Raw genomic sequence first — 115343 nt, forward strand, 5'->3', positions numbered from 1 at the left:
AGGTCAAGATCCGCAGTACGGTGACGCTGAACGGCAACACCGACCCGCTGTGGGTGCTGGACGGCATGCCGCTCGAAGGCAACGACATCCCTTCGGACTGGTCGTCGAAGGACAATGTCGACAACCTCTACAACATGTCGATCGCGGGTCTCAACCCGGCCGACATCGAGGATATCACCGTGCTGAAGGATGCCGCGGCGACGGCCATCTACGGAGCCCGCGCAGCCAACGGCGTCATCATCATCACCACCAAGAAAGGCCGCCGCAACCAGGCCACGCGCGTCAACGTTTCGGCGTCGCTCTTCGTGACCGACCGTCCCAACCTCGACAAACTGAACCTGATGAACGCCTCGCAGAAGGTCGATCTCGAATTGGCATTGGCCGCCAACGGACGGCTCAACTACCTTTCGGGCATGGGCGGCGTAGCCCGTATTCTGGACCAGGCCGGAGAGCGCGCGGCGCTCGTCGGAGGCGGATTCTCGGCGCTCTCCCCCGAGACGCAGTCGGCGATCAATGCCCTGCGCAAAAACGGCACCGACTGGGGCAAGGAGATTTACCAGGTGGCGCTCAACCAGCAGTACAGCATCAGCATCTCGGGCGGCGGCAACAAGGCCAGCTACTATTTCTCGGGCGGCTACTACAATGAACAGGGAACGACCGTCGGCACGGGATTCGAACGTCTGAACCTCACGCTGAAAACCGACTACGACCTGCTGAAAAACCTGCGTTTCGGCGCCTCGGTGTTCGTGGGGCAGAATAAGAACGACTCCTATGTTTCGGATACGGACGTATTCACCAACCCCTCGCGCTACACCCGCACGGTGAACCCCTATCTGAACGCCTACAACCCTGACGGCAGCTATCTCTACGATCCCGACATGACAGCCCGGCAGCGGGACAGCGACGTTCTCGACTACAACTATTTCGAGGAGCGGAACAATACCGAATATACGCTCAAAACGCGCTCCATCAAGACGATCTTCGATCTCGACTACCAGCCGGTGAAAGGGCTGCGCCTCTACACTCAGTTCGGATTGCAGGTCGATAACTCGATGACCGAGAAGATGGCCCAGGAGAACTCTTATTTCACCCGTAAATACGCCCGCAACTCCGTTGTCGATGGCGTACGCTACATGCCCGAAGGCGGCGTGATCCAGAACTGGAACAGCGATATGTCGCAGTACAACTGGAAAGCGCAGATCGAGTATTCGGGAACTTTCGCCAAAAAACACGAACTGGACCTGATGGCCGGTATGGAGATGCGCGGAACGACCAACACCACCATCCACACCAAAGGCTTCGGCTACGACCACAAGACGATGGTCACCGAACCGATGCCCATTCCGTCGGGTGACGCCGGAGAGCGCCTCGCCAACAGCTCCTATTTCAAGCAATACCAGAAATCGTTCTACGAAAACCGCTATCTCTCGTACTTCTTCACCGGATCGTACACCTATGACAACCGCTACACAATCTTCGGCTCGATGCGTTACGACGGCACGAACCTCTTCGGCGTCGATCCCAAGTACAAGTTCAACCCCATGTGGTCGATCTCGGGTGCGTGGAGCGTCAACCGCGAAAAGTTCCTGCGCGATGCCAAATGGCTCGACAATCTGCGGCTGAGGGCTTCCTACGGAGCACAGGGCAACATCGACCGCTCGACATCGCCCTACATTCTCGGAACATGGACCACCCGGAACGTCGGAGGCAGCTTCGAAGATGCCATTTTCGTATCCTCGCCGCCCAACCAGAACCTGCGCTGGGAGACCACTTACACATGGAATGCAGCCCTCGATTTCGCGGCCCTCGAAAACCGCATCGGATTCACATTCGAAATCTACGGCCGCAACAGCAAGAACCTCATCACGACACGCACGATCCCGCAGGAGACGGGATTCACCTCGACATCGAGCAATTTCGGTGAAATGTCGAGCAAGGGTATCGAGTTCACGCTCAATACAGTAAACGTCCGCACGCGCGACTTCCGCTGGGAAACCTCGATCAACATCGCCCACAACACCGACCGGGTGGACAAGGTGCACATCGACGAAAACAGCTACACCCCTTCGAAGGAGGGATATTCGTCGAGCGCCGTATTCGCCTACAAAACCGCAGGGCTCGACGAGTACGGTATTCCCATGTTCTGGAAAGACGGACAGAAAGTGTCGCTTCGGGAGTTCACCGATTTCCGGCTCGACAAGACCGATTACGGATTCTTCGTCCTGTACGATCCCCAGGTTTCCACCTCTCAAAGCGCCATCCGCAACAATCTCTCCTACATCGGCTCACAAAACCCGAACATAACCGGAGGTTTCAACAACCGGTTCTACTACAAGAACTTCGACCTGTCCGTGTCGTGCAACTTCGTCTTCGGCCAGCTCGTGAAACGCACGCCGTTCTACAGCCCGACCCAAACCAGTCCCGGCGAGAACAACACGACCGAAATCGGACAGGTATGGTCTCCGGAGAACACGTCGGGCATCTATCCCGCCCTGACGGGCAACCTCAAACCGGACGGAACGACCTGGAGCGGATGGGACGAATGGGAAGCGAATCCCGATCCGTATTACCTCTACAACTGGATTCTGGAACAATACAATTCGATCAGCGGCGCCAGCCTGTTCGACAACTTCGACATCTGGTACAAGAAGATCAACTACTTCCGCGTGAACAGCATCCGCCTGGGATACGCCTTCCCGGAAAAGATCACCCGCAAACTCCACATGGCCGGTCTGCGCATCCACTTCGAAGCCCGCAATCCGTTCGTCATCGCCTCGAACTACGACGGATACTTCGATCCGGAGACCTACGGAAGCATCTATTCGCAACCGATGGCCCGCACCTACTCGGTCGGTCTCAATATCACATTCTAATACGTTCCGAACATGAAAAAAACAATATACATACTGCTCGCCGCAATGGGACTCGCCTCGTGCGACTATTTGGAGATCGAACCCGTCGGCCAGGTAATTCCGCACAAGGTATCGGAGTTCCGCGCCCTGCTCACGGACGGGTACTACAACTATGCACTGAACAACATCAGGCTCTATACGGGCCTGTTGTCCGACGAGGTCGGCAGGTTCGACACCAGCGAATTCTATGAAACCAGCTATGCCGTGGCACTCCCGTACAACTACACCTGGCAATACAACAGCCAGATGCAGGAACTCGCCTACCGGGAGTGTTACCGCAGTATCTTCTATGCCAACTCCGTAATAGACAGCGCAGCGGATGCCGACAACGACACCTCCGGCGAGTCCAAGGAACAGATCCTCGGCGAGGCTTATGCCATCCGCGCCTATATCCACTTCGAGTTGGTGAACATCTACGGCAAGCCCTACGATCCCGCCACGGCGGCGACGGACCGCGGCATCGTCCTCTCGACCTACACCGACATCGAACAGAAATACCGCCCGACGAACGTCGCGGCCGTCTACGAGCAGATTCTCGATGACATCGGGCAGGCCGAGAAGCTGATGACCGTGCAGAAACAGGAGGAAGCAGCCCTCAACTACCGGTTCTCGCTCGACGCAGTACAGGCCCTGAAAGCCCGCGTGTTGCTCTATATGCGCGACTGGCAGGGGGCTTACGACGCTGCGACCTCCCTGCTGCCGAAATACGCACTGCTCGATTTCAAGACGCTGAGCACCGATGCATCCGGGAAAGGCAACAGATACGAAGCCTCCCTGCCGTGGAAACAGGGCTCTCCGGAGGCCATTTTGGCCTGGGAACGTCCGTTCAGCGGCGGAGGCGGCGACTACATAAACGCCTGCCATCTCTCCGACGGAGTGCTCGGACTGTTCGACAGGAAAGAGCGGGAGGACGGGGCATCCGGAAATACAATCGTCTACTCCGAAGACCTCCGTTACAACTATATCACGACGCGAGGCTCCGATTACATCGCAGCCCGGGTATCGTCGGACCGGAGCTCGCTCCGCATCGCCGAAATGTACCTGATCGCAGCCGAAGCCGGATCGTACCTGACCGGAGAGCTGGACAATGCCAAGGGCTATCTGCTCGACCTGCAAAAAGCACGCTTCTCGGCCGACGGATATGAAGTCAAGGCGGCAGCCGTCCGGACCATGACCGCCGAACAGTTGCGCGCAGAGGTGGCCGATGACCGGGCCCGCGAATTCCCGATGGAAGGCCACCGCTGGCTCGACCTGCGCCGCACGACGCGCCCCGCCATTGCCAAGACCTACGACGGCGGTTCCTACACGCTCAGCGAAAACGATTCCCGTTACACGCTGCCGTTCCCGCAGTCGGCCGTCAACGACAATCCCGAACTGAACAACTAAACCGAGACCCCATATCGGGGTCCGCAGCAAAAAAACAGTCCGGTTTTTGCACCGGACTGTTTTTTTTGTAATTTTACACGTCATGAAAGCCATCATCATCGAAGACGAACCGTTGTCGGCTGCCGAACTGCGCACGTCGCTGGCCGAGGTGGCCCCGTACATCGAAGTCGTAGCCACGGCTTCGTCGGTCGCCGAAGCCGCCGAAACGGTGGGCCGTGTCGAACACGACCTGATCTTCATGGACATTCACCTCGAAGACGGCAGCGGATTCGACATCTTCGAACGTGCCGATATCACCGTGCCGGTCATCTTCATCACGGCGTACGATTCCTATGCGCTGAAAGCCTTCGAGAACAAGGGCATCGACTACCTGCTGAAACCCTTCGGTCTGGACGACCTCCGGCGGGCCATAGATAAGCTGGGACTTCTGTCGGGGGGGGGAATCGCGTCTGCGGAGCACGGCGCCCCGACGCAGACGCCTCCGGTATACCAGGAACGGTTCCTGGTGCACATGGGCGCCCGGATGCGATCCGTCACCACGGCGGAGATCGCCTATTTCATGGCTGACGGCAAGTATCTCCACCTGATGACGCACGACGGAAAAGACTACATCCTCGACCGTTCGCTGACCGACGTGGGCGAGAAACTGCCGCCGAACCTCTTTTTCCGCATCAACCGCCGTTTCATCGTCTCGTTCGACGCCATCCGGGAGATGATCCGTTATTCGGGAAGCCGCATCAAGGTCCTGCTCAACCCGCCCCTCGCCGAAGGCGAGGAGGCGTTCGTCAGCACCGACCGCGTGCCCGACTTCCGCGAGTGGCTGAACCGGTAACCAACCGTTTTTCGATTTCAAACGAACGAATTTCGCGCATCGTGAAAAACGGGGCGGATGGATCGTACTTCGGTACATTCCATTCGCCCCGTTCGGGGAACGTGCTGAAACAGCCGCTTACGAATCAGAACGGCAGGTCGTCCGGATCGTCCGCCGGAACAGAGGGAGACGAAGGTGCCGCAGCCTGAGGCTGAGGAGCCGCAGCAGGTTGCTGATAGCCCCCCTGCTGATAACCTCCGCTTTGCTGGTAACCGCTCTGCTGCGCACCGTAGGCCGGGGCCGGAGCGCCGTCCGAAGCAGGATTATCACTGCGACGGCCCAGCAAATTCATCGTATCGGCCAAAATCTCCGTCGTATAACGTTTGTTGTTGTCCTTGTCCATCCACTCGCGGGTGCGCAAGCGCCCCTCGATATAGATCTGCGAACCCTTGCGGACAAAGCGGTCCACAACGTCGGCCAGACCCCGCCACAGCGTGATCGTATGCCACTCGGTGTGTTCCTTCGTTTCGTTGGCCTGACGGTCGAACAGCCGTTCGGTCGTCGCCAGGCGGATGCGGGCGACCTTCGCGCCGCCTTCGAGCGTGCGCACTTCGGGGTCTATGCCCACATTGCCGATCAGTATGACTTTATTTACCATTTATTGAAGATTTTTAATCATTTTGCGGAAAAGAACCTCCATGCGCACCCCGGCCTTTTTGCCCTGACGCTGCACGTCCTCGTGGTCGCCCACTTCGTCCGAAAGGCCGCAGTTGGTGATGACCGAGACGCCGAAGACCGGGATCGACATGTGGCGCGCCACGATCACCTCGGGAACGGTTGACATGCCCGCGGCATCGCCGCCGATGGCCTTGAAATAGCGGTACTCGGCCTGCGTCTCGAACGTCGGGCCCGTGCCGCCGACATAGACGCCGTACTGGAGTTTGATATTCTCCTCCTCGGCGATCTTCGTGGCCGCGGCGATCAGCGACTTGTCGTAGCAGTTGTGCATGTCCGGAAAGCGGGGCCCCAGCTCGGCGATGTTGGGGCCGATCAGCGGATTGGGCATCAGGTTGATATGGTCGGTGATGACCATCAGGTCGCCCACGCGGAACGAGGTGTTGATGCCCCCCGAGGCGTTCGACACGAAGAGGTATCGGATGCCCAGCTGCTGCATCACGCGCACGGGGAAGGTCACCTGCTGCATCGTATAGCCCTCGTAGTAGTGGAAGCGGCCCTGCATGGCCACGACCCTGCGACCCTCGACCGTTCCGAAGATCATCCGGCCCTTGTGACCCTCGACCGTCGAGACGGGGAACCCGGGTATCTGCTTGTATTCGATGGCGAACTGCGTGTCGATCCGGTCGGCGAAATCGCCCAGCCCGGTGCCGAGCACGATGCCGACTTCGGGCGCGAAATTCCGGGTCTCGGCCTGAATGAAAGCGGCCGTCTTCTTAATTTCCTCTAACATCTTCTTCCAGTTTTTGCAGAAAATCCGTTGCCGAATCCTCTATGAATGAAATATTTATCGGTAGATAATACAGGTTGCGGCGGACCGCCTCGGGAATCTTCTTCCGGTTGGTCATCTTCACCGCATCTTTCTCCGTCGTTACAATCACCGCGCCGGGATGCTTCGCCAGCAGCGCTTTCAGGGCGTTCATGTCGCGGACCTTGTAGACGTGGTGGTCTTCGAGCGTCATCTCAGCCACGACGGCATAGCGTTCGCGGAGGGTTTGCAGGAAGGGTTTGGGGTTGCCGATGCCCGAAAGGGCGATCACCGGACGCCCCTGGGCCAGCGGTTCGTCCGGAGCCTCGCCCACGAAGAGCGGCTGGGGCATGAAACTCTCGAAACGGGTGAAATAGACCCGCTGGTAGGCCACCTGGATCAGCACCTTGCGCAGAATGCGCCGGTCGATGGGCGCCATCCGCTCGGGGCACTTCGTGACCACGAAATAATGGGCGCGGTGCAGCTCTTCGGGCAGGTCGCGCAGCGTGCCCAGCGGCAACATCCGGTCATGCTGGATGGGGCGCGTGGCGTCGATCATCACGACATTGATCTTCGGCTCCACGTAGCGGTGCTGGAAACCGTCGTCCATCACGATCAGATCGACTTCGGGGTGTTCGGCGCAGATGCGGCGGATGCCGTCGGAACGTTTCTCGCAGACGGCGACCACCGTGTCGGGGAATTTGAGCTTGATTTGCAGCGGTTCGTCGCCCACGTCGCGGTAGTGCGAATCGCAGCGCACCTCGCGGTAGCCCTTCGTACGCCGCCCGTAGCCGCGCGAGAGCAGCGCCACGTTGTGCATCTGCGACATGTAAGCGATCACCATTTCGGCCATCGGGGTCTTGCCCGTGCCGCCGACGGTGATGTTGCCGATGCAGATGATCGGGATGTCGAACTTCTCGCTTTTGAGGATGCCCCAGTCGAAGAGGCGGTGACGGAACGTCACCCCCGCTTTATAGAGGACAGCCGCAGGCGCGAGCAGAATTTTCAACATCTTTCCAACCGGTTTGTACAGATAACTTTCAAAGGTAACGATTTTTCCCGGGATTGCCAAACGCAAATCCGCAAATCTCGGCCGATCGCCGCAAATAGCATACTAAATGCAGCGGGCGACGCGTTTTTTTACTATCTTTACGGCATCTATGAAAAATTTCAGACTCACGATATGCGCCCTGCTGCTCATGACCGCAGGCGCCTGCAACCGGACGCAGGGTCCGGCGGCCGGAACGGAAGGGGCGGAGGAGCCCCGCAACCTGCTTTACGGCATCGACGCCGACAACTACCGCATCGAAACGGGCGAAGTGGGGTCCGGGGAGACGATGGGCAAAATACTCAACGGATTCGGCGTCTCGGCCTACACGGTCGACCGGCTGGACAAAGCTTCGAAGGAGATTTTCCCGCTGCGCAACATCCGCGCGGGACACAAGTACGCCGCCTTCATCCACGAGGACTCGCTCTACGCCCCCCACCTCGACTACCTGGCCTACGAACTTTCGGTGACGGATTACGTGGTCTTCGGATTCCACGACAACGACTCGGTGTCGGTGCGCCGCGACTGCAAGGACTACACGCTGCGCCGCACGAAGAAAAGCGCCGTCATCAACTCCTCGCTCTGGGGCGCCATCATGGAGCAGGACCTGCCCTATGCGCTGGCCGCCGAGCTGGAGGACATCTACCAGTGGACGGTCGATTTCTTCGGCATCCAGAAGGGCGACAGCTTCACGGTGATCTACGACGAACGATTCATCGACGACTCGGTGTCGGTGGGCATCGGACGCGTCTGGGGCGCGAAATTCGCCCAGGGCGGCAAGGAGTATTACGCCATTCCGTTCCGTCAGAACGGCAAGATCCAGTACTGGGAGGCGGACGGCGCGAGCCTCCGCAAGCAGATGCTCAAAGCCCCGCTGAAATACTCGCGCATCAGTTCGAAATTCACCTACGCGCGCAAGCACCCCATATATAAGGTTTACCGGCCGCACACGGGCGTCGACTACGCCGCGCCGAAAGGCACCCCCGTACACGCCGTGGCCGACGGCACGGTGATCTTCAAAGGCTGGGGCGGCGGTGGCGGCAACACGCTCAAGATCAAGCATGCGGGCGGCCTGCAGACGGGTTACCTTCACCTGAGCGGCTATGCCAAGGGCATCACGAAAGGGTCGCGCGTGGCGCAGGGTCAGCTGATCGGCTACGTCGGATCGACGGGCGCTTCGACGGGTCCCCACCTCGACTACCGCGTGTGGAAGAACGGCACGCCGATCGATCCGCTGAAAATCCCGCAGGAACCCGCGGAGCCGATCTCGAAGGAGAACCGCCCGCTGTTCGAATACGTCCGCGACCGCATCGCGGCCGAACTTTCCGGCGACGTGAAGCCCGAAGAGCGGATCACACAGCTGGATTCGCTCGTCCTGCCTGCGGCCGCCGCACAACCCCGACAGTAAGCCTATGGAAAGCACGGGAATCATTATCGTAGCCGGAGGCAGCGGGCGCCGCGCAGGAGGCGCCCGCCCCAAGCAGTTCGCGTTCCTCGCCGGAATGCCCGTACTGGCGCGCACGATCAACAACTTCGCCGCGGCGATGCCCGGGGCGGAGATCGTCGCCGTTCTGCCGGAGCAGCACATCGAATTCTGGAACAACCTCGCGGCCCGTTTCGACGTGGCGGCGCACACGGTCGCCGCAGGCGGCGCCGAGCGTTTCGACTCGGTCAGGAACGGGCTCGCGGCGCTGACGACCGATCCCGAACTGATCGCCGTGCAGGACGGCGTGCGTCCGCTGGGAACGGCCGAAATGATCCGCCGCGTGGCTGCCGCCGCGGCGCGCCACGGAGCCGCCGTCCCGGTCGTGGAGGCCGTGGATTCGTTCCGCGAAACGGAGGGGGAACCCGACGCGGAGGGCGTCGTACCCTCGCGGATCGTCGATCGGCGCCGGCTGCGCATCGTGCAGACCCCGCAGTTCTTCCGCGCCGAGGTGCTGCGCCGCGCCTACGAGACGGAGTACCGCGCGGAATTCACCGACGACGCCTCGGTGGTCGAAGCCGCCGGATACCGGGTGTGCCTGGCCGAGGGCGAGCGCGGAAACCTGAAACTCACCACCCCGGAGGATTTCACCGTCGCCGAGGCCCTGATCGCAGCCCGCGAGGAGGCCGGGGAAGAACGAGCAACGACCGATGCAGAGCATCTATAAATACCGTTTCGACCGTCGCACGATCTACTGGACGCTGGTCTACCTGGTGGTTTTCATCCTCCTGGGCGGACTGCTCTACCACCTGTACGAAGGGGGTTATCTCTCGGCGTGGTTCACGTCGTTCATCGTGGCGCTGATCGCCCTGATGTCGCTGTCGATCCCCCGCCGGATCGTCGTCTCGGACAAGACGGTCGAAATCCGCTGCCTGCTCGACATCACCGAGATCCGCCGCGACGAAATCGCCTCGGTGCGCCGCGTGGACGCCCGGCGGATGCAATGGTTCGTGCCGATCTTCGGCGGATGCGGATTCTTCGGCTACTACGGCCACTTCATCGACCTGCGCCGGTTCGACCGCGTGCGGCTCTACGCCTCGGAGTGGCGCAACTTCGTCGAGATAACGGACATCTACGAAGACCGGCTCTACGTCTCGTGCGCCGATGCCGACCGCCTCGTGGCCGAACTCACGCCGCCGGGCGGCAACCGTCCCGACGACGAAGAGGAGGAAGAAAGCGGCAGTTAATTTGCAGAAACATCATTCACCCTAATAAAACAAACAGCAAAAGATGAAAAAGTATCGTTGTGTAGTCTGCGAGTGGATCTACGATCCCGCAGTCGGCGATCCCGACGGAGGCATCGCCCCCGGAACGCCTTTCGAAGAGATTCCCGACGACTGGGTATGCCCCGTCTGCGGTGTGGACAAGAGCAATTTCGAAGAGGTCGCAGAGTAGACCGGAAAGCGAGGCGCATCCCCGAAAAGGTGCGCCTCGCGGCATTTCGGAGAGCCGTTTCAAAAAAATCGGGGGGGGGTATACAATCTCCGCCGATTTTTGTTATTTTTGTCCGTCGCGCACGGTGCGCGGCTAAAAATCAAATCAATACGATGATGAAAAAAATCCTATTCCTGATGGCCGCAGCGGCCGTGATGTGGGGAGGGGGTAATGCCGTAACGGCGCAGTCCCTCGAACCCGAATTCGAGGGTGAGGTCGTCGGCGTATTCCCCGACGGCACGTCCAAAAAGCTCGAAAAACACAACGTGCGGATGCGAACGGGCGCCGGCGTCTACATCGCCGGATTCGCAGCCAGCAAATCCAAAACGAAAGTACTCGTGGAAGGCGGTTCGGCCAGCGTGCGGTTCGACGCCTCGCAGCCGATCGCGCTCATCGTCCGCGCCAAGGACAACAAGGCCGATCCCATGTCCATCGTGCGCGTCTTCCGCATGAAGAGCAGCAAGAAGAACCGTTCAGCGGTGATCTCGGCCGTCGGGTCGTTCTCGGTGAGCTCCAACACCATGGACTACCTGCGGTTCACGGCCGAGAAATACGGCGAAAGCTCCTACCGCCTGACCTTCGACGAACGTCCCGCAGGCGAATACGGCGTCATCGTCTCGAACCCCAACAACGTGGACGAGAAGATGGTGATCGTCTCGGCGTTCGCCATCGACGGCGGAGCGAAAGAGTGATCCCGGAAACACGCCGTCGTTTCCGATCAGTGCGGTGCAGAGCTTCTCTGCACCGTTTTTGATTGTCGCGGAGCAAATGCCGTGCATCGTGAAGAATCCCCGGATGGGCAGTCCTCGGCGGACGTTCCATTCGGGGATTCGAGGGATGTGCGGCAGGTGCGCCGCAATCATCGGAAACTAATTGACGTTCGGCAGGAACGAATAGTTCTTCGAATAGCCGAGCATCTGCTCCACGTAATTCGCCGGGTAGGAGATCTTCACATCGACGACCTTGCCGTCCTTCTCCACCAGTTCGAATTCGGGGTTCACGAAACCGCCGTAAGGCTCGATGTTGAGCGCATAGTAGCGGTCGCGGACCTCCTTGTGCAGCTCGGGATCGACCACGACGGCATACCGCTCGACCAGCTCGCGCCCGGCCTCGTAATCACCCTCGGATTTGATGCGCTGCACCTCGCGGAGCATCTCGCCGAAGAGCCCGCGCAGCTTCTCGAAATCGTTGACCACCACGTAGGTCTTGCCGTTCTCCTTTACCATTTCGATCACGTTGTCGGCCTTGCCGCGCTCGTAGCACCATTCGGAGATCAGTTTGCGGTTGCGCATGTGCGACTCCTCGACGTTCTTGCCCAGCTCGACGCGCGCCAACTGGGTCATCATGCCGTTCAGAATGTATTTCGCATAGCCCGCCTTGGCCACGTCGAACGACGGAACCAGCCCCAGTTCGACCATCTTCGGGTCGCCCAGGTAGTAGAGGCCGAAGAGGTCGGCGCGGGTCTCTTCGAGCGTCGAACCGTAGCTTTTCAACTCGCCGCCCTTGACGCCCGGCGCCAGCTGGCCCGAACCGTGGCCCAGACACTCGTGAAGGTCGGTGTGGAGGTCGTCGGCCAGCTTGCCGTATTTGTCCATCCGCTCGCGGTCCTCGGCGCGGAGCACGAACTCCTCGTTGAAACCGTTGCCGTGGGCGGCCATATCATAGGCATAGGTGATGTTGTCGATGGTGACCGACTTCGAACCGTACTCCTTGCGAATCCAGTCGGCGTTGGGGAGGTTGATGCCGATGGGCGTCGAGGGATAGCAGTCGCCGCCCAGCATCGCCACGGTGATGACCTTGGCCGAAACGCCCTTCACGACCGGCTTGCGGTAAGCCTCGGCCACGGGCGAGTGGTCCTCGAACCACTGGGCGTTCTCGGAGATGACCTCCGTGCGGTGGCAAGCCTCCTTGTCCATGAAGTTGACGTTGCCTTCCCACGCCGCCTTGCGGCCCAGCGGATCGCCGTAGTCCTCGATAAAGCCGTTGATGAAATCGACGTTCGACACGGTGTCTTTCACCCAGCCGATGTTGTAACGGTCGAACTCTTTCAGATCGCCCGTCTTATAGTAGCTGACGAGCGCCGCAATGTTGCTCTTCTGCGGCTCTTTGGCCACGGCCTGCGCCTTTTCGAGCCAGTAGACGATCTTCTCGATGGCCGGCGAATACATGCCGCCCACCTTCCAGACCCGCTCGTAGATGCGGCCCGTCTTCTCCTCCTTCACCAGCTGCGAGTTCAGGCCGTAGGAGACCGGCTCGGGATTGCCCGCATCGGCGGCGGCCATGTCGGCGTAGAACTTCTCGGCCTCGGCCTGGCGCACGTTGCGGTAGTAGTTGCCCGACGAGGTCCACAGCAGATCGTCGCCGACCCGCTGGTTCAGCCGCGTCTTGTACATCTCGGGATTGAAGATCGCATTGCAGACCATGCCGATCATGCCGTTCAGCTCGCCGAAACGCTCCACGGGAATCGACTCGCAGACGCCGAGGAAATACGACTCGGTAAATTCGGGCACGAACTTGTCGTTCGAATAGTGGTGGTGGATGCCGTTGGCGAACCACACCTTTTTCAGATACTTCTCCAGCGCTTTCCATTCGGGCGTCGTGCGGTCTCCGGCGTAATTCTCATAGACCACCTCCAGCGTGCGGCGCACGGGGAGGTTGACGGCGCAGTTCTGGTCGAAGAAGATGTCGCGTCCGCACTTGGCGGCCTCGGCCAGATAATAGACGAGCTCCTTCTCTTCGAGGGGCAGTTCGTCGAAGCCGGGGACTTCGTAACGGATGACCTTGATGTCGTCGAAACGATCGACGATCCACGGCGCCTCGCCTTTGGGCGACTGGCTGCACGAGGTCTGTGCAAAAATAACAGATGTCATAGAAACAATGGTAAAAAGCCTTTTCATGTCTGTTCAGAGTTTATATTCTTACAAAAGTAATGCTTTTTCTTCGATTTTCCTTCGTTATGTCTGAGGGAATTTCTACCTTTGCCCCGCAACTCGTTTCAAAAAGAGATGAAAGTATTTACAAGCGTCAAGGAGCTTCGCGCCGAGTTGGACCGGACGGAGCAATCGGGCATCGGATTCGTTCCCACGATGGGCGCCCTGCATGCGGGGCACCGTTCGCTCGTCGAGCACGCGCGGAAGGAGAACGCCACAGTCGTCGTGAGCGTCTTCGTGAATCCCACGCAGTTCAACGACAAGAACGACCTCCGTCACTACCCCCGCACCCCGGAGGCGGACCGGAAACTCCTGGAGGAGGCCGGCGCGGACCTCGTGCTGATGCCCTCGGTCGAGGAGATCTACCCCGAGGAGGACACCCGGGTCTTCGACTTCGGGCAGATCGACAAGGTGATGGAGGGCGCGACGCGTCCCGGCCATTTCAACGGCGTGGCGCAGGTCGTCAGCCGCCTGTTCGACATCGTGCGTCCGGCGCGCGCCTATTTCGGGGAAAAGGATTTCCAGCAGATCGCCGTCATCAAGGCGATGGTGGCCCAGCTGCGGCTGCCGGTCGAGATCGTGGAGTGCCCGATCGTCCGCGGCGACGACGGGCTGGCGCTCTCCTCGCGCAATCAGCTGCTCGACGCCCCGCACCGCGCCGCCGCACCGCACATCTACGCCGTGCTGCGCCGTGCCGCGGAGAAATCGCACGAACTGACGCCCGCCGGACTGAAAGCGTGGGTGACGGCCGAGGTGGAGAGCGATCCGCGGCTCAAAGTGATCTACTACCAGTCGGTCGATGCGCTGACGATGCAGGAGGTGCCGGCATGGGACGCCTCGGAACGCATTCAGGGCTGCATCGCCGTACAGGCGGGAGACATCCGTTTAATCGACAATATCCGAATCCGATAATGAAATTCCAGATTGAAGTCATCAAATCGAAGATCCACCGCGTAACGGTCACACAGGCCGACCTGAACTACGTGGGGAGCATCACCATCGACGAGGCGCTCATGGAAGCCGCCAACATGATCGAAGGCGAGAAGGTCCAGATTATGGACATCAATAACGGAGAGCGTTTCGAGACCTACATCATCAAGGGCGAGCGCGGCAGCGGCTGCATCTGCCTGAACGGCGCCGCGGCGCGCAAGGTGCAGGTCGGCGATGTCATCATCATCGCCTCCTATGCGCTGATGGATTTCGAGGAGGCCAAGCAATTCCGGCCGTGGATCGTATTCCCCGACACGGCGACCAACCGGCTCGTCGAATAACGCCGCAGGCCGGCAGGCCCGGCCGCGGAAAAGCATAAAATCACCCGAAGCCTCTTCCGATGGACATCACGCTCTCCCTGCTCGCTTTCGCACTCTCGATACTGGGCATCATCGGTTGTATCGTGCCCGCCCTGCCGGGCGTGGTGCTGAGCTACGCGGGGCTTCTTTGCGCCTATTTCACCTCCTATTCCCAGATGGGCGCCTCGGCGCTGTGGCTGTGGCTCGGGGTGACCGTCGCCGTGAGCGTCGCGGACTATTTTCTCCCGGCATGGATGACGCGCCGCTTCGGCGGTTCGCGCGCGGGCGCCATCGGCGCCACGGTGGGCGTCTTCGCAGGGTTCTTCCTTTTCCCGCCCGTGGGCATCTTTCTCGGTCCCTTTCTGGGCGCCGTGCTGGGCGAACTGCTCAACGACCGCAGCGACGTGCCGAAAGCCTTTCTGATAGGGTTCGGTTCGTTCCTCTCGTTCATCGTCGGCACGGGGATCAAGATCGCCGCCTCGGCGGGCATGCTGATCCACGTCGCAGCCGACACATGGCCCGCGCTGAGAGGCTGGTTCGCAGTGACTTTCTGAAAAAAATATCGCAAATTTCGGATAATAAACAGATTCTCTCCATGGAAAAACTGCTGTTCGACAATACCCTGTACAATTATTACGAATATCCGTCCGAAAAAGAATTCGAGAAGGTAATCATCTCCCAATCCGCCAACATTTTCGGCAGCGACAGCCTCTATGTGGATATCAAAAAGCGTATCGGGGACAGTATCGTAACGATACCGGACGGCTACCTGATCGACTTTTCATTCCAGGCCGATCCCCGGCTCTATATTATCGAAAACGAACTGGCAAAACACGATCCTTACAAGCACATCGGCTCCCAAATACTGAAATTTGCCATTTCGTACAAGGCCAGCGGCCGACATATCAAAAGGTTTCTATTGGATTATATCATCCAAAACGGATTCCAGCAACAGATCGAAAACAAACTTGTCCATACCAAATATCGCAATATCGACGATTTTATGGAAAGTCTCATTTTCGAGAAGCCCATCGCCGCTATCGTCATCATCGACCGCATTACGGAAGAACTGGACAATGTATTGAGCCAGCTGACGATCGACACCGATATCATCGAATTCCAGACATTTGCCAACAACGACAATACGATTCATAAATTCACGCCTTTCAATGCAGAGATACGCGAGTTGAGCAATGCAAAATCGACGTTGACCCCCGATGAATTGAATACGATCGTAGTTCCGGCACGGGAACAGGGTTTCGAAGAATTTATCGAAAACAATCGCTGGTTTGCAATACGGATTCATGCCTCGATGATCGACAAACTGAAATACATAGCGGCATACCAGATTGCTCCGATTTCCGCAATAACCCACTATGCCGAGATAGCTTCCATTGAAAAATGGCAGGATACGAACAAATATATCGTGTATTTCAAGCAGGCGCCAACTGCCATAAATCCGATTCCTCTGGACAAAGACAAAAAGGGACTGGCCCCACAGGCACCCCGATATACATCGTTCGAAAAATTACTCAAAGCCAAAAAGTTATCCCAGGTTTTTTAACGTCATAGGCCGGATTCCACGATCGACTGTACAAAAATCCCCGTATGAATCTTAATCATACGGGGATTTAATGAAATACAGAATCGCCTATTCTAATAGCGGTAGTGCTCGGCCTTGTAGGGTCCCTCCTCGGGAACGCCGATGTAGGCAGCCTGCTTGGGAGTCAGGTGTGTCAGTTCGACGCCCAGATTGTCCAGATGCAGGCGTGCGACCTCCTCGTCGAGGTGCTTCGGCAGGCGGTAGACCCCCACTTCGAGACGCTTCTCCCACAACTCCATCTGCGCGAGGCACTGGTTGGTGAAGGAGTTCGACATCACGAACGAAGGGTGTCCCGTGGCGCATCCGAGGTTCACCAGACGCCCTTCCGCCAGAATGAAGATCGAATGTCCGTCGGGGAAGGTGAACTTATCGACCTGCGGCTTGATGTTCAGTTTCACGGCAGCCGATTTTTCGAGGCGTGCCATCTGAATCTCGTTGTCGAAATGGCCGATGTTGCAGACGATGGCCTGATCGCGCATCTTCTCCATGTGTTCCAGCGTGATGATGTCGCAGTTGCCGGTGCAGGTGACGTAGATGTTGCCCTCGGCGAGCGCGCTCTCCACGGTCTTCACCTCGAAGCCCTCCATCGCAGCCTGCAAGGCGCAGATGGGGTCGATCTCCGTGACGATCACCCGGGCACCGTAGGAACGCATCGAGCGGGCGCACCCCTTGCCCACGTCGCCGTAACCGCACACGACGACCACCTTGCCGGCGATCATCACGTCCGTAGCGCGCTTGATGCCGTCGGCCAGCGACTCGCGGCAGCCATAGAGGTTGTCGAACTTCGACTTGGTGCACGAATCGTTGACGTTGATGGCCGGAACGAGCAGTTCGCCGGCCTCCTGCATCTGGTAGAGGCGGTGTACGCCCGTGGTGGTTTCCTCGCTCACACCCTTCCACTCGGCGACCGTACGGTGCCATCTTTCGGGCTCCTCGGCCAGAATCCGCTTCAGCGTGTCGAGAATCACCTCCTCCTCGTAGGACGAGGGCTCGTAGTCGAGCGTCGAGGCGTCGTTTTCGGCCTTATAGCCCTTGTGAATCAACAGCGTGGCGTCGCCGCCGTCGTCCACGATCAGCTGCGGCCCCTTGCCGCCGGGGAACGAGAGCGCCATGGCGGTGCACCACCAGTACTCGGGCAGCGTCTCGCCCTTCCACGCGAAGACCGGAACGCCCGCGGCGGCGATGGCCGCGGCGGCATGGTCCTGCGTCGAGAAGATGTTGCACGAGCACCAGCGCACGTCGGCGCCCAGCTCCACGAGGGTTTCGATCAGCACGGCGGTCTGGATGGTCATGTGCAGCGATCCCATCACGCGCACGCCCTTCAGCGGCTTCCGGGGCCCGTATTTGCGGCGCACGGCCATCAGTCCCGGCATTTCGTGCTCGGAGATCTCGATCTCCTTGCGGCCCCACTCGGCCAGCGACATGTCGGCGACCTTGTAGGGAAGTGTCAAATCCAAATACATATTCCTATCTGTTTCTTAAAATATATTCCTTGTCCCGGGCGATCTGCTCCCGAAGCTCCTCCACCGTGGCGAACCTGCGTTCGTCGCGGATTTTTTCGAGCAGCTCGACGCGCAGCGGACGGCCGTACAGCTCGCCCCCGAAATCGAAAATATGGGTCTCCAGACGCCGTTCGACGCCTCCGACCGAGGGGTTGCGCCCCAGGTTCGACATCGCGTCGTAGATCCGTCCCCCGACCTCGGCCCGCGAACGGTAAACCCCGTCGTCGGCCGCGACCGTCTCCGGAACGGCCAGATTGGCCGTCGGAAAACCCAACTCACGCCCCAACCGGCGTCCGTGCTCCACAACGCCCTCGATCAGAATCCGTTCCATCAGATTTTTTCAGTCAGTTTGCGCACCAGCCGGAACTGCGAGAAGAACTCCTTGGCAAAGACGCGGATCACCGTGTAGGACGGGATGGCCAGCAGCATGCCCAGAATCCCCGCCAGCGACCCGGCGATGAGGATCACAAGGAAAATCTCCAGCGGATGAGCCTTCACCCGCGCCGAATAAAGCGCCGGCTGGAGGATGAAATCGTCCATCCCCTTAATAATCAGCAGTGACCCGACAATGATGAAGACCGTATGTCCCACGCCCATCCCCTCGATCGGCGAAACGATGCCCACGAAGACCGAGACGATGCCGCCGATCAACGGCCCGGCATAGGGAACGACGTTCATCACCCCCATGATGAGGCCGATGAACGCAGCGTCGGCGGCCTTCATCCCGAAAGCCATCATCACCAGCGACACGGCGACCGTCAGCAACAGGCTCTCCGAAAGGATGCCCGTGAAATAACGCGCCAACAGCACCGTCACCGAATCCAGCGCCCGGGTGATGTTGTCGTGGTAGTGTTCCGGGAAGACCGCCGTGACCATCGCATAGAAGAGCCCCTCCTCCTTGAGGAAGAAGAAGGTGATGAACGAAATGGAGAAGACGGCGATCACCGACGACAGGACCACGTTGATGATCGACGAGAAGATCGTATTGAGCGAATTGATGTCGATGACCTGTTTGAGGGCCGAGGTCAGTTCGTCCGAGAGCGAGAAGGTGCTTTCGGGCAGCGAAAAGAGCACCTGCAAATCGTGCTGCATCCGGGCGATGGGTTCGCCGATCCTCCCCACGACCGCGGCGAAATCGACATGGGCGAACTGGTTGATCTTGTTGAAGACCAGCGGCACGAACAGCGAGCACAACGTGGCCACCACCACCCAGATCACCGCGAGGGTCGCCAGCGCAGCCAGCCAGCGCGGCACCTGCCACCCTCTGAAATGCACGCCCGCAAGGCGTTTGACCAACGGACGCCCCATGACGGCCAGCACGGCCGAAACGAGGATGTAGACGACGATCGACGAGAAATACCAGACCAGAAAGAGCACGACCGCGGCGATTGCCGCGCCCGCGATGAACCGCAGGAAGGTCTGGGGCGTCGCCTTCATCGTCCTATGCGTTTTCTATGTTCTTGCGCAGCCGGGCGATCGGGGTCTGCGACCCCACGGTGGGATCGCCGATCTCCACCAGCAGTTCGCTGTCCTTCGGCACGAGCACATCGACGCGCGACCCGAATTTGATGAATCCGCAGACGCTGTTTTGCTCGACCTGATGGCCGACGGTCATGTACGAGATGATGCGCCGGGCGATCAGCCCCGCGATCTGGCGGAAGAGCACCTTTTGGCCCGAGGGCATCCGCACCACGGTGGTCGTGCGTTCGTTCTCGGTCGAGGACTTGGGGTGCCACGCCACCAGGAAACGCCCCGGATGGTATTTGAAATACTCCACCTCGCCGCCCACGGGAACCCAGTTCATGTGGACGTTGGTGATGGACATGAAGATCGAGATCTGCAACATCTCCTCTTTGAGGTATTCGTTCTCCGACACGACCTCCGTCACGACCACGCGGCCGTCGCAGGGGGCGAAGACCAGGTCGGCATCGTGGATGCGCACCCGGCGGGGCTCGCGGAAGAACGCCACGATGAAGAACCAGAACAGCAACAGCACGACGGCGCTGAACCACAGCAGCGAGATGTTCGCGTCGTGGACCAGCAGATGATAGAACAGCCACCACAGGAGCAGGCAGATAACTCCCGAAACGCCGATGATCTTATATCCTTCCTTATTGATTCTCATAAACGTTAAGGTTTGCAGTTACATCACAAAAAGCATATAGACGAAGACGAACGGCGCCGACAGCAGCATGGCGTCGAAACGGTCCAGCACTCCGCCGTGGCCGGGGATCAGCGCCCCGGAATCCTTCACGTCCGCGGCGCGCTTGAACATCGACTCCACCAGGTCGCCCAGCACGCCCGAAACTGCCGCGACCAGCGCCAGCCCGGCCCACGCCACGTAGCCGCCGTCCAGCACCCGGGCTGCGACCAGTCCCATGACGACGGCCCCGGCGACGCCGCCGAAGAATCCCTCCCACGACTTTTTGGGCGAGAGGCGTTCGAACAACCGGTGACGGCCGACCGACATGCCCACCAGATAGGCGAAAACGTCGTTGCACCAGATGATGAAGATGTAGAAAAGCATCACCCAAGGGTTCCAGACATCGCTGCCGATCATCGGGATATAGCACATCACCGAAAACGGCAGGGCCACGTAGACCACGCCCATCAGGGTCGTGCCGATATCGGCGGCGGGATTCCCCTGCCGGCGGTAGAGTTCGCAGATGAACATGGCGGGCAGCGACAGCAGCAGGAAAGCCAGTCCGCAGGCAAAAGCCTGCCGGGCGCTTCCGAGTATCTCGATGTCGTCCGAGACAAAGGCGAAATTGAGGGCGAACAACACCGCCCCGGCCACCAGTCCCACGATCCGCTGGGGATGGCTGCCCTGCTTCTCGGCCAGCGTGTAGAACTCCGACATGCCGACCACGAGCAACGCCATCAGCAGCAGGCCGAAGCTCCACTGCGACCAGATTACGGCCCCGAGCACCACCGCCGCGAGGACTGCCCCGCTCAGCGTGCGCACCCGGAGGTTCTTCATTTTTTCACTCATCTGTTTTCAAGGGTTGTAGAGGGTTCGACGGGGTTATTCGGCTTCGGGTGCGGCGACGGACGGGGCTGCGGGAGCCGCTTCGGGTTTGTCGGGCCCAGCCTCAGGGCCGGCGACCGCGGCAGCCTGCGTCCCGGCCCCGGGTTCCTCCCCGGCGGGAGTGCCGCCCCCGGCCTTGGCTTTCGCCTCGGCCTCCTTGCGCTCGCGCTCGATGTCCTTCTTGCGCTTGCCGAAGATGCGCTCGACATCCTCGGTGAAGACCACCTCGCGGGAGAGCAGCAGCTCGGCCAGCTCTTTCAGGCCGTCGGCGTGCTCGCGCAACACCTGCTCGGCCATCTTATAGGCTTGCTCGATCACCCGTTTGGCCTCGGTGTCGATCTGCTGGGCCGTCTGCTCCGAATAAGGCTTGGTGAAAGCCATGTCGCTCTGGCCCGTGGAATCGTAATAGGAGAGCGTGCCGACGTTCTCGCTCATGCCGTAATAGGCCACCATAGCGTAAGCCTGCTTGGTGACGCGCTCCAGATCGTTCAGGGCGCCCGTCGAAACCTGCCCGAAGGTCAGCTGCTCCGACACGCGGCCGCCAAGCGTGGCGGCCAGTTCGTCCATCATCTGCTCGCGCGTGGTGATCTGGCGCTCCTCGGGCAGATACCAGGCGGCGCCCAGCGCCTTGCCGCGCGGGATGATCGTCACCTTGATCAGCGGGCTGGCGTTTTCGAGAATCCAGCTCACCGTGGCGTGTCCGGCCTCGTGGAAGGCGATCACGCGCTTCTCCTCGTCGGTGATGATCTTGTTCTTGCGCTCCAGACCGCCCACGATCCGGTCGATGGCGGCGAGGAAATCCTCTTTCGAGATGAATTTCTTGTTGTGGCGGGCGGCGATCAGCGCAGCCTCGTTGCAGACGTTGGCGATGTCGGCGCCCGAGAAACCCGGCGTCTGACGCGCCAGGAACGAACGGTCGAGCTGCGGATCGAGCTTCAGCGGACGCAGGTGAACGTTGAAAATCTCCTCGCGCTCCTTCACGTCGGGCAGCCCCACTTCGATCTGACGGTCGAAACGCCCGGCGCGCATCAGCGCCTTGTCGAGGATGTCGGCGCGGTTCGTGGCCGCGAGGACGATCACCCCCGTATTGGTCTGGAAACCGTCCATCTCCGTCAGCAGCTGGTTCAGCGTATTTTCACGCTCGTCGTTGCCCGAGAATCCGGCGTTCTTGCCGCGGGCCCGGCCGATGGCGTCGATCTCGTCGATGAAGACGATGCACGGGGCCTTCTGCTTGGCCTGCTCGAAGAGGTCGCGGACACGCGAGGCGCCCACGCCGACGAACATCTCCACGAAATCCGAACCCGAAATCGAGAGGAACGGCACGTTGGCCTCGCCCGCGACGGCCTTGGCCAGCAGGGTCTTGCCGGTTCCCGGAGGGCCTACCAGCAGCGCGCCCTTCGGAATCTTGGCGCCCAGCTCCTTGTATTTGTCGGCCTTTTTGAGGAAGTCCACGATCTCCATGATCTCGACCTTGGCCTCTTCCAGACCCGCCACGTCCTTGAATGTCACGCGCTTGGCATTGTCCTTGTCGAAGACCTGCGCCTTGGCCTTGCCCACGTTCATAATGCCCCCGCCGCCTCCGGCGCCGGCGCCGCGCGACATGGAGCGCATGACGAAGAACCACGCCCCGATGATGACCACCCACGGCAGCAGGTTGATCAAAATGCTGGTCCAGTCGTTGGCCTTGTTCTCATAGATCACCGGGACCGTCTGCCCCGAGGTCTCCTCGGCGGCCTTCAGATCCTCGCGAAACGAATCGACCGACCCGATGGTGAAGATCAGCTGCACGCCCGTATCGGGCAGGCGGCGGAATCGTTTGTCCGTCGAGTCGCTGCGGTATTTTTCGGCGGCGTCCTTTTTCAGGAACACCTGCGCCTGGTCGCGGTTGACGACCTGAATCTTCTCCACGTCGCCCTTCTCGACCATCTCCCGGACGGTGGTCCAGTCGCTGGGCAGGGGCGTGTCGTTGACATCGCCGAAGACGTACCAGCCGATGATGAACGCGCCGATCAGGCCGTAGATCCACAGCATCGAGGGCCGCGGCATGTTCATATTCATTTTATTGTTGTTCTTGCGTTTCTGTGTCATAATGCCTTTCTACTCTTCGTATTCGTACTTCACCATCGGCGCGTCGGCCCACAGCTCCTCGAGCTTGTAGAAACCGCGCAGTTCGGTCTGGAAAATGTGGACCACGACATCCACATAGTCCATGGCGACCCATACGCCGTTCTGCTGGCCTTCGACGCGCCAGACCTTCTCGCCCAGCTTCTCGAGCACCCGTTCCTCGATTCCGTCGGCGATGGCGCACACCTGCGTCGTGGAGTCCGCGTTGCAGACGATGAAATGCGAACAGATCGCCCCGTCGAATCCCGAGAGGTCCAACGATACAATATTCTTACCTTTTTTATCTTCAATCGCGCTGACGATCGTTTCGATCAGTTTATCCATAAATATGCAATAGGAGTCTATAACCTCGCAAAGGTACGAAAAGAGAATGAGATTTGAAAGCAACCGCCCAAAAATCGCGCGCCGTGCGGCATATTGCCCGGAGGGGTATTCATTATTTCGCTCTTTTTGTCGGCAGTTTCGTTTTTATCGTCCTATCCGGGCACTCGCCGGTCCGCCCGCCGCAGAGCTTTCCAACGGACAATACATCTCCGCCGGATGGAAAGGCGCAGCGAAAAAAGCGGAGATTTCCGAATAAACGCGGCCTGAAACAACGCGCCCGGCAGTTTTTCTGCCGGGCGCGTTGTTATCGGTTGCGGAGGCTATGACTTCGCCCCCGGGACATTGGCCAGAATGGTTTCGGTCAGGGCCCGGATGATCGAATTCTTGACGTAGGTGCGGCGCACGGCGACGGCGATCTTACGCGACGTAGCCCCCTTGGCGAGGGTTTTCAGCCGGTCGCGGCGGTCCGCAGGGATGTATTCGAGGGCCATCTCGGGAATGATCGTCAGACACGACGTGCAGTCCACGATGCGCATCAGCGTGTCCAGCGACCCCGATTCGAACGAATAACGCGAGGGCATGTTGCGGCGCGCCTGGCACAGCTCGATGATCTGGTCGCGCATGCAGTTGCCGGGGCTCAGGATCACGAGGTCCTTCAGGTCGATGTCCTCGATGCGGATGTTCTGCCGTTCATAGAGCGGATTCTCGGGCGACACGTAGGCGTAGAAACGGTCGTTGAAAAGCTCCTGCTCGAGGATGCCCTCCCCGCAGGTGCCGCTGGCCACCAGCGCCGCGTCGATGCGGTCGCGCTTCAACGCATCGACGATGTCCGACGTGATCATCTCGGAGATCTCCAGCTCCACCTTCGGATAATCGCGCACGAACGCCGGGATGAACTTGTGCAGCAGGTAGGGCGCGATGGTCGGGATGACCCCCAGCCGCAATTTGCCCGCCGTCTCGCCCTTCAGCTCCGCGACGGCCTCCCGGATGTAATTGTAAGCCTTGATCGTCTCGCGCGCCTGCTCCAGCACCACTTCGCCCGCCTCGGTGGGGATGACGGGCTTTTTCGAGCGGTCGAGCAGCACCACGCCCAGCTCCTCTTCGAGCGACTTGACCTGCATGCTCAGCGAAGGCTGCGTCACGAAGCAATGTTCGGCGGCCAGCGAGAAACTGCCGCAGTTGGCCACGGCCAACAGATATTCGAGTTGGATTATCGTCATAGCAGAAGTCTATTTCACTCTGCGAATATATAAAAAAAATCTATACCGGACAACTTTTTCGCATTGCCGCATAGTTTTTCGTATCTTCGGGGTCGTAACTTCCCTTTTAGGAAGTCGGAAAGTTTTGCCGCACCGGATGCAATTCGGTTTTGGCGTCGTCAGTTCTTTTTCGTATCTTCGCCCGCAAAATGTATTTTCTCTAAAAATATGGCAAAAATCATCCTCACCGGCGACCGTCCCACGGGCCGCCTTCATCTGGGTCACTTCGTAGGTTCGCTGCGCCGCCGCGTCGAACTGCAAAACTCGGGAGAATTCGACAAGATATTCATCATGATCGCCGACGCGCAGGCGCTCACCGACAACGCCGACAATCCGGAAAAGGTGCGTCAGAACATCATCGAAGTCGCGCTGGACTACCTCTCGGTGGGCCTCGACCCCGCACAATCGACGCTCTTCATCCAGTCGCAGGTCCCCGAACTGTGCGAGCTGGCGTTCTACTACATGAACCTGGTGACCGTGCAGCGTTTGCAGCGCAACCCGACCGTGAAGGCCGAAATCGCCCTGCGCGGATTCGCCGAGGGCACCGCCGAGGGCGACACCGCGCAGCGTCAGGGCATCCCCGTCGGATTCTTCACCTACCCCATCTCGCAGGCGTCGGACATCACGGCCTTCAAGGCCACGACCGTCCCCGTCGGCGAGGATCAGGAGCCGATGATCGAGCAAACGCGCGAGATCGTCCACAAGTTCAACGCGGTCTACGGCGAAACGCTCGTCGAACCCGAAATCCTGCTGCCCGACAACGCCGCCTGCCTGCGTCTGCCGGGCACCGACGGCAAGGCCAAGATGTCCAAGTCGCTCAACAACTGCATCTATCTGTCGGACACGGCCGACGAGGTGAAAAAGAAGGTGATGGGCATGTACACCGATCCCGACCACCTGCGCGTGGAGGACCCGGGCAAGATCGAGGGCAACACGGTCTTCACCTACCTCGACGCCTTCAGCCGTCCCGAACATTTTGCGAAATACCTGCCCGAATACTCCTCTTTGGAGGAGTTGAAAGCGCACTACCGCCGCGGCGGACTGGGCGACGTGAAGGTGAAAAAGCTGCTGATCGCCGTGCTCAACGAAACGCTCGATCCGATCCGCGAACGCCGCCGCTACTACGAGGGCCGCATCGGCGAGGTGTACGAAATCCTGCGCAAAGGCTCGGAGAAGGCCCGCGCAACGGCCGCCGCAACCCTCGCCGAAGTCCGCGCCGCCATGAAGATCGACTACTTCGACGACAAGGAGCTGATCGCCGGCCAGGCCGAACACTTTGCGAATACAGTTAAAAATTAAAGATCCCCATTCCGTCCGTTTTGCCGCACGCCCCGGACCTCAATGGAAATTCTTAATTTTTAGTTCTCAATCCTTAATTGCGCCGCATGTCTTTCCGCGCCGACCGCATCTACCTCGAATTCCTCCGGCTGACCCGGAGGCTGTCGAACAGCCAGATCATGATGCTTCTGGCCGTGGTGGTCGGCGTGCTCGCGGGGCTGGGGACCTATCTGTTCGAAATCCTGCTCCACTTCATCAAACAGGGGCTCATCAGCTGGTTCCCGGTGGACAGCGCCCATTTCCTGCTGCTGATCTACCCCGCCGTGGGCATCATTCTGGCGACGCTCTTCGTCAAATACATCGTCCGCGACAACATCTCCGAGGGCGTGACGCGCGTGCTGTACGCCATGTCGCGCCGCAACTCGCGCATCGCCGGCCACAACTGCTGGACCTCGGTCGTGGGCGGCGCCACGACCATCGGATTCGGCGGTTCGGTGGGTCCCGAGGCCCCGATCGTGCTGACGGGGGCCGCCATCGGGTCGAACATCGGACGGCTGGCGCGCCTCAACTACAAACACACGACGCTGCTGCTGTGCTGCGGCGCCGGAGCCGCCCTGGCGGCGATCTTCAAGGCCCCGATCACGGGCGTGGTCTTCGTGCTGGAGATCCTGATGCTCGACATCACCGCCGGCTCGGTCATCCCGCTGCTGATCGCCTCGATCACCGCCACGACGATGGCCTTCATGCTGCGCGGCTTCGACCCGATTCTGGCCATCACGCTGGCCCCCGAAGATGCGTTCGAACTGTGGCAGATACCGCTTTTCATCCTGCTGGGCGTGCTGAGCGGACTGATGTCGTGGTATTTCACCTCGATGAACTCCCGCGTCGGGAACTTCTTCAAGGGCATCGACAAGCAGTACAAGAAGTGGATCTGGGGCGGCGTGGTCCTCGGCGTCCTGATCTTCATCTTCCCGCCGCTGTACGGCGAGGGCTACGAGGGCTTCACCTCGCTCATGCACGGCAACGCGCAGGAGCTGTTCAACAACTCGCTCTTCTACCGCTTCCGCGACATCGACTGGGTGGTCATCCTCTTCGTCATCGCCACGATGTTCTTCAAGGTCATCGCCATGGCCTCGACCAACGCCGCGGGCGGCGTGGGCGGAACCTTCGCCCCGTCGCTTTTCGTCGGGGCGTTCACGGGCGCTTCGCTGGCGCTCGTCTGCAACACGCTGTTCGGCTGGGAGGTCTCGATCGTCTCGTTCACGCTGGTGGGCATGGCGGGCGTCATGTCGGGGGTGATGAAGGCCCCGCTCACATCGATATTCCTCATCGCCGAACTCTCGAACGGCTACGGACTCTTCATCCCGCTGATGACCACGGCCTGCATCTCGTTCGCCGTGGGCTACTACCTCGACCCCGACTCGATCTACACCAAACAGCTGCGTCTGAACGGCGAACTGCTGACCCACGACAAGGACCAGTCGGTGTTCGTCTTCCTGAAGCTGGAGGAGCTGATGGAGACCGATTTCCTGCGCATCAAGGAGAACATGACCCTCGGGGACATCGTTCACATCATTTCGACGGCGCGCCGCAACATCTTCCCCGTGATCGACAATTTCGGACGGCTGATCGGCGTGGTCCAGCTCGACGACCTGCGCGAAGACATGTTCAAGCACGAACGCTACGGCCGTCCGATCTCGGACTACATGATCCCGCCCCCGGACAGGATCATCGAGCACGAAACGATCCTGAGCGTCATGGAGAAATTCGAGGACAAGCACACGTGGATGCTGCCCGTCGTGGACAAGCAGGGGCGCTACCTCGGGTTCATCTCCAAGTCGCGCATCCTGAACGCCTACCGCGAACAGTTAGTGAAAATCCAGCAATAGTCATGGAAAACCCCTACCCCTGGGCCGAGGAGGCCGGCTGCGCCGTCACGGTATGCGACACCGAGGGCACGATCCTCTACATGAACGAAAAGGCGCGGGCCGCTTTCGCCAAACACGGCGACCTGATCGGCCGGAATCTCTTTGACTGCCACAACGAACGTTCGCGCGGGATGATCCGCCGGATGCTCGCCACGGGAGGCACGAACGCCTACACGATCGAGAAGCAGGGCACGCGCAAGATGATCTACCAGACGGCCTGGAAAGAGCGCGGCGAAGTCCGCGGGCTGGTGGAAATCTCGATGGAGATACCCGCCGAGATGCCGCACTACATCCGGAAATAAAAAAGGAGGTTTTTCAAAACCTCCTTTCGTTTTACAGAAACGCCTCGAATCCGGGCAGGTGTTTCGTCGGCGAAAACTCGACGATCTCGTAGTCGGCGACGCCGTGGATGCGGAACGGATCGTCGCACGTCAGGGCCTCGACGGCCGCGCGGTCCGCGGCACGGCAGAGGATGATGCCTCCCGAGCGGGGATTCTGCGGCCCCGAGCAAAGGAACGCCCCGTCGGCATAGTGCCGGTCGAGGTATTCACGATGCGCCGCGAGGTGCCGCTCCACCTCGGCAAGCGGCTTCTTGTAGGTGAGTCGGACGATGAACATAAAGATGTTACAGTTTGATGTCGTAAATCTGAATCACGCCCGAGAGTTTGCCCGCATCGTCCGTCACGAGCAGCGAGGTGACCTTGTTGCGGGTCATCATCTTCTCGGCCTCGATCAGCTTCTCGTCCGGCGCGATGGTCTTGGGATTGCGCGTGGCGATGTCTGCGGCTTTGATGTTGAAGAACTCCCCGCGCAGGCGCTCCATCGCACGGCGCACGTCGCCGTCAGTGACGATGCCCTCGATGCGGTCGCCGTCGCAGATCACGATCAGCCCCAGCCCGCCTTTCGAAATGGCGTGGATCATCTCCGTCGCCGGGCAGTCGGGAGCCACCACCGGCAGGTCGTGGTCGCGCATGACGTTGCCCACGGTCATCAGCAGGCGCCGTCCGAGGCTTCCGCCCGGATGCAGGCGCGCGAAATCGACGCTCGTGAAACCCCGCATCTGCATCAGCGACACGGCCAGCGCATCGCCCATAGCGATCTGCGCCGTGGTTGACGAAGTGGGCGCGAGGTGCAGAATGCAAGCCTCCTCGCGGACCCCGACATCCAGATGCACGTCGGAATTCCGGGCCAGCGCCGACTCGGGATTGCCGGTCATTGAAATGAGCCGGTTGCCGTTGGAGTGGATGAAGGGAACGATTTTCAGAATCTCGTCCGTCTCGCCCGAATAGGAGAGCGCCACCACGATGTCCTCTTTCGAGATCATGCCCAGGTCGCCGTGGAAAGCCTCCCCGGGGTGGAGGAAGAAACTCGGGGTGCCGGTCGAGGCAAGCGTCGCGGCGATCTTGCGCCCCACGAGGCCCGACTTGCCCATGCCCGTGATGATACACTTACCGCGGCTTCCGAGAATCATCTCCACGGCCGCGGCGAACTCGTCGCCCAAAGTCTCTTCCAGATGTTTGAGCGTCAGCATCTCCGTATGGACCGCCTTGCGGGCCACCGCGAGAATCTGCGCCTTTGTCGTATCGGTCATTTACAGCAGGGATTTAATTAACGCTTCCAAATCATCGAGCCGCAGCATGTTCGCGGCGTCGCTCAGCCCCTTGTCGGGATCGGGATGCACCTCGAAGAAGAAGCCGTTGGCCCCGAACGCCTTGGCCGCAAGGGCCATAGCGGGCACGAACTCCCGGTTGCCGCCCGTCTTGCCGCCCGCCGCGCCGGGACGCTGCACCGAATGGGTACAGTCCATGACGACCGTGGGGGCGATCTTCAGCATGTCGGGGATGTTGCGGAAATCGACGACCAGATTGTTGTAACCGAACGAATTGCCGCGCTCGGTCAGCCAGATGTCGGAGGCTCCGGCCTCGCGGGCCTTTTCGTAGGGATATTGCATGTCGGGGCCCGAGAGGAACTGGGCCTTCTTGATGTTCACCGTCCGTCCGGTCTTCGCCGCGGCGACTACCAGATCGGTCTGGCGGCAGAGGAAAGCCGGAATCTGGATCACGTCGGCCACCTCGCCCACGGGCGCGGCCTGCGCCGGTTCGTGGATGTCCGTGAGGATTTTCAGCCCCCATTTGGCCCGCACGTCGGCAAGCATCTGCAACCCTTTTTCGAGCCCCGGGCCGCGGAACGACGCGATCGACGTGCGGTTGGCCTTGTCGAACGACGCCTTGAAGATGATGTCGGTGCCGAGCGTCCGGTTGATGGACGTCAGCCGTTCGGCCACGGTGTCCAGCAATTCGGCAGACTCGATCACGCACGGGCCCGCGATGAATTTTATTGCCATAAAATTTAATTAAAAATTAAGAATTAAGAATTAAGAATTTGCCGAACTCCCAATTTTTAATTCCATGCATAATATTTTGTCACTGCGAAGCCTCGTCAGAGGCTGTTGCAATCCACTTACGAATCCGTAACGTCGCAACGCTTCTCCACAGATTGCCACGTCGCTTCGCTCCTCGCAATGACCTCGCTCATTAAGGCGGAGGTTAAAGACAATGGCAGGATGTGAAACCCGAGTCCACACACCTAATTATTCATTTTTAATTGCAAAAAGCGTTCTGCTTTCTCCAGGTCTTCGGGGGTGTCGATACCGACGGTCTCGACCTCCGAAATCCCCACGCCGATCTTGTATCCGTTCTCCAGCCAGCGCAGCTGTTCGAGCGATTCGGCCTTTTCGAGCGCCGACTGCGGCAGGTCCGTCACCGCGCGCAGCACGTCGGTGCGGAAGGCGTAGAGCCCGATATGTTTATAAAAGGTGTGGCGCGCAAGCCACTCCTCGCGCGGAACGCCCCGCAGATAGGGGATCACCGAGCGGGAAAAATAGACGGCCCGCGACTGTGCGTCGAGGACCACCTTGGGGGAGTTGGGATTTTCGAGGGCGGCGAGTCCGTCGGCCTCCGTGAAAGGTTTCACGAGCGTGGCGATGTCGGTCGCGGGGTCGTCGAAACACCGCTTCACGGCCTCCAGCTGCGAGGGCCGGATAAAAGGTTCGTCGCCCTGCACGTTGACCACCACGTCGTACTCCGCGCCCAGCCGGTCATAGGCTTCCCGGCAGCGGTCGGTGCCGCTCCGGTGGTCCGGGGAGGTCATCTCGACCCGCCCTCCGAAAGCCTGCACGGCGTCGTAGATGCGCTCGTCGTCGGTGGCCACCACGGCGTCGTCCAGCACGCCGGCGACCTGCTCGTAGACCCGCCGGATGACGGGTTTCCCGCCCAGCAGGGCCAGCGGCTTGCCGGGAAAGCGCGTCGAAGCGTAGCGCGCGGGAATGATCGCAATGAATTTCATAGCTGCTTATCTTTTTCGGCCAGTTCGGCCCGCTGCTTTTTCGTCAGATGCGCCGTCGCCAGTTCATACGACTGCCGGACCAGCTCCTTCAGGAGCTCTCCGGGCACGTCGCTGTCGAAGCGGACGCTGATCCAATGTTTTTTGTTCATGTGCCAGCCCGGGCCGATGCCCTCGTAACGCTCCCGCAGTTCCGGAATCCGCTCGGGAGCGCACCGCAGGTTGCAGAAATCCCACGCCACGGCGTTCACGAAGCAGAACCACTTGTCCAGCACGTAAAAGACGAGTATGTCCCGGTCGTAATCCGACGACGATTTGCCGAACGGGAAATCGTCGTGCGTCCCTGCGAACGAGAGGCAGTAGGTCCGGAACTCCTCGACATTCATCTACTCCAAAGCCAGTTTCAGCACCTCGTCGTTGGTCTTCACGTAGTGGAACGTCAGCCCGGCGATATAATCGGCCTTGATCTCGGCGATGTCCTTGCGGTTCTCCTCCGAGAGGATCAGCTCGGTGATGCCGGCGCGCTTGGCGGCCAGAATCTTCTCCTTCACGCCGCCCACGGGCATCACCCGTCCGCGGAGGGTCGTCTCGCCCGTCATGGCGATGCGCTCCTTCACCTTGCGGCCCGTGTAGGTCGAGACGATCGAGGTGACCATCGTGATGCCGGCCGAAGGACCGTCCTTCGGGATCGCGCCCTCCGGCACGTGGATATTGATGTCGTTCTTCTCGAACATCTCCGGGTCGATGCCCAGCTCCTTGTGGTGGGCCATCACCCACTCGTGGGCGATCGTGGCCGACTCCTTCATCACCTCGCCCAGGTTGCCCGTGAGGCTCACCTTGCCCTTGCCGGGCGTCAGCACCGATTCGATGTAGAGGATGTCGCCGCCGACCTCGGTCCATGCGAGGCCCGTCACGACGCCCGTCATGCCGCCCACCTCGTACTCCTCGCGGAGGAATTTGGGCATGCCGAGGATCTTCTCGACCTCCCGGGCCGAAACCTCGGGCGCGAAAGCCTCGTCGAAGGCGATCTGCTTGGCGCGGGCTCGGGCGATCTTCGCCAGATTCTTGTCCAGCGAGCGGACGCCCGCCTCGCGCGTATAGCCCGAAACGATCCCCTCGACGGTCTCCGCCGACATCGTCATCTCCGGCTCCTTGATGCCGTGGGCCTCGCGCTGCTTGGGCAGCAGGTGATCCAGCGCGATGCGCACCTTCTCCTCCACGAGGTAGCCGGGGATGTTGATCATCTCCATGCGGTCGCGCAGCGCCGGGGCGATGTTGGCGATGTTGTTGGCCGTAGCGATGAACAGCACCTTCGACAGGTCGTATTCCATGTCGATGTAGTTGTCGTGGAAGGTGGTGTTCTGCTCCGGGTCGAGGACCTCCAGCAGGGCGCTCGACGGGTCGCCGTGGTTCGAGACCGTCACCTTGTCCACCTCGTCGAGAATAATCACGGGGTTGGACGATCCGCACCGTTTGATGGTCTGGATGATCCGGCCCGGCATGGCGCCGATGTAGGTGCGGCGGTGTCCGCGGATCTCCGACTCGTCGTGCAGTCCGCCCAGCGAGATGCGGCCGAACTTGCGGCCCAGCGCCGCGGCGACCGACTTGCCCAGCGAGGTCTTGCCCACGCCCGGAGGGCCGTAGAGGCAGAGGATCGGGGATTTGAGGTCGCCCTTGAGTTTGATGACCGCCAGGTGTTCCAGGATGCGTTCCTTCACTTCGTCGAGACCGAAGTGGTCGCGGTCGAGCTGTTCGCGGGCGCAGGTCAGGTCGAGATTGTCCTTCGTCACGTCGTTCCACGGCAGCTCCAGCAACAGTTGCAGGTAGGTCATCTGCACCGAGTATTCGGCCACGGCGGGGTTCAGCCGCTCGACCTTCTGCAACTCTTTCTCGAAGGTTTCGCCCACCTCCTTGGGCCAGTTCTTCTTCTTGGCCGCCTCGCGCATCTTCTCGATGTCGGCGTCGGCGCCGTCGCCCAGCTCGTCCTGAATGGTGCGCATCTGCTGTTGCAGGTAGTAGTCGCGCTGCTGCTTGTCGATCTCCTGCTTGACGCGCTCCTGAATCTGGCTCTTCAGCTCGGCCAGCTGCTGTTCGCGGATGAGTATCTCCAGCAGCTTGCGGGCGCGGGCCAGCAGGCCGGGGGCCTCCAGCAGCGACTGGCGGTCTTCGTCCGTAAGCTCCATGTTGGAGCAGATGAAGTTGATGATGCCGCGCTTCGAGTCGATGTTCTTGATGGCGAAGGCCGCCTCCTTGGGCATCGACGGCGAGACGTTGATGATGTTCAGCGCCACGTCGCGGATCGAATCCACGAGGGCCTCGAACTCGATGCTCTTCAGATCGGGGGTCGAGTCGCGCAGGGCCGTCACCCGGGCCTTGAAATAGGGCTCGGTGGTGATGTACTCCGTGATCTCGATCTTCTCCAGACCGTTCAGGATCACCGTCAGGTTGCCGTTGGGCATCTCCAGTATCTTGATGATCCGCGCCGCGGTGCCGACCTTGTACATGTCGTCCGGCGCGGGGTCCTCGACATCGCTTTCGCGTTGCAGCACGGCACCCAGGATGCCGCCCTCGGCATTCACGGCGCGCACGAGGTTGATGCTCTTGTCGCGGCCCACCGTGATGGGGGTTATCGCTCCCGGGAAAAGCACCGAGGAGCGCAGCGTGAGGATGGGTATGATCTCGGGGACCTCGACCTCCTCCACGGGCTCGTCACCGCCGGTGACGATGGGAATCACGTGGTGTTTGCCGTCGAGCAGTTCGGGGACCAGGTTCATGTCGTCCACTTCGAAGGTTTCTATCTTTTTTTTGCTCATAATATACAAATATATAATGTTGCAAAGGTAACGTTTTTTCAGGAATTTTATTTTATCTTTGACAGAATGTTAATAACTTTGCATCCCTGAAAACAAAGTAAAATCTACGCGCCATGCAAATCGCCGACAAATACGCACCGCAGCAGATCGAATCCAAGTGGTACGACTACTGGATCGACCGGGGCATCTTCCACTCGGAGCCCGACGAACGGGAACCCTATACGATCGTCATCCCGCCCCCCAATGTGACGGGCATGCTCCACATGGGGCACATGCTCAACAACACGCTGCAAGACGTGCTGGTGCGCCGCGCCCGCATGTCGGGAAAGAACGCCTGCTGGGTGCCGGGCATGGACCATGCGTCGATCGCCACCGAGGCCAAAGTGGTGGCGATGCTCCACGAAAAGGGCATCGAAAAGGCGTCGCTCACGCGCGAGGAGTTCCTCCGCTACGCCTGGGAGTGGAAAGAGAAATACGGCGGCGTGATCCTCAAGCAGCTGCGCAAGCTGGGCGCCTCGTGCGACTGGGACCGCACGTGCTTCACGATGGACAAAGCCCGCACGGAGAGCGTCCTGCGCGTCTTCTGCGACCTCTATGAAAAAGGGAAAATCTACCGCGGCGTGCGGATGGTCAACTGGGACCCCGCGGCGCAGACGGCCCTTTCGGACGAGGAGGTGGTCTTCAAGGAGTCGCACGGCAAACTCTACTACCTGCGCTATGCGGTCGAGGGCACCGACCGGACGATCATCGTCGCCACGACGCGCCCCGAAACCATTCTGGGCGACACGGCGCTGTGCGTCAACCCCAACGACCCGCGCTACGAGTGGCTGGCCGAGGGGGCCCGCGTCATCGTGCCGCTGGTGGGCCGTTCGATCCCCGTGATCCGCGACGAATACGTGGACATCGAATTCGGAACGGGCGCCCTGAAGGTGACCCCGGCGCACGACGTGAACGACTACATGCTGGGCGAGAAATACGGGCTGGAGACCATCGACATCTTCAACGACGACGGCACGATCAACGACAAGGTGGGTCTCTTCGTGGGTCAGGACCGCTTCGACGTGCGCCGGCAGATCGAGAAGGATCTCGACGCGGCGGGCCTGCTGGAAAAGACCGAGGAGTACACCAACAACGTGGGCTATTCGGAGCGCACGGGCGTGGCCATCGAACCGAAGCTCTCGATGCAATGGTTCCTCTCGATGCAGGAGCTGGCCGTACCGGCGACGAAGGCCGTGATGGAGGACGCGATCCGCTTCGTGCCCGAGAAATACAAGAACACCTACCGCCACTGGATGGAGAATATCAAGGACTGGTGCATCTCGCGCCAGCTGTGGTGGGGCCAGCGCATTCCGGCCTGGTACCTGCCCAAAGGCGGCTTCGTGGTGGCCCCGACGGCCGAAGAGGCGCTGGAAAAGGCCCGCGCGAAGAGCGGCGACGCATCGCTGCAACTGACGGACCTGCGGCAGGACGAGGATGTGCTCGACACGTGGTTCTCGTCGTGGCTGTGGCCCATCTCGGTGTTCGACGGCATCCGTCACCCGGATAACAAGGAGATCAGTTACTACTACCCCACCGACGATCTGGTGACCGGCCCGGACATCATCTTCTTCTGGGTGGCCCGCATGATCATGGCCGGGTATGAATACCGCGGGGAAAAGCCCTTCGGAAACGTCTATTTCACGGGCATCGTGCGCGACAAGATCGGCCGCAAGATGTCGAAGCAGCTGGGCAACTCGCCCGACCCGCTGGACCTGATCGACAAGTTCGGCGCCGACGGCGTGCGTATGGCCATGCTCATTTCGTCGTCGGCCGGCAACGACGTGATGTTCGACGAGGCGCTGTGCGAACAGGGCCGCAACTTCGGCAACAAGATATGGAACGCCTACCGCCTCCTGAACGGCTGGACGGTGGATGCCGCCGCCGCACAAAGCGAGAACAACCGCCTCGCCGTCGCGTGGTTCGGGCAGGCGTTGGGCCGCTCGCTGCGGCAGATCGCCGAGGATTTCAGAAACTACCGCATCTCGGAAGCCTTCAAAGAGGCTTACCGCCTGTTCTGGGACGATTTCAGCGGCTTGTACCTCGAAATGGTGAAGCCCGCCTACGGACAGCCGATCGACGCCCCGACGATGGAGGCGACGAAGGGCTGGTTCGACGCCCTGATGCGCGTGCTGCACCCCTTCATGCCGTTCGTCACGGAGGAGATCTGGCAGGACCTCGCGCCGCGGGCCGAGGGAGCCTCGATCTGCGTGGCGCAGATGCCCGAACCCGCGGCCGAAGACGCCGCGATGCTGGCGCGCTTCGAACTCGCCCGGGAGATCATCACCTCGGTGCGCAGTATCCGCAACCAGAAGAACCTGCCCCAGAAGGAGGCGCTGACGCTGCGCGTGATCGCCGACGAGAACTATCCGGCGGAGTTCGCCCCCGTGATGATGAAGATGGCCAACCTCGCGGCCATCGAGCCCGTCGCGGAGAAGGACCCGGCAGCCGTGGCGTTCATCGTCAAGACGACGCAGTATTTCGTGCCGATGGCGGGCAAGATCGACGCCGAAGCCGAGCGCAAAAAACTCGCGGACGACCTGACTTACTACGAGGGATTCCTCGCCTCGGTGATGAAGAAGCTCTCGAACGAACGCTTCGTCGCCTCGGCGCCCGAAAAGGTCGTGGCCAACGAGCGCGCCAAGCAGGCCGACGCCGAAGCGAAGATCGCGGCGATCCGGGCACAGCTTTCCGCACTGAAATGAGTAAAAAGCGGAAAACTGAAAATCTGCTTCCCGTCATTGCGAGCGAACAAAAGTGAGCGTGGCAATCTGCGCCACAGCGTCGCCACTCCGGCGCAGATTGCCGCGTCGCTGCGCTCCTCGCAATGACATCGCCTGTCAATCTTACATTTTCGCTTTTTTAACCCTTCACCTCGAATTTGGCACAAATCACGATCTATACCGACGGTTCGGCCCTCGGAAACCCCGGCCCCGGGGGCTACGGCGCGGTGCTCCTCTCGGGGCATCACCGCAAGGAGCTGTCGCAGGGCTTCCGGCTGACGACCAACAACCGCATGGAGCTGATGGGCGTGTGCGTGGCGCTCGAAACCCTCAAATTCGAGGGTTCGGAGGTCGTGATCTACTCCGATTCGAAATACGTCGTCAATGCCGTCACCAAAGGCTGGGTCTTCGGCTGGGTGCGCAAGGGATTCGCGGGCAAGAAGAACCCCGACCTGTGGATGCGCTTCCTGCGCGCGTACAACCGCCACAACGTCCGGTTCGTCTGGGTCAAGGGCCACGCCGACACGGTGGAGAACAACCGCTGCGACAAGCTGGCCGTGGCGGCGGCCAACGACCGGACGCACTGGCTGGAAGATACGGGATACGATCCCACGGAGCGGTGACGGAAACGTCGCCGCTCTTTTTTTCTGCTCCTTCGGGCGCAAACTTTCGCCGAAATTTCCTGCGAGTCTCCCCCTGCCGGACCACCGTTTCCGGCCCCGGAGCCGCTGCGGCCGCCATACCCCGGACCGAGCCGCCCGCAGCCCGGTTTTGGTGCTGTCAATTCTTTTTCGTATCTTTGGCTGCGCCGAAGATACTTCCGCCCGGCAAAATGCAAGTAAACTTGCTTTTGCCCTCGCTTATTCGTATCTTTGTCCGATTATTGCGTAACCACCAAACCATACGCCCGGAATGTTCAAGACATACATGCGGCTGTTGGGCTTCGCCCGGCCGATCAAGAAATACGCGATCCCCTACTTTTTCTACTCCCTGTTCTACGCGCTGTTCAACTCGCTGACGTTCATGCTGATCATCCCGATCCTGAACACCATGTTCGACGCGAACTACTCGTTCGAATACGTCGAGAAACTGCCCCCCGTGGAGCTGAACAAGGAGTATCTGGCCACGCTCTTCAACTTCACCTATTCGCATATTTTCCAGGAATACTCCACGCAGAACGTCCTGATGCTGCTGGCCATAGTGGCCATCTGCATCAGCCTGCTGAGCAACCTGTTCCGCTATCTGGGCGCCTGGACCATGGAGAATATGCGCACCCGGACCCTGCAACGGATGCGCAACGAGATGTTCTCGCGCGTGATGGACATGAACGTGGGCTACTTCTCGGACCAGCGCAAGGGCGACATCATCTCGAAGATCACCTCCGACGTGGGCGTCGTGCAGTTCTGCATCACCAACACGCTCCAGGTGTCGTTCCGCGAACCGTTCCTCATCATCGGCTACATCGTGATGATGGTCTCCATTTCGTGGGAGCTGGCGATCTTCTCGGTGCTGTTCCTCCCGGTGGTCGCGCTGCTGATCGGCAGCATCGTCAAGAAACTCCGCCACCCGGCCCGCACCAACCAGCAGCGCATGGGCGAAATGGTCGCCACGCTCGACGAATCGCTCGCAGGCATCAAGGTCATCAAGAGCTACAACGCCGTCGAGTACATCAAGCAGAAATTCTACGCCATCAGCGCCGACCTCGCACGGCTGACCCTCTCGATGGCCCGCCGCCAGCAGCTGGCGTCGCCGATGAGCGAATTTCTCGGCATCACGGCCGTGGGCGTGATCCTCGTCTTCGGCGGATCGCTCGTCGCCAAGGGATCGCTCGACCCCGGCGGATTCATCGCCTTCGTGGCCATCTTCTCGCAGATCACGCGCCCCGTGCGCACCTTCATCGACCAGTTCGCCAACATCAACCAGGGCATCGCCGCCGGTGAACGCATCTTCTCGATCATCGACACGACGCCCGAAATCCAGGACGCCCCCGGCGCCAAGGAGCTGACGGGTCTGAAAGAGAAGATCGAGTTCCGCGACGTACACTTCTCCTACGACGGTTCGCGCGAGGTGATCGACGGCGTTTCGTTCGAGATCCTCCGCGGGCAGACCGTGGCGCTGGTGGGACCCTCGGGCGGCGGCAAATCGACCCTGAGCGAACTGCTGCCGCGGTTCTACGACCCCACGTCGGGCGACATCCGCATCGACGGCGTCTCGCTGCGCGACTACACGCAGGAGAGCCTGCGCGAACACATGAGCGTCGTGGCGCAGGACACCGTGCTATTCAACGACACCATCGAAGGCAATATCGCCATGGGCAAACGCGGCGCCACGCACGAAGAGGTGGTCGAGGCGGCGAAGGTCGCCAACGCCGACTGCTTCATCCGCGAGAGCCCCGAGGGTTACGAAACGAACATCGGCGACCGGGGCGTGAAGCTCTCCGGCGGACAGCGCCAGCGGCTCTCGATCGCCCGCGCGGTGCTGAAGAACCCCGACATCCTGATCCTCGACGAGGCGACCTCGGCCCTCGACACCGAGAGCGAGAAACTCGTTCAGGAAGCCCTCAACAACCTGCTCAAAGGCCGCACGTCGGTGGTCATCGCCCACCGGCTATCGACCATCCACAACGCCGACCAGATCATCGTCGTGGACCACGGACGCATCGCCGAGCAGGGTACGCACACCTCCCTGATGGAGCGCAACGGCATCTACGCCAAACTGATCGAAATGCAGTCTTTCGACTAAATGAAATTCGACTAAATATAAAAACGGCCGAATGGAAAAACAGTCCCTTTCCATGAACGCAAAAAATCCCGTATCCACTGAACTATTACAACAACTTCTCAACGCATCGGACATCGGATGGTGGCAGCTCGATTTCGGAAAACGCGAAATGACCTGCTCCCCGCTGGCAGCAGAACTCTTCGGCACGGATCGTACGCGCATCACGTTCGACGAAGTTTGCCTGCTTCCCAGAGAAGAACACCGCGCGCAGATCTACACCCGCTGCGCCGCACTCAAAGTCACCGACACGCTCGATGAGACATTCGTCACGACGAACGGCAACAAGTGTCTGCAAATCAAAGCCGTGAAAGTACGCACCGATCCGCGGACGAATACCCGCACGGCCTTCGGCAGCGTGCGCCGCGTCACGAGCGGCAACCCCGAGAGCGCGGAACTCGCCGCCATCAACCAGAACTACAAGGCGGCGCAGCGCAATTACAGCCATCTCGCGCAGCTGATCGAACATCTGCCGATCGGCTACCTGCGCATCAACATCCTGCGCGACAAAACCGACCGGGCCGTCGATTACCTGCTTTCGTACATCAACCAGCAGGCCGGCCGGATACTGGGCATCCGCACGCAGGACTTCACCGGAAAAACGGCCAGCGAAACGGGTGTGAATCCCCAGGAGAATATCCCGAGATTCATGCACATCCCCTCCGGAGACTCCCGGGAACACCTCTGGCAGGCTCCGGATTCGGGACGCTATTGCCGCAGCCTGATCTACAATACCCCGAACGACGACGACGAGCTGGTCATCCTGCTCGAAGACATCACCGAAGCCCGCCGCAGCGAGGAACAGCTTCGGCGTGCCAAGGAGCGCGCCGAAGAGTCCAACCGCCTCAAATCGGCTTTCCTGGCCAACATGAGTCACGAAATACGCACGCCGCTGAACGCCATCGTCGGATTCTCGGAACTGCTCGCCAAAGAACCCAGAAGCAAGACCCGCAAGGAGTACAGCGACATCATCCGGCGCAACAACGAACTGCTGTTGCAGATCATCTCCGACGTGCTCGACCTCGCGCTCATCGAATCCGGACGGTCGGAGGTCGTCCGCACGACTTTCGACGCCCGGGAGTTCGTCCGCGAAACGGTCGAGGTGTTCCGGCCGCAGTGTCCCCCGGGCGTGGAGCTCCGCATGGAGGAGGAACTTCCGCCGCGCCCGATCCGGGCATACCGGCAGGGAGTCACCCGGATCATCGGCAACTACCTGCGCAACGCCCTGAAATTCACCAAGAAGGGGTCTATCACGGTGGGATTCTGCGAGATCCCCGGCTACGTCCGCTTCCACGTCCGGGACACGGGCATCGGCATCGCCCCCGAAGACCACGGGCGCATCTTCGAACGCTTCGTCAAACTCGACACCTTCACGCAGGGAACCGGACTCGGACTCTCGATCTGCAAATCGGTCGCCGAACAGCTGGGCGGCCGCGTCGGCGTCGATTCGGCCGTCGGACGGGGTTCGTGCTTCCGGCTCGACGTTCCCGTCCGGAAATAACGCCGGCGCGGTCCCGCTTCGCAACAATCGGGCTTGAAAAAGTCCGATTTATTAAATCTTTTTTATATCTTTGCTGCTTGTCAGAAAAACAGCGAAGAAATTTCTTACCGATATGAAGTTCAAGGAGTATAAAGGTCTCGATCTGGCCGGCGTAGCCGCCGAAGTGCTCGGCGAATGGGACGCCCGCGACACATTCCACAAAAGCATCGACACCCGCGAGGGACACCCCGCATTCGTATTCTACGAAGGCCCCCCCTCGGCAAACGGCATGCCGGGCATCCACCACGTCATGGCACGCACGATCAAGGACATCATCTGCCGCTACAAGACGCAGCAGGGCTATCTCGTGCACCGCAAGGCGGGATGGGACACCCACGGACTCCCCGTGGAGCTGGGCGTCGAGAAGAAACTCGGCATCACCAAGGAGGACATCGGCAAGAAGATCTCCATCGAGGAGTACAACCGCACGTGCCGCGAGGCGGTGATGGAGTTCACGGGCGTCTGGGAGAACCTCACGCGCAAGATGGGCTACTGGGTCAACATGGACGATCCGTACATCACCTACGACAACAAATACATCGAGACGCTGTGGTGGCTGCTGAAGCAGCTCTTCGACAAGGGCCTGCTCTACAAGGGCTACACCATCCAGCCCTACTCGCCGGCCGCCGGAACGGGCCTCTCGACCCACGAGCTGAACCAGCCGGGCTGCTACCGCGACGTGAAGGACACGACCTGCACGGCGCAGTTCCGGGTGATCCGCGACGCCAGGAGCGAGAAGCTCTTCGAAGGGGTCGAAGGCGACCTCTACTTCCTCGCCTGGACCACAACGCCGTGGACCCTGCCGTCGAACACCGCGCTGGCCGTGGGTCCCGCGATCGAATACGTGCAGGTCAAATGCCGCAATCCCTATACCGACCGGCCGCAGACGGTCATCCTGGCCAAGGAGCTGCTGGGTTCCTACTTCACCAAAAAGATGGAGGGCACCTACGAAATCACGGACAAGGTGTGGAAAGGCCCCGAACTGGAAGGCATCCGCTACGAGCAGCTGCTCCCGTGGGTGAAGCCGATGGGCGACGCATTCCGCGTGATCGTCGGCGACTACGTGACCACTTCGGACGGTACGGGCATCGTGCACATCGCCCCGACGTTCGGCGCCGACGACGACCGCGTGGCGAAAGCCGCAGGCATCGCGCCGCTCTTCATGGTTGACCGCGCCGGCAAGAACCAGCCGATGGTTGACAAGCAGGGCAAGTTCTTCCTCGTGGAGGACCTCGACCCGGAATTCGTGAAGACGAACATCGACGCCGAAAAATACGGGGAGTATGCGGGCCGCTACGTGAAGAACGCCTACGACGAACGGCTGAGCGACGCCGACACGACGCTCGACATCGACATCGCGGTGATGCTGAAAGCCGACAACAAGGCGTTCAAGATCGAGAAGCACACCCACTCCTACCCCCACTGCTGGCGCACGGACAAACCGGTGCTGTACTATCCGCTCGACTCGTGGTTCATCCGCACCACGGCGCTGCGCGACAAGATGATCGAACTGAACAGGACGATCCGCTGGAAACCCGAATCGACCGGCACGGGCCGCTTCGGCAAGTGGCTCGAAGGGCTGGTGGACTGGAACCTCTCGCGCTCGCGCTTCTGGGGAACCCCGCTGCCGGTATGGGCCACGGAGGACTACTCGGAGGTGAAGTGCATCGGTTCGGTCGAGGAGCTGATGGCCGAGATCGAGAAGTCGATCGCCGCGGGCGTGATGAAGGAGAACCCCTACAAGAATTTCAAGGTCGGCGACATGTCGAAGGAGAACTATTCGACGGCGAACATCGACCTGCACCGCCCCTATGTGGATTCGATCGTGCTGGTTTCGTCGAAGGGCGAGCCGATGAAGCGCGAATCGGACCTGATCGACGTGTGGTTCGACTCGGGCGCCATGCCCTATGCGCAGGTGCACTATCCGTTCGAGAACAAGGAGGGCTTCGGCGAGGTCTACCCCGCCGATTTCATCGCCGAGGGCGTCGATCAGACGCGCGGCTGGTTCTTCACGCTGCACGCCATCGCCTCGATGCTGTTCGACTCGGTGGCGTTCAAGAACATCATTTCGAACGGACTGGTGCTCGACAAGAACGGCAACAAGATGTCCAAACGCCTGGGCAACGCCGTCGATCCGTTCGAGGTGCTCGACACCTACGGAGCCGACGCGACGCGCTGGTACATGATCTCCAACTCGCAGCCGTGGGACAACCTCAAATTCGACAGGGACGGCGTCGATGAAGTGCGCCGCAAGTTCTTCGGAACCCTCTACAACACCTATTCGTTCTTCGCCCTCTACGCCAATGTGGATTCGTTCACGGGCCGGGAGCCGGAGGTGCCGATGGAGAAGCGCCCCGAGATCGACCGCTGGATCATCTCGCTGCTGAATACGCTGGTCAAGAACGTGACCGAATCGCTGGAAAACTACGACCCGACCCCGGCGGCCCGCGCCATCCAGGAGTTCGTGGGCGAGAACCTCTCGAACTGGTACGTGCGCCTCAACCGCAAGCGGTTCTGGGGCGGCGGCATGTCGGAGGACAAACTGGCGGCCTATCAGACGTTATACACCTGTCTGGAAACCGTCTCGATGCTCGCGGCGCCCTTCGCGCCGTTCATCTCCGACCGCATCTTCACGGACCTCAACGCCGTGAGCGGCCGCCACACCGACGAGTCGGTGCACCTCTCGACCTTCCCGAAGACCGACGAACGGCTGATCGACACGCGGCTGGAGGAGATGATGTCGCTGGCCCAGAAGGTCTCGTCGATGGTGCTGGCCCTGCGCCGCAAGGTCTCGATCAAGGTGCGCCAGCCGCTGACCAAGATCCTGATTCCGGTGCTCGACCCGGCAACGGCGGAGCATATCTCGGCCGTGAAGAACCTCATCATGGGCGAAGTCAACGTCAAGGAGGTCGAATTGATCGAGAAGACGACCGGACTCATCACCAAGCGCATCAAACCCAACTTCAAGACCCTCGGGCCGCGCTACGGCAAGTACATGAAGCAGATCGCCGCGCTGGTGGCCGGATTCTCGCAGGAGCGCATCGCCGAAGTGGAGGCGGCGCCCGAGACGGTGCTCGACCTCGGCGGCGAGAAGATCGCCGTGACGCCGGCCGATTTCGAGATCACCTCGGAGGACATGCCCGGATGGCTGGTCGCCTCGGAGGGAAAACTCACCGTGGCGCTCGACATCACGGTCACCGAAGAGCTGAAAGCCGAAGGCGTGGCACGCGAGTTGATAAACCGCATCCAGAATATCCGCAAAGACTCCGGGTTCGAAGTCACGGACAAAATCCGCGTCGAAATCGAGTCGAAGCCCTGCGTGGCCGACGGCATCGCCCGCTTCGCCGACTACATCGCATCGCAGACCCTCGCCGTGGAGGTGAAAGCCGCGGCGGAGCCGGCCGGCGAGGCGGTCGTGGAGACCGATGTCGATGAAGAGCCCCTGCGCATCGCGGTAACGCGGATATAGCCCCGATATTCCTGTAAAATTTGGTAATATCGGAATTATTGCTTAATTTTACATGAAACCAAACAAGGAGGATACGACTATGGCAGACGAAAGAACACGGTACAGCGACGCGGAACTCGAAGAGTTCAAGCAGCTTATCCTGAAAAAGCTCGAAAACGCCCGCGCGGATTACGAGCTGCTGCGCGCCACGATCACCCATACGGCCGACAACGACACCGAGGATACGTCGCCGACGTTCAAGGTGCTGGAAGAGGGTGCCGCCACCCTCTCGAAAGAGGAAAGCGGCCGGCTGGCAGCCCATCAGATGAAGTTCATCCGCAACCTCGAAATGGCGCTCGTGCGCATCGAGAACAAGACCTACGGCATCTGCAAGACCACCGGCAAGCTCATCCCCAAGGAGCGCCTGATGAAGGTCCCCCACGCCACCGAATGTATCGAGGCCAAGGAAGGCCGCCGGTAACCCGGGGGGGGGCAAGAGAGAGAGGAGAGGGCCGGGAAAAGCCCGGCGCCGAATCCCCGTACGGTTCCGAGGAACGCCCCGTCCGGCCGACGCAATAGAAAAAGGTTCACCTTCGGGTGGACCTTTTTTCGCATCCTGAGGGCCTCCGGATGCGATTTTCCATACTTAATACCGGAAAAAAACGTTATCTTTACCGAATGTATGTCCGGTTCTGCATATTGGTACTGACCCTGACTGCGGCGGCGACCGCCTCTTTCGCCCGCGTCGCAGGCCCCGGTGCGCATATGCCCGACCGTTTCACCCCCGACAGCGCCCGGGTGTCGAATCCCGACGCCTCGGCCCGCAACCAGCGTCTTTACGACAGCATCGAGTCGAAAACCAACCGCCGCGCCGTGCCGCGCATGCTCTACAAGATGCTTTTCGTGAAACCCGTCCTCGACACCACCATGAGCGGCCGCGTGACCGACGAAAGCCGCCTGCTGCAACCCTACTCCGGAAAAACCATCGGAGAAATCACCATCGACCGCCGGCAGGTCTTCGACCCCGGAGGCAACTGGCTCGAACGCACCGCCAACAAGACCCACCGCCTCACCCGCGAACGTGTCATCCGCCGCGACCTGCTTTTCGAACCGGGCGACACGCTCGATCCGGAACTGATCGTGCGCAACAAACAGCTGATCCGCTCGCGCGGCTACATCGCCGACATCGACATCGCGGTGCTGCCCGACGCCTTCGACTCGACGCGCGTCAACCTGGCCATCACCACGCGCGACAGCTGGACCATCTCGGTTGACGGAGGATGGTATTCCGAAAGCCGGACGATGGTCGGACTCTCCGACGCCAACATCCTCGGCTGGGGCAACAAGCTCAAACTCATGACCAACTTCAGCCGCAAGGACTTCTCCTACGGCGGCAACATGGTCGAATACGAAATCCCCAACGTACTGGGGAGCTTCTACACCGCGGAGTTCGCCGCCGGGCGCGACTTCTACAACTCGACGCTCGACATGGGGCTGCGCAAGGAATTCATCAAGCCCACCGACTACGAGATCGGCCTCACGTACAGCGACATCAAATCCAAACGCTACATGGTCGAGCAGGACACCTCGCTGCTGGTCAAGGAGCGGAACCTCGACGCCTGGGGCGGCTATTCCCGCTACCTGCGGCGGATCGGTTCGAGCGTCTACCTCACGGGACGCTACAACTACCGCCGCGTCAGCCGGCGGCCTCTGGTGGGACCGCATTTCAACCCGGCGCTGCACGATCAGGACGCCCTGCTGGTCGGGGCGGGACTCTACCGCGAGAAATTCTACACGGCCAACATGATCTACGGATTCGGACGCCGCGAGTACCTGGCGACGGGCTACAAGGCCGAGCTGACGACGGGCTATTCGTGGGGCGAATTCAACGATGCCATGTACCTGGGAATGAGCTACGAGACCGGAGGATTCCGCGGCGTGGGCTACATCATGGGCGGATTCACGCTGGGAAGCTACATCGACCTCAACGACGGCATGTGGCACCGCAGCGCCGTGGATGTCGATCTGCGGTGGTTCTCCAACCTGTTCCTCTTCCGGCGCAGCCGCATCCGCCAGTTCCTCGCCTTCAACTACACTCAGGGGTGGAACCGCGGCACGGGCAGCGACGAAAGCATCCGATTCACCCGCACCGACGGATTGCAGGCCCTCGAAGAGCACATCATCGGCACCAACCGCATGATCCTCAACACCGAAACGGTCGTTTTCACCCCCTATCAGCCGCTGGGATTCCGCATCGCCGTCTTCGGATTCGCCGACTTCGGGCTGATCGGCTATTCGCCCAACATCTTCAAGAACGACTTTTTCACCTCGCTCGGTCTGGGCGTGCGGTTGCGCAACGAACGGCTGGTATTCAACACGATCCAAATCCGGCTGGGCATCGCCTTCGGCAAAAACGGACTGGTCGAAAGCGAGTATTTCCGCCTCTCGAACTCCACGCGCATGGAGCAGTACCGCTACCGCCCGACACGTCCCGAGATCGTCGAATTCAAATAGGACGAAAAAGGGACGGAGTCCGAAACTCCGCCCCCGCTGAACTTTTTAATTTATCCGCTTACGGCACTTCCCCGAAGTGCTTTTACCTGCGGGTGCTGATCCCGGCCACGCCGTCGCCCCCCTTTTCGCCGCAGCGTCGCAAGAATCACGCCATTCCTGTTCTGCGGATAATTAGTCAGCGCGTTTTCTTTCGATTTTCCATATTAATACGTATATTTAACCCATGCTAATCATTGCCGACAGCGGATCGACCAAATGCACGTGGGTCGCGGACGACGGCGCGCGGACGACATCCGTGCGCACGCGGGGAATCAACGCCGTGCAGCACTCCGCGGAACAAATCCGCGAAGCGCTCGCCGAACTGCCTCCGTACGGTGCGGTGAGGGCCGTGCGGTTCTACGGCGCCGGAGGCGGCGCGAGTTTCCCCGAGGCGAGCGAAAAGCTGCGCCGGGAACTGGCGGCGCATTTCGGAACAGAGGAGATCGTCGTCGAATCGGACCTGCTGGGTGCGGCGCGCGCCCTCTTCGGCCGCGGCGAAGGCATCGCCTGCATCCTCGGCACCGGCTCCAACTCGTGCTGGTGCCGCAGCGGCGAGATCCTGACAAACGTGCCCCCGCTGGGCTATGTGCTGGGAGACGAGGGCGGCGGCGTGCATCTGGGACGCAATCTCCTGAACGGCATCTTCAAGGGGCACATTCCGCTGAAAGAGGAATTTTTGGCGGCGACCGGGCTCAGCTACGAGGAGATCATCCGCCGCGTCTACCGCGAGCCCTATGCCAACCGCTTCCTGGCGTCGTTCGCCCCCTTCATCCTCGCGCACACCGATTGTCCCGAGGTGCGCGAAATGGTCCGCCGCTCGTTCGGCGAATTCGCCTCCCGCAATCTGAGCCGCTATCCGCAGGGGCTTCCCGTTTCGTTCGTGGGCGGCATCGCGGCCCGCTTCGGGGAACTGCTGCGCGAAACGCTGGAAGCGGAGGGCTACCGCATCGGAACCATCGTCGAATCCCCCGCCGAGGGGCTTTTGAAATACCATCATGGAAGATAGAATCACCGAACAAGCTTCGCACTACGACAATCTGCAACAGATGTCGGTGCACGACATACTGACGGGCATCAACCGCGAGGACGCCCGCGTGCACGAGGCCGTGCGGGCAACCATTCCCGTCATGGAACGGCTCGTCGAACGCATCGTCGAACGCATGCGGCGCGGCGGGCGGATGTTCTACATCGGTGCCGGGACGAGCGGCCGTCTGGGCGTCACCGACGCTTCGGAGCTGCCCCCGACCTACGGCGTGCCGCACGAGCTGGTGATCGGACTGATCGCCGGAGGCGACGGGGCCCTGCGCAGGGCCGTGGAACACGCCGAAGACGACACCGAAGGAGCGTGGCGCGACATGGCGCCCTACCGCCCCACGGCCGACGACACGCTGATCGGCATCGCGGCGTCGGGAACCACGCCCTATGTCGTCGGCGGACTGCGCACGGCACGCCGTCACGGACTACTCACCGCCTCGATCACCTGCAACCCCGCGTCGCCCGTAGCGGCCGAAGCGGAGTATGCCCTCGAAGCCGTCGTGGGGCCCGAGTTCGTGACCGGATCGACGCGCATGAAGGCCGGAACGGCCCAGAAATTGATGCTCAACATGCTCTCCACGGCCGTGATGATCCGCCTGGGGCGCGTCGAGGGCAACCGCATGGTCAACATGCAGCTCACCAACGACAAACTCGTGGCCCGCGGAACGCGCATGGTCGCCGAAGCGTCGGGACTCTCCGAAGCCGAAGCCCGGCAGTCGCTGCTGCGCTGGGGCTCGGTGAAACGGGCGCTGGAAGAGATCGAAAAACAGCGGAAAGATGGCTAAATTCTTTTCAGACCGCGAGATACGCGCCGTTGCGATATTCCTGCCGCTGGCCGGACTGCTCATCACGGCGCTGGTGCTGGTGCGCCCGTCGGCCGACCCCGAAGCGGCCCGGCGGGCCGAAGCCGCGATGGAGACACGCCGGGACAGCGTGGTGCTCAGACACTTCGACCCCAACACGGCGACGCTGGACGAACTGCTGGCGCTGGGGCTTTCGAAACACGAAGCCGTGAGCCTGCTGAAATACCGCGCCGCAGGCAAGGTATTCCGCATTCCCGAGGACCTGGCGCTCTGCTACGGCATCGGCGACTCGCTCTACCGCCGGCTGGCGCCGTGGGTCCGTATCGGCCGCAAATACGCCATTGCCCCGGAGGAGTACCGCACGGGACGCATCCTCCCCGAACCGCTGGCGCCCCAGCCGTTCCGCATCGACACCGTGAGCGTCCGCTACCTGCGGGCCATCGGAGCCCTGTCGAAACGGCAGGCCGAGGCTTTCATCCGCTGGCGCGACCTGAGCGGCATCTACGACATGGAGGAACTGCGCGACTGCTACGTCGTGAGCGACTCGGTGGCCTCCGCGCTCGAACCCTACGTCATCTTCCCCGAGCGGAAGCCCCGTCCGATCGAGGAGCCCGTCGAGCTGAACACGGCCGATTCGGCCGCCCTGCGTTCGGTTTCGGGCATCGGCCCCAAGACCGTGGTGTCGATCCTCGTCTACCGCGAACGGCTCGGAGGATTCCTCCGCGCGGAGCAACTCGCAGAGGTTCCGGGAGTCACGGAACGCAATTATGAGAAAATTTTGAAACAAATTTACTGCGATAGTTGCAAAATTCGGAAAATTGATATTAACTTTGCAAGCCCGAAAGTGTTGGGGAGACATCCCTACATAGCACCGCGGACATTACGAAAATTGCTGAAAGCAAGACAGTTGAAAGGAGGTTGGAGCACCGCTGAAGAATTAGTCGAAGAGAACATATTGACCCGCGAGGAGGCAGCACGGCTGGCTCCCTATCTGCGATTCGGGTCTGTCAGCGGACCTGCCGACGAGTAAACGGAGCATTTCCGGGGAGAGGGCATCGAGGATGCACGCCCCGCCAAAAAGGAGAGAAAACGAAATTAAAAAACAACAAAAAACTAAGAATATTATGATTATCATGCCGGTAAAAGAGGGCGAAAACATCGAGCGCGCCCTGAAAAAGTTCAAACGTAAATACGAGCGTACGGGCGTCCTGAAGGAGCTTCGCCGCCGCCAGTACTTCACCAAGCCTTCGATTGCGAAGCGCGAGGCGATGCAGCACGCCATCTACGTGGAACACATGTACCGCGACGAGGAATAGACCCTGCAAGGTCGAACGAAAACCGGGAACATCTTCGAAAGATGTTCCCGGTTTTGATTTGATGGAGCCGGTTCATGCCTCCTCCGGACACAGGGGTTCCCGTCAGCAACTGCCTGACACGGGGTATCGTAAAATAAGCCGGAGCAGGAAATACATCCGTATTACCCGTTCCGGCTCGTTCGGAATGTACCGCAGACAGCGGCTTATCACAGAGAATCAGCGGAGGAACAGCAGTTCGCGGTACTTCGGCAACGGCCAAATCTGGTCATCGACGATCTCCTCCAGCTTGTCGATGTGGCGGCGGATCTCGTCGAAGCAGACGGCGACGGTGTCGTGGTAGGCGATCGCTTTCGCACGCGGCTCCTCGATCTTGTTGGCGACCTTGCGGGCGTCGATCATCTCGCCCGTGAGCCGCTGTATCTCGGCCGTATGGTTCTGGATCTTCTTGATGAGCCGGATGTCCGACGAAGCGTCCAGCCCCCCGATCTGCGACATCTTGTAAACCTTATCGAGCAGCTGCGCTTCGTATTTCGACGCGATCGGCACGATGTGATTCATCGCCAGGTCACCCAGCACGCGCCCCTCGATCTGGATCTTCTTGGTGTAGGTCTCCCACTTCACCTCGGTGCGGGCTTCGAGCTCGACCTTCGTAAAGACGCCCATATCGCTGAACAGCTTCACGCTCTCCTTGTCGATGTAACGGTCGAAAATCAGCGGCGTCGAAGTCTCGCAGTCCAGCCCGCGCCTCTTCGCCTCGGCCTTCCACTCTTCGGAATAGCCGTTGCCGTCGAAGCGGATGGCCTTGCAAGCCTTGATCATCTGTTTGAGCACCTCGTAGATGGCCTTCTCCTTCTTGATTCCGCTCTCGATCTTGGCGTCCACGGCCTTCCGGAACTCGGTGAGCTCGCTGGCCATCGCCGTGTTGAGCGCGATCATCGCCTCGGCGCAGTTGTCCGACGAACCCACGGCGCGGAACTCGAAGCGGTTGCCCGTGAAGGCGAACGGCGAGGTGCGGTTGCGGTCGGTATTGTCGAGCAGCAGCGTCGGGATGTGCGAGATGCCGCTCATCTTGAAGACGTTCTTGGCGTCGAAACGGATGGCGTCGTCGCCCTTCGAAGCGGCCAGTTTGTCCAGCACGGCCGACACCTGCGTACCGAGGAAGGTCGAGATGATGGCCGGGGGCGCCTCGTTGGCTCCCAGACGGTGAGCGTTCGTGGCGCTCATGATCGACGCTTTCAGCAGACCGTTGTGCTTGTACACGGCCGAAATGGCGTTGACCAGGAACGTGATGAACTGCAAGTTCTCCGAAGCGGTCTTACCCGGACCCAGCAGGTTCACGCCCGTATCGGTACCCAGCGACCAGTTGTTGTGCTTGCCCGAGCCGTTGATGCCCTTGAAAGGCTTCTCGTGGAGCAGCACCCGGAACTGATGGCGGCGGGCGATCTTGTCCATGACGGTCATCAGCAGCTGGTTGTGGTCGTTGGCCAGGTTGGCTTCTTCGTAGACCGGAGCCAGCTCGAACTGATTGGGCGCCACCTCGTTGTGGCGGGTCTTGACGGGAATGCCCAGTTTCAGACACTCGTATTCGAGATCCTTCATGAAAGACATCACCCGGCTCGGAATGGCCCCGAAATAGTGGTCTTCCAGCTGCTGATTCTTGGCCGACTCGTGTCCCATGAGCGTACGGCCCGTGAGCATCAGGTCGGGACGCACGGCCCAAAGGCTCTCATCGACCAGGAAATACTCCTGCTCCCAGCCCAGGTAGCAGAAGACCTTCTGGACGTTCTTGTCGAAATAGCGGCACACCTCCGTGGCGGCCTTGTCCACGGCCGTCAGCGAGCGCAGCAGGGGCACCTTGTAATCGAGGGCCTCGCCCGTGTAGGCGATGAAGACGGTCGGGATGCAGAGCGTCGTATCGACGATGAAGGCCGGCGACGCGGGGTCCCAGGCCGAGTAACCGCGCGCCTCGAAGGTATTGCGGATACCACCGTTGGGGAACGACGAGGCGTCGGGCTCCTGCTGCACAAGCAGCTTGCCGGAGAACTCCTCCAAAACGCCCCCGAATCCGTCGGGTTCGGCAAAGGCGTCGTGCTTCTCGGCCGTGCCGCCCGTCAGGGGTTGGAACCAGTGGGTGTAGTGGTCGGCACCGTGCTCCAGCGCCCATTGGCGCATGCCTGCGGCAATGCTGTCGGCAACTTCGCGCGTGAGCGGCGTACGGTTGTCCATCGTGTCGAGCAGCGCCGCGTAAGTCTTCTTGTCGAGATACTTACGCATGGCGGCGCGTCCGAATACCTTCTCTCCGAAATAGTCCGAAGGACGACCTTCGGGAGCCTTGACCTCCACGGCGTTGTGATTTATCGCCGCATCGACCATCTTGAACCTGAGTAATGACATAGTTTAGAGGAATTTGTGGGGTTCGAAAAAAAACCGCGCGGGGAAGTTTCCAAAAAATTGCAAACTAAAACCTAACCTAAAAATTCAAGCGGATGGCTGCCTCCCGGCAGGGGCCGCCGACCTAACTAACCCTGGGATCGCTTCCCCGCGTCGGCATGTTTTCTGTTCTGGTTGCAAATGTATGAATTTTATCGTTACGTTGTTTTTACAAAATCACTATTTTTTCGAAAAACAGTCGATTTTTTCAGCATTTTCCCGAAAAACAGAGCCATTTTTTCGAGAACGGCCCGATTTTTTCAGCGTTTTTCCGAAAAACAACCCAATTTTTTCACCGAACACCGAAAAATCGCAAATTTCGATTTTCCCGAATTTTCAGGGTATTTCAGCCTAATTTTCAACCATAATTCCACAACCGACGGATTCCCGGCACCGGAGCGCCGAAAACGCCGCCGCCGGCAAAATCCACAAAATCCCCGGAATACTGTTATTTTTCTAACAATTTCTTGTTACAATTCGGTAATTAATTTGTACCTTTATGCGCTATTTCGAAACAAAAAGAAACATCACTCATACTAATCTCTAAATAATCATGGCAATTACCAAACGTGAAAAGCTGTTCACCGAATTCCCGCCGGTCCCGACCGAGAAGTGGGAGGAGGTCATAACAGCCGACCTGAAAGGTGCCGACTACGAGCGCAAACTGGTGTGGCGCACGGGCGAAGGCTTCAATGTCCGCCCCTACTACCGCGCCGAGAACCTCGAAGGCATTCAGTTCCTGGGCTCGCAGGCAGGCGAGTTCCCGTTCGTGAGAGGTACGCGCACCCACAACCGCTGGCACGTACATCAGACCGTAGCGGTCGAGTGCCCGAAGGAGGCCAATGCCGAGGCGTTGAAACTCCTCAACTCGGGCGTCGATTCGCTGGGCTTCTCGATCGCCAAGGAGGGCTTCACGGCCGCCGACCTCGACGAACTGCTCCGCGAAATCTCGATCCCGGCCGTCGAACTGACCTTCTGCGGCGTGCAGACGGGCAACGTCGCCGGACTGGTGCTCGACAAACTCGAAAAAGAGGGCCTCATGGCCGATGCGCACGTTGCGTTCTGCATCGACCCGCTGGTGAAGGGCCTCTCGCAGAAGGGCGACTTCTGCTCGCCCGATGGCGAAAAGTGCTTTGCGAAGATCGTGTCGCTGATCAAACGGACCCGCGAGTACAAACACATCCGCATCGTGACCGTCTCGGCCGGCATCTTCTCGAACGCCGGATCGACCATCGTCGAGGAGCTGGCATTCGCCCTCTCGGCCGGTAACGACTACCTCGCCCGCCTGACCGACGCCGGCGTCGATGCCGACACGGCTGCCCGCAAACTGCGCTTCTCGTTCTCGGTGACCTCCAACTACTTCATGGAGATCGCCAAGTTCCGCGCCGCGCGCATGCTCTGGGCCAACATCGTCAAGGGCTACGCCCCCGCGAAGAACTGCGCCTGCAAGATGATGATCCACGCCCGCACCGCGGACTGGAACCAGACCGTATACGACCCCTATGTGAACATGCTCCGCGGCACGACCGAGGCCATGTCGGCCACGATCGCCGGCGTGCACTCGCTGGAAGTGACGCCGTTCGACGCCGCATTCGAAAACCCCACGGAGTTCTCGAAGCGCATCGCCCGCAACGTCGAGCTGCTGCTCAAGAACGAGTCGCACTTCGACCAGGTGGTAGACCCCGCCGGCGGTTCGTACTACGTCGAGAACCTCACGCAATCGATCGCCGCCGAGGCGTGGAAGCTCTTCCTCGAAATCGAGGAGAAGGGCGGCTACACCGCGGCTTACAAGGCCGGCTTCGTCAAGGAGCGCATCGCCGCGTCGGCCGCCGCCAAGGACAAAGCCATTGCGACGCGCCGCCAAACGCTGCTCGGCGCCAACCAATATCCCAACTTCACGGAGGTCGCCGACAAGGCGATCACCGCCGAGGCCGTGACGCGCAAGCAGGCCGAGGGCAACACGCTGGCACCCTACCGCGGCGCCATGGCCTTCGAAGAGATGCGTTTGCACGTCGATCGCTCGGGCAAGCAGCCCAAGGCGTTCATGCTCACCTGCGGAAGCCTGGCAATGGCCCGCGCCCGCGCCCAGTTCTCGTGCAACTTCTTCGGCTGCGCCGGCATCCGCGTGCAGGACAACACCTTCTTCAAGTCGATCGAGGAGGGTGCGAAAGCCGCCCTCGAATCGAAAGCCGAGATCGTGGTGGTATGCGCCGCCGACGACGACTACGCCGAGGCCGCTCCGAAGGTCAAGGAGCTGCTCGGAGGCAAGGCGATCCTCGTGGTCGCCGGAGCTCCCGCCTGCATGCCCGAACTGGAGGCACAGGGCATCACGAACTTCATCAACGTGAAATCGAATGTCCTGGAAACCCTGAAGTTTTACCTTAAAGAGATGGGAATCTAAGCACTGAGTGCTTTTTATGGGCATGAGCGTTATCCGATAGGGGAACTTTCCGAAGTGAGCTGATGCCCTGACAATCTTATCGCACTACAATTATGAGACCGAATTTTTCTGAATTGAAATACGAAGCGGGCGCACAGAAAAGCTGCTGCGCCTCGAAGGGCTGCGGCCAGGTAGAACCGTGGCTGACGGCCGAGGGAATTCCCGTCAAGGGCTCCTATACGGCCGAGGATCTCGAAGGCATGGAGCACCTGAACTATGCGGCGGGTATCGCCCCGTTCCTGCGCGGCCCCTATTCGACGATGTACGTGATGCGTCCGTGGACCATCCGCCAGTATGCCGGCTTCTCGACCGCCGAGGAGTCCAATGCCTTCTACCGCCGCAACCTCGCGGCCGGACAGAAGGGTCTGTCGGTGGCCTTCGACCTCGCCACGCACCGCGGCTACGACGCCGACCACCCGCGCGTGGTGGGCGACGTGGGCAAGGCCGGCGTGTCGATCTGCTCGGTGGAGGACATGAAGGTCCTCTTCAACGGCATTCCCCTCGACAAGATGTCGGTGTCGATGACCATGAACGGCGCCGTGCTGCCCGTGCTGGCCTTCTACATCGTAGCCGGTCTGGAGCAGGGCTGCACGCTCGACCAGCTGGCAGGTACGATCCAGAACGACATCCTCAAGGAGTTCATGGTGCGCAACACCTATATCTATCCCCCCGAGTTCTCGATGCGCATCATCGCCGACATCTTCGAGTACACCTCGAAGAACATGCCCAAATTCAACTCGATCTCGATTTCGGGTTACCACATGCAGGAGGCGGGCGCCACGGCCGACATCGAGCTGGCCTACACGCTGGCCGACGGTCTGGAGTACCTGCGTGCGGGTATCAACGCCGGCATGTCGGTGGATGCTTTCGCGCCGCGTCTGTCGTTCTTCTGGGCGATCGGCATGAACCACTTCATGGAGATCGCCAAGATGCGCGCCGCACGTATGCTGTGGGCCAAGATCGTGAAGCAGTTCGACCCCAAGAACCCCAAATCGCTGGCCCTGCGCACCCACTCGCAGACCTCGGGATGGTCGCTCACCGAGCAGGACCCGTTCAACAACGTGGCCCGCACGGCCATCGAGGCCATGGGCGCCGCCCTGGGACACACCCAGTCGCTGCACACCAACGCGCTGGACGAGGCTATCGCCCTGCCGACGGACTTCTCGGCGCGTATTGCGCGTAACACGCAGATCTACATTCAGGAGGAGACCAACGTCTGCCGCGAGGTCGATCCGTGGGCAGGCTCCTACTACGTGGAGACGCTGACCAACGAGATCGCACACAAAGCCTGGGAGCGTATTCAGGAGGTCGAGAAGCTGGGCGGTATGGCCAAGGCCATCGAGACCGGCATTCCGAAGATGCGTATCGAGGAGGCCGCGGCCCGCAAGCAGGCCCGCATCGACTCCGGCGAGGAGAAGATCATCGGCGTGAACGAATACCGTCTGGAAAAGGAGGCCCCGATCGACATCCTCGCCGTGGACAACACGGCCGTGCGCGAGAGCCAGATCAAGCGTCTGAAAGAGCTGCGCGCCAACCGCGACGAAGCAGCCGTGCAGAAGGCGCTGGCCGCCATCACCGAGTGCGTGAAGACCAAGCAGGGCAACCTGCTGGAACTGGCCGTCGAGGCCGCCAAGGTCCGCGCATCGCTGGGTGAGATCTCCGACGCCTGCGAGGTCGTCGTAGGCCGCTACAAAGCAGTTATCCGTTCCATTTCAGGTGTATATTCTTCAGAAGTGAAAAACGACAAATCCTTCGAGCGCGCCAAGGAGCTGTGCGCCGAATTCGCCAAGAAAGAGGGCCGTCAGCCGCGCGTCATGATCGCCAAGCTGGGTCAGGACGGACACGACCGCGGTGCCAAGGTGGTCGCCACGGGTTACGCCGACATCGGCTTCGACGTTGATATGGGCCCGCTGTTCCAGACCCCCGAGGAGGCCGCCAAGCAGGCCGTCGAGAACGACGTGCACGTGGTCGGCGTATCGTCGCTGGCCGCCGGTCACCTGACGCTCGTGCCGCAGATCATCGCCGAGCTGAAAAAGCTCGGCCGCGAGGACATCATCGTCATCGTGGGCGGCGTGATTCCCCATCAGGACTACGACGAGTTGTACCGCGACGGCGCCGCTGCCATCTTCGGCCCCGGCACGCCGATCGCCACGGCAGCCATCAAGATCCTCGAAATCCTGCTCGCCGACTAATCCCCGGCGACAAATCGGAAAAGCCTCTGCAAATGCAGAGGCTTTTTTGTTCCAAAAAGACTCCGATCGGCGAAAAAATCCGTATATTTGGCAAAACCTCACCCCTCTCTTAAAAATCATTCGCATGAAAACATTTTTGAAGATCGCTTTATGCCTGCTGCTGGCCGCAGGATTTGCCGCCTGCGAAAAAGACGAAACACCTACGACAGGACGAGTGAAAGTATCCTGCAAAAGTTCAGACGGGTTGAAATCCTTTATTATTTATACCGATGTAGAACCGCCAAAAAATATCATTTACACAAAAGAGAATCCCCAAGACAATTTTTCAGTGGATTTCAATCCGGGAAACTACATTTATACATTCGTCAAATCCTCCGGCACCAGTTCCGGTCTGGAAATGTTCCAAATTCGGGCAGGGCGTACCACAAAAATCTCTTACAACAACGGATCTCCGACGATAGATTACGAATAATCTGTCCCGCAGACAAAAATCCCCGCAACCATCTTTCCGGTCGCGGGGATTTTCTTATACAACATAGCGCCGTCAGAGGCAGGCTTCGAGAATCCGCCGGGCCATGACGCCATCGACATTCCCCTCCTCGCCGTATTTCCAGCCCCCGGCGTTGAAGCGCCGTTCGATCTCGGCAACGGTCTCCTCGCCGATGCCCTCCTCCGAAAGCCGCGTCGAAAGCCCCAGCGAACGGAAAAACGCCTCGTTGGCCGCGATCGTACGGTCGATGCGCTCCTCCTCCGTGCCCCCGGCGATGCCCCAGATACGCTCGCCGTATTGCAGCAGCTTGCCGCGCTTCTGCTCCCGCAGGACGCGCAGCGTACCGTTGATGACGATAGCCAGCGTCGCACCGTGCGTCAGCCCGTGCAATGCCGTGATTTCGTGACCGATCATGTGCGTCGCCCAGTCCTCCCGGACGCCCATGCGGATCATATCGTTCAGCGCCAGCGTCGCCGAAAGCATATATTCCGACATCACGTCGTAATCGGGATTGTCGGAGAGCGCCTCGGGCGCGATCTCGAAGACGGTGTGCAGGATACCCTCGGCCCAGCGGTCCATCAGGCGCGACTGCCCGGGCGCGGTGAGGTACTGCTCCAGCACATGCACGAAGGTATCCGCAAGCCCGCAGGCGATCTGCCGCTTCGGAAGCGAATGGAGCACCCCGGGATCGAGGATCGAGAAGAGCGGGTAATCGCCCGAAAAGGGATATTTCTCCTTGGTTTCATAACGCGAGATCACAGCTCCGGAGTTCATCTCGGAGCCCGTCGCCGAGATGGTCAGCACCGTCGCCAGAGGCACACTCTTTTCGGCACGTCCCCGAAGCACGATCTCCCAGGCGTCGCCGTCGTAGAGCAGTCCCGCAGCAATGAGTTTCGTGCCGTCGATCACCGAACCGCCGCCCACGGCCAGCAGGAAATCGACTTTCCGCTCCTTGCCCAGCGCGATGGCCTTGCGCAGGGTCTCGACCGAGGGATTCGCCTCGATGCCCCAGAACTCGATGAAATCGCGTCCTTCGAGCGCCCGGACCACCTGGTCGTAGACGCCATTGCGTTTGACGCTGCCGCCGCCGAAAGTGACCATGATCCGCTTGTCGGCGGGAATGAGTTTCGGCAGGCGGGCGATCTGCCCCTTGCCGAAAACCAGCTCGGTAGGATTGTGATAGATGAAATTGTTCATGGCGAATATCTGTTTTATTCCATACAAAGATAATCAATAACCGGTTTCGGTTTCAGAAAAACAGGTTTCATTCCAACGAAGTTCGCCCCGGATGGGATATACCGGCGTATTCCCATTCGGGGCGAACAAGGGGCAGAGCGAAGGCCCTGCAAAATCGGAAATTTAGAAATAACGGCCGCGCAGGTCCTGAATCTTGGCCATCTGCTGAATGGCCGGGATCGAGAACTGCTGGGCCATACCCTCGGCCATAGCCTGCGCACGGACCTTTTCGCCCTCGGAATTCTGCTTGTCGGCGGTCTGAACGTCCTCCACTTCGAAGACATAGACGCCCGACATGCCCTTCACGGGAGCGGAGAGCGCACCCTTCTCAGCCGATGCGATGGCACCGACCAGACGGGGTTCGACACCCACGCCGTTCACATAGAACGACCCGAAAGTCACATCGGAGAACTCCTCCACCTCCGACCCGAGGCTGGCGGCCTGCTCGGCGAGCGTTGCGCCCGAAAGTTCCTTGACGATATAGTCGTATTTCTTGTCGCGGAGCACCTGCGAGCGAACCTGCGCCGAAACTTTCTCCAGCGAAGCGTACTCGTTGTCGTCGATCTCGGTCACCATCGCAATCACATAGTCCTTGCCCACGTTGAAGATGTCCGAAACGTCGCCCTTCTCCGCACCGTAAGCCCAGCGGGCCACCTCGCGCGAATCGTCCAGACCGCGGACCGTACGGTCCCCCTGTGCGATACCAGCCACACGGGGCGTCACGGCAGCAGCCGAAGCGGCGTCGGCAAAGGCGCCCGTCGAACCGCCCTTGGCGGCCACCATGAAGGAGCCGGCCTGGTTGTGCACATCGCGGCGCGTAGCGGCCGAAGCCTCCACGGGATAGGTGATCGAGGCGATCTGAATGTGCTTCGAGGGTTTGTCGGCACGGTACACCTGCATGAGCTGGATGGCGTCGCCTGCGGAGATCTTCACGATGTCGCCCTTCTTGGCGTCGGCAAGCGCTGCGGCGAACTCACCCGAGAAAGCCGAGAAAGGCATCACGCCCACCTCGCCGCCATTGGCAGCCGTAGCGTCGTAAACCGAGTAGTTGCGGGCGGTCTGTGCGAAATCGGCGCCGTTGCGCAGCGTCGTCAGCAGGCTGTCGGCCAGCGCCTCCTGCGTATAGGGCAGCACGATGTGACGAATGCCCACCGAGTCGGGAGCCATCTTCGAATCGAGAACACGGGCCATCGTCCACTCGTTGTTTTTCAGCACGGGACCGTACATCTCGCCGGCCATCAGCGCCTTGGCCTCCTCGTCGGGAAGCTGTGCGGCCGAAACGAAGCTGTCGGCGATCTTGCCGTTGCGGTTGCCGCGCACGAAGCTCTTCACCTCGCCGGCGGCAGCGAACTCGCGGCCCACCTCGGCGACGCTCTTTTCGAGCGCCAGCAGGTCGTCGTCCGTGGGAGCCACCTCGAACACGACATAGGAGATCGTGCGCGACGGGCTCTGCTTGAACATATCCTTGTGGCTGTTGTAATAGGCTTTCAGGTCGCTCGACGACACTTTGAAGAGCGAATCGGGAACGGCCGAATATTTCTTGCCGGCCCATTTGCCTGCGAAGGTGTTGTTGGCGGCCTTGACACCCTCGGCGACCTCCAGCGAGTTGACGTAGACGCCGCCCTTCACCAGACCGAGGTATTTCTGCACTTCACGTTCCAGACGGGCCTGTTCGTTGATCTGCGCCCAGGCGTCTGCGGCCTGGGGATTGGTCTCGGCATGCGCGAGGAACTGGCTGACGGCCGCCACGTCGTAGTGACCCGTGCGGGGATCTGCGAAAGCATTGTAGAAAGCCTGCGAGGACGTCTGTCCGCTGACCATCGCCAGACGCTCGGGCTCCGTGACGCGGAGCCCCATCCGGTCGAAACCGGGCGTCATCACGTACTTGGCGATCAGCGTCTGCCAGACGGCGTTGGCCAGCATGGCCGACTGCTGCTCGTCGTTCTCCTGCACGTTGTTCTGCTGCTTGATCTGCTCGTACTGGTCGTAGTATTCCGAATAGTTGATCTTCTTGCCGTCGATCACGCCGACACGGGGATCGTTGCCCGAAAAGCCCATTTCGGTCTTCAGAGAGAGGATGAATGCCAAGAGGGCCAGTGCGATAATGATCGAAAGCACGATGCCGAACTTGGTTCGTAAGGTGTTTAGACTTGCCATATAAATTGTTAATTATTCGTTTGTTTCGAATTATCAGCCAAAGGTAGTAAAATTATTGTAAAAATAACAGAATAATAATAAAAAATACTCACGGCGTGCCGCCGTGTTTACACATCTGACCCACCCCCAAATCCCCGCCCCGGCGGGGACTTTCAGCGTGGAGCCCGGAATGCCCCGAGGTCCGGCTGCCGCTATAATTTTTTCACCCGCGCCAGTTCGATGCGCGAGCGCGTCGTGCGGAGAATCCGGAGTTGCAGGCCGTCGATGAAAATCGTCTCCCCGGCGGTGGGGATGCCTTCGTAGTTGAAGATGATCAGCCCGGCCAGCGTATCGTACTCCTTGCTCTCCTCGATTCCCAGGTTGTATTTCTCGTTGAGATACTTCACCTCCAGACGGCACGAAAGCACATATTCGTCGGGCCCGACCTGTTTTTCCGTAAGGTCCGGAATGTCGTGTTCGTCCTCGATCTCGCCGAATATCTGCTCCAGCACGTCCTCCAGCGAGATGACGCCCGCCGTACCGCCGAACTCGTCGATCACGACGGCGATGTTCGAGCGGTGCTTGATGAAATTTTCGAGCATCGATTGCAGAGGCATGGTCTCGGGCACGAAGTTGACCTCCATCATCACGTCGGCGATCTGCGCCGGGCGCGTGAAAAGGCTCTTCGAATTGACATAACCGATGATGTTGTCAACCGACTTGCGCCAGACGAAGATGCGCGAATATTTCGAATCGACGAACCGTGCCGTCAACTGTTCGATCGTGGTGTCGTCAACGTCCACCGACTCGATGTCCACGCGCGGGACCATGCAGTCCCTCACCCGCAGGTCGGCGAAATCCAGCGCGTTCTGGAACAGTTTCAGTTCGTTGTCGGGCTCGGAGTGCGGCTCCGAATTGTTCGTGTCGAGCAGCGCCGCAAGGTCCTCGCGGTCGAAACTCGGCGTGATGTCCTTCTCCTCGACGCGGCGCCCCATCAGGCGCAGGATGCCGTGCGAAAGCAGCGTCGTGAAACGCGCGACCGGGTAAAGCAGGATGTAGAAAAAGTAGATCACCGGCGCCAGCGCCCGGTAATAGAAGTTGGGGTTGTTGCGGAAGACCGATTTGGGCAGAAACTCGGCGCAGAAGATGATGATGACGGTCGATATGGCGGTATCCGCCACCACCGAACCGCTCTGCGCGAGCCGGTCCCAGCCCAGGGCGCCGTAAAGGGTGCGCAGAAGCAGCGACATTGCGAGCGAATAGACGACCAGCGCGATGTTGTTGCCCACGAGGATCGTGGTGATGTACTGTCCCGGATGGCGGGCGAAAACTGCGGCGATCCGGTCGAACAGGCGGCTCTGCTTGCGGTCGATCTCCAGCTTGAGGCGGTTCTTGCTCGTAAAGGCAATCTCCATCCCCGAGAAAAAGGCCGACAGCAGGAGCATCACGACGATCAGGATGACAGTGGATAGCATCGTTTCTGATTTAGGGTTTTCCGGACCGCCCGTTCTCCGGAAGCGGTTCCTTGCGAGGTTTCGGCAGGGAGTCCGCGGGCAGGGGTTCACGCCGTTCCCGCTCCCCCGCCGGCCGCGCGGCCGCGGAATCCGTCGCCGCGGAATCGGCGCGCTGCTTCATTTCGACCTCCATGCGGCCCTTCATCCGGCGGAAACGCCAGTCCTTGAACTCCTCGTCCGACTCGAAGCCTTCGCCGATAAAGACATCGCGGCCGTTGTTCTGCACGATCTTCGAATCGACGTTCGAATAGATCTTCTTGGTCCGCGAGTTCCAGAACAGCTGCTGGGTATAGAGGGTCTTGCCGTCGGATTTCTCGACCACGACATTTCCCTTGGCCTCCCACAGTTCGCGGTTGACGTAATAAATGGCGTAATTGGCCGTCAGCACGGCATCGACCTCCGACAGCGAATCGTTCTGGTAGGTGGTGATCTTCACCCCCTTGCGGAATTCACGATAGGGTTCTCGGGCCTGCGAATAGCCTTCGAGCAACGGCGTGACGAAATGGTACGAACGCCGTCCGTTCTGCGACATGACCACCGAGAGATTCTCGCTGTATTCGGTCATCATCGTCTCCCCGGAACCCGAAGCGCCCTCGCCCTGCCGCTCCCCGCACGAGAATAGCAAGATAGCACTCCCCGCTGCGGAGAGTGCTACCCTGAGATATCTTGCAGTGCGTTTTCCCATCGGAAACCCGTCGGAAAGATTTTAGCGGGCACGTACGGTGGTCGAGATACCGGCGGCGGTACCGCAGTTCACCGTGTAGCGTGCGCCCTCCTGAAGCTCGTTGAAGAAGCACTCCTCCGAGCTCGGGAAACGGCTGCGGAAAGCGCTGAGCGAAGTCTTGGCGTGTTCGAGGTATTCCGAATCGCTCGGCAGCAGCTCGATGGCCTTGGCCATCGTGTCGTAAGCGGCCCAGTAGGTGGCCTGTCCGGCGAACCCGCCGCAAGCCCCGGCCGACGAAGCGTAGCACTGTCCCAGCACGAAATAGGGAACGCCGTCCTCGGGATTCAGGTCGCGGGCCTGACGCGCAGCGGCGGCAGCGCCCTGGATGTCGTTGGAAACGAGACCCACCAGCGCGATGCGCACGAGCAGTTTCTGACGCTCGGCGGGGTCCTGCTCAACGGCCAGCGCCTCGTTCAGATAGGTCTTGGCCTTCGGATAGTCGCCCTTGTTCTGGAAAGCCTGCGCCAGGAACATCGCGGTCTCCGACGAGGGTTTCACCTGATAGTATTTCTCGGCGATCGAGAAGTAGAATTCGCCGTCGCATTTGGCGCGCGACATCAGTGCCACGGCCTGTGCCAACAGAGCCTCGTCGTTGGGAGCGGCCTCCAGCTTGCCGCGGAAGAGCTTTTCGAGGTTCTCGCAGCTGGCGGCGCCGCTCAGGCCGAACGCAGCGTCGAACTGGCCCTTGTACTCGCCGGCCTCGGGATTCTTCTCGAAGAACGGCGTCAGACGGTCGTACTCGGCGATGATCTCGTCGGGCATCACCTCGTCGGTGTTCTTGTAGTCGTCGCAGAGATTCGAGAAATAAGCCACGACGGTCTCGGGATCGGTGTTGTCGCCGCCGGCCTCGATAGCCGCGCGGAACGCCTCCCGGATGCCCTTGCGGTCCGAAGGCTTGTAGGTCAGGTACTCACGGGCCTTCCGGTCGAGGATATAGGCCGTGCCGCGCTTCGGATGGTCTCCGAAATACTCGTTGCGCAGGTCGTAGAGCAGCATCAGCGAGTCGATGTACACGTTTTTCTCGGCGAGACTTTTGGCCCGGTTGATCTTGTTCTTATAGAGCGTGGTGCCGCGCACGAAGGTGTTCTCCGAAGCCTTCGGGCACTTGTCGAGCAGCTCTTTGAGGTAGTGAGCGGCGGCGTTGTAATCCTTGTTGTCGCACGACTCCTTCAGGAAGTTGCTGTTCAGGATGTTCTGCTGACGCGCCTCAGGCGTATCGCCCCAGACCGCATACTTCGGGTCGCTGAAATCTTGTTGAGCCATCGCCGCGACTGCAAAAAGCGCGCAGGCAGCGGAAAGCAGGAATTTAACGTTTTTCATCGGTCAGATTAATTTTTGTTTTGTGTTGTTTGCCTGTCTTATTCGTATTTGGGACGCATGAACCAGTATTCGCCGTTCTCCTGGCCCGCGAAGAGCGTGAAGCCGACCGCGAATTTGAAATACTGCTGCCGGACCAGTCCCAGCCGGTCGGCCACGTTGTAGCCGCGGCGTCCGTACTCGACGCCCACGTCGATTCCGGAGACGGCCCACAGCTTCACCGGAATCCCGATGCCCGCCGTCACGGCGTACTGCGCGAGCCGGTCGCCGTTGAACGTCTGGTTGTAGCTGCCGTAGCGGAAGCCCGCACGGTAGGACCAGCGTTTCAGGAAATGGCGGATGTCGTATCGGTTCGGGGTGTACTCCACGCCCACCTTGAACGTGCTCGTATTGGTGTATTCGACCTTGTAGGAGGTCTTGTCCTTGCCGCTCACGCCCGTCATCTCATAGCCCTTGTTGCGGCCGCCCCAGTTCTGGTAGACGTAATCCGCGCTGATGATCAGTTTCGGGGTCTCGTAGGTGACGCCCACGGCCAGCTGGCTCGGCAGCACCAGCTTGAGGTGCGTCGTGTCGCCCTTGACGATGGTGTTGTAGAGGTCGCCGATGTAGAGCCGCTTGGTCACCTCCGGATTCAGGTCCCCGCCGAAATCGTAGGCGGCGCCGAACGTCAGCAGGCGTTTTTGGTTCTGGATCGCCCTCCACTGCACTCCGACCTGTCCCTTGACGCTCGAAATGCTGTAATTGTCCGCTCCCACCGTCGAGGTAAAGGTTCCTTCGCCCGTGATCGCCGTCGGGGTCATCACGAACGTGCGGTCGATGTCGCCCCAGTAGTACTGGGCGGCCACGCCGATCGAGAAGTTCTTGAAGACCTCCCAGCCGATGCCCAGCTTGACCTCCGTCACGTCGCCCTCGCCCTGATAGTTGTACTGGACGTTACCCACGTTGCCGTACACGGGGTCCGTCGGATCGTACTCGTGATAGTACTTGGTCCGGTACCCCACCGAACTGTAAGGCGTCAGGCTGAAACCCAGCCCCAGTTTCCTGGCCAGCGGCATCTGAAAGGCGATGTCGTGGAAATTGAACGTATTGTAGGCCGTGTTCTTGGACTCTCCGGCGACTTTCTGCGAATTGTAGTAGTTCTGTCCCTCCAGCCCGAAGTTGAAGAGGAAGGTCTTTTGCTGGGCCGCGCTGTAAGCCGCGGGATTGAGCAGGTTGAGCGTCCCCGGCGAACGCATGGCCACACCCGCACCGCCCATCGAGCGCATCGACAGCGTACCGGGTGTGTTCTGTTCGCCGATGCCGTACATCGTATAGGGCGAGAATGCGTTAATACTGCTTGTCTGGGCTGCGACGGCAGTCGGGACCATCGCCACGGCCGCGACAATCAGTTTAATCAAGGTGTTCTTCACTTGCATTATACTCTAATATTCTATCCAATCCGCAAAAGACGAGATTACAATTTGCAAATATCGTGTTTTTAATTCTTTTCGCAAAGTATTTCGCATCCCCGCCGGTAAAAATAACGCATAAATCGTCGATTTTTTCCCGCATGCGGGCGATATACCCCTCGATTTCGAAGGTCAGCGAGTTCATCACCCCCAGCCGGACGGCATCTTCGGTGGCGAGTCCCTGCAACCGCTCGTCTTCGGCGGGCCCGCACAGCGGCAGTGCAGCCGTGTAGTCGTGCAGCGCCCTGAAACGCATCGCCATCCCCGGCGAGATACATCCCCCGCGGAAGGTGTTGTCGGCCGTCACCAGGTCGATCGTCACCGCCGTCCCGAAGTCCACGATCAGCACATTGCGTCCCGGGTAGAGCGTCGCGGCGCCCACGGCGGCGGCCAGCCGGTCGCGGCCCAGCGTCTCGGGCGTGCGGTAGGCGTTGCCGATCGGCACGGGGGTCTGCGGGGTGAACTCCAGCAGGTAATCCGCAAAAGGCCTCACCGTCTCCGCCGCATCGCCGGTCGCGCCGCGCGTCGAAGCCACCACGGCTTTCGCGGCCCTGCGGCCCGACAGCAGATCGTCGAGCATGGACGGCAGCAGCCGTTCCGCGCAACGCTGTGCAACGAGCCGTCCGTCGTCGAAAACGGCGAGTTTGACAAGGGTATTGCCTATGTCCACGACCAGATTCAAAGTTGTTGCAGCGTTTTATAAGCGTCCTCAACGTCTTTGACATTCCTAACGGTCATCGCCAGCCGATTATTGTGCTGTTTGAGCACAAATCGGTCGGGGTGCCGGGTAACCCGCTGCAACAACGCCATGAAGGTTTCGCTCTTGTAATAGGGCGAATTCTCCTCGCCCACGAAATGCACGATCATCAGCCCGTTTTTGACCTTCACGCGCTCCATGCCCAGGCGGATGGCCTCCCAGCGGAGCCGCACGACGTTCAGCAGCTCCTTCGCGGCGCGCGGAAGGGGTCCGAAACGGTCCGCCAGACGGCTTTCGAAAGCCTGCAAAGCCTCCTCGTCCTTCGTCGAGTCGAGTTCGCGGTAGAGTTTCAGACGCTCGGCCTGCTGGGAGACGTAGGCGTCCGGCAGCGCCGCTTCGACCTCGATGTCGATGTGCGCGTCGTCGATGAAGCGCATCTGTTCGACCACCCCCTGCTCGCCGTCGCTCAGGCCCGGGACGTTCAGCCCCTCGGCGCGCAGTTCGGCGACGGCCTCGTTCATGATCTTCTGGTAGGTCTCGAACCCGATGTCGGCGACGAACCCGCTCTGCTCGGCTCCCAGCAGGTTGCCCGCACCGCGGATGTCGAGGTCCTGCATGGCGATATTGAACCCCGAGCCCAGGTCGGAGAACTCCTCGATGGCCCGCAGACGCCGCCGTGCGTCGGCCGACAGCAACTCGTCGGGCGGCGAGAGCAGGTAGCAGTATGCCTTCTGGTTCGAACGCCCCACGCGGCCGCGCAGCTGGTGGAGGTCGCTCAGACCGAAGTTCTGGGCATTATTGACGATGATCGTATTGGCGTTGGGGATGTCGATGCCGTTCTCGACGATGGTCGTCGAGACCAGCACGTCGAACTCCCCGTAGATGAAGTCCATGATGAGTTTTTCCAACTGCTCGGCGGGCATCTTGCCGTGCCCTACGGCCACCCGGGCCTTCGGGCAGAGGCGTGTGATGAGCCCTTGCAGGACCGGCAGGTCCTCGACGCGGTTGTGGACGAAATAGACCTGCCCGCCACGCGCGAGCTCCGCCTCGACGGCATCGCGGACGATCTCCTCCGAGAAGACGTGCGACTCGGTGAGGATCGGCTGGCGGTTGGGCGGCGGCGTCGAGATGACCGACAGGTCGCGGGAACCCATCAGGGAGAATTGCAGCGTGCGGGGAATGGGCGTGGCGGTGAGCGTCAGCGTATCGACCGAGACGCTCATCTGCGTCAGCTTCTCCTTGGCCGCAACGCCGAATTTCTGCTCCTCGTCGATGATGAGCAGCCCCAGGTCGCGGAACACGATCTGCTTGCCCAGTATCTTGTGCGTGCCGATCAGAATGTCGATCTTGCCCGCCGCAAGGTCCTCGCGGATCTGGCCGACCTCTTTGGCCGACTTCGTGCGGTTCAGATACTCCACGCGCACCGGGAAGTTGCGCAGACGCTCGGTGAACGAACGGTAGTGCTGCAAGGCGAGGATCGTCGTCGGCACCAGCACGGCGACCTGCTTGCCATCGACGGCCGCCTTGAACGCCGCACGGATCGCCACCTCGGTCTTGCCGAAGCCCACGTCGCCGCACACCAGCCGGTCCATCGGCTGATCCGACTCCATGTCCTTCTTGACGGCGGCCGTCGCCGACTGCTGGTCGGGCGTGTCCTCCCATTTGAACGAAGCCTCCAGCTCGTGCTGCAAATAGCTGTCCGGCGAGAAGGCGAAGCCTTTGGAAGCCTTGCGCTTGGCGTAGAGGGCGATCAGCTCGCGCGAAATATCCTTGACGGCCTTCTTGGTGGCGTTTTTCAGCTTTTGCCAGGCTCCGTTGCCCAATTTGTAGACTTTCGGCGGCTCGCCGTCGCCCGACTTGTAACGCGAGATGCGGTGCAGCGAGTGTACGTTGACGAAGAGCACGTCGCCGTCCTTGTAGACCAGCTTGATCGCCTCCTGCATGCGTCCGTCGCCCGCGGCGATCTTCACCAGCCCGTCGAAACGCCCTACGCCGTGGTCGATGTGCACCACGTAGTCGCCCGGGCGGAGCTGGTTCAGCTCGGCGACGGTCATCTGCTCGTCGCGCCGGATCTCGCCGTTGATGCGATAACGCTGGTAGCGGTCGAAGATCTGATGGTCGGTGTAGAGGCACAGCTTCAGGTCGTTGTCCACGAAACCCTCGTGCAGGGTCACCGACAGCGACCGCACGACGGCCTGCCCGCGACCGATCTGGTGGAAGATGTTCTCCAGACGCTCGACCTGCGCCTTGTTCTCCGAAAGAATATAGGTGTCGTATCCCCGCAGGGCGTTGCGGATCATGTCGTCCGCCAGCATCTCGAAGTTCTTGTTGAATTTCGGCTGGGGAGCCGTCGAGAACTTCACGCTCGCCTCCGCCGGACGCTCGGGCAGATTGTCCCGCAGAGCGAAAATCCGGCATCCGGCCAGATCGGCCAGCAGTCCGTTGCGGCTCGTCAGCAGCGAGTCGATCTCCTCGGGACGCTCCATGTCCGCCAGCGTCTTGCGGCGCACGTCGTTGACCCGCCGGAACACGAAATCAGCGTCGTAGAACCACCAGGCGGCATCCGCACCGGCGAAACGCGCCAGCGAAACCTTCGCCGCGGCCGGCACCCCGGCATTCAGGTCGGGGATGATCTCCACGCGGTCCAGCTTGTCCGACGACAGCTGGCTCGAAATGTTGAACCGCCGGATCGAATCGACCTCGTCGCCGAAGAAATCCAGTCGGTAGGGCTTGCTCTCGGAGTAGGAAAAGACATCTACGATGCCGCCGCGCACCGAATACTGCCCCGGCTCGTAGACGAAATCCACCCGCGTGAAGGCGGCATCGACAAGCTCCTGCTCCAGCACCTCGATCGAGATTTTGTCGCCCACGCGCACGGAGATCGTCCCCTTGCGGAGCGTATCGGCATCGGCGACCCGCTCGGCGAGAGCCTCCGGATAGGTGCAGACGACCAGGTAACCCTTTCCCGGGAATCCCCGCAGGGCATTCATCGTCGCCGTGCGCTGCACCACGCCCTGCGCGTCCTCGGCGCCGTAGACCGCCGAACGCTTCCACGACGAGGGGAAGAAGCATACCCGCTCCTCGTCGAGCAGGTTGTAGAAGTCGTTCATCAGATAGGCCGCGGCGTCGCGGTCCTCGGCCACGAAGAGGTGCACCCCGCCGCTCTTCGCCACGGCAGCCGCGGCATAAAACGAAAGAGCACCGCCGACCAGCTCTTCGAGGTGGACGGTAGCACTCCTGTTCTTATACTCGCGGCACAGCTTGCCGAGGGTCTTCGACCCGCCGGCGAACTGCGCCAGCTGCTCGCGGGCAGTTGCCATACCTTATTTCTGAATCAGGTCGTTATCCTTTTTGTCGTGGTAATGCACCTCCACGATGCCGACGCTCTGGTCCTCGGCGATTTCGAGGCGCACCTTGTATTTCCACTCCCAGCGGCGGCGCAGCGACCAGAATCCCTTCCGGAGGAATGCCGCCACATAGGGGCTCACGACCAGCTTGATGAATTTGTGCCCGCGGTCCTGCGTGAGGAACGAGATCTGATTCTCGATCTTCTTGTCCAACAGCACCGTAGGCTCGATCTTGCCCGATCCGTTGCACGTCGGACAAACGTCCGAGACGCTCTCCACGGCCACCGGACGCACCCGCTGGCGGGTGATCTGCATCAGTCCGAATTTCGTCAGCGGCAGCACCGTGTGCTTGGCCTTGTCGGTGGCCATCAGCTTGACCATCTCGTCGAACAACGCCTGCTTGTTCTGCGCCTTGTGCAGGTCGATGAAGTCGATGATGACGATTCCCCCGAGGTCGCGCAGGCGCAGCTGCCGGGCGATCTCCTTCGCCGCCGCGAGGTTCACGTCCATCGCGGTCTGCTCCTGGTTGTCCTCGGCCTTGGTGCGGTTGCCCGAATTGACGTCGATGACGTTCATGGCCTCCGTGCGCTCGATGATGAGGTAGGCGCCGCGCTTCAGCGACACGTACTTGGCGAACAACGACTTGATCTGCTTCGAGATGTCGAAGTTGTCGAAGATGGGCACGTTGCCCTTGTACAGTTTGACGATCTTCTCCTTCTCGGGCTCGATCTGCCGGATGTAGTTGCGGATCTCGTTGAACATCGCCTCGTCATCGACGGCGATCTGCGAAAAGGAGCCGTTCAGCGAGTCGCGGATGATCGTATTGGCGCGGTTCATCTCGCTCATCAGCTGCGCCGGAGCCGACGCCACGTTCTTCTTGATCGCCGCGCAGGTCTTGCGCCAGCGGTCGATCTGGGTCTGGATGTCGTGCTCGATGTCCTCGTCCCGGGCCTCCATGGCCGCCGTGCGGATGATAACGCCGAAGTTCTTCGGCAGCACCGCCGCGGCGATGCGTTTCAGACGCTTTTTCTCGTCCGCCGAACGGATCTTCTGCGAGAGAAACACCTTCGAGGTGAAGGGCACCAGCACCACGTTGCGGCCGGCCAGCGAAATGTCGGCCGTCAGGCGGGGTCCCTTGGTCGAAATGGCCTCCTTGGCCACCTGGACCATGATCTGCTGCCCCACCTGGAGGTATTCGCCGATCTTCCCGGTCTTCTCGACGGGCGGTTCGAGTTTCATTCCCTCGACCCGCAGGCCCCGTTTTCCGGGCTGCTGCGAGGCGACGAGCTTTTGCAGCGAGGGGAACTGCGGCCCCAGATCGAGGTAGTGGATGAAAGCATCCTTTTCGTGTCCTATGTTGACGAATGCCGCGTTCAGACCCGGCATGATCTTGCGCACCTTCCCGAGGTAGATGTCCCCCACGGCGAATCCCGTCTGGCACTGCTCCTTGTTGAGCTCGACGAGGACCTTGTCCTCGCACAGCGCAATGGATATCTCGGTCGGGTTTACGTTGACGATTAATTCTCTGTTCATCTATCTTGTGTCGCGCACCGGGAGTCCGGGCGCGGAGTGTGAAATTAGTACTGGACCGCATTTTGGCATGAAGTGGCGGCGAACTCCAATGGGGAAAAACGGATGCCGGGAATCCCGGCCGAGGCGGGTATCGGAGAGCGTCCGGCGGAGGGCGCGGACGCGGTAAAACACCCTGAAAATTGAAAATCCCGAAAAAACAGGTAAAGCTAAAAGAACCCCTGGGTCCCTTTAGCTTTATCTATCGTCTAGCACAAAGGTGCTACCCTGCTACTTTTTCTTATGGCGGTTCTTGCGAAGACGTTTTTTCCGCTTGTGGGTAGCCATCTTGTGACGCTTATGCTTCTTTCCGTTTGGCATAGTCCTTTAGTTTTTAGAGGTTCTTTATTTATCGTGAATTATTTCACCTTCGCTGCGAAGCTCTTGGCGGGCTTGAAAGCGGGGATGTTGTGCTCGGGGATGGTGATGGTCGTGTTCTTCGAGATGTTGCGGGCGACCTTCTTGGCGCGTTTCTTCACGATGAAGCTGCCGAATCCGCGGAGATACACGTTGTTCTTCTGTGTGAGCGATGTCTTGATGCTGTCCATGAAAGCCTCGACGATAGCCTGTACCTGCACCTTCTCAACACCGGTGCTCTTAGCGATTTCGCTTACGATATCTGCCTTTGTCATATCTTTGATTAGTTAAATTAATTAAGTTCAACCCAATTCGGACTGCAAATATACGTTTTATTTACATATCCGCCAACAAACCGCATTATTTTTTCATTTTTTTTGCGGCACCGTAGTCCGCACGCTTACAACACGATAACAAATACCGGGCAAATCCCGGACCAAAATCGAAAGATTCTGCATCGGCGGTTGATCCGAAGTCCCGGCGCAAGCGACCGGACGAGGCTAAACATCTGTATTACAGAAGCATATTAAACACATACCCCGACAGAATAAAAAACGAGGTCATCACGGCGAAGAAGATCCCGATCAGCCGCCATGTCATCACTTTTTTCAGCATCGCGGCTTCCGGAAGCGACAGCCCGACGACACCCATCATAAAGGCGACGGCAGTTCCCAGCGGAATGCCTTTGGCCACGAAAACCTGAATCACCGGGACGATTCCGGCGGCGTTGGCATACATCGGCACGGCGCAGATGACCGCCAGAGGCACGGCGAACCAATTATCTTTCGACATATATTGTTCGAAAAATCCTTCGGGCACATACCCGTGCATCGCCGCACCCACGCCGATGCCGGCCAGCACGTACGGCAGCACGCTCCGCACGACGCCCCACGCATCGCGCACGATGACGGGAAACCGATCCGCAAAGGGCGTGCGCCTTTCCGCCCACGCTTCGGATTCCGTTTCGGACTGCGTCTGCAACCGCCGCACCCACGGCGAGAGGTAGCGTTCCAATTCGAAGCGGCCGAGGAGGAACCCGCCGGCCGTGCCGAGCAGGATGCCGCTCACGACATAGATCATCGTCGCCCGCAGTCCGAACGAACCGAGGAACATCGCCACGGCGACTTCGTTCACGAGCGGCGAGGTGATCAGAAATGCCAATGTCACCCCCAGCGGAATGCCGCCCTTGACGAACCCGATGAACAGCGGGATCGACGAGCAGGAGCAGAAGGGCGTGACCGCCCCGAACAACGAGGCGAGGAGATATTGAACCCCGTACAATTTCCGGGCGGCAAGGCAGCGGCGCAGTTCGTCGATGGGAAAATAGGCGTTGACAATTCCCATCACGATACTGATCAAAAACAGCAGGAGCAGGATCTTGATGCTGTCGTAGAAAAAGAAATTGACGGCACTTCCCGCATGCGTTTCGGCGCTCATCCCGAACACGCCGTAAACGAGCCAGTCGGCAAATCGTTGAATCATCGTTTTAACAGAAATAAATTACACCATAATAAATACCTACGGCTATAAAAAGCAGACCCACAATCCGCGTGAGCCATTTTTGAATCGCCTGCATCCGGTTGCAGAAGGTCCCCAGCCCGGCGACGCCATATGCCAAGATCCATGCGACGACCGCCACGGGGAGCCCCGTAGCGGCAGCAAACACGGCAGGCAGGAGATAGCCGCCCGTTTCGGCGGCCGACATCGGAATCAGCATCCCGAAATAGAAAACCCCGCTCGTCGGGCAGAACGCCAGCGAAAAAAGAACCCCGAGCAGAAACGCACCCCATCCGCCGCGCCGTCCCACCTGCCCGCCGCGACCCGAAAACCCGAATTTCGGCAGGTCGAGCCGATGTCCGAAGAGCATGAACGATCCGATCAGAACAAGCACCGGGCCGATCAGCATTTCGCCCCATTTGCCGATTGCCTTCTGAATGGCGAAAACACCCGCCCCTTCACGCAGCACGGCAATCAGCACCGCCCCCAGCAAGGTGTAGGCGGCGACACGCCCGAGCGTGTAAAGCAAGCCGTTGAAGAAGACGCGGCGACGGTTTTCCAGATCCTTCGAGATATAACCCACCGCAGCGATGTTGGTCGCCAGCGGACAGGGGCTCAGGGCGGTCAGCAACCCGAGCAGAAAGGCCGTCAGAATCGGAACGGCCGAACCGTCCGACAGGTTTTGCAAATACTCCATAGCTACATGTCCAGTTGTTTCCGGATTTCGGCGCAGAGCTCCGCCTTGAATCTCTCCGGGTTCGTGCGGGCGTTGGCGAAGGCGAACCGCGTCAGATCGGTCACGGTTTCTTTTCCGTCCCGCCATTTATTCAGCAACAGCGCCGACCACGCCACCTCATACCTGTCGGCCAACGCTCCGTTCTCCGGCTTTGCAGCGTCGATAATGCGAAAGCGCACCTCCCCGGCTCCGACCTGCCCGGCGAAATCGGTTTCGATGACCTCTTTCACACCGGTCTCAATCGCAATGCAAGTCGCACAGCGTTTTGCTCCGTGGAAACAAAGCACTTCGACACCATCGTCCTGCGGCCTGTCGGCAGCGGTTTTTCCCACAGGCCCTTGCCCGCAGGCGACAAACGCGGCGGCCGCCGCAAGCAACAATAATCTTTTCATGGCGGATCATTTCGTCAGCAATCCCCGAACCTCTGCAAGCGACAATTTCCGGCCTTGGGCCACGACCCGCCCGTCCACGACCAACGCGGGCAGAGTCATCACGTCATAGGACATGATTTTCACGATGTCCTCTTCCTTTACGACCGTTGCGTCCAATCCCGATTCGGCCACGGCCTGTCTCACCGTTTCGCAGAGCGCCTTGCATCCGGCGCACCCCGTTCCCAATACTTTGATCTCCATATTCATTCATTTTTTATTAAATGTAGTTCGGCGAACAACGAACAATATCCGCAAAAAAAAAGCCGCTCACCCGCAGCAGGAATCCTTCTCCCGGCAATCGCGGAAGAAATCGGCAAAGAGGTCGCGCGCAACCGCCCAATTCGCCCGGTCGATGCAGTAGCGGACTTTCGGGGTCTCGATCTCGCCCTGTATCAATCCGGCATCCTTCAGCTCCTTGAGGTGCTGCGACACGGTCGCCTTTGCGATCGGCAGCACTTCGTGAATGTCCCCGAAAAAGCAGCTCTCCTGCGCGGCAAGGAAGCGCAGGATGGCCATTCGCGCCGGATGCCCCATCGCTTTGGCAAAACGGGCGATCCGCTCCTCCCGGTCCGTATAGGCTCTCTTCGTCATATCCGTCATTGTTGTTCGCAAATATACGAACAATATTCCGTTCAAGCAAAAAAACAACCGCAATATTCACAAAAATCGGAACCGACCCAATAAACCGTACGCATTTTGCGTTTGATAATAAAATCGTTAATTTTGCAATTCTAATTCCGACAACCGTATGGTCAAAATATTATGGGTCGATGACGAAGTCGAACTGCTGAAGCCCCACGTGCTGTTCCTGCAAGGGAAAGGGTACGAGGTGGACACCTGCAACAACGGATACGACGCGATCGACATGGCCGCCGAAGGCTCCTACGACCTGATCATCCTCGACGAGATGATGCCCGGCATGACGGGACTCGAAACCCTCCCCCAGATCAAGGAGGTGCGCCCCACGACCCCCGTGATCATGGTCACCAAGAGCGAGGAGGAGAACATCATGGACAAGGCCGTGGGTTCGAAGATCGCCGACTACCTCATCAAACCCGTCAACCCCAATCAGGTGCTGCTGTCGATCAAGAAGAACGTCCACCAGCAGCAGCTCGTGACCGAGCAGACCACCGCCGACTACCGTTCGGAGTTCGGACGCATCTCCTCGTCGCTGCAAATGGCCGACACGTTCCAGGACTGGTGCTCGCTCTACCGCAAGCTGGCCAACTGGGAGATCGAATTGGGGGAATCCACCGACCAGAGCATCAAGGAGGTGCTGGCCTACCAGAAGACCGAAGCCAACCAGGAATTCTGCAAGTTCGTGCGCCGCAACTACTACAACTGGATCAACAAACGCGCGGACGACACCCCCGTGATGTCGCATACGCTCATGCGCACCAAGATCTTCCCCGTCGTAGACGAGAACCCCAAGACCACGCTGCTGCTGATCGACAATTTCCGCTACGACCAGTGGCGGTCGATCTCGTCGCTGCTGCGGGGCTATTACGACGTTGCGCAGGACGATTTCTACTGCGCCATCCTGCCCACGGCCACGCAGTACGCCCGCAACGCGGTCTTCGCGGGGCTGATGCCGCTGGCCATCGACAAGCTGATGCCCAACAAGTGGCTCAACGACAACGAGGAGGGCGGCAAGAACCAATACGAGGAGGAGTTCCTGAAGCGGCTGATGAGCCAGAACGGCAAGTCGTGGAAATTCTCGTTCGACAAGCTCGTGCGCCCGGAGCAGGGCCGCAAGCTGGTGGACAATATACAAAAGGTCTACGACGCCGACTTCTCGGTGATCGTCTACAACTTCCTCGACATCCTCTCGCACGCGCGCACCGAGACCGACATCATCCGCGAGCTGACCGAGGACGAGGCGGCGTTCCGTTCGCTGACGCGCTCGTGGTTCGAGCATTCGGACCTCTACACCATCCTGCGCCTCCTGTCCGAACGGGGCCACACGGTGGTCATCACCTCGGACCACGGCACCATCCGCGTAGACAATCCCGTGAAGGTCACGGGCGACCGCGAGACCTCGGCCAACCTGCGCTACAAGACGGGCCGCAATCTGGCGTACAACTCCCGCGAGGTGTACGAGATTCTGAAACCCGAAGACATACAGCTGCCGTCGAGCAACCTCACGTCGAGCTACATCTTCGCCTACAACACGGATTTCCTGGTTTACAACAACGACGCCAACCGCCACATCCGCTACTACCGCAACACGTTCCAGCACGGCGGCATCTCGATGGAGGAGATGATCGTTCCGTATATCGTTCTAAAGCCCAAGAAATAAATGAGAACCATCCACATCACCTCGCAGGACGAGCTTCCGCAGGTCGCCGAGGCGGTCATCCGCTCGCTGGGCCGCCGCACGGTGGTCGCCTTCCGCGGCGAAATGGGCGCCGGCAAGACCACGCTCATCCGCGAAATCGCGGCCGAACTCGGAGCCAAAGACACCGTCACCAGCCCCACGTTCGCCATCGTCAACCAATACAAGGGCGACGGCAACCGCCGCATCCACCATTTCGACTTCTACCGCATCGACGACCTGCGCGAGGCGTTCGACTTCGGGTACGAAGAGTATTTCTATTCGGGCGACCTCTGCCTGGTGGAGTGGCCCGAGAAGATCGAACCGCTGCTGCCCGACAATGTGATGACGGTGCGCATCACCGTTGACAGCGACACGGCCCGCACGTTCGAAATAGACTGACACCCAACCGTCACAATCCTTGAAAATGCAAGAGTACATATCGAAACAACACCGGATTCTGCGTCCCGCAGAACAGATTTACGCCGTCATCAGCCGCTTCGACAACCTCACGCCGGCCCTCGCCGACCGGGTCGAGGAGTGGCAGGCCACCGAGGAGACCTGCTCGTTCAAAGCCAAGGGCTTCACCGTCAAACTCCGCATGGCGGAGCGCGAGGAGCCCAAACACGTCAAGATCGTGGGCGACGACGGGGGAATTCCGATGGACTTCGCCTTCTGGATTCAGCTGCACAAGGTTTCGGAGACCGATACACGCATGCGGCTGGTCCTGCACATCGAGCTGAACATGATGATGAAGATGATGGTCGGCGGCAAATTGCAGGGCGCCATCGACCAGATCGCCGAAGGCATCGCCCAAGCCATGCAGGCGTAAGACGCCTGTCTTAGGGGCAACCCCAGGTCTGTCGGCTTCCGATCTCCATCCGTGCTCCCAGGCGTAAGACGCCTGTTTCAAGAGCAACCGAAGGTCAAAAACGCTTCCGACCCTAACCGCTACGGCCTCAGCGTAAGACGCCTACCTCAAGAGCGCCCGCAGGCCGGACCGCGACGCAGCCCCATACTGAAAACGCCCCGCCCCGGACAGACCGGAGCGGGGCGTATCGCGTCAGGCGCCCTCGCGTCTCTCCCCGGGCGCCGTGCGATACTCCGAGGGCGTACAGCCGTAGCGCGCCTTGAACAATTTGCCGAAATATTGCAGCGAATTGATCCCCACCCTATCGGCGATCTCGGCGATTTTCAGCTCGGGACACTCGGCCAGCATCCGCGCGGCTTCGCGCAGGCGGATGCCCTGGATCAGTTCCGTGGGGGTCTGCCCGAAGACGCCCTTGATCTTGGCGAACAGCGCCGTGCGGCTCAGGGCCAGTTCGCGGCTCAGCATCCCGACTCCCAGCGATTCGCTGTCGAGATGGCCGCCGATCAGCGCCAGCGTCTTGCGCACGAAAGCCTCGTCCATCGGATTGCCCGAAAGCACCTCCGACGCGGGTTCGGAGCTCCCTTCGAGGAACTTGCGCTGCAACAGCCGGCGGTTGCGCACCATGCCGTTGCACTTGGCCATCAGCACGTCCATGTCGAAGGGCTTCGAAACGTAGTCGTCGGCGCCGCTTTCGAGCCCCGTGATGCGCTGTTCGGGCGACGAAAGGGCCGTGAGCAGGATCACCGGGATATGGCACGTCCCGAATTCGCGCTTGACCGCCGCGCACAGCTCCGTTCCCGACATCCCGGGCATCAGCACGTCGCTCACGATCAGGTCGGGCTGCTCCTCGCGCGCCAGCCGCAGCCCCTCGGTGCCGTCCGCAGCCAGCGTCACCCGGTAATGCTGCGCGAAGATGGTGCCGAACATGCTCCGCAGCTCGTCGTCGTCCTCGACGACCAGCAGGCGCGGCAGCTCCTCCGACCCCGGAATCCGTTCGGGCGCCGGCAGATAGTCGGCCACGGGCGCCGGACGGACATGCTCCTGCGTCCCGACCACTTCGACGTTGGCATTGCCGCTGAAATCGGGATTCAGCAGGAGCGTCACCGTGAAGGTCGAACCCACTCCCACCTCGCTCTCGACGCCGATCCGCCCGCCGTGCAGTTCGACGATGCCTTTCGAAAGGGCCAGTCCGATGCCGACCCCGGCGTCCTGCGTGTCGGCCTCGTGGTGGTAGAAGCGTTCGAAAATCGTCGTGAAGAATTTCTCCTCGATGCCGTGGCCCGTATCGGCCACCTTCACCACGGCCTGCGCATCGTCCGCCGAGAGCGTCACCGTGATCCGTCCGCCCCGGTCGGTGTGTTTGAAAGCGTTGCTTATCAGATTGTAGAAGACTTTCTGCAACTGCACCGAGTCGAACGGCACTTCCAGCCGCTCCATCCCGGGTTCGTAGCGCAGCTCCACCTCGCGGATGCGGCCGTACTCCTCGAAAGTGCCGCACACGTCGGCCAGATAGGCCACCAGATCCTGCCGGCTCACTTTCAGGGACATGTATCCCTGCTCCTGCTTGCGGAAGTCGATCAGTTCGTTGACCAGATCGCGCAGCCGCAGGGCGTTGCGGCGGACGCTCATCAGATAGCCTTTGAGCACCCCCGGCATCTCCTGCCGCGCCAGCAGGTCCAGCTGGCCCTGGATCAGCGTCAGCGGCGTGCGGAACTCGTGCGAGATGTTGGTGAAGAAGACCAGCTTCCACTGCGTGATGCGCTCCTGCTGTTCGCGGGCCATGCGCTCCATCGCCAGCGACTGTTCCAGCTGCTTTTTCGTATAGTAGTAGCGGACGACCCACGCCGTGATGAGCATGATCAGCAGCACGTAGAGAATGTAGGCCGGAATGCTGGCGTAGAACGGCGGATAGACCCGGATGCCGAGTTCGATACGCCCTCCGCCGTCGAGCAGTTTGGTCGGACGGCTCTGCACGGCCAGCCGGTAGTGCCCCGGCGGGAGGTTCATGTAGCGGATGATGCTCCCCGGCAGCGGACGCCACGCCTCGTCGTAGCCGATCAGTTTGTACTGATAGTCGCCGAGGTTGAAATCCACGGCGTTGTCGGTCCCGAAAGCGATGTCCACGATGCTGTATCTGTGCCCCAGCGAGATCGACTTCGCGTAGGGCATCGCCCGGTCCAGAATACCGGTCCGGTCGCCGGCCCGCACGGGCCGCTCGTTCACCGAGAGCGCCGCGAAGAAGAGCTGCGGCGCACGTCCGGTACGGATCAGGTCCCGCCCGGCGAACGACACGATGCCATCGACGCCGCCCGCCAGCATCTCGTCGCCCCCGCCGCGCCACAGACAGCCGTTTTCGAGCGACAGCAGCGGGAATCCGTTGCGGATGTTGAAATTCTCGCTGCGGAGGCTGTCCGCATCGACGACCGACAATCCGGCGTTGGTTCCGAAGACCATCAGCCCCGAAGGGGTCTGCGAAATGGCGCTCACATAGTCGCTCGCAATGCCGCACGCGGCCCGGTCGTAGGCCACGAACTCCTTCCGCTCGCGGTCGAACAGCAGCGCCCCGCTGCGGGTCGTTCCGACCCACGCCCGCCCGCGGTCGTCGCGGAACAGCGAGGTCACCATGTCCTGCTGCGCCACGCGGTTGAAATAGAGCTGGTAAACGCCCGCTTCGTCGCGGCGGTAAACCCGGAAATTCACCTGCCCCGTCACCACGTAGAGCCATCCGTCGCCGCCGCTCAGCACGTTGAACACCCGCTGCTGGTTCAGAATGCGTTCCGCGCGGCGCGTCCGCATGTCGATCCGGTAAACTCCGGCATAGGTCCCGGCATAGATCGCATCGCCTTCGCGCGAAAGGCTGTGGACGATCTCGATGTTCTCCGATCCGCCGCCCTGGTCGGCGATTTTCAGCCGTTCGAAACGCCCCGAAGGGATGTCGTAGACGCAGACGCCGCCCATGAACATCCCCAGCCACAACTGATCGCGTCCGGCGTCGTAGCGGATGCTCTTGACGTTGTTGCTCGGGATGCCGCTGTTGCCCATGTTGAAGAAGCGGCCCCGGCGGCGCGTGCGGTCGTAGAAGTAGAGCCCCTTGTCCGAGGTCCCGGCCCAAACGTCGCCGCGGCGGTCGAGCGTCACGTCGGCGACGATGGTCCACGTCGTGTCCCCGCCCTCGATCGGGACCACGCGGAACAGCGCTTCGTGGGGATGGAAATAGGAGATTCCCGTATAGAACGACCCGAACCAGATCGCACCCCGGCGGTCGCGCATGATGCACTCCACCGTGAGGTTGCGCATGCCGTAAAGCGGGTTGTCCGAACGTCCGAAGTGGTAGAAGCGGTCCGACGCGGGGTCGTAGCAGTCCAGCCCGAACATCATGCCGATCCACAACCGGCCCTCGTCGTCCTCGCAGATGCAGCGCACATAGTTGTCAGCCAACCCCTCGGGGTGCCGGGGATCGTGGACGAAACGCCGCACGCCGCCCCCGACGTCGAGACGGTAGAGCCCCTCGCTGCGGGTGCAGACCCACAAATCGCCGCGGCTGTCCTCGAACAGGCTGCTGATCTTCGAAGCCGTCGGCAGGATGCACTCCGCCGCACCGCGTTCGTCAAGGCGGTAGAGCCCCGAATGGAGCGTCCCGACATAGAGCACGCCCCCGGCCGTGCAGGCCAGCGCCGAGACCTCGCTCATCGGGGGCAACAGCAGCTGGCTGCACTTCCCGTCGGGCGCGGCGATCACGATGCGGTCCCCGGCAGCGGCATAGACCCGGCCTCCGCGGACCGTCGCGGCCGAGATCGAACGGCTGTCGAGCAAAGAATCGGTGAAGAGCGGCCGGAAGGTCTCCCGCCGCAGGTCGTATTCGACGATGTTGCGAAGCTGGTAGAAATAGATCAGTCCGTTCTGCTCGCCGTAGATGCCCTTGACGTTCATCGGGCGGAAGAGTTCCGCGGCACGCTCCGGCATGAGCGGCTCCTCGGTCTGCAATCCGCGGTAGCGGACCACGCCGCCGACGCCCGCGGCCCATATCGTGCCGTTTTCGTCCTGATAAAGCGTGGTCACGTTGGTCTGGTTGAATCCTTCGCTGATGCCTAAGTGTTTGAACACCATCTGGGCGGGAGGTGCGGCGCCGACTGCCGGGGGGGGGTAATTCCAGCCCAGAAACAGCAAAAAGAGAATCAATTTACGCATACTCGGTTTCTCTATCCATCCGACAAGATACGAAATTTCGGGAGAATTCCGCAACCGGAACCGAAAAAAACCGCCCGGCAATCACCGGGCGGCGAAGCGTATTTTCCGGCAAAATCGCGCTACCGATACCGTTTTTCCAGCTCGTCATACCAACGCTGCATGACGAAATAGGCTTTCTTCTTGCCGCCCTGGTCCGAGATGAGACCCTTGCGGTTGAAATCGTCCTGAATGCCGACCATCTGGCGGCGCGGCGAGCGGAAATCCTTCAGCACCCAGGGCGTCGTCCCGGCCAGCCCGGGCATCCGCCTGAACATGTTGACGCTGCGTTCGTAGAGGTCCTCCATGTACTCCTCGGTGAAACGCTCCGTCCGCGCGCCGTGACGGCCGTAGACCGCCCCGCCGCCGAACTCCGAGATGAAAACCGGCTTTTCGAGGTCGAAGGTCCAGTTCACGCGGTCGCACTTCTCCGACTCGCCGTCGTACCAGCCGACGTACTGGTTGAAACTGATGAGGTCCACCAGATCGGCCAGGTCGTCCTTCACCGTCAGCAGGTCGGGTTTCAGCCGGGTCTTCTCCATAGCGGCGCTCACCAGCCGGGTGCCGTCCATGCTGCGGGCCTTGGCGATGAGCGACCGCAGGAATTTCAGGCGCGCTTCGCCGTGCGGGGTCTCGTTGGCCACGGACCAGACCACCACGTTGGCGCGGTTCCTGTCGCGCGTGATCATGTCCGCCAGCTGCGCTTCGGCATTGGCATAGGTCGCGGGATTTTCCCACTGGATCGTCCAGTAGACCGGAATCTCCGACCACACCATCAGTCCCATCTCCTCGGCCGCGCGGACCATCGCTTCGTTGTGGGGATAGTGCGCCAGCCGCACGAAATTGCATCCCATCTCCTTGGCCCACCCCAGCAGAATGCGGGCATGCTCCGCGGAAAAGGCGCGGCCGCTCATGCCGTAGGGCATCTCCTCGTGGATCGACACGCCGCGGCAGAAGACCTCCCGGCCGTTGAGCAGGATTTTCGTGCCCCGGGTCTCGATCGTGCGGAAACCGATGCGGTCGTCCACCGAGTCGGTCTCGGCGGCGATCCGCACGGCGTAGAGCTTCGGATTCTCGGGCGACCAATAGACCGGTTTGGCCTTCACCTCGAACGCGGCATAGCCGTCGGCGTCGGTCGTGACCTTTTTCGATATTTTCAGTTCGGGAATCTCCACCGTCACCGTCTGCTCGGCCTCGGCGCCGTCCAACTGCACCCAGCCGGCGATCACCTGCGGCTCGCCCTTCTTCAGCTGCACCGAGTAGTCGCGGATGAAAGTCAGCGGCGTTTCGACGATCACAACGCTGCGCGTCAGCCCGCCGTAGTTCCACCAGTCGGAATTGAGCGTCGGGACGCCCTCGGCCAACCGTTTGTTATCGACCTTCACCACCAGCGAGTTCCGCCCCTCGCGCACCTTGCCGGTGATCTCGAAGTTGAAGGGCGTGTAGCCGCCGACGTGTTTGCCGATCTTGCGGCCGTTCAGCCCCACGATCGTTTCGTAGTTCGCAGCCCCGAAGTAGAGGAACGTGCGGCGGTCGGCCCGGGGCTCGTAGTCGAACAGATTGCGGTACCAGACCGTACCCTCGTAATAGTACAACTGGGGCCGCTGGGTGTTCCAGTCGCCCGGCACCAGCAGCGTGCGGTCGGTGTTGAAATTGTACTCGAAGAGCTTCGTGCGGTCCTTGTCGAAATCGTCGTCCGCGAAGTAGGACATATTGTCCTTCAACGGCTTGCGGCGATAGTCGTAGTAACCGTTTTCGTAAGGATCGACGATCGTCTTCCAGAGCCCGTCGAGCGACACGGTCTTCCGGCCGGCGACGTTGACGATCTGCGGTGCGGGAGCCTCCTCCCCCGCCGCCGCGGACAGCGCCGCACAGCATCCCGCCAGCGCCAGTATGAATCGTATGTTCTTCATAAAAATCCAATCAAATCAGTTCGAATTTCACTTTCTGGCCGTTCACGTGCAGATAGAACGCGCCGTTCTCCAACAGCCGCTTTCCCGTGTGGTCGGGGAACGACAGATCGCGCACGGGGTCGATCTCGAAGCGGAACACGCGGCTCTCGCCCGCCGGAATGAACTGCTTCTCGAAATGCTTCAGCTCGCGCACCGGACGCGAAATGGAGGCCGTCGGGTCCGAGACGAACCACATCACGGTCTCCTTGCCGTCCATCGCCCCGCAGTTCGACACCTCCACCTCGGCCGTCAGCCGTTCGCCGCGGCGCAGGGTCTCGCGGTCGAGCCGCACCGTCCCGTATTCGAAGGTCGTGTAGCTCAGCCCGTAGCCGAACGGGTACATCGGTTCGTGCCGGAGATTCTGGTAACGCCCCGACTTGGGACGCGCGGCCTGCCGCTGGTTGTAGTAGACGGGCTGCTGCTCGGCGCAGACCGGAAAGGTGATGGCCAGACGCCCCGAGGGGTTGACCTTGCCCGAAAGCAGCTGCGCGACGGCGCTGCCGCCCTCGGTTCCCGGCTGCCAGATCTCGACCAGCGCGTCGGCCGCGGGCTCGATGCCGCGCACGTCCACGGGACGCCCCGACGAGAGCAGCACCACGACGGGCCGCCCCGTGCGGGCCATTTCGCGCACGAACTCCTCCTGGATCGACGGCAGCGCGAGGCCGGCCCGCGAAGCGTTCTCACCGCTCCAGCCGCTCTTCTCGCCCACGCAGAGCACCACCAGATCGGCGGCACGCGCAGCCGCCGCGGCACGTGCGAACTCCGAACGGTCCTCGCCGTCGAAATCGCACCCTTTCACATAGTCGATCCGGGCCTTTCCGGCGAACTCGGCCTTCACGCCTTCGAGGATCGTCACCACGTCGCCGGCCTCGCCCTGACCCCACCACGAACCCATCAGGTCCGCGCGGTTGTCGGCCATCGGCCCCATCAGCGCGATGCGCCGCACGTCACCGGCGACAGGCAGCGTCGCACCGCTGTTTTTCAGCAATACCATGCTCTCGGCCGCCAGCTCCCGCGCCGCGGCACGCGCCTCGATCGACAGGTAGCGCTGCTCGTCGGGCAGCTCCTCGATATAGGGTTTCTCGAACAGTCCCAGCCGGAACTTCACGCGCAGGATGCGCCGCACGGCTTCGTCCAGCACCTTTTCCGGCACCCGTCCGCTTTCGACCAGCGCTTCCAGATTCTCCCGGTAAACGTCGTCCACCATATCCATGTCCAGCCCCGCCGTGATCGCCTTGGCCGCAGCCTCGGCCCGGTCGGCGGCCACGCCCTGCGCGACGAGCTGTTTCACGGCGTCCCAGTCCGAGACCACCAGACCGTCGAATCCCCACATGCCGCGCAGGATGTCGGTCATCGTATAGCGGTTGGCCGACGCGGGTACGCCCGAAATGTCGTTGAAGGCGCTCATCACCGTCGCAGCGCCGGCCTTCACCCCCATTTCGAACGGCGGAAGCGCCGTATCCCACAGCGTCTGCGGAGAGATTTCGGTGTAGTGGTAATCGCGGCCGCCGTCGGAATAGGCATAGCCCACGAAATGTTTCAGACAGGCGGCGATCGCACCGTCCGCCGTCAGGTCGTCGCCCTGATAGCCCTTCACCGCGGCGACGCCCATCATTCCGTTCAGATAGGGGTCTTCGCCGTAACCTTCGGACACGCGGCCCCAGCGGGCGTCGCGCGCCACATCGACCATCGGCGAGAAGGTCCAGTGCACGCCCGAAAGCCGCGACTCGCGCGCCGCGATGCGGCACGACTCCCCGACCAGCGTCTCGTTCCACGAGCAAGCCTGTCCCAGCGGAATCGGGAAAATCGTACGGTAGCCGTGGATCACGTCGAAACCGCACAGGATCGGAATCCCGAGCCGCGACTCCTCGACAGCCTTGCGCTGAATCCGGTTGTAATACGCCGGACTGGTGCTGCGGTAGAGCAGCGAACCGATCATCGGACTCACGGCCTTCGTCTCGCTTTCGACGTTGTTGACGTTCATGTTCTTTCCATAGGTCCACTGCGTGACCTGCATCACCTTCTCTTCGAGCGTCATGCGTCCCAACAGGTCCTCCACGCGGTCTTCCACCTCCGCCGCGGGGTCCTTGTAGACCTCCCGGCCGGAACATCCCGCCAGACCTGCCGCCGCCACGAGCAGCCACAGGGCGATTGCTTTTCTGTTCATCGTAACTAATGTGCCTTTTTTTGTTGAGTCATAAAACGGCCTCCGCCCGTCACAGGACGGAGGCCGCAGGGTATGTCTGCGTTCCCGGTTATTCGAGGAACTCGATATCGTCGTAATAAACGGTCCGGTTGTTGGTTTCGGCGTCGAAACCGCTCATCCCGCCGGCGATCATGTTCAACAGAGGCCGGAACTGAACCTGGTTGAACTCGCTGCAATTGCTGAACCCGTATCCGCAGCCCTCCAGATCGTAGACGAACACGTTCCAGTCATCCGTCTTGATCAGACGCTTCCATTCGGACGCCGAAGCATTGTTGTTCGCAAATGCCTGCCCGTTGATCTTGCAGGGCATCTTGTTCGGATTGCCCGACTTCGGAATGAGCATACGCGGATAGTACTCGTTCTTACCCAGATAGACTTTCACCTGGATGGCTTTATACTTCACACGCTCGGCGCCTGGAAATTTAGGTTCAAGATAAACATCGAAAAAAGCCGATGTTGGAGTCGTCGTCTTGGACATATCCACTTTCAACACCTTACCGCTCGAATTGCTCGCCGTAGGATACGGATTGTTGACCAGCGACAGCGAACCGGCGTTAGCCTCCTTAATATAATCCGCCGAAAGCGACGACAGCGTTTCGAAATTCTCGAACATGTACCCCACGGCATCCTCGCTCACCTCGACCGTCCACGAAGCGTTCTTCTTCTCGCCCTTGGCGTTGACGCCCTCGTAGGTCACCGCATAGGTTCCGGCCGCATCGAACGTATGCCGGAACTCCGCGGCCGCCGACACCGCGTCGCCGCCGACCTTCCATGCGTGCACGAGGCCCGTGGCGCCGCCCTTCACCGTCGCCGTGATGACCACCTCGTCACCCGCGGCACTCCGGAGCGTCGAGCCGTCGGCCTTCGAAAACTCGATCTCCAACGGTTTCTCCTCGACCCCTACCGTCCACGACGAGGTCTTTTCCTCGCCCTTGCCGTTGACGCCTCGATACGAAACCGTGAAAGTCCCCGCTTCGTCGAACGTGCGCTTGAACTCCGCGGTCGTCGAAACCACCTCGTCGCCGACCTTCCATGCGTGCACGAGGCCCGTTCCGCCGTTCTTCACCGTCGCCGTGATGGCCACCTCGTTCCCCTGCACGCAGGAAATCGTCGCATCGGTCACCGAGAATTCGATCTCCAGCGGCAGTTCGTCTACCGTCACGGTCCACGTGCGGTTCACCGACACTTCGTCGGCATTCACGCCGCGGTAAGTCACCGTATAGGAGCCCATCTCGTCGAAGGTATGCTTGAACTCCGCGGTGGTCGAAACCACCTCGTCGCCGACTTTCCATTCGTGCACGACCTCCTTGTCGCCGGCCACGACCGTCGCCGTGATGAGCACCTCCTCGCCCGGCAGGCAGGAGACGGTCTCCTCCTCGTTCGAGAACTCCACTTTCAGGGGCGATCCCTCGACCGTCACCGAATAGTCCTTCCCGACCTTTCCGGCCGTGTTCGAAGCCTCGAAACGCACGTCATAGGTGCCTTTGGCCTTGAAAACATAGGTCATCGAAGCTGTCGAGGCCGCCAGTTTCCCATCGACGAACCAGCCGCAGCTGAGCGGTCCGGGGCTCTCGATCACTGCCTCGAAACGCACGGCGTCGTCGACATAGGCCGACACGGCGGATTCCGTGACGGGGAATGTCACCTGCGGCATGACGGCCGGCTGTTCGTCCGTCGTGTCGTCGCCGCCGCATCCCCACATCGCAGCCAGTCCCGTCAGCAGGACCGCCTGCATCCAAATTATCTTTTTCATCGTCATTCGCATTTCAGTTTACTCCAAAAACTCGATATCGTCGATATACACCGTGCGGGTGTTGGTTTCGGTCACAGGCCCCGAAGGGATATTCGTTCCGTTTTTCTGGTACAGCGGTCTGAATGTCAAGTTCTTCGTCGGATCAAGTTTCGTGTCGAATCGATATTCCAATACCTCCCATTCATCCTTGAACTGCGGATCAGTAACCGATGCATATTTTTTTCCGGCATAATCCATATGCGGATAATACTTATTTTTGCCCAGATAGACCTTGAACCGGATGCCCGTGTACTTCGTCACGTCGATCTTGTCAACCGGTATATCTTTCAGTTTCAAGTCGAAATACCCCGACGTGCTACCCGTGCCCGTAACATTGTCCCGGAGCACCTTCAGACTCGTGTTGATCCCTTCGGGTTTGGGATTGTCCGCCAGTTCGATACCCGGAGTATTCTGTTTCAGGGTCCACCACTTGGGCAGCTCGGTGTAGTCCTCGAAATGCTCGAAGAGCGCTCCCGACGGAACCATCGTCACGGTCCACGTGCGGTCCACGGTCTCCTGCTTGGAGTTCACGGCGTGGTAGGCGATCGTATAGGGTCCCTTGCCGTCGAAAGCGCGGCTGAACACGGCGTCGGTCGAGACCGTCTCGCCGTCCACTTTCCATTCGTGCTGCACGCCCGTGCCGCCGTACTTCACCGTGGCGATGATCTCCACGACGGCGCCGTCCTTGCAGGCGATCGTCTCGTCGTTGTTCGAGAAACCGATCTCCAGCGGACGCTCCGTGGCCTGCACCTCGAAACTCTTCCGGAAAGTCCCGGCAGCATTCGTCCCCGCATAGGCCACAGTATAGACCTTGGCTTCGGGCAGGTCGAACGTGTCGAAATAGGCTTTGTCCGACTTCACCTCGCCGTCCACTTTCCATTCGTGGACGACATCCGACCCGGCATCGACGACGGCCATCACTTTCAGGACATCCAGCTGACGGCGCACGATGCGCGTCGAGTCGCCCACCGAGAGGTGCATTTTCAGCACGTCGGCGACCTTCACGGCATAGCTTTTCTCCACTTTCCCGGCGCCGTTGCGGGCTTCGAAGCGCACTTCGTAGTCGCCCGGAGCGCTGAACGTATAGGTCATCTCTGCGGTCGAGGCTTCGAGCGTTCCATCGACATACCATCCGCAAGTGAGTTTGTCGCCGCTCTCGATGTCGGCCCGGAACTCCACCGGATCGCCGACGACGGCCGTCAGCGAGGTTTCCTGCACCGGGAACGTCACCTGCGGCGCCGTATGCTGCAACGGGGTCACATCCTCCTCGCAGCCCCACAGCGCCACGATCCCCAGCAGCAGAATCACGTTTGTCTTCAATAGGGTTTTCATAATCGGTCGGTTTTATTGCGCATCGTAAAAGCGGGTCAGCTGATAGACGTTGCCGTTCAGCGCCTCCATATTGTCCAGCAGGGGCGTATAGTACTGGAAATCCCAGGTCACCATGCCCTTGTTCGAATCGCGGTTCGAGGGGTCGGTGTTCTCATTCTCGGGGTCGTTGTCCTGATAGGTGAACCAGTGCCAGCCGACGCACACCTTGCTCTCGATGAGTTTCAGCGCGAAGTTCTGGTAGAAATAGCCGCGTTCGGCCTGCGTGCGGACGTTCCATCCGGCCCCGGTGGTGTTCGGAAGCTCCGAATCCTCGCCCTTGGTGTAGAACTCCGTCACGAAGAACGGCTTTCCGGACCACGCGCCCCAGTTCTGCACGGCCTGCGCGTCGGGCTCCCATTTCTGGTAGTGGTTGATCGAGAGGATGTCCATGTACCTGCCGGCGGTCCTGAACAGCTCGTCATTCGCCAGTTCGTAGTTCCACTGGTTGAAACGGCAGCCCAGGTAGAGGTGGTTGGGATCGTACTTTTTGATCGCCGCGGTCACCTTTTCCAGATAGACCTCCAGACAGTAGGCGATGAAGGCGCGGCGGTCGGCGTCCGTAGCCTCGGAGAGCTTCGCTCCGGTCTTGCCCTTGCGCCGGTCGAGCCACTCCTGAGCTTTCTGATGGTTGACGTGCGTTGCGGGCCACTTCTCCAGGCAGCGGTCCAGCGCGTAGTCCTTCCACGGAATCTCGTTGTCGGTGAAATAACCGATGCAGTAGGGATCGTCCTTGTACTTGGAGACGGTCTTGATCTCGCTTTCGACGTACTCGTCGAATTTGGGGTGGAAGACCATCGCGAAGTCGTTGGGATAGCCCTCCCAGCCCGACCAGTTCGCGCCGGCCTCCTCGCCCGAGGACTTGATGTAGCCGTTGAGCTTGCCCATCGGGCTGACGATCACCGTATAGGGCATCGGCTCGGCGAGCTTGCGCACGGTCTCGACGTTCGACCAGGCCCCCAGGCCGTTGAACCCGCGGGCCTTGAGCATCGAGGTCTCCTGACGGGCCCACTCCGAGGCCGATCCGAACTTCTCCTGCAGCTTGGCCTGCTGGCGGTCCGAACCGCCGGCGCTGAACACAGCCACGCCCTTGCAGATGTAGAGGTTGCCCTCGGGGGTTATCATCCACCAGCGTCCGCCGATCTGCTGCGTGCGGAAAAATCCCGTCGCCGTCAGCGACGAGACCTTCCAGCCGCCGTACTTGTCGGTGGCGGGATCTTCGCCGGGCGTGAAGCCGTGGATGCGGTCGACCGTGTAGGCGAGGTAGTCGCCCCACGCCGAGGTCTTGTTCTTGCGGGCGCGCACCTCGTGGGGCGGCTCCACGTCCGAGGGCGTATCGTCGTCGGAGGGATAGACCTCGGGCAGCGCATAGGTCTTGTCTTCCGCGCAGCCGGCGGCCAGAAGCGCGGCGGCAGCGGTCAAAAGCAGGTATTTCAGCGGTTTATTCATGGCTATTCGGTCGTTTTCGGTTTGCTTCGGCCTTCTCCGCATCCAGATGGCGGATCAGCCGGTAGGTGCAGTCGTTCAACTGCTTCATCTCGTCTAACAGGACGGTGTAGGGCTCGAAATTCCAGGCCACGACGCCCTTGTTCGAATCGCGGTTCGAGGGGTCGGTTTTCAGATTCTGGGGATCGTTGTCCATGTAGGTGAACCAATGCCATCCCACGCAGTTGCCGCTGCGCAGCAGCTCCGTCACGAAATTCTGGTAGAACCAGCCGCGGTCGGCCTGCGTCCGCACGTTCCATCCGGCGCCGGTGTTGTTCGGCAGCCCCGAGTCCTCGCCCTTGGTGTAGAACTCGGTGATGATGAAGGGCTTGCCCGACCACTTTTCCCAGTTCGCCATCCACGCGGCGTCGGGTTCCCACAGCCGGTAGTGGTTGATCGAGATCACGTCCATATACCTGCCGGCCACGGCGAAGATCTCCGGACTGGCCATCTCCTGATGATGCTGGTTGAAACGGCAGCCCAGATAGAGGTGGTTGGGATCGTACTTGCGGAGCGCCTCGGTGACCTTGCGCATGTAGGTGTCGAAATAGAAGGTCTGGAACGCCTTGCGGTCGGCGTCGGTGATCTCCGCCGCCGGAGCGTCTTTCACGCCCTTGCGCTCGTCGTACCACTTGCGGACGGCGATGTAGGCATCCTCGTCGTGCGCCAGCAGCGTCAGGTGACGGTCCAGCGCATCGTTGACCCACGGCAGCTCGTTGTCGGTGAAATAGCCCAGCAGGTATTTGTCGTCGCGGTACTCGGCGACGGGGCTGACGGCCCGGTCGATCACGGCGTCGAACCCGGGATCGAAAACCATCGCCAGGTCGAAGCGGTAGCCCTGCCATCCGGCCTGCTTGTACTTGCCGCCGAAGTGCCTGCGGTGCTGCGAGCGGTACATGCCCATCGGACTCACGATCACGGTGTAGGGCATCGGACGCTCCGACTCGCGGACCGTCTTCACGTCCGACCAGGCGCCCAGCCCGTTGAACCCGTAGCGGCGCAGCATCTCCTGCTGGTCGGCGGCCCATGCGGCACGTGTCCCGAACTTCTCTTCGAGGGCCTTCTTCTGACGGTCCGAACCGCCCGTCGTGAAGACAGCCACGGCCTTGTGGATGAAAGGCCATCCCTCGGGGTCGATCAGCCACCAGCGGCCGCCGATCTTCTGCGTGCGGAAGAATCCGGTGGCCTCCTGCCGGTCAACCATCCAGCCGCCGTAGACGCTCTGTTTGGGATCGCTTTTCCGGCAGTTGAAACCCGGAAGGCGATCGACGGTCTTCGCCTCGTAGCTCTTCCATTCGGGTTTCTGCGCGTTCTCCCGAGCCTCGACCCGGCGGTACTCCGGAGCCTTGGCCGCGAGGCTCCCGGCGGCCAGCACGGCGGCCGCCAGAAGCGTCAGTCTGTTCAAAAGTCGTTTCATGCGGCTATTCGTAGTTAGCGGGATTCTCGTCCTGCCACTCGTTCACGCCGTCGCGCACGCGGTTGCGGAACGTCAGCGTATCGGTGGCGTGATAGATCAGGCCATCCTTCTCGTACTTGTATTTGAGATAGATCCGACGGTTCTGCAACAGCTTCGCACGGTTGAACGAGCACTCGCCGTCGGCCTCGACCGCATAGTCGGCACCGTCCGCGGCGCTCACCGTAATCGCCCCGTCCGCGCCCTGCGTCAGCTTGAGCTGGGCCTTCGAACCGTTCAGCTCGCCGCCCACGGCGTTGGCCGTCAGCGAGAACGGCGCGACGGTGGTCAGCGTCCAGACGCGCGTCTCGGACTGCGGGACGGTCGTATAATAGGCGATGCGGTTGACCTCGGCGCCCGAAGCGTCCGTCACGACGGTCTCGCCGCCGTGCCAGTAGTTGCCGAAGAGCATGTTCTCATAGCGCACGCCGATCACCGAAGTCTCCTTGCCGGCGATCAGATTGGTGCCGTTGCCGTCGGTCAGACGCAGGGGGATCACAAACTTGGGCAGCGTGCGCGAAGCGTCGGCGAGGAACTTCGCGGAGTCGATCTTGATGACGATCTGCCCCAGGTGCGAACCCCGGCGGATCGTCACGCGGCCGTCGGTGCCGCCCTCGGGCAGCAGCTTATACTCCTCGGCCGACAGCGCTTCGAGCGAGCCGAGCGGTCTGGTGAGGTTCTGGATGTAGGAGAAAACGTGGGTTTTCATCGCCTGCAACGTAGCGTCGCTGACCAGCGAATAGTCGATCTCGAAGCTGATCGGACGGTCCACGGAGTTCTCGATCGTGCCGCCCAGCGCCACGCCCGTGGAGAACTTCATGCCCTCGCCCACGATGACCGACCGGACATCGGTCTGATTGGCGAAACCCACGGCCTGCGTGTCGTTGTCCTTCACATAATCGTCGTAGCACGATGTCAGCGCGGCGGTTGCGGCCAATATGAACAGGTATTTTTTCATGTTTTTGCGGTTTTTCCGGGTTATGATTTACTGCCAGTTCTCCCAGCCTTCGTTCTGCACGAGGCCCTCGACGTTGAGCATCTCCTTGTAGGGGATCGGGAGGTAAGCCGACGTGAACGAGCGCTTTTCGACCACGTGGTCGAAGTCGTACTCGAAATCGCCGTTCTGTTTGCGGGTCACCTGCACGCCGTGCACCTCGCGGTTCAGCTCGCCGAGCGTCGTCGTCCAGCGGCGCAGGTCGAAGAACCACGTGCCCTCGAAGCAGGTTTCGATGCGGCGTTCGTTGCGCAGGAACTTGTCGAAAGCCTCCTTGCCGGCCAGCGACACCTGCTCCAGATAGGGGTCCGACTTGATGCCCTCGGCACCGTCGTAGGTCGTGCGGCTGCGCAGCCAGGCGATAGCCTCGCGGGCCGTCAGGCCGTCGATCGGGGCGTTGGGGCCGCCGACGCGGTTGGCCGCCTCGGCGAAGGCCAGCACCATGTGGGCCCAGCGGATGAAGAATTTCGAATGCGGCATCTTGTTGACCGAGGTCTCGGACCAGTTGAGGCCCATGTAGACGAACTTTTTGATGTGGTAGTTCGTCAGCGAGTTCTTCGAACTGGTTCCGGCCGCATCCTTGCCGCCGTTGGACCAGTTCTCGAAAGTGTAGGTCTTGCTCGTCTGCCCCGTAACCACCGAACGGCCGTTGTAGAAGATCACGCTGTAAAAGCGCGGGTCCCGGTTGAGGTAGGGATTCGCGGGGTCGTAGGCGTACTCGGGCGACTCGCCGATCGGATAGCCGTCGGCCATGCCGAAAGCATCGACCAGCTCCTGCGTGGCGCCCATCGTGCCGTTGCCCTGGAAGCCGCCCGGATAGAAGGCGCGTTCCATGTCGTCGTTCGAGGATTTGTAGCGCGAGGCGTAGACGATTTCGGGGTTGTTGGGGTCGCACCAATCGACCTGCCGTCCGACGGAGAAGCCTCCGGAGACGTTGTCCACCGTCATCTTGAAATCCATCACCTCCTTGGCGCATTCGGCGGCCTTGCGCCAGCGCTCCACGTCGCCGTCGGGATTGAACCGCGGGCTGGCCCACGTGAGGTAGACCAGCGCCTTGATGGCCACGGCGCTGATGCCGTCGAGACGGCCCCAGTTCTGAGCCCCCAGCACGCGGCGGTCGTCGGCGTTCGGCACCAGGAAGTCGCGGTGCGCGATCGGCAGATACTTGTAGGCCGAATCGCAGTCGCGCAGGATCTGCGCCACGCACTCGTCGTAGGTGTTGCGCTCGAAGCGCAGGCCGCGCATCTCCTCGGGCGACATCTCCCAGACACGCACGGGTTCGAGCAGGATGGGATACCCCAACAGGCGGCCGTCCGTGCCGCGTCCACCGAACTTTTGCAGCAGGTCCCACTGGAACCAGGCGCGCAGGGCATAGGCTTCGCCCCAGAGGCGGTTGCGGAGCAGCTCGTCGAGGTGCTCGTCGAGCATATAGCGCATGTTCAGGCCGCGGTCGTCCTTGAGGAACATATTGACGTTGTAGATGCCCTTGTAGTCGCGGTCCCAGTAGGTTTCGAACGGGTCGTTCGTGGGGCTCGTGACGCCGACGGCGAAACGCCGCAGGACATCGGTCGTCGAGGTGCGCACGGCGTTGTCCGTGGCGCAGTCGAGGTAGGCGCCCTCGTTGTCGTTGTAGTTCTGGGCCATGTAGTCGTAGCACTTGCCGATGAGGCCCTGCATCGTCGTCGGGTTGGTCAGGATGTACCCCTCCGAGCGGATCGCGCTGGGATAGGGATCGAGGAAATCGCTGCACGAACACATCGCACCGACTGCGGCCACGGCCAATATCTGAAATAAGGTTCTTTTCATCGTCGTCTCAATTAGAAGGTTAACTTAACGCCTGCCACGAAGGTGCGCATCAGCGGATAGTTCGTGAGTCCGGAGCCGATGGCCTCGGGATCGACATCCTTGATCTTCGAAACGGTACAGAGGTTGTTGCCGCGCAGGTAGACCCGCATGCGGCGGATCGAGGTGATGCCCAGCCGGTGCACGGGCAGTTCGTAGCCCAGTTCGACGGTCTGGATCTTGAAGAACCCGCCGTCCTCCAGCCAGAAGGTCGAGGTCTTGTAGTTGTTGTTGACCTTGTTGTAGGTCAGGCGCGGATGGTCGGGATTGCCGGCGTTGCGAAGCGTGTACTTCGAATAGTTGCCGTCGCCCCAGCCGTTCCAGAAGTAGTCGTTCGTCAGCGCCAGGTCGTAGAAGGCGCGCCCGGTGCCCACCACCGTCAGGTCGAAATCGCGGTAGCGGAGGTTGACGTTCACGCCGTAGATCATCTTGGGCGTCGAGTTGCCGATGACGCAGAAGTCGTTGTCATCGATCTGCCCGTCGCCGTTCATGTCCTCGTATTTGAGATCGCCCTTTTGCAGCTTGTCGTCGAAGAGCTGCGGCACGGCGAGCGTCTCCTCGTCGCTCTGGAACTGCCCGATGCAGCGCAGGCCCCAGATCGAGGAGGCCGAATAGCCGACTTTCGAACGGTAGGCGTCCTTGTAGTCGAGCTCGTCGGCGCGGAGCACCTTCGAAGCCTGGAACGTCGCCCAACCGTTGACCGAGTAGGAGAAATCGCCGGCACGGTCGCGCCAGCCCAGCGCCAGTTCATAGCCCTGATAGCGGGTCTTCTCGTAATTCATCCAGAGCGATCCCGACGAGATGCCGGCCAGCAGCGGCAGGACGTTCTTCATCTCGGCGACGGGACCGTCGGAGAGCGTGTTGTAGTAGTTGAGTTCGAAACTCAGCCGGCGGCGGAGGGCAAGCCCCTCGATGCCGACCGTGAATTCGCGGCGCTTCTCGAAACGCAGATTCGGGTTGCCCAGCATCTGCGCGTAGAGCCGATCGACGGCGTTGCTCGTGGTGCTTCCGAACCACTGGTTGTTCGTATGAGGGCCGAATTTCTGGCCGCTGTTGTCCCACTTGTAGTTATCGACATCGCGGTTGGCCGACATCGAACCGTCGAAATAGAGGATGCCGCCCTCGGCGCGCAGTTTCAGGAAGTCGATGCCGCGGAGGTTCTTCATGAAATTCTCCTCGGAGACGATCCAGCCCAGACCCACCGACGGCGACGCCGACCAGCGGTTGTTCAGCAGCGCATAGGTTCCCTGATAGCTGCAAGCCGCCTGCACGAGGTAACGGCCGTCGTAGGCATAGCGGGCGCCGAAGCCGAAGGTCATCTCGCGGCGGTGCTCGGTGATGAACTTCTGCGAACGCTTGGTGATCATATAGGAGGCCGACGCGGCGACGGCATGACGGCCGAAGGTGCGGTCGTAGGCGAACTTCTGCACGAAATAGAAGCGGTTGGAGAAGTAGTCGAGCAACCGGGTCTTGTTGGCCATCGCCTTCACGCTGTGGCTGCTGCTCTGCTCGGGGATCATCGCGTCGTAGCCGTTCTCGTCGATGCCCTTGTTCAGGATGTAGGCCGCATAGTCCTCGGCCGTGCCTAGCCGCACGAGGTTCGTGGCGTCGTAGGCCCCGTAGGTCATCGACGTGAGGCCCGGGGTGAGGAACGAGAAGTCGATGTCAACGCCCACGTTGATCAGGCCCTTGCGGATGGTCTCGGTATAGGCGCCGTTTTCGAGGATGTTGGCCACGGGGTTCTGCTTGTAGAGCGACGAGACGGCATACCACGGCGATTCCAGATCGGGATCGTTGTTGGCGTAAATCGGAAACGAGATGCCCGGCGTGGTGTTGATGTCGCTGATGATGTCGGGGAACTCGGTCACGCCGAGCGTGGTGTTCGACGAGGCGTCCTCGCTCGAATAGTTCGAGCTGTAACCGTAGTTGGACGACTTGCGGATGCCCATGGTCGAGACCAGCCCGAAGCGCGCCCGGATGTAGCGGTGCAGCTTGATGTCGAGATTGGCGTTGATGTTCACGCGGTTGTAGTTCGCCGCGGGACCGATCTTGTAGATGTCGTCCTCGCCGGCGTACCCCAGGAAGGCGAAGTAGCGCACCAGATCGTTGCCGCCGCCCGACGAGACGTTGGCCTTGGTGTAATACATCGTATTCTTGAGCATCATGTCGCGGAAATCGACGCTCGGATGCCACATGTCGTAAGGATCGTTCTTGGCATAGGCCGCCACGTCGTCGCGCGAATAGAGCATCTCCAGACCGCTGTTGTTGCGGGCGATGTTGTTCAGCCGGGCATAATCGGCGCCGCTGACATACTCGGGCATGCGATCGACGGTGTTCACGCCGCCCTCAACGTCCACCGTGAGGTAACGGTCGTTGTAGCGGCCGCGCTTGGTCCGGATGTAGACGATGCCGTTGGCAGCCGAGGGGCCGTAGAGGCTCTTTTCGAGCACGTCGCGGACGATGGTGATCGACTCGATCTGCTGGGGGTCGAGCGGCGTCTCGTCGATCTGCACGGGGATGTCATCGACCATGTACATCATCTGCCTGCCGCGGGCGGTGACGCTGATGCGCGTCGAGGCGCCGTACTGGCCGATGTGCTCCAGCGGATTGACGCCGGGACCGCCGAACTTCTCGGCAACCTCGACACCGCTGGCCAGCCCCGTCAGGGCGTTGCGGATGTCGGTCGAGGAGTATTTTTCGAGCTCCTCGCCGCGGATGACGACCGAACTGCCCACCGACCAGCGTTTCTTGAGCGAGGTATAGGGCAGCGGAACGTCGTCGCCCTCGCCGGCCAGCAGGACCGCAGGGGTCAGCGTCACCTGCGACGATTCGGCCAGGGCGCTGCCCAGGGCCCGGACGGGTGTGAAGCCCTCGGCCGAGACCGTCACCAGATCGCGGGGTGCGACGGAAAAGACGATGCGGCCCGCCTCGTCGGCTCTCAGGTGCCGCGCACCCTCGCCCACGGTGAGATCGGCGTTCGGGACCGGCTTCCCGTCGGGCGTGACCACCGCGACGGAGACATCGACCCGCCGGGGCTGCGCCTTGCGCGCCTGCGCCGCAGCCGGACTGAACCACGCCGGGAGGATCAGCAGCATGCACAGCAGCGCAGCGTATTTGGACTGTGAAAACAGAGTATGTTTCATGAATTTTCTCATTATGCGATTAACACTACCACGCCTCGTTGGGTACGTAGTTCTTCATTTTGAGCAGGTCGCTCGTCTGGAACTGCACGTAGTACATGCCGTCGTTCTTCCAGGCGATCTGACGGTTCGAAGGCAGCTCGAACCGCTCGTAACGGAATCCCGTAGGATACTGCGCCGTGGCACCCGCCTTGAGTTTGGTGACGCGCATGCCCGTCAGCCGCGTGCGGTGGATCGAGGGGGCGTCCTTCCAGCGGCGGATGTCGCAGTAATAGTGGTAGCCTTCGAAGCAGAGCTCGACCGCGCGCTCGTTCTTGATGCGCGGGCGCAGGGCGTCCCTGTCGGTCGTGTAGGCGTCGAGCACGGCGGGCATCCCCACCCGGCTGCGGACCGTGTTCAGCGCCTCAAGGGCCGTCATCGCAGCACCGGGAGCCTGTCCGTCGGGACCGTAAGCCTCGTTGGCCGCCTCGGCGTAGTTGAGGTAGAGCTCTGCCAGGCGGATGATCGGGTCGGTCAGCAGCAGGTTCTGCACACCCTTGTTCGAGAGGGCCCCCGTGCGCTTCTGCTCGTAGTAGAAGGTCTCGGAAACTCCGTCCTCGCTGCCGCTGCGCTTCTGGATCAGCGACCCCGAAGGCAGGCTGCCGTCCTCGTTGACATAGATCGAGGCGTTGCCGTAGCCCTGCACGGGCTTCTGGTTGTAGATCACCACGACATCGAAACGCGGGTCGCGGTTGACATAGGGGTTCTGCTCGTCGTACTGCCCGGCAGCGGTCGCCGCGGCCCGCTCCTCGGGGGTGTTGAGCGGATAGCCGCCGGCGGTCTCGAACTTATCGACGAAATTCTGCGTCGGGCACTGTCCCGAGCTGAAAGCGTTGTTCGAGAAGCAATAGGGCACGAAAGCCTGCACGCGGTCGTTGTTGTAGTTGGTCGTGCTGCCGCTCGTATAGGCCCACAGCTGCTCGTTGGTGTATTTCGTGCCGTAGAAGTTATCGGTGTACTTCTCCTTGGCGAGCAGAAGATAGCCGTGGTCGAGGGCGCTCTTCAGCGCCGTCCAGTTGGCCTCGGCAGCCTCCTCCCAGCGGGAGATGTCGTTTCCGGGATTGCTCAGCGGACTGGCGGAGTAGAGCAGCGCGCGGCCCTTCATGGCCAGCGCCGTCACGCCGTTGGGTTTGTCCTGATCCGTGGCCGCGAGGTGCCCCGAACCCGAAGCCGGGTCGCGGCGCATCAGCCCCGCCTGATCGAAAATATCGGCCGCGGTCTGGAAATCGGCGGCGATGCGCTGCAACATGTCGTAATCCGACAGTCGCGGCAGGTCCCATTCGTCCTCGGAACCCATCACCTTGTCGATGTAGGGCAGCGATCCGTAGAGGCGGAAGAGTTCGAAATGGCAGTAGGCGCGCACGAAATAAGCCTGTGCCAGCAGGTCCTTCTTCTCACGGTCGGTGGCGTCCTGCAACATGTCGATGTTGCGGATGGTCATGTTGGCCACGCGGATCGACTTCCACGAATAGGGCACCTTCGCGGTCTTCGACGAAGCGTCGGAGTTGTAGCCCACGGCGTAGATCACCGTCGAACCGTCGCCCTGCTTGCCGGGCTGGCAGCGCTGGATGCGGGTCATGTCGCACATGTCCGTAAGCCCCTCCATCGTGAATTTCTGGTTGTTGCCCGCGAACCACTGCGGATAGTGCGCCTTGATGTTGAAGTTGGCCCCGTTGTAGACTGCGTAGAAATAGCTCTTGAAGTTGGCGTACTTCGAGAAAACCTCCTTTTCGTCCAGTCCTGCGTCGGGCGCCTTGTCGAGATATTCGTTCAGGCACGAAGTGCTGCCTGCGGCGGCCGCCGCCAGCACCGCCCAGCTCAATACCCTTGTCAATATATGTTTCATGGTCTGTTTGCGTTTTTGGGATCAGAACGACACCTGAATGCCCAGTTTGACGGTCATCATCTGCGGATACTGCCCCCACACGAGGTACTTGTTTTCGGGATCGCCCTCCAGCAGGTCGGTGAAGGTCAGCAGGTTGTTACCCGTGGCGTACACCTTCAGGGCACGCACGCCCAGCGCCTGCCTGATCTTCGGGCCGCTCCACGTGTAGCCGACCGAAACCTCTTTCAGACGCAGGTAATCGGCGCGGCGCCACGAACGGCCGGCGATCTTGGCGTTGTAACCGCCCGTCGTGGCGCTCTCGTTGTAGCCCGACCAGTTCATGTTGACCTGCGACGAGGCGGTGTAGTGCACGGCTCCGTGGTTGCCGCCCGGATTCGACGGCGACCAGTAGTCGAGCGACGAGAGGTGCGTGCGGTAGTTGCCCTTGTAGAACTCCCACTCGTACATCTGGTCGAAATTGACCCATTTCTTGGCATAGCCCTGGAAGAGGACGTTCACGTCGAGGCCCTTCCACTTGAAGCCCGCGTTGAAGGCGTAGGCGATCGGAGGATTGAGCGAACCCTCCATGCGTGCGAGGTCGTCCTTGTCGATCACGCCGTCGCCCGTGAAGTCGAGGAACTTGTAGTCGCCGACCACCACGTCGCTGACCTTGACGGGCAGGAAGTTGCTGTGGATGTCGTCCACCGAGGTCAGATAGCCGTTGCCCACGAGGTATGCGCCGCTGAGCTGCGCGCCGAGGGCCGTGCCGACCTTGCGCTGATGCGCGAGGGCGTAGAGGGCGTCGTCGGCGTAGAGGATGCGGTTCTCGTTGAACGAGAAGTTGCCGCCCAGGAAGACCGTCCAGTCCTTGTTCAGCTGCTTGCGGTAAGAGAGCTCCAGCTCGATGCCGTGTTTCTTGATCTTACCCTTGTTGAGCTCCTTCGAGGTGTTGCCGATCCACATCGGGGTCGTGTTGTCCACCGAAATCAGCATCTTATCGCGCTTCTCGTCGAAGAGGTCCACGCTCAGGTGGAGTTCGTCGTTCAGAAAACCCATCTCGATACCGAGGTCGCGCTTCATGGCCTGCTCCCACTGCACCGAACTGTTGGCGATTTTGTCCTCGACGATGTGTCCGTTGCCGTCCTTCGAGAATTCGCTCATGTAGAGCCAGCGGTTGTTGGCGTAGTCGCTGCCGACCAGACCCTGCGAATAGCGGAGTTTCAGCTTGCTGAACCACGGTTTCAGCGGCTCGAAGAAACGCTCCTCCGAGACCACCCACCCCACGGCGCCCGAGGGGAAGAACCCGAAACGGTTGCCCGGGGCGAAGCGCTCCGAACCGGTGTAACCCATGTTGACCTCGACGAGGTACTTGTGGGCGAAATCGTAGGTGGCGCGCGCCACGATCGCCTCGTTGTAGTAGGGGAAATCCGACCCCTTGTCCTGCTCCTGCCGGTTGAAGAGCACCAGACCCGTCACGTTGTGGCGGCCGAAGGTGCGGTTGTAGTTGAGCGAAAGATCGTAGTAGAGGTCGAGGTAGTAGCCGTCCTGCAATGCGTTGCCGGCCGTCGTGTAGACCGGATTGGGCACGTAGAGATAACCGTTGTCGCCCGTCCGGCGCCACGGATTCTCGCCGGAGCCGATCTTCGAGAAATCGAGGTACCACGCCGGACGGTCGTACTCGGTGCGCAGGGTCGTATATTTATAATAGGTGCTCAGCGACACCTTGCCCTGCACCGAAAGTCCCTTGGTGATGAAGTCGAGCTTCTGGTTGAGGATGATGTCCGAGAAGAGTTTGGAATCGGTGAGCTGGATGAAGCGGCCGCGCATCATCTGGTAATAGGGGTTTCCCGTGGTCTGGTCGGCCTCGCTGATAAGGCGGTCCTCCACGACGCCCGGATAGTCCAGGTCGGGAACCTCTTCGAGCACCCACGAGGGGTAGTACATCGGGTATTTGGCCGTCGAGCTGCCGAAGATGTATTTCCACATGCCGTCGTCGCCGTCCTGCGGCTGGGGCTTATTCTTGATGCCGACGTTGCCGCCCAGCTTGAACGACACGACGGTCGTCGGGGTGACGTTGAAATCGACGTTGGTGCGGAAGTTGAAGCGGTTGTAATAGTAGCGCGAGTCGATCTTGCCGTCGTTCACGCCTTTGAATATGGAGCCTTCGTGCGCATAGCCCACCGAGGCGAAATACTTCACGAAGCGCGTACCGCCCTGGATGTTGAAGTTGGCGTTGATCGTCGAGGCGAACGAGTCGGTCATCTCGTCGAGCCAGTTCACGTCGGGATAGCGCAGCGCGTTGAGGCGCGACGAGGGGCGGCGGTACTCGGCGAGGTCCGCCTGCGAGGTGAGCGAATCGAAGAGCTGGTCGTTCATCTTGGCCACGTTCATCAGCGACATCGTCCGGTAGGAGTCGATATGCTTCGGGGTGTTGATCGGCATGGCGAAACCCGTCGAGAACGAAAAGTCCATCTTCGGCTTGCCCTCCCGACCGCTTTTGGTCGTGACGATGATGACGCCGTTGGCACCTTTGGCGCCGAACACGGCCGTCGCCGAAGCGTCTTTCAGGACCGAGATGTTGGCCACCTCGTTGGGGTCGATGGTCGAGAAATCGCGCTCCACGCCGTCCACCAGCACCAGCGGGTTGGAGTTGCTGAAGCTCGACACGCCGCGGATCAGGATTTCGGCGTCGTTCTGACCCGGCTGTCCCGAGGTCTGGAGCGTCGTGACGCCCGAGAGCTTGCCCGCGAGGGCGTTGGTGATGTTCGACACGCCCGAATCCACGAGGGCGTCGCCCTTGACCTGCGAGATGGCGCCCACGACGCTCTCCTTGCGCTGCACGCCGTAGCCCACGACCACGACATCGGCAATGGCCGCCGTATTCTCCCGCAGCGTCACCATATACTGTGTCTGCGAGGTCAGTGTCACCTGCTGGGTTTCATAACCCAGGTAGGAGATCAGCAAGCGGCCCTTGGCGGGAACTTCCAGCGAGAAGGCGCCCTTCGCATCGGTCGTCGTGCCGGTCGTCGTGCCCTCGACGATCACGTTGGCTCCGATCACCGGCGCACCGGCCTGATCGACCACCGTACCCTGAACACGGTGTTTCGCGGCGGCATTCCCGGCCTGCGCCGCCGCAGCGGGCGCAGCGAGAATCCCCGGCGCTTGCAGCAGACACAGCGCCAGAACCAACACGGCGAAGCGCAGCGCGCCCCATCGCCCGGTTCCGGAAATTGCATACTTTGTAGATTTACTCATGTTGATTGGTTTAGGTTATTCGTCTTGTGTTAGCTCGTCATTATTCGATTTTTTTAATAACTGCAACCTCCTGGTAGTGCAAATTTAGAATGAGGCATCGGGGAAGACTGAAACTTGCGTACATCTGATTGAAACAATCATACATTTTTACGGGATGTGTGCGCACACATCCCGCCCGAAGCGACAGGAGCGACGAAAAAAGGGACGGATCGAAAAATCCGTCCCCGAGGGGCAGGCGTAAGACGCCTGTTTTAGAAACAACAGCAGGTCAGGAGGCTTTTCCGCCCCGTCCGTGCCACCGGCGCAAGACGCCTTACAAGAAGAGTACGGCGAGCACCGAGACGGCGAAACCGCCGCAGAATCCGGCCAGCACCTGCCGTCCGTTGTGGCACCCCAGATAGAGGCGCGCCGAAGCCAGCGCCCCGGCGCAGAGGACAGCCGCCACGAGCGGCACCATCATATTGCCCACGCCCACGACGTTCATCACCACCAGCAGCGCCACGACGGCGCCCATGCCCGTCAGATGAAGGCTTATTTTCCAGTAGAACGACACCCCGAGGCACAGCAGCTCGCAGCAGGCCGCGGCGAGCATGAACTTGCGCAGGAACACCGCCGAAGGGATCTTCGCAACGGTGACAGCGCAAAGGATGTAGCAGAGTGCCCCGATCAGCAGCGGCAGCATCCGTTCGCGCCGGTCATCGACACGGTAGTCCGAAATGCGGCCCAGCGACCGCAGCACCCCGAGCGACAACACGGGGATGATGACGGCATAGAGCGCCACCACCCACAGCAGATAGAACTTCACGTTCGGGGAGTAATGGGCGAAGGTCGTCATCGTCAGCAGCAGGGCCATCATATAGATCGGCAGCAGGAACGGGTGCAGGACCCAGGAGATGCCGGTGGAGATTTTTTTATAGTTCATTTCCAGTTCTTTAATGCCCGCCGTTCGGACGGGTGTCGTTGCGAGGAGGACTTTCGGTCCGACGCGGCGATCTGCGGATCATGTCGGAACCTCCCGGCTATCCATCGGATCGCCACGCGCATTGCATTCGCTCGCAATGACCCGCCCGCCTAAAAAACGTTTTTCAAGGCAGGCAGCGCAGCCCCGAATCCGATATCCGAAAGCCTGCCGCCGCCCTTAAATCCCGCTTCTCAAGCGGGCTATATCTGTTTCCGCAGCCTCGCCACCGGAATGCCGAGCATTTCGCGGTACTTGGCCACGGTGCGGCGGGCGATGCGGTAGCCTTTCGAATTGAGGATGTCCATCAGCGTCTCGTCGGTCAGCGGACGGCGCTTGTCCTCCTCGTCGATGCACTCCTGAAGGATGTTCTTGATCTCGTAACTCGACACCTCCTCGCCCGAATCGGTCTGCATGGCCTCCGAGAAGAGCGATTTCAGGAGGATGATCCCGAACTGCGTCTGCACGTATTTGCTGTTCACCACGCGCGAGATGGTCGAAACGTCGAGCCCCGTGCGGTCGGCGATGTCCTTGAGGATCATCGGCCGGAGCTTCGACTTGTCGCCGTCCTTGAAATACTCCTCCTGATAGTCCAAAATGGTCTGCATCGTGCGCATCAGCGTATCGTGGCGCTGCTTGATGGCCGAGATGAACCATTTCGCCGAGTCGATCTTGCTCTTCACGAACTGGATCGCCTCCTTGTCCTTCTCCCGGACGCGGCCGTCCGAACCCACCATCTCGCGAATCATCTCCATATAGCGGCGGTTGACGCGCACCTCGGGAACGTTGTAGGAGTTCAGCGACAGGGTGAAACGCCCGTCCTGATAATCGAGGAGGAAATCCGGAATGATGTAGGGCGTGGTGTCCGTACCGCCCTCGGCGTAGAGGTTGCCGGGTTTGGGCGACAGCCGGCGGATCTCGGCGATCGCCTCGCGGAAATCGTCCTCGGAGATCTGCAAGCGCGCCATCAGCTTCTCGTAGTGCTTCTTGACGAACTCGTCGAAATAGTTGGTCAGAATCTTGCGGGCCAGCCACCGCGGGCGGGTGTTGATCGGCATCTGCGCCATCTGCAACAGCAGGCATTCCCGCAGGTCGCGGGCGCCGATGCCGGCAGGCTCCAGCTCATGGATGACGTTCAACAGGCGTTCCAACTCTCCGGCCGTGGTCTCGACCCCCACCGTGAAGGCGATGTCGTCGGCCACGGACTCCAGGTCGCGGCGCAGGTAGCCGTCCTCGTCGATGCTTCCGACCAGGTAGACGGCCAGCCGCATATCCCGCTCGGGAAGATTCCGGTAGCGCAGCTGTTCGATCAGATACTCCTGCAACGAACGCCCCTCGGTCAGATAGACCGGGCGCTGTTTGTCGTCTTTCGAAAAGTTGTTGATGCGGCTTTTGTACGACGGCGTGTCGTCGTCGTGCAGGTATTCGTCAACGGAGATCTGCTGGGGCTGCTCGTCGTCCTCGGAAGAGCGTTCCTCCTCTTCCAGAACGATGTTGTCCTCGATCTCCTGTTTGATGCGCTGTTCGAGCTGCACGGCGGGGAGCTCCAGCAACTTGATCATCTGAATCTGCTGCGGAGAGAGCTTCTGCTGAAGCGAAAGTACCTGTTTCTGATTGATAGCCATATAGGGTCCAAATTAAGAATTTATCAGCATTCCGAATTTGGTCTCTTCATTTATTATTATCGGGTTCGGGTGTCACGAAAGTCGTTCAGGACGGCTTCCGGTGTAAAACGGGCGGGAGCGCAGACGGGATTCAGCAGCCCGAAAGCCTGCCATCGCCCCTGAAAGCCGCTTCTCAAACGGTCAGAAATCGGCGTGCTGCGGCGTCCGGGGGAACGGCTGCACGTCGCGGATGTTCGTCATGCCGGTCACGAAGAGCAGCAGACGGTCGAAGCCCAGCCCGAAGCCTGAGTGGGGCGCCGACCCCCAGCGGCGGGTGTCGAGGTACCACCACAGCTCGCGTTCGCTCATGCCGAGCTCGGTCACGCGGTTGTGCAGCTTCGTATAGTCGGCCTCGCGCTCCGAACCGCCAATGATCTCGCCGATGCCGGGGAACAGCACGTCCATCGCGCGCACGGTCTTGCCGTCGTCGTTCTGCTTCATGTAGAACGCCTTGATGTCCTTCGGGTAGTTGATCAGGATGACCGGGCGCTTGAAATGCTCCTCCACGAGGTAACGCTCGTGCTCCGACTGCAAGTCGCAGCCCCAGTCGCAGGGGAATTCGAACTTGCGGCCCGAGGCTTTCAGAATCTCGATGCCCTCGGTGTAGTCCAGGCGTTTGAAATCGTGCTCCAGGACGAAATGCAGCCGCTCCAACAGCCCCTTGTCCCACATCTTGTTCATGAATTCGAGGTCCTCCATACAATGATCCAGCGCATAGCGGATGAGGTATTTGAGGAAGTCCTCGGCCAGTTCCATGTTGTCTTCCAGATCGTAGAACGCCGCTTCGGGCTCGATCATCCAGAACTCCGACGCATGGCGCGGAGTATTGGAGTTTTCGGCACGGAACGTGGGGCCGAACGTGTAGATGCGGCCCAGCGACAGCGCACCCAGCTCGCCTTCGAGCTGGCCCGACACGGTGAGGTTGCACGATTTTCCGAAGAAATCCTGCGAATAATCGACCGCGCCCTCCTCGGTCCGCGGCAGGTCGTTCAGATCGAGCGTCGTCACCTGGAACATCGCACCGGCGCCCTCGCAGTCCGAAGCCGTGATGATCGGAGTATGGAAATAGTAGAAACCGTGGTTGTTGAAATACTCGTGGATGGCATAGGCCATGGCGTGACGGATGCGGAGCACCGCGCCGAACGTGTTCGTGCGCGGACGCAGGTAGGCGATGTCGCGCAGGAACTCCAGCGAATGTCCCTTCTTTTGCAGGGGATAGCTCTCGGGATCGGCCGTGCCGTAGATCTCGATCTTTTCGGCCTGCACCTCGACGCCCTGCCCCGCGCCCGGCGATGCGACCAGACGGCCATCGACGCGGATGCAGGCACCCGTGGTGACGGGTTTGAGCTCCTCCTCGGCGATCTTCGCCAGATCGACCACCACCTGTATATTATTTACGCACGACCCGTCGTTCAGGGCGATGAACGCCACGTTCTTGTTTCCGCGCTTGGTGCGCACCCAACCTTTGACGACGATGTCGGTGTCCACGACGCCCGACTTCAAAATCTCTACGATTCTTTGCGTTTTCATAGTTTGTTCTTCACTCGTTTTCCTAATTGACAAAGTTAGCTATTATTTGCGATTTGGCAAAAAAAATTACCTCCGGTGTCGTAACGGCACTTCCATAAGTCGGAATGTATTACCGGAGCGCATGCGATTCGGTCCATTCGTACTTCGGATACTCCCGCCCGGCAAAATACAAGTAAACTTGCTTTTGCACTCGGCTTATTCGCACTTTGGCTGCGGCGCCGTAACGGCGCTTTCAGGTTGTCGGGGACTTTTGCCGGGCCGCCCGGGAATCGGGTTTCTCTCCGTCCGTTCTTTTTCTATCGCCGGGACGTTTCAAATACTCCCGCCCGGCAATGCTCAAATAAATTGACATTGCCCTCGCTTATTCGTACTTTGGCTGCGCCTTAGATACTCCGCCTCGGAAAAAATGCAAGCGAGCTTGCTTTTTTCTCTCGGCTTATTCGTATCTTTGTCCGAATCATATTCCGTATACGATGAAACGAACGATACTGACGGCTGCGCTGGCAGCCTGCACGCTGGCGGCCCAGGCCCAGGAAGAACGGAACCCCGTTCCGATGACCTCGCGCGGAGGCCGCATCTACCGCACGGAGGTCGTACCCTACGATGCCCGCCACGACGCCGATGCCCGCAACCGCGAAGCCGGAGGCTACTGGAAAGCCTTCAGCCCCGAGGTGACGATTACGACCGAAGGTCCTCTTTATGCCGTTCTCGGACAGGAGATCGAAATCCCGTTCGCCTGGACCGACGGCGTGGTCTACCTGCACGCGGAGAACCCCGGTTCGGCCTACTCGCTCTGGCTCAACGACCGTCAGGTGGCCGAGGTCAGCGACCCGCTGACGCCCGCGGAATTCGACTTGACCCCCTATATCCGCGAGGGCGTCAACGATTTCAAACTGCTGATGCGCAGCGACAACCCCGCCCGGCAACTCGACGCCGAGGCCCCCGCCGCCCGCAAACCATTCGAAAACAGCTACCTCTATTATCAGAACAAGCGTTCGATCGCCGATTTCGAGATCGGGCTTGTGCCCGACACGCTGGGGCGCGACTTCGGGATGCTGGACCTGCGGATCGTGGCGCAGAACGCGTTCAACTACGACGAACCCGTCACCGTGGGCTACGACATCTACTCGCCGCAGGGCAAGCTGCTCGAATTCAACATGACCGAGATCACCATTCCGGGCCGTTCGACCGACACGGTGCGCTTCTCGCCGTTCATCTACCACACCTACGACAACAAGTGGGAGGCCGGAAGCAAGACGCCGCCGCTCTACAAGGTGATGCTCTTCACGCGCCGCAACGGTGTCTACAAAGAGTACATGCCGATGAAGATCGGGTTCGGCAAGACCGAACTCATCGACGGACGCATCATGCGGCTGGGCAAGGAGCTCAAACTCGAAAAGGCCCGCTACAACGCCGCGGCCGACCGCAAGACCGCCCTCGCAGAGCTCAAAGCCCTGAAGGCCAAAGGCAAGAATACGATTTGCCCGGACTATCCGCAGCCGGCGTGGTTCTACGAACTGTGCGACGAGCTGGGGCTCTACGTCATCGACCGGGCGAACATCGACGCCCCGGAGCGCAGCGGCGACCGCACGGTCGGGGGCACGCCGTCGAACGACCCGGCGTTCGCAGACGAATATCTGGAGCGCGTGAAGGCGATGTATTACCGTTCGCGCAACTTCACCTGCATCGTCGCCTACTCGCTGGGAGGCCCCTCGGGCAACGGATACAACATGTACAAAGCCTACCAATGGCTGAAATCGGTCGAAAAGTCCCGTCCGGTGATCTACGCCGATGCCGACGGGGAGTGGAATACGGATCTGTAACGAAACGGTACGGCATGAAACAACTGCTTTCACTCCTTCCACTGCTTTTCCTTCCGGTCTGTACGGCAATCGGACAGTCGTCCCCGATACGGAGAGCCACGGAACAAACAGCGGACAGATCCGCACGCTTGTGGGGTATCCGGTTCGAACCCGACCTGCTCCTGCTCAGTCCCGCCTCGCAGCGGATGGTCATCGTCCGGTACGGCGAAACGATGTCCGCATGCGACACGACAGCGCTGCCGACGGACATTCCCATAGCCAACTCGGTCACCAACTACCGGGGACGACGTTACGTTACACTCGTAAGCGACTGGTTCGACAAGCGTAATGCGGAAGCGCTATTGGAACTGACAGCTCACGAATCGTTCCATTTTTACCAGGACAGCCTCGGCATCGAGGCCGTTACGTCGCAAAATTCGCATCTGGATACCCCGCAGGGCCGCGCCCTGCTGCACATGGAGTTCGATGCCCTGCGACGGGCGCTGCGCGGGTCCCGCCGCGCACTGAAAACCGCCCTGCAAATCCGGGAAGAGCGTCGCCGGATGTTTCCCGACAACAACGAATCCACGTTCGAAAAGCACGAAGGAACGGCCCAATATACGGGACTGCGTATCGCCTATACCAAGGACCGGACGATCCGGCACATGGCGATCCGAAGACTGCGCTATGAGGCGAAAAAAGGTTATGTCAACTCGTTCGCATACGCCACAGGTCCGGCCTATGCCCTGCTGCTCGACCGGATAAACCCTGCCTGGCGGAGCGGCATCGCAACAGCGGAAGGGCTTTCCGAAGCCGCGGCCGATGCCTTATCGGAAACCAAAACAAACAAGGATTCCTCCTCCCCCACCGCGAAAAAACGGATGGAAGCTACCCGCAGCGACAGCTACGCCCGCTATCTGAAAGCCGAACGCAAAACGGCGGGCGACTCGTCGCGTTATACCGGATGGCTTGCATCCGACGCCAATGTGCTCCGCATCCCCAACGACGGCATCCACATCTCATTCAACCCCAATGACCGCGTTATTCCGCTCGCGGACCGGGCCGTGGTCTTGCGCAATGTCACCCTGCGCGGAAAATGGGGTACGCTCGTGGTAAAACAGGGACTCGTCCGTATGAACGACTGGTCGGCTTTTCTCGCAGCGGCCCCGCAACTCACGAAAGGCAACCGGATCACGGGGGCGGACTACACCCTCACGCTCCTCCCCGGCTGGGAGGTCCGGCATACGGAATCCGGCTGGCGCATAGTTCCCGTAAACGAAATAGAAAACCGGAAAACGTGAACATCGAACTGATCGTCATAGGCAAGACCGATTCGAAGGAGGTCGCCGCGCTGGTGGAACAGTATGCCCGGCGCGTGAATTTCTATTGCAAATTCGCGGTCACGACCCTGCCCGACGTGCGCAACACCAAGAGCATGACCGTCAAACAGCAGCGCACGGCTGAGGGAGAAGCCATCCTGCGCCAGCTGACCGACGGCGATTTCGTGGCGCTGCTCGACGAACGGGGCACGGAGTTCCGCTCGGTGGAATTCGCGCTGTGGGTCCAGAAACGCCTGAACAGCGGCGTGAAGCGTCTCGTCATGGTGATCGGCGGGCCCTACGGATTCTCGGAGGAGGTCTACGCCCGCGCCGACGCAAAACTGTCGCTCTCGCGCATGACCTTCTCGCACCAGATCGTGCGGGCGATCTTCGCCGAACAGATCTACCGCGCCTTCACCATCCTCAACAACGAACCCTACCACCACGAATAATGCAGCAGCGCCCCGCCATAGCCGTCCTGACCCCCAACATCCTCGTAGGCGCGGGGCTCCGCTCCATTCTGGAAAAGGTGATTCCGCACGCCTCCATCGAGCTGTTCCGCGATTTCCAGGAGTTCGCCGAGGCGGAGCCGGAGCGGTTCATCCACTACTTCGTCGCAGCGCAGACCTTCGCGGCCCACAACGCCTACTTCCGCGCCCGGCAACACAAGACCATCCTGCTCACCGCCGGACAGTCCCATGCCGGAATGCACTGCATCGACGTACAGACCGACGAGGAGGAATTCGTGCGCGCGCTGGTGCAGATGCAGCACAGCGTCCGCCGTCCGGAACACACCCTGCCCGCCCCGCCGCCGACCGGGCAGCCGCTCTCGGACCGCGAGGCCGAGGTGCTGGCGCTCGTCGCCCGGGGGCTCATCAACAAGCAGATCGCCGACCGGCTGGGCATCGGGCTGACGACGGTCATCTCCCACCGCCGCAACATCATGGAGAAACTCGGCATCCGCTCGGTGGCGGGACTGGTGGTCTACGCGCTGGCCGCAGGCTATGCCGATCCGGACGGGATGTAGGCCGCTCCTCATAAATTAGGATTGCACCGTTCGAAATAAATCCGTTACTTTGCACTCTCGACAAATTCCCGTTCAGCCATGCACCGTAAACTGATAGCCATACCGCTCCTGCTGCTGGCCTCCGCGGCCGCGGGCCGCACCGCCGGCGGGGAGGAGAACGAGGCGGCCGATACGGTGATCGTGGTGGACAAGGTGCAGGTGACGGCCATCAAGCAGGGGCTCGTCCTGCGGTCGCAGCCCGTCGCGGCGTCGATCGTCGGCAGCCGCGCCATCGGGCGCAGCCGCATCGGGGCGCTGAAGGAGCTCTCGCAGACGGTTCCCAACTTCCACGCCCCGGACTACGGGTCGCGCATGACCTCGTCGATCTACGTGCGGGGCCTCGGGGCGCGCATCGACCAACCGGTGATCGGCCTCAACATCGACAACGTACCCGTGCTCAACAAGGACAATTTCGACACGGAGCTGGCCGACGCCGAACGCATCGAGGTGCTGCGCGGTCCCCAATCGACGCTCTACGGCCGCAACACGATGGGCGGCGTGGTGAACGTCTACACACTCTCGCCGCTGGCGTATCAGGGGGTGCGGCTGACGGCCGAATACGGCAGCGGGGATTCCTACCGCTTCCGGGCGTCGTCCTACTGCAAGCTATCGCCCGACCTCGGGATGGCCGTGACGGGCTACTACACCCGCACGGGCGGCTTTTTCGACAATCTGTACACGGGTGAAAAATGCGACCGGGAGCAGCTGGGCGGGGGCCGCTGGAAGCTCCAATGGCGCAACCGCAAAGGACTGCGCATCGACAACACCCTTTCGTTCTCGGTCCTGGACCAGGGCGGCTACCCCTACGCCTACGTCGGCGAAGAGATCGTGCACGACGGGCAGGTCGTCATCCGCAAGGGGGAGATCAGCTACAACGATCCCTGCTCCTACCGCCGGACGACCGTCAGCGACGGACTCACGGTGCGCTACGACGCCGAAAAATTCGCCGTTTCGTCGATCACCTCCTACCAATACTCCGACGACGCGATGATCCTCGATCAGGATTTCACGCCCCTGAGCTATTTCACGCTCAAACAGGCCCGGCGCGAACACACCGTCACCGAAGACGTGGTGTTCCGCTCACGCGACGGACGCCGCTACGGATGGCTGTTCGGGGCGTTCGGGTTCTACCGCCACGGCACAATGGAAGCGCCGGTGCATTTCAAGCGCACGGGCATCGAGAAGCTGATCCTCGAAAACGCCAACACCTCCCCGGACCTGCACTACACGATGGATGCGGACGAACTGCCGCTCTGTTCCGATTTCCGCATGCCCTCGTACGGCGCGGCGCTCTACCACGAATCCCGCTTCACGCTGGGGCATTGGCGGATCACGGCCGGCATCCGCGCCGATTACGAGTGCACCCGGCTGCGCTACCACAGCAAGGCCGGCATGGACTGCTCCCTGAGTGTCAACGGCGGAGCGCCGGCCCCCATCCGGATCGACATCGACGAGACGAACGAAATCGCCCATTCCTACACCGAGATACTCCCGAAATTCTCGGTCATGTACTGCTTCGACGAGATGCGCAACCTCTACGTCTCCGTGGCCCGGGGCTACAAGGCCGGAGGATTCAACACGCAGATGTTCTCGGACATCCTCCAGGAAAAGATCAAATGGCAAATGGCCTCGGGAATCCCTTATGAGGGACCCGACCTGATGTCCTACGAACCCGAATACAGCTGGAACTACGAACTGGGCGGCCATTTCTCGTGCATGGACGGCGCCGTGCGGGGCGATTTCGCGGTGTTCTGGATCGATGTCCGCGACCAGCAGCTCACGGTCTTTCCCGCAGGGACGGCCACGGGCCGCATGATGACCAACGCGGGCCGCACGCGCAGCGTCGGGGCCGAAGCCGCCCTGCAATTCGCGCCGTGGCAGTCGCTGGAGATAAACACCGCCTACGGATACACCGACGCCCGTTTCGTGCGTTACGACAACGGTATCGGGGATTTCAAGGACAACCATATCCCCTACGCTCCACAGCACACCTTTTCGGCCGGGGTCGCATGGACCCTCCCGACGGGCGTGAAGTGGCTCGGCGACCTGGTGCTGCAAGCCGGGGTCCGCTGCGCCGGGCGCATCTGGTGGAACGAGGAGAACACGCTTTCGCAGCCGTTCTACGCGCTGACGGACGCTTCGGTGCGGATCGAACACAAGCACTACTCGCTCGACTTCTGGGGCCGCAACCTCGCAGGAACGGGCTACGACGTATTCTATTTCAAGTCGATCGGCAACGAGTTCGTCCAGCGCGGACGCCCCCGGACCTTCGGCATCACCCTGAACATAAACATATAACAATACCGACACATGAAAAAACTCCTCTTCCTCCTGTTCGCCGCCGCGGCTTTCGCGGCCTGCAACGACGACGACGGCGCACCCAAGATCCGCTACGCCTCGACCAACGACGGCATCATCGACGGACATCTCCAGGGTATCAACATGTTCTTTTACGGCAGCGCGGTCGCTACGGACGACGCGGGCAACGCCTACACCGACGACGAAGCGCTGTTCGAATTCGCCGGAGGCCCCTCGGGCGATTCGGAATACTTCTCCCTCTACATGCACAAGACCCGCTTCGCAGCCGGCATGCCGCCCTTCGAAATGAAAATACCGCACACGCGCTACACCGGCATGGACAATTCGATCGCTTTCTCCGAGGAAAGCATCGTTCCCGAAGCGATCCTGCCCGGTCAGGACGGCTACCAGCCCCTGCCCTCCTACACGCTCACCGATGTCGAAGGGTCGATCGACGGCGTCAACTGCCGCGTCAGCTTCACCTGCAACGTCCCCAGACTGGGAACCTACCGGATGGAATACGAAGGCCGGCTGATCATCAAAAAATAACAACCAAATATCCACAAGCCATGAAACCCGAATACAAACCTTTCGTAGACGAACTGATCGAACTCTGCATCAAAGAGGACATCGGCGACGGCGACCACACGTCGCTGGCGTGCATCCCCGCCGACGAACACGGACGCATGCGCCTGCTGTGCAAGCAGGAGGGCACGATCGCCGGCATCGAGATCGCCCAACTGGTGCTGCAACGCCTCGATCCCGAAATGAAATTCGAACAGGTGCTCCGCGACGGCGACCGCGTCGCGCCCGGAGACGTGGCGTTCTATGTCTCGGGACGCCTGCGCTCGCTGTTGCAGGCCGAACGCATCCTGCTGAACATCATGCAGCGCATGAGCGGCGTGGCGACCCAGACCGCCGTCTATGTCAAACGCCTCGAAGGACTGCACACCAAGGTCCTCGACACCCGCAAGACCACGCCCGGCATGCGTGTGCTGGACAAGATGGCCGTGAAGATCGGCGGCGGCGAGAACCATCGCATGGGGCTCTTCGACATGGTTCTGCTGAAGGACAACCACATCGACTTCGCCGGCGGCATCCGTCCGGCGATCGCGGGCGTGCGCAAATACCTCGCGGCCAAGGGCAAGAACATCCCGATCGAATGCGAGGTCCGCT

At 60.6% G+C, this 115343-nt stretch carries 88 protein-coding genes (2 of these 88 running past the window's edge); 39 read left to right on the plus strand and 49 right to left on the minus strand.

The window, feature by feature from the left end; genetic code table 11:
• The 3 genes from NQ519_RS02060 to NQ519_RS02070 all read left to right on the plus strand — a co-directional run.
• Window positions 1-2873, plus strand: the 3' portion of a protein-coding gene (locus NQ519_RS02060) for a SusC/RagA family TonB-linked outer membrane protein (protein ID WP_019149726.1). Its footprint begins 508 nt before the window's first position; the window shows 2873 of its 3381 coding nt (coding positions 509-3381); its start codon lies off the left edge, out of view; it ends in the stop codon at window positions 2871-2873.
• 12 nt (window positions 2874-2885) lie between these two features.
• Window positions 2886-4298 (plus strand): RagB/SusD family nutrient uptake outer membrane protein, encoded by a 1413-nt coding sequence (locus NQ519_RS02065; protein ID WP_044118582.1) that lies wholly within the window; start codon window positions 2886-2888, stop codon window positions 4296-4298.
• A gap of 82 nt (window positions 4299-4380) precedes the next feature.
• Window positions 4381-5130: a LytR/AlgR family response regulator transcription factor gene (locus tag NQ519_RS02070; RefSeq protein ID WP_227901048.1), complete on the plus strand. Its 750-nt coding sequence runs from the start codon at window positions 4381-4383 to the stop codon at window positions 5128-5130.
• A 124-nt stretch (window positions 5131-5254) separates the two neighbouring features.
• Here NQ519_RS02070 and NQ519_RS02075 read toward each other — a convergent pair whose 3' ends face one another.
• From NQ519_RS02075 to lpxK, 3 genes are read right to left on the minus strand one after another with little or no spacing between them, the layout of a single operon-like run.
• Window positions 5255-5767 (minus strand): single-stranded DNA-binding protein, encoded by a 513-nt coding sequence (locus tag NQ519_RS02075; protein WP_019149723.1) that lies wholly within the window; start codon window positions 5765-5767, stop codon window positions 5255-5257.
• Window positions 5768-6577 (minus strand): purine-nucleoside phosphorylase, encoded by an 810-nt coding sequence (locus tag NQ519_RS02080; RefSeq protein WP_019149722.1) that lies wholly within the window; start codon window positions 6575-6577, stop codon window positions 5768-5770.
• Complete coding sequence (lpxK, locus tag NQ519_RS02085; protein ID WP_019149721.1) at window positions 6561-7604, minus strand: tetraacyldisaccharide 4'-kinase; 1044 nt, start codon at window positions 7602-7604, stop codon at window positions 6561-6563. The genes NQ519_RS02080 and lpxK overlap by 17 nt, the downstream gene beginning before the upstream one ends.
• Window positions 7605-7752: 148 nt before the next feature.
• Here lpxK and NQ519_RS02090 point away from each other — a divergent pair, with 148 nt between their 5' ends.
• The 5 genes from NQ519_RS02090 to NQ519_RS02110 all read left to right on the plus strand — a co-directional run bounded on the left by NQ519_RS02090 (window position 7753) and on the right by NQ519_RS02110 (window position 11249).
• A complete protein-coding gene (locus tag NQ519_RS02090) occupies window positions 7753-9048 on the plus strand; it encodes a M23 family metallopeptidase (RefSeq protein WP_019149720.1) in 1296 nt (431 codons plus the stop codon).
• A 4-nt stretch (window positions 9049-9052) separates the two neighbouring features.
• Entirely contained in the window at window positions 9053-9790 is a 738-nt protein-coding gene (gene ispD / locus NQ519_RS02095) for a 2-C-methyl-D-erythritol 4-phosphate cytidylyltransferase (protein ID WP_019149719.1), read from the plus strand.
• A complete protein-coding gene (locus NQ519_RS02100) occupies window positions 9774-10310 on the plus strand; it encodes a PH domain-containing protein (RefSeq protein WP_019149718.1) in 537 nt (178 codons plus the stop codon). The genes ispD and NQ519_RS02100 overlap by 17 nt, the downstream gene beginning before the upstream one ends.
• 43 nt (window positions 10311-10353) lie before the next feature.
• Window positions 10354-10518, plus strand: coding sequence for a rubredoxin (gene rd / locus NQ519_RS02105; RefSeq protein ID WP_019149717.1), 165 nt, complete (start codon window positions 10354-10356; stop codon window positions 10516-10518).
• Between the two features lie 155 nt (window positions 10519-10673).
• A complete protein-coding gene (locus NQ519_RS02110) occupies window positions 10674-11249 on the plus strand; it encodes a hypothetical protein (RefSeq protein ID WP_227901047.1) in 576 nt (191 codons plus the stop codon).
• A gap of 177 nt (window positions 11250-11426) precedes the next feature.
• On the opposite strand, the gene NQ519_RS02115 is transcribed toward NQ519_RS02110, so the two are convergent.
• Window positions 11427-13454 (minus strand): dipeptidyl-peptidase 3 family protein, encoded by a 2028-nt coding sequence (locus tag NQ519_RS02115; protein ID WP_410517896.1) that lies wholly within the window; start codon window positions 13452-13454, stop codon window positions 11427-11429.
• A gap of 108 nt (window positions 13455-13562) precedes the next feature.
• Here NQ519_RS02115 and panC point away from each other — a divergent pair, with 108 nt between their 5' ends.
• Genes panC through NQ519_RS02135 form a run of 4 tightly spaced genes read left to right on the plus strand, consistent with a single transcriptional unit; the run spans window position 13563 to window position 16340 of the window.
• On the plus strand, window positions 13563-14399 hold the full coding sequence (gene panC, locus NQ519_RS02120) for a pantoate--beta-alanine ligase (protein ID WP_019149714.1): 837 nt from the start codon (window positions 13563-13565) through the stop codon (window positions 14397-14399).
• Window positions 14399-14758 (plus strand): aspartate 1-decarboxylase, encoded by a 360-nt coding sequence (gene panD / locus NQ519_RS02125; RefSeq protein WP_019149713.1) that lies wholly within the window; start codon window positions 14399-14401, stop codon window positions 14756-14758. Before panC ends, panD begins: the two co-directional genes overlap by 1 nt.
• Before the next feature lie 59 nt (window positions 14759-14817).
• The gene (locus NQ519_RS02130) at window positions 14818-15330 is read left to right on the plus strand and encodes a DUF456 domain-containing protein (protein ID WP_019149712.1); all 513 of its coding nucleotides are present in this window, start codon (window positions 14818-14820) and stop codon (window positions 15328-15330) included.
• A gap of 41 nt (window positions 15331-15371) precedes the next feature.
• The gene (locus tag NQ519_RS02135) at window positions 15372-16340 is read left to right on the plus strand and encodes a hypothetical protein (RefSeq protein WP_019149711.1); all 969 of its coding nucleotides are present in this window, start codon (window positions 15372-15374) and stop codon (window positions 16338-16340) included.
• Between the two features lie 92 nt (window positions 16341-16432).
• Here the strand turns inward: NQ519_RS02135 and ahcY are convergent, their stop codons facing one another.
• From ahcY to NQ519_RS02175, 8 genes are all read right to left on the minus strand, one after another.
• Entirely contained in the window at window positions 16433-17842 is a 1410-nt protein-coding gene (ahcY, locus tag NQ519_RS02140; protein ID WP_019149710.1) for an adenosylhomocysteinase, read from the minus strand.
• 4 nt (window positions 17843-17846) lie between these two features.
• Window positions 17847-18212, minus strand: a complete 366-nt coding sequence (locus tag NQ519_RS02145; protein WP_019149709.1) for a riboflavin kinase — start codon at window positions 18210-18212, stop codon at window positions 17847-17849.
• Complete coding sequence (locus NQ519_RS02150) at window positions 18212-19318, minus strand: AI-2E family transporter (protein ID WP_019149708.1); 1107 nt, start codon at window positions 19316-19318, stop codon at window positions 18212-18214. Before NQ519_RS02150 ends, NQ519_RS02145 begins: the two co-directional genes overlap by 1 nt.
• Window positions 19319-19322: 4 nt before the next feature.
• Complete coding sequence (locus NQ519_RS02155) at window positions 19323-20006, minus strand: phosphatidylserine decarboxylase family protein (RefSeq protein WP_019149707.1); 684 nt, start codon at window positions 20004-20006, stop codon at window positions 19323-19325.
• Between the two features lie 18 nt (window positions 20007-20024).
• Window positions 20025-20873 carry a phosphatidate cytidylyltransferase gene (locus NQ519_RS02160; protein WP_026076324.1) on the minus strand — a complete coding sequence of 283 codons (849 nt, stop codon included), beginning with the start codon at window positions 20871-20873 and terminating at the stop codon, window positions 20025-20027.
• A gap of 33 nt (window positions 20874-20906) precedes the next feature.
• Window positions 20907-22997, minus strand: coding sequence for an ATP-dependent zinc metalloprotease FtsH (ftsH, locus tag NQ519_RS02165; protein WP_019149705.1), 2091 nt, complete (start codon window positions 22995-22997; stop codon window positions 20907-20909).
• Between the two features lie 9 nt (window positions 22998-23006).
• Window positions 23007-23357, minus strand: a complete 351-nt coding sequence (gene rsfS, locus NQ519_RS02170) for a ribosome silencing factor (protein ID WP_019149704.1) — start codon at window positions 23355-23357, stop codon at window positions 23007-23009.
• Between the two features lie 320 nt (window positions 23358-23677).
• Window positions 23678-24577, minus strand: a complete 900-nt coding sequence (locus NQ519_RS02175; protein WP_019149703.1) for a hydrogen peroxide-inducible genes activator — start codon at window positions 24575-24577, stop codon at window positions 23678-23680.
• A gap of 207 nt (window positions 24578-24784) precedes the next feature.
• Between NQ519_RS02175 and trpS the strand changes: the two genes are divergently transcribed.
• The 3 genes from trpS to NQ519_RS02190 all read left to right on the plus strand — a co-directional run bounded on the left by trpS (window position 24785) and on the right by NQ519_RS02190 (window position 28124).
• Entirely contained in the window at window positions 24785-25915 is a 1131-nt protein-coding gene (trpS, locus tag NQ519_RS02180) for a tryptophan--tRNA ligase (protein ID WP_019149702.1), read from the plus strand.
• An 86-nt stretch (window positions 25916-26001) separates the two neighbouring features.
• Window positions 26002-27783, plus strand: coding sequence for a chloride channel protein (locus tag NQ519_RS02185; RefSeq protein ID WP_019149701.1), 1782 nt, complete (start codon window positions 26002-26004; stop codon window positions 27781-27783).
• Window positions 27784-27785: 2 nt separating this feature from the next.
• Window positions 27786-28124: a PAS domain-containing protein gene (locus NQ519_RS02190; protein WP_019149700.1), complete on the plus strand. Its 339-nt coding sequence runs from the start codon at window positions 27786-27788 to the stop codon at window positions 28122-28124.
• Between the two features lie 31 nt (window positions 28125-28155).
• On the opposite strand, the gene NQ519_RS02195 is transcribed toward NQ519_RS02190, so the two are convergent.
• The 6 genes from NQ519_RS02195 to lon form a co-directional block, all read right to left on the minus strand.
• Window positions 28156-28440: a YciI family protein gene (locus NQ519_RS02195; protein WP_019149699.1), complete on the minus strand. Its 285-nt coding sequence runs from the start codon at window positions 28438-28440 to the stop codon at window positions 28156-28158.
• 7 nt (window positions 28441-28447) lie between these two features.
• A complete protein-coding gene (locus NQ519_RS02200) occupies window positions 28448-29413 on the minus strand; it encodes a KpsF/GutQ family sugar-phosphate isomerase (RefSeq protein WP_019149698.1) in 966 nt (321 codons plus the stop codon).
• A complete protein-coding gene (kdsA, locus tag NQ519_RS02205) occupies window positions 29414-30166 on the minus strand; it encodes a 3-deoxy-8-phosphooctulonate synthase (protein ID WP_019149697.1) in 753 nt (250 codons plus the stop codon). It abuts the gene before it with no gap.
• Window positions 30167-30408: 242 nt separating this feature from the next.
• Window positions 30409-31167 (minus strand): 3-deoxy-manno-octulosonate cytidylyltransferase, encoded by a 759-nt coding sequence (gene kdsB / locus NQ519_RS02210; RefSeq protein WP_019149696.1) that lies wholly within the window; start codon window positions 31165-31167, stop codon window positions 30409-30411.
• Window positions 31164-31550: an MmcQ/YjbR family DNA-binding protein gene (locus NQ519_RS02215; protein ID WP_019149695.1), complete on the minus strand. Its 387-nt coding sequence runs from the start codon at window positions 31548-31550 to the stop codon at window positions 31164-31166. Before NQ519_RS02215 ends, kdsB begins: the two co-directional genes overlap by 4 nt.
• On the minus strand, window positions 31551-33977 hold the full coding sequence (lon, locus tag NQ519_RS02220; RefSeq protein WP_019149694.1) for an endopeptidase La: 2427 nt from the start codon (window positions 33975-33977) through the stop codon (window positions 31551-31553).
• 113 nt (window positions 33978-34090) lie between these two features.
• Here lon and NQ519_RS02225 point away from each other — a divergent pair, with 113 nt between their 5' ends.
• The 11 genes from NQ519_RS02225 (at window position 34091) to rpsU (ending at window position 50209) form a co-directional block, all read left to right on the plus strand.
• Window positions 34091-36718 carry a valine--tRNA ligase gene (locus NQ519_RS02225; protein ID WP_019149693.1) on the plus strand — a complete coding sequence of 876 codons (2628 nt, stop codon included), beginning with the start codon at window positions 34091-34093 and terminating at the stop codon, window positions 36716-36718.
• Window positions 36719-36894: 176 nt separating this feature from the next.
• Window positions 36895-37359: a ribonuclease HI gene (gene rnhA, locus NQ519_RS02230; RefSeq protein WP_019149692.1), complete on the plus strand. Its 465-nt coding sequence runs from the start codon at window positions 36895-36897 to the stop codon at window positions 37357-37359.
• A gap of 289 nt (window positions 37360-37648) precedes the next feature.
• The gene (locus tag NQ519_RS02235; protein WP_019149691.1) at window positions 37649-39478 is read left to right on the plus strand and encodes an ABC transporter ATP-binding protein; all 1830 of its coding nucleotides are present in this window, start codon (window positions 37649-37651) and stop codon (window positions 39476-39478) included.
• Window positions 39479-39530: 52 nt separating this feature from the next.
• Window positions 39531-41015, plus strand: coding sequence for a PAS domain-containing sensor histidine kinase (locus tag NQ519_RS02240; RefSeq protein ID WP_044118674.1), 1485 nt, complete (start codon window positions 39531-39533; stop codon window positions 41013-41015).
• Between the two features lie 112 nt (window positions 41016-41127).
• Window positions 41128-44523: an isoleucine--tRNA ligase gene (gene ileS / locus NQ519_RS02245; protein ID WP_019149689.1), complete on the plus strand. Its 3396-nt coding sequence runs from the start codon at window positions 41128-41130 to the stop codon at window positions 44521-44523.
• A gap of 79 nt (window positions 44524-44602) precedes the next feature.
• Window positions 44603-44983: a TraR/DksA family transcriptional regulator gene (locus NQ519_RS02250; RefSeq protein WP_009598700.1), complete on the plus strand. Its 381-nt coding sequence runs from the start codon at window positions 44603-44605 to the stop codon at window positions 44981-44983.
• 197 nt (window positions 44984-45180) lie between these two features.
• On the plus strand, window positions 45181-47016 hold the full coding sequence (locus tag NQ519_RS02255) for a BamA/TamA family outer membrane protein (RefSeq protein ID WP_019149688.1): 1836 nt from the start codon (window positions 45181-45183) through the stop codon (window positions 47014-47016).
• Window positions 47017-47239: 223 nt separating this feature from the next.
• On the plus strand, window positions 47240-48061 hold the full coding sequence (locus NQ519_RS02260; protein WP_019149687.1) for an ATPase: 822 nt from the start codon (window positions 47240-47242) through the stop codon (window positions 48059-48061).
• A complete protein-coding gene (murQ, locus tag NQ519_RS02265) occupies window positions 48051-48875 on the plus strand; it encodes an N-acetylmuramic acid 6-phosphate etherase (RefSeq protein ID WP_019149686.1) in 825 nt (274 codons plus the stop codon). The genes NQ519_RS02260 and murQ overlap by 11 nt, the downstream gene beginning before the upstream one ends.
• Window positions 48868-49923 (plus strand): helix-hairpin-helix domain-containing protein, encoded by a 1056-nt coding sequence (locus tag NQ519_RS02270; RefSeq protein ID WP_019149685.1) that lies wholly within the window; start codon window positions 48868-48870, stop codon window positions 49921-49923. The genes murQ and NQ519_RS02270 overlap by 8 nt, the downstream gene beginning before the upstream one ends.
• Window positions 49924-50017: 94 nt before the next feature.
• Entirely contained in the window at window positions 50018-50209 is a 192-nt protein-coding gene (rpsU, locus tag NQ519_RS02275) for a 30S ribosomal protein S21 (protein ID WP_019149684.1), read from the plus strand.
• A 216-nt stretch (window positions 50210-50425) separates the two neighbouring features.
• Here rpsU and NQ519_RS02280 read toward each other — a convergent pair whose 3' ends face one another.
• Window positions 50426-52603 carry a glutamine synthetase III family protein gene (locus NQ519_RS02280; protein ID WP_227901045.1) on the minus strand — a complete coding sequence of 726 codons (2178 nt, stop codon included), beginning with the start codon at window positions 52601-52603 and terminating at the stop codon, window positions 50426-50428.
• Between the two features lie 589 nt (window positions 52604-53192).
• On the opposite strand from NQ519_RS02280, the gene NQ519_RS02285 reads away from it, so the two are divergent.
• The 3 genes from NQ519_RS02285 (at window position 53193) to NQ519_RS02295 (ending at window position 57743) form a co-directional block, all read left to right on the plus strand.
• Window positions 53193-55040, plus strand: coding sequence for a methylmalonyl-CoA mutase family protein (locus NQ519_RS02285; protein WP_019149682.1), 1848 nt, complete (start codon window positions 53193-53195; stop codon window positions 55038-55040).
• 92 nt (window positions 55041-55132) lie between these two features.
• Window positions 55133-57271, plus strand: a complete 2139-nt coding sequence (scpA, locus tag NQ519_RS02290) for a methylmalonyl-CoA mutase (protein WP_026076323.1) — start codon at window positions 55133-55135, stop codon at window positions 57269-57271.
• A gap of 124 nt (window positions 57272-57395) precedes the next feature.
• The gene (locus NQ519_RS02295) at window positions 57396-57743 is read left to right on the plus strand and encodes a hypothetical protein (protein ID WP_019149680.1); all 348 of its coding nucleotides are present in this window, start codon (window positions 57396-57398) and stop codon (window positions 57741-57743) included.
• Between the two features lie 72 nt (window positions 57744-57815).
• On the opposite strand, the gene NQ519_RS02300 is transcribed toward NQ519_RS02295, so the two are convergent.
• The 15 genes from NQ519_RS02300 to NQ519_RS02370 all read right to left on the minus strand — a co-directional run bounded on the left by NQ519_RS02300 (window position 57816) and on the right by NQ519_RS02370 (window position 75361).
• Window positions 57816-58958, minus strand: a complete 1143-nt coding sequence (locus NQ519_RS02300) for an iron-containing alcohol dehydrogenase (RefSeq protein ID WP_019149679.1) — start codon at window positions 58956-58958, stop codon at window positions 57816-57818.
• A gap of 162 nt (window positions 58959-59120) precedes the next feature.
• Window positions 59121-61154: a peptidylprolyl isomerase gene (locus NQ519_RS02305; RefSeq protein ID WP_019149678.1), complete on the minus strand. Its 2034-nt coding sequence runs from the start codon at window positions 61152-61154 to the stop codon at window positions 59121-59123.
• Window positions 61155-61345: 191 nt separating this feature from the next.
• Window positions 61346-62608 (minus strand): hemolysin family protein, encoded by a 1263-nt coding sequence (locus NQ519_RS02310; protein WP_026076322.1) that lies wholly within the window; start codon window positions 62606-62608, stop codon window positions 61346-61348.
• Window positions 62609-62618: 10 nt separating this feature from the next.
• A complete protein-coding gene (gene lptC, locus NQ519_RS02315; RefSeq protein ID WP_173390126.1) occupies window positions 62619-63332 on the minus strand; it encodes an LPS export ABC transporter periplasmic protein LptC in 714 nt (237 codons plus the stop codon).
• Window positions 63333-63353: 21 nt separating this feature from the next.
• The gene (locus tag NQ519_RS02320; protein ID WP_026076321.1) at window positions 63354-64691 is read right to left on the minus strand and encodes a tetratricopeptide repeat protein; all 1338 of its coding nucleotides are present in this window, start codon (window positions 64689-64691) and stop codon (window positions 63354-63356) included.
• Window positions 64692-64729: 38 nt separating this feature from the next.
• Window positions 64730-66055, minus strand: a complete 1326-nt coding sequence (locus NQ519_RS02325) for an OmpP1/FadL family transporter (protein WP_173390132.1) — start codon at window positions 66053-66055, stop codon at window positions 64730-64732.
• Between the two features lie 22 nt (window positions 66056-66077).
• Window positions 66078-66818, minus strand: a complete 741-nt coding sequence (locus NQ519_RS02330; RefSeq protein WP_019149673.1) for a type III pantothenate kinase — start codon at window positions 66816-66818, stop codon at window positions 66078-66080.
• Window positions 66815-70153: a transcription-repair coupling factor gene (mfd, locus tag NQ519_RS02335; RefSeq protein ID WP_019149672.1), complete on the minus strand. Its 3339-nt coding sequence runs from the start codon at window positions 70151-70153 to the stop codon at window positions 66815-66817. The genes NQ519_RS02330 and mfd overlap by 4 nt, the downstream gene beginning before the upstream one ends.
• Window positions 70154-70156: 3 nt before the next feature.
• Window positions 70157-71713, minus strand: a complete 1557-nt coding sequence (locus NQ519_RS02340; protein WP_019149671.1) for an Rne/Rng family ribonuclease — start codon at window positions 71711-71713, stop codon at window positions 70157-70159.
• A 395-nt stretch (window positions 71714-72108) separates the two neighbouring features.
• Complete coding sequence (locus NQ519_RS02345) at window positions 72109-72381, minus strand: HU family DNA-binding protein (RefSeq protein ID WP_019149670.1); 273 nt, start codon at window positions 72379-72381, stop codon at window positions 72109-72111.
• 238 nt (window positions 72382-72619) lie between these two features.
• Window positions 72620-73588, minus strand: a complete 969-nt coding sequence (locus tag NQ519_RS02350; protein WP_019149669.1) for a permease — start codon at window positions 73586-73588, stop codon at window positions 72620-72622.
• 4 nt (window positions 73589-73592) lie between these two features.
• A complete protein-coding gene (locus NQ519_RS02355) occupies window positions 73593-74300 on the minus strand; it encodes an aromatic aminobenezylarsenical efflux permease ArsG family transporter (protein WP_019149668.1) in 708 nt (235 codons plus the stop codon).
• A gap of 2 nt (window positions 74301-74302) precedes the next feature.
• Window positions 74303-74731: a nitrophenyl compound nitroreductase subunit ArsF family protein gene (locus NQ519_RS02360; protein WP_026076320.1), complete on the minus strand. Its 429-nt coding sequence runs from the start codon at window positions 74729-74731 to the stop codon at window positions 74303-74305.
• 6 nt (window positions 74732-74737) lie between these two features.
• Window positions 74738-74971, minus strand: a complete 234-nt coding sequence (locus tag NQ519_RS02365) for a thioredoxin family protein (RefSeq protein WP_026076319.1) — start codon at window positions 74969-74971, stop codon at window positions 74738-74740.
• A gap of 66 nt (window positions 74972-75037) precedes the next feature.
• On the minus strand, window positions 75038-75361 hold the full coding sequence (locus NQ519_RS02370) for an ArsR/SmtB family transcription factor (protein ID WP_026076318.1): 324 nt from the start codon (window positions 75359-75361) through the stop codon (window positions 75038-75040).
• A gap of 157 nt (window positions 75362-75518) precedes the next feature.
• Between NQ519_RS02370 and porX the strand changes: the two genes are divergently transcribed.
• The 3 genes from porX to NQ519_RS02385 are packed head-to-tail and all read left to right on the plus strand — an operon-like array spanning window position 75519 to window position 77916.
• On the plus strand, window positions 75519-77069 hold the full coding sequence (gene porX / locus NQ519_RS02375) for a T9SS response regulator signal transducer PorX (protein WP_019149664.1): 1551 nt from the start codon (window positions 75519-75521) through the stop codon (window positions 77067-77069).
• On the plus strand, window positions 77070-77486 hold the full coding sequence (gene tsaE, locus NQ519_RS02380; RefSeq protein WP_019149663.1) for a tRNA (adenosine(37)-N6)-threonylcarbamoyltransferase complex ATPase subunit type 1 TsaE: 417 nt from the start codon (window positions 77070-77072) through the stop codon (window positions 77484-77486).
• A 25-nt stretch (window positions 77487-77511) separates the two neighbouring features.
• Complete coding sequence (locus NQ519_RS02385) at window positions 77512-77916, plus strand: SRPBCC domain-containing protein (protein ID WP_019149662.1); 405 nt, start codon at window positions 77512-77514, stop codon at window positions 77914-77916.
• A 231-nt stretch (window positions 77917-78147) separates the two neighbouring features.
• On the opposite strand, the gene NQ519_RS02390 is transcribed toward NQ519_RS02385, so the two are convergent.
• The 15 genes from NQ519_RS02390 to asnS all read right to left on the minus strand — a co-directional run bounded on the left by NQ519_RS02390 (window position 78148) and on the right by asnS (window position 107682).
• Window positions 78148-82143 (minus strand): two-component regulator propeller domain-containing protein, encoded by a 3996-nt coding sequence (locus NQ519_RS02390; protein WP_019149661.1) that lies wholly within the window; start codon window positions 82141-82143, stop codon window positions 78148-78150.
• A 119-nt stretch (window positions 82144-82262) separates the two neighbouring features.
• Window positions 82263-84092: a glycoside hydrolase family 2 protein gene (locus NQ519_RS02395; RefSeq protein ID WP_019149660.1), complete on the minus strand. Its 1830-nt coding sequence runs from the start codon at window positions 84090-84092 to the stop codon at window positions 82263-82265.
• 10 nt (window positions 84093-84102) lie between these two features.
• Window positions 84103-86298, minus strand: coding sequence for a glycoside hydrolase family 3 N-terminal domain-containing protein (locus tag NQ519_RS02400; RefSeq protein WP_019149659.1), 2196 nt, complete (start codon window positions 86296-86298; stop codon window positions 84103-84105).
• A gap of 88 nt (window positions 86299-86386) precedes the next feature.
• Entirely contained in the window at window positions 86387-88090 is a 1704-nt protein-coding gene (locus NQ519_RS02405) for a PKD-like domain-containing protein (RefSeq protein WP_227901044.1), read from the minus strand.
• A gap of 18 nt (window positions 88091-88108) precedes the next feature.
• Window positions 88109-89461, minus strand: coding sequence for a PKD-like domain-containing protein (locus NQ519_RS02410; RefSeq protein ID WP_019149657.1), 1353 nt, complete (start codon window positions 89459-89461; stop codon window positions 88109-88111).
• A 12-nt stretch (window positions 89462-89473) separates the two neighbouring features.
• Window positions 89474-90946 carry a hypothetical protein gene (locus NQ519_RS02415; RefSeq protein WP_019149656.1) on the minus strand — a complete coding sequence of 491 codons (1473 nt, stop codon included), beginning with the start codon at window positions 90944-90946 and terminating at the stop codon, window positions 89474-89476.
• Window positions 90939-92399, minus strand: a complete 1461-nt coding sequence (locus NQ519_RS02420) for a hypothetical protein (protein ID WP_147513135.1) — start codon at window positions 92397-92399, stop codon at window positions 90939-90941. Before NQ519_RS02420 ends, NQ519_RS02415 begins: the two co-directional genes overlap by 8 nt.
• Before the next feature lie 4 nt (window positions 92400-92403).
• A complete protein-coding gene (locus tag NQ519_RS02425) occupies window positions 92404-93393 on the minus strand; it encodes a DUF1735 domain-containing protein (protein WP_019149654.1) in 990 nt (329 codons plus the stop codon).
• A gap of 27 nt (window positions 93394-93420) precedes the next feature.
• Complete coding sequence (locus NQ519_RS02430) at window positions 93421-95235, minus strand: RagB/SusD family nutrient uptake outer membrane protein (protein ID WP_173390125.1); 1815 nt, start codon at window positions 95233-95235, stop codon at window positions 93421-93423.
• An 11-nt stretch (window positions 95236-95246) separates the two neighbouring features.
• Window positions 95247-98414, minus strand: coding sequence for a SusC/RagA family TonB-linked outer membrane protein (locus NQ519_RS02435; protein WP_227901043.1), 3168 nt, complete (start codon window positions 98412-98414; stop codon window positions 95247-95249).
• 25 nt (window positions 98415-98439) lie between these two features.
• Window positions 98440-100296 carry a RagB/SusD family nutrient uptake outer membrane protein gene (locus NQ519_RS02440; protein WP_227901042.1) on the minus strand — a complete coding sequence of 619 codons (1857 nt, stop codon included), beginning with the start codon at window positions 100294-100296 and terminating at the stop codon, window positions 98440-98442.
• Window positions 100297-100317: 21 nt separating this feature from the next.
• Window positions 100318-103530: a SusC/RagA family TonB-linked outer membrane protein gene (locus NQ519_RS02445; protein WP_227901041.1), complete on the minus strand. Its 3213-nt coding sequence runs from the start codon at window positions 103528-103530 to the stop codon at window positions 100318-100320.
• A 313-nt stretch (window positions 103531-103843) separates the two neighbouring features.
• Window positions 103844-104452: a hypothetical protein gene (locus NQ519_RS02450; protein ID WP_019149649.1), complete on the minus strand. Its 609-nt coding sequence runs from the start codon at window positions 104450-104452 to the stop codon at window positions 103844-103846.
• Window positions 104453-104691: 239 nt separating this feature from the next.
• Window positions 104692-106113 (minus strand): RNA polymerase factor sigma-54, encoded by a 1422-nt coding sequence (gene rpoN, locus NQ519_RS02455; protein ID WP_019149648.1) that lies wholly within the window; start codon window positions 106111-106113, stop codon window positions 104692-104694.
• A gap of 180 nt (window positions 106114-106293) precedes the next feature.
• Window positions 106294-107682 carry an asparagine--tRNA ligase gene (gene asnS / locus NQ519_RS02460; RefSeq protein ID WP_019149647.1) on the minus strand — a complete coding sequence of 463 codons (1389 nt, stop codon included), beginning with the start codon at window positions 107680-107682 and terminating at the stop codon, window positions 106294-106296.
• A gap of 473 nt (window positions 107683-108155) precedes the next feature.
• Between asnS and NQ519_RS02465 the strand changes: the two genes are divergently transcribed.
• From NQ519_RS02465 to nadC, 7 genes are all read left to right on the plus strand, one after another.
• Complete coding sequence (locus NQ519_RS02465; RefSeq protein WP_019149646.1) at window positions 108156-109505, plus strand: glycoside hydrolase family 2 TIM barrel-domain containing protein; 1350 nt, start codon at window positions 108156-108158, stop codon at window positions 109503-109505.
• Window positions 109506-109519: 14 nt separating this feature from the next.
• Entirely contained in the window at window positions 109520-110785 is a 1266-nt protein-coding gene (locus tag NQ519_RS02470) for a hypothetical protein (protein WP_147513134.1), read from the plus strand.
• Window positions 110782-111255, plus strand: coding sequence for a 23S rRNA (pseudouridine(1915)-N(3))-methyltransferase RlmH (gene rlmH / locus NQ519_RS02475; protein ID WP_019149644.1), 474 nt, complete (start codon window positions 110782-110784; stop codon window positions 111253-111255). Before NQ519_RS02470 ends, rlmH begins: the two co-directional genes overlap by 4 nt.
• Entirely contained in the window at window positions 111255-111830 is a 576-nt protein-coding gene (locus NQ519_RS02480) for a helix-turn-helix transcriptional regulator (RefSeq protein ID WP_019149643.1), read from the plus strand. Before rlmH ends, NQ519_RS02480 begins: the two co-directional genes overlap by 1 nt.
• A 78-nt stretch (window positions 111831-111908) precedes the next feature.
• On the plus strand, window positions 111909-114167 hold the full coding sequence (locus tag NQ519_RS02485; protein WP_019149642.1) for a TonB-dependent receptor: 2259 nt from the start codon (window positions 111909-111911) through the stop codon (window positions 114165-114167).
• Window positions 114168-114179: 12 nt separating this feature from the next.
• Window positions 114180-114716 (plus strand): hypothetical protein, encoded by a 537-nt coding sequence (locus tag NQ519_RS02490; RefSeq protein WP_019149641.1) that lies wholly within the window; start codon window positions 114180-114182, stop codon window positions 114714-114716.
• 20 nt (window positions 114717-114736) lie between these two features.
• A protein-coding gene (gene nadC, locus NQ519_RS02495; protein ID WP_019149640.1) for a carboxylating nicotinate-nucleotide diphosphorylase crosses the window boundary here: on the plus strand, window positions 114737-115343 show its 5' portion. The gene runs 248 nt beyond the window's last position; 607 of the gene's 855 nt are visible here — the first part of the coding sequence; its start codon is at window positions 114737-114739; its stop codon lies beyond the right edge, outside the window.

The sequence above is a fragment of the Alistipes senegalensis JC50 genome, assembly GCF_025145645.1.
Classification (GTDB): Bacteria; Bacteroidota; Bacteroidia; order Bacteroidales; family Rikenellaceae; genus Alistipes; species Alistipes senegalensis.

Bases quoted from the DNA above. Each gene is read 5' to 3' on its own strand.
- NQ519_RS02065 (WP_044118582.1), top strand. From the start codon at position 2,886: ATGAAAAAAACAATATACATACTGCTCGCCGCAATGGGACTCGCCTCG.
- NQ519_RS02200 (WP_019149698.1), bottom strand. From the start codon at position 29,413: ATGACCGATACGACAAAGGCGCAGATTCTCGCGGTGGCCCGCAAGGCG.
- NQ519_RS02195 (WP_019149699.1), bottom strand. From the start codon at position 28,440: ATGTTCATCGTCCGACTCACCTACAAGAAGCCGCTTGCCGAGGTGGAG.
- NQ519_RS02280 (WP_227901045.1), bottom strand. From the start codon at position 52,603: ATGTCATTACTCAGGTTCAAGATGGTCGATGCGGCGATAAATCACAAC.
- NQ519_RS02420 (WP_147513135.1), bottom strand. From the start codon at position 92,399: ATGAAACGACTTTTGAACAGACTGACGCTTCTGGCGGCCGCCGTGCTG.
- NQ519_RS02235 (WP_019149691.1), top strand. From the start codon at position 37,649: ATGTTCAAGACATACATGCGGCTGTTGGGCTTCGCCCGGCCGATCAAG.
- NQ519_RS02430 (WP_173390125.1), bottom strand. From the start codon at position 95,235: ATGAAAAGAACCTTATTTCAGATATTGGCCGTGGCCGCAGTCGGTGCG.
- NQ519_RS02465 (WP_019149646.1), top strand. From the start codon at position 108,156: ATGAAACGAACGATACTGACGGCTGCGCTGGCAGCCTGCACGCTGGCG.
- NQ519_RS02215 (WP_019149695.1), bottom strand. From the start codon at position 31,550: ATGAATGTCGAGGAGTTCCGGACCTACTGCCTCTCGTTCGCAGGGACG.
- murQ (WP_019149686.1), top strand. From the start codon at position 48,051: ATGGAAGATAGAATCACCGAACAAGCTTCGCACTACGACAATCTGCAA.
- NQ519_RS02390 (WP_019149661.1), bottom strand. From the start codon at position 82,143: ATGCGTAAATTGATTCTCTTTTTGCTGTTTCTGGGCTGGAATTACCCC.
- NQ519_RS02395 (WP_019149660.1), bottom strand. From the start codon at position 84,092: ATGAAGAACATACGATTCATACTGGCGCTGGCGGGATGCTGTGCGGCG.
- scpA (WP_026076323.1), top strand. From the start codon at position 55,133: ATGAGACCGAATTTTTCTGAATTGAAATACGAAGCGGGCGCACAGAAA.
- tsaE (WP_019149663.1), top strand. From the start codon at position 77,070: ATGAGAACCATCCACATCACCTCGCAGGACGAGCTTCCGCAGGTCGCC.
- NQ519_RS02300 (WP_019149679.1), bottom strand. From the start codon at position 58,958: ATGAACAATTTCATCTATCACAATCCTACCGAGCTGGTTTTCGGCAAG.
- NQ519_RS02295 (WP_019149680.1), top strand. From the start codon at position 57,396: ATGAAAACATTTTTGAAGATCGCTTTATGCCTGCTGCTGGCCGCAGGA.
- NQ519_RS02135 (WP_019149711.1), top strand. From the start codon at position 15,372: ATGGAAAAACTGCTGTTCGACAATACCCTGTACAATTATTACGAATAT.
- NQ519_RS02310 (WP_026076322.1), bottom strand. From the start codon at position 62,608: ATGCTATCCACTGTCATCCTGATCGTCGTGATGCTCCTGCTGTCGGCC.
- NQ519_RS02305 (WP_019149678.1), bottom strand. From the start codon at position 61,154: ATGGCAAGTCTAAACACCTTACGAACCAAGTTCGGCATCGTGCTTTCG.
- NQ519_RS02485 (WP_019149642.1), top strand. From the start codon at position 111,909: ATGCACCGTAAACTGATAGCCATACCGCTCCTGCTGCTGGCCTCCGCG.
- trpS (WP_019149702.1), top strand. From the start codon at position 24,785: ATGGCAAAAATCATCCTCACCGGCGACCGTCCCACGGGCCGCCTTCAT.
- NQ519_RS02155 (WP_019149707.1), bottom strand. From the start codon at position 20,006: ATGAGAATCAATAAGGAAGGATATAAGATCATCGGCGTTTCGGGAGTT.
- NQ519_RS02255 (WP_019149688.1), top strand. From the start codon at position 45,181: ATGTATGTCCGGTTCTGCATATTGGTACTGACCCTGACTGCGGCGGCG.
- NQ519_RS02175 (WP_019149703.1), bottom strand. From the start codon at position 24,577: ATGACGATAATCCAACTCGAATATCTGTTGGCCGTGGCCAACTGCGGC.
- NQ519_RS02440 (WP_227901042.1), bottom strand. From the start codon at position 100,296: ATGAAACATATATTGACAAGGGTATTGAGCTGGGCGGTGCTGGCGGCG.
- NQ519_RS02070 (WP_227901048.1), top strand. From the start codon at position 4,381: ATGAAAGCCATCATCATCGAAGACGAACCGTTGTCGGCTGCCGAACTG.
- lon (WP_019149694.1), bottom strand. From the start codon at position 33,977: ATGAGCAAAAAAAAGATAGAAACCTTCGAAGTGGACGACATGAACCTG.
- NQ519_RS02190 (WP_019149700.1), top strand. From the start codon at position 27,786: ATGGAAAACCCCTACCCCTGGGCCGAGGAGGCCGGCTGCGCCGTCACG.
- NQ519_RS02100 (WP_019149718.1), top strand. From the start codon at position 9,774: ATGCAGAGCATCTATAAATACCGTTTCGACCGTCGCACGATCTACTGG.
- rpsU (WP_019149684.1), top strand. From the start codon at position 50,018: ATGATTATCATGCCGGTAAAAGAGGGCGAAAACATCGAGCGCGCCCTG.
- NQ519_RS02470 (WP_147513134.1), top strand. From the start codon at position 109,520: ATGAAACAACTGCTTTCACTCCTTCCACTGCTTTTCCTTCCGGTCTGT.
- kdsA (WP_019149697.1), bottom strand. From the start codon at position 30,166: ATGGCAATAAAATTCATCGCGGGCCCGTGCGTGATCGAGTCTGCCGAA.
- NQ519_RS02355 (WP_019149668.1), bottom strand. From the start codon at position 74,300: ATGGAGTATTTGCAAAACCTGTCGGACGGTTCGGCCGTTCCGATTCTG.
- NQ519_RS02080 (WP_019149722.1), bottom strand. From the start codon at position 6,577: ATGTTAGAGGAAATTAAGAAGACGGCCGCTTTCATTCAGGCCGAGACC.
- NQ519_RS02400 (WP_019149659.1), bottom strand. From the start codon at position 86,298: ATGAACAGAAAAGCAATCGCCCTGTGGCTGCTCGTGGCGGCGGCAGGT.
- NQ519_RS02160 (WP_026076324.1), bottom strand. From the start codon at position 20,873: ATGAGTGAAAAAATGAAGAACCTCCGGGTGCGCACGCTGAGCGGGGCA.
- NQ519_RS02415 (WP_019149656.1), bottom strand. From the start codon at position 90,946: ATGAATAAACCGCTGAAATACCTGCTTTTGACCGCTGCCGCCGCGCTT.
- NQ519_RS02270 (WP_019149685.1), top strand. From the start codon at position 48,868: ATGGCTAAATTCTTTTCAGACCGCGAGATACGCGCCGTTGCGATATTC.
- NQ519_RS02110 (WP_227901047.1), top strand. From the start codon at position 10,674: ATGAAAAAAATCCTATTCCTGATGGCCGCAGCGGCCGTGATGTGGGGA.
- NQ519_RS02370 (WP_026076318.1), bottom strand. From the start codon at position 75,361: ATGACGAAGAGAGCCTATACGGACCGGGAGGAGCGGATCGCCCGTTTT.
- panC (WP_019149714.1), top strand. From the start codon at position 13,563: ATGAAAGTATTTACAAGCGTCAAGGAGCTTCGCGCCGAGTTGGACCGG.
- NQ519_RS02405 (WP_227901044.1), bottom strand. From the start codon at position 88,090: ATGAAAAAGATAATTTGGATGCAGGCGGTCCTGCTGACGGGACTGGCT.
- NQ519_RS02365 (WP_026076319.1), bottom strand. From the start codon at position 74,971: ATGGAGATCAAAGTATTGGGAACGGGGTGCGCCGGATGCAAGGCGCTC.
- panD (WP_019149713.1), top strand. From the start codon at position 14,399: ATGAAATTCCAGATTGAAGTCATCAAATCGAAGATCCACCGCGTAACG.
- NQ519_RS02260 (WP_019149687.1), top strand. From the start codon at position 47,240: ATGCTAATCATTGCCGACAGCGGATCGACCAAATGCACGTGGGTCGCG.
- ispD (WP_019149719.1), top strand. From the start codon at position 9,053: ATGGAAAGCACGGGAATCATTATCGTAGCCGGAGGCAGCGGGCGCCGC.
- NQ519_RS02385 (WP_019149662.1), top strand. From the start codon at position 77,512: ATGCAAGAGTACATATCGAAACAACACCGGATTCTGCGTCCCGCAGAA.
- NQ519_RS02285 (WP_019149682.1), top strand. From the start codon at position 53,193: ATGGCAATTACCAAACGTGAAAAGCTGTTCACCGAATTCCCGCCGGTC.
- NQ519_RS02340 (WP_019149671.1), bottom strand. From the start codon at position 71,713: ATGAACAGAGAATTAATCGTCAACGTAAACCCGACCGAGATATCCATT.
- NQ519_RS02445 (WP_227901041.1), bottom strand. From the start codon at position 103,530: ATGAGTAAATCTACAAAGTATGCAATTTCCGGAACCGGGCGATGGGGC.
- NQ519_RS02425 (WP_019149654.1), bottom strand. From the start codon at position 93,393: ATGAAAAAATACCTGTTCATATTGGCCGCAACCGCCGCGCTGACATCG.
- NQ519_RS02240 (WP_044118674.1), top strand. From the start codon at position 39,531: ATGAACGCAAAAAATCCCGTATCCACTGAACTATTACAACAACTTCTC.
- ahcY (WP_019149710.1), bottom strand. From the start codon at position 17,842: ATGTATTTGGATTTGACACTTCCCTACAAGGTCGCCGACATGTCGCTG.
- rd (WP_019149717.1), top strand. From the start codon at position 10,354: ATGAAAAAGTATCGTTGTGTAGTCTGCGAGTGGATCTACGATCCCGCA.
- NQ519_RS02185 (WP_019149701.1), top strand. From the start codon at position 26,002: ATGTCTTTCCGCGCCGACCGCATCTACCTCGAATTCCTCCGGCTGACC.
- ileS (WP_019149689.1), top strand. From the start codon at position 41,128: ATGAAGTTCAAGGAGTATAAAGGTCTCGATCTGGCCGGCGTAGCCGCC.
- rpoN (WP_019149648.1), bottom strand. From the start codon at position 106,113: ATGGCTATCAATCAGAAACAGGTACTTTCGCTTCAGCAGAAGCTCTCT.
- lptC (WP_173390126.1), bottom strand. From the start codon at position 63,332: ATGGGAAAACGCACTGCAAGATATCTCAGGGTAGCACTCTCCGCAGCG.
- kdsB (WP_019149696.1), bottom strand. From the start codon at position 31,167: ATGAAATTCATTGCGATCATTCCCGCGCGCTACGCTTCGACGCGCTTT.
- NQ519_RS02360 (WP_026076320.1), bottom strand. From the start codon at position 74,731: ATGAAAAGATTATTGTTGCTTGCGGCGGCCGCCGCGTTTGTCGCCTGC.
- mfd (WP_019149672.1), bottom strand. From the start codon at position 70,153: ATGGCAACTGCCCGCGAGCAGCTGGCGCAGTTCGCCGGCGGGTCGAAG.
- NQ519_RS02130 (WP_019149712.1), top strand. From the start codon at position 14,818: ATGGACATCACGCTCTCCCTGCTCGCTTTCGCACTCTCGATACTGGGC.
- porX (WP_019149664.1), top strand. From the start codon at position 75,519: ATGGTCAAAATATTATGGGTCGATGACGAAGTCGAACTGCTGAAGCCC.
- rsfS (WP_019149704.1), bottom strand. From the start codon at position 23,357: ATGGATAAACTGATCGAAACGATCGTCAGCGCGATTGAAGATAAAAAA.
- NQ519_RS02145 (WP_019149709.1), bottom strand. From the start codon at position 18,212: ATGGAACGGATTCTGATCGAGGGCGTTGTGGAGCACGGACGCCGGTTG.
- NQ519_RS02225 (WP_019149693.1), top strand. From the start codon at position 34,091: ATGCAAATCGCCGACAAATACGCACCGCAGCAGATCGAATCCAAGTGG.
- NQ519_RS02250 (WP_009598700.1), top strand. From the start codon at position 44,603: ATGGCAGACGAAAGAACACGGTACAGCGACGCGGAACTCGAAGAGTTC.
- NQ519_RS02325 (WP_173390132.1), bottom strand. From the start codon at position 66,055: ATGGTCCCGACTGCCGTCGCAGCCCAGACAAGCAGTATTAACGCATTC.
- asnS (WP_019149647.1), bottom strand. From the start codon at position 107,682: ATGAAAACGCAAAGAATCGTAGAGATTTTGAAGTCGGGCGTCGTGGAC.
- NQ519_RS02350 (WP_019149669.1), bottom strand. From the start codon at position 73,588: ATGATTCAACGATTTGCCGACTGGCTCGTTTACGGCGTGTTCGGGATG.
- NQ519_RS02450 (WP_019149649.1), bottom strand. From the start codon at position 104,452: ATGAACTATAAAAAAATCTCCACCGGCATCTCCTGGGTCCTGCACCCG.
- NQ519_RS02410 (WP_019149657.1), bottom strand. From the start codon at position 89,461: ATGAAAACCCTATTGAAGACAAACGTGATTCTGCTGCTGGGGATCGTG.
- NQ519_RS02150 (WP_019149708.1), bottom strand. From the start codon at position 19,318: ATGAAGGCGACGCCCCAGACCTTCCTGCGGTTCATCGCGGGCGCGGCA.
- NQ519_RS02090 (WP_019149720.1), top strand. From the start codon at position 7,753: ATGAAAAATTTCAGACTCACGATATGCGCCCTGCTGCTCATGACCGCA.
- ftsH (WP_019149705.1), bottom strand. From the start codon at position 22,997: ATGACACAGAAACGCAAGAACAACAATAAAATGAATATGAACATGCCG.
- NQ519_RS02435 (WP_227901043.1), bottom strand. From the start codon at position 98,414: ATGAAACATACTCTGTTTTCACAGTCCAAATACGCTGCGCTGCTGTGC.
- NQ519_RS02320 (WP_026076321.1), bottom strand. From the start codon at position 64,691: ATGAAAAACGTTAAATTCCTGCTTTCCGCTGCCTGCGCGCTTTTTGCA.
- NQ519_RS02490 (WP_019149641.1), top strand. From the start codon at position 114,180: ATGAAAAAACTCCTCTTCCTCCTGTTCGCCGCCGCGGCTTTCGCGGCC.
- NQ519_RS02075 (WP_019149723.1), bottom strand. From the start codon at position 5,767: ATGGTAAATAAAGTCATACTGATCGGCAATGTGGGCATAGACCCCGAA.
- NQ519_RS02480 (WP_019149643.1), top strand. From the start codon at position 111,255: ATGCAGCAGCGCCCCGCCATAGCCGTCCTGACCCCCAACATCCTCGTA.
- lpxK (WP_019149721.1), bottom strand. From the start codon at position 7,604: ATGTTGAAAATTCTGCTCGCGCCTGCGGCTGTCCTCTATAAAGCGGGG.
- NQ519_RS02115 (WP_410517896.1), bottom strand. From the start codon at position 13,454: ATGAAAAGGCTTTTTACCATTGTTTCTATGACATCTGTTATTTTTGCA.
- NQ519_RS02345 (WP_019149670.1), bottom strand. From the start codon at position 72,381: ATGACAAAGGCAGATATCGTAAGCGAAATCGCTAAGAGCACCGGTGTT.